105 protein-coding genes, 1 tRNA gene and 5 pseudogenes (2 of these 111 cut by a window edge) are annotated in these 114011 nt (G+C 70.5%); 42 read left to right on the top strand and 69 right to left on the bottom strand.

Features of this window, described 5'->3' with window-relative positions; translation table 11 throughout:
* A protein-coding gene (locus OG700_RS23715; RefSeq protein WP_405616742.1) for a M6 family metalloprotease domain-containing protein crosses the window boundary here: on the top strand, positions 1-864 show its 3' portion. The gene continues 438 nt to the left of window position 1, outside the view; the window shows 864 of its 1302 coding nt (coding positions 439-1302); its start codon lies off the left edge, out of view; it ends in the stop codon at positions 862-864.
* Here OG700_RS23715 and OG700_RS23710 read toward each other — a convergent pair.
* On the bottom strand, positions 851-1894 hold the full coding sequence (locus tag OG700_RS23710) for an AMP-binding protein (RefSeq protein WP_405616740.1): 1044 nt from the start codon (positions 1892-1894) through the stop codon (positions 851-853). The genes OG700_RS23715 and OG700_RS23710 overlap by 14 nt on opposite strands.
* Before the next feature lie 57 nt (positions 1895-1951).
* Here OG700_RS23710 and OG700_RS23705 point away from each other — a divergent pair, with 57 nt between their 5' ends.
* From OG700_RS23705 to OG700_RS23695, 3 genes are all read left to right on the top strand, one after another.
* Positions 1952-2563 carry a phosphoribosylanthranilate isomerase gene (locus OG700_RS23705; RefSeq protein ID WP_405616738.1) on the top strand — a complete coding sequence of 204 codons (612 nt, stop codon included), beginning with the start codon at positions 1952-1954 and terminating at the stop codon, positions 2561-2563.
* A 488-nt stretch (positions 2564-3051) separates the two neighbouring features.
* Positions 3052-3774, top strand: coding sequence for a matrixin family metalloprotease (locus OG700_RS23700; protein WP_405621904.1), 723 nt, complete (start codon positions 3052-3054; stop codon positions 3772-3774).
* 43 nt (positions 3775-3817) lie between these two features.
* Positions 3818-4237 carry a DUF6281 family protein gene (locus OG700_RS23695; protein ID WP_405616736.1) on the top strand — a complete coding sequence of 140 codons (420 nt, stop codon included), beginning with the start codon at positions 3818-3820 and terminating at the stop codon, positions 4235-4237.
* Between the two features lie 81 nt (positions 4238-4318).
* On the opposite strand, the gene ppk2 is transcribed toward OG700_RS23695, so the two are convergent.
* The 7 genes from ppk2 to OG700_RS23660 all read right to left on the bottom strand — a co-directional run bounded on the left by ppk2 (position 4319) and on the right by OG700_RS23660 (position 13089).
* The gene (ppk2, locus tag OG700_RS23690; RefSeq protein ID WP_405616734.1) at positions 4319-5290 is read right to left on the bottom strand and encodes a polyphosphate kinase 2; all 972 of its coding nucleotides are present in this window, start codon (positions 5288-5290) and stop codon (positions 4319-4321) included.
* Positions 5277-5477, bottom strand: a complete 201-nt coding sequence (locus tag OG700_RS23685; protein ID WP_405616732.1) for a hypothetical protein — start codon at positions 5475-5477, stop codon at positions 5277-5279. The genes ppk2 and OG700_RS23685 overlap by 14 nt, the downstream gene beginning before the upstream one ends.
* 114 nt (positions 5478-5591) lie before the next feature.
* Entirely contained in the window at positions 5592-7103 is a 1512-nt protein-coding gene (pcaB, locus tag OG700_RS23680; protein WP_405616730.1) for a 3-carboxy-cis,cis-muconate cycloisomerase, read from the bottom strand.
* Positions 7104-7142: 39 nt separating this feature from the next.
* Positions 7143-9194, bottom strand: coding sequence for an FAD/NAD(P)-binding protein (locus OG700_RS23675; protein WP_405616728.1), 2052 nt, complete (start codon positions 9192-9194; stop codon positions 7143-7145).
* A 108-nt stretch (positions 9195-9302) separates the two neighbouring features.
* Complete coding sequence (locus OG700_RS23670; protein WP_405616726.1) at positions 9303-10568, bottom strand: nucleotide sugar dehydrogenase; 1266 nt, start codon at positions 10566-10568, stop codon at positions 9303-9305.
* Between the two features lie 122 nt (positions 10569-10690).
* Positions 10691-11878: a DegT/DnrJ/EryC1/StrS family aminotransferase gene (locus OG700_RS23665; RefSeq protein ID WP_405616724.1), complete on the bottom strand. Its 1188-nt coding sequence runs from the start codon at positions 11876-11878 to the stop codon at positions 10691-10693.
* Positions 11875-13089, bottom strand: a complete 1215-nt coding sequence (locus tag OG700_RS23660; RefSeq protein ID WP_405616721.1) for a DegT/DnrJ/EryC1/StrS family aminotransferase — start codon at positions 13087-13089, stop codon at positions 11875-11877. The genes OG700_RS23665 and OG700_RS23660 overlap by 4 nt, the downstream gene beginning before the upstream one ends.
* Before the next feature lie 248 nt (positions 13090-13337).
* Between OG700_RS23660 and OG700_RS23655 the strand changes: the two genes are divergently transcribed.
* From OG700_RS23655 to OG700_RS23605, 11 genes are all read left to right on the top strand, one after another.
* Positions 13338-14297, top strand: a complete 960-nt coding sequence (locus OG700_RS23655; RefSeq protein WP_405616719.1) for a 4-hydroxy-3-methylbut-2-enyl diphosphate reductase — start codon at positions 13338-13340, stop codon at positions 14295-14297.
* 203 nt (positions 14298-14500) lie between these two features.
* Complete coding sequence (locus OG700_RS23650) at positions 14501-15574, top strand: polyprenyl synthetase family protein (protein WP_405616717.1); 1074 nt, start codon at positions 14501-14503, stop codon at positions 15572-15574.
* A gap of 134 nt (positions 15575-15708) precedes the next feature.
* On the top strand, positions 15709-16836 hold the full coding sequence (locus OG700_RS23645; protein WP_405616715.1) for a Gfo/Idh/MocA family oxidoreductase: 1128 nt from the start codon (positions 15709-15711) through the stop codon (positions 16834-16836).
* Entirely contained in the window at positions 16826-17686 is an 861-nt protein-coding gene (locus OG700_RS23640) for a sugar phosphate isomerase/epimerase family protein (RefSeq protein WP_405616713.1), read from the top strand. Before OG700_RS23645 ends, OG700_RS23640 begins: the two co-directional genes overlap by 11 nt.
* The gene (locus tag OG700_RS23635) at positions 17683-19056 is read left to right on the top strand and encodes a M20/M25/M40 family metallo-hydrolase (protein ID WP_405616711.1); all 1374 of its coding nucleotides are present in this window, start codon (positions 17683-17685) and stop codon (positions 19054-19056) included. Before OG700_RS23640 ends, OG700_RS23635 begins: the two co-directional genes overlap by 4 nt.
* Positions 19057-19059: 3 nt before the next feature.
* The gene (locus OG700_RS23630) at positions 19060-20232 is read left to right on the top strand and encodes an Ldh family oxidoreductase (protein WP_405616709.1); all 1173 of its coding nucleotides are present in this window, start codon (positions 19060-19062) and stop codon (positions 20230-20232) included.
* Positions 20233-20373: 141 nt separating this feature from the next.
* Positions 20374-21306 (top strand): Gfo/Idh/MocA family protein, encoded by a 933-nt coding sequence (locus OG700_RS23625; protein WP_405616707.1) that lies wholly within the window; start codon positions 20374-20376, stop codon positions 21304-21306.
* Entirely contained in the window at positions 21303-21812 is a 510-nt protein-coding gene (locus OG700_RS23620; protein WP_405616705.1) for a DUF6917 domain-containing protein, read from the top strand. Before OG700_RS23625 ends, OG700_RS23620 begins: the two co-directional genes overlap by 4 nt.
* Before the next feature lie 29 nt (positions 21813-21841).
* On the top strand, positions 21842-23683 hold the full coding sequence (locus tag OG700_RS23615) for a 1-deoxy-D-xylulose-5-phosphate synthase (RefSeq protein WP_405621902.1): 1842 nt from the start codon (positions 21842-21844) through the stop codon (positions 23681-23683).
* The gene (ispG, locus tag OG700_RS23610) at positions 23680-24837 is read left to right on the top strand and encodes a flavodoxin-dependent (E)-4-hydroxy-3-methylbut-2-enyl-diphosphate synthase (protein ID WP_405616703.1); all 1158 of its coding nucleotides are present in this window, start codon (positions 23680-23682) and stop codon (positions 24835-24837) included. The genes OG700_RS23615 and ispG overlap by 4 nt, the downstream gene beginning before the upstream one ends.
* 132 nt (positions 24838-24969) lie before the next feature.
* Complete coding sequence (locus OG700_RS23605; RefSeq protein WP_405616701.1) at positions 24970-25176, top strand: DUF4287 domain-containing protein; 207 nt, start codon at positions 24970-24972, stop codon at positions 25174-25176.
* Here the strand turns inward: OG700_RS23605 and OG700_RS23600 are convergent.
* The 5 genes and pseudogenes from OG700_RS23600 to OG700_RS23580 form a co-directional block, all read right to left on the bottom strand.
* A pseudogene (locus OG700_RS23600) lies at positions 25154-25624 on the bottom strand (GNAT family N-acetyltransferase); the annotation flags it as partial. The gene OG700_RS23605 and the pseudogene OG700_RS23600 overlap by 23 nt on opposite strands.
* Positions 25625-25630: 6 nt before the next feature.
* A complete protein-coding gene (locus OG700_RS23595; protein WP_405616699.1) occupies positions 25631-25837 on the bottom strand; it encodes a hypothetical protein in 207 nt (68 codons plus the stop codon).
* Positions 25838-25862: 25 nt separating this feature from the next.
* On the bottom strand, positions 25863-26021 hold the full coding sequence (locus OG700_RS23590) for a hypothetical protein (protein WP_405616697.1): 159 nt from the start codon (positions 26019-26021) through the stop codon (positions 25863-25865).
* Positions 26018-26179, bottom strand: a complete 162-nt coding sequence (locus tag OG700_RS23585) for a hypothetical protein (RefSeq protein WP_405616695.1) — start codon at positions 26177-26179, stop codon at positions 26018-26020. The genes OG700_RS23590 and OG700_RS23585 overlap by 4 nt, the downstream gene beginning before the upstream one ends.
* Positions 26179-26586, bottom strand: a complete 408-nt coding sequence (locus OG700_RS23580; RefSeq protein ID WP_405616693.1) for an ATP-binding protein — start codon at positions 26584-26586, stop codon at positions 26179-26181. Before OG700_RS23580 ends, OG700_RS23585 begins: the two co-directional genes overlap by 1 nt.
* 123 nt (positions 26587-26709) lie before the next feature.
* Between OG700_RS23580 and OG700_RS23575 the strand changes: the two genes are divergently transcribed.
* The 3 genes from OG700_RS23575 (at position 26710) to OG700_RS23565 (ending at position 30277) form a co-directional block, all read left to right on the top strand.
* Complete coding sequence (locus OG700_RS23575) at positions 26710-28062, top strand: hypothetical protein (protein WP_405616691.1); 1353 nt, start codon at positions 26710-26712, stop codon at positions 28060-28062.
* A gap of 268 nt (positions 28063-28330) precedes the next feature.
* A complete protein-coding gene (locus OG700_RS23570; protein WP_405616689.1) occupies positions 28331-29560 on the top strand; it encodes a glycosyltransferase family 2 protein in 1230 nt (409 codons plus the stop codon).
* Between the two features lie 300 nt (positions 29561-29860).
* The gene (locus OG700_RS23565; protein WP_405616687.1) at positions 29861-30277 is read left to right on the top strand and encodes a tyrosine-type recombinase/integrase; all 417 of its coding nucleotides are present in this window, start codon (positions 29861-29863) and stop codon (positions 30275-30277) included.
* A gap of 353 nt (positions 30278-30630) precedes the next feature.
* Here OG700_RS23565 and OG700_RS23560 read toward each other — a convergent pair whose 3' ends face one another.
* From OG700_RS23560 to OG700_RS23530, 7 genes and pseudogenes are all read right to left on the bottom strand, one after another.
* Positions 30631-31248 carry an NADPH-dependent FMN reductase gene (locus tag OG700_RS23560; RefSeq protein ID WP_405616685.1) on the bottom strand — a complete coding sequence of 206 codons (618 nt, stop codon included), beginning with the start codon at positions 31246-31248 and terminating at the stop codon, positions 30631-30633.
* A gap of 394 nt (positions 31249-31642) precedes the next feature.
* Positions 31643-31996 (bottom strand): hypothetical protein, encoded by a 354-nt coding sequence (locus tag OG700_RS23555; RefSeq protein WP_405616683.1) that lies wholly within the window; start codon positions 31994-31996, stop codon positions 31643-31645.
* Positions 31997-32439: 443 nt separating this feature from the next.
* Positions 32440-33063 carry a TetR/AcrR family transcriptional regulator gene (locus OG700_RS23550; RefSeq protein ID WP_405616681.1) on the bottom strand — a complete coding sequence of 208 codons (624 nt, stop codon included), beginning with the start codon at positions 33061-33063 and terminating at the stop codon, positions 32440-32442.
* 148 nt (positions 33064-33211) lie between these two features.
* Positions 33212-33562, bottom strand: a complete 351-nt coding sequence (locus OG700_RS23545) for a DoxX family protein (RefSeq protein ID WP_405616679.1) — start codon at positions 33560-33562, stop codon at positions 33212-33214.
* 87 nt (positions 33563-33649) lie between these two features.
* The gene (locus OG700_RS23540; RefSeq protein ID WP_405616677.1) at positions 33650-33787 is read right to left on the bottom strand and encodes a hypothetical protein; all 138 of its coding nucleotides are present in this window, start codon (positions 33785-33787) and stop codon (positions 33650-33652) included.
* Between the two features lie 18 nt (positions 33788-33805).
* Positions 33806-34495: pseudogene (locus OG700_RS23535) on the bottom strand (aldo/keto reductase).
* A 77-nt stretch (positions 34496-34572) separates the two neighbouring features.
* Entirely contained in the window at positions 34573-36123 is a 1551-nt protein-coding gene (locus OG700_RS23530) for an MFS transporter (RefSeq protein WP_405616675.1), read from the bottom strand.
* Positions 36124-36236: 113 nt separating this feature from the next.
* On the opposite strand from OG700_RS23530, the gene OG700_RS23525 reads away from it, so the two are divergent.
* The gene (locus OG700_RS23525; protein WP_405616673.1) at positions 36237-36680 is read left to right on the top strand and encodes a GNAT family N-acetyltransferase; all 444 of its coding nucleotides are present in this window, start codon (positions 36237-36239) and stop codon (positions 36678-36680) included.
* 53 nt (positions 36681-36733) lie between these two features.
* On the opposite strand, the gene OG700_RS23520 is transcribed toward OG700_RS23525, so the two are convergent.
* From OG700_RS23520 to OG700_RS23485, 8 genes are all read right to left on the bottom strand, one after another.
* The gene (locus OG700_RS23520; RefSeq protein WP_405616671.1) at positions 36734-37306 is read right to left on the bottom strand and encodes a transposase; all 573 of its coding nucleotides are present in this window, start codon (positions 37304-37306) and stop codon (positions 36734-36736) included.
* Positions 37189-37593 (bottom strand): transposase, encoded by a 405-nt coding sequence (locus OG700_RS23515; RefSeq protein ID WP_405616669.1) that lies wholly within the window; start codon positions 37591-37593, stop codon positions 37189-37191. The genes OG700_RS23520 and OG700_RS23515 overlap by 118 nt, the downstream gene beginning before the upstream one ends.
* Before the next feature lie 44 nt (positions 37594-37637).
* Complete coding sequence (locus OG700_RS23510) at positions 37638-40232, bottom strand: ATP-binding protein (protein ID WP_405616666.1); 2595 nt, start codon at positions 40230-40232, stop codon at positions 37638-37640.
* 95 nt (positions 40233-40327) lie between these two features.
* Positions 40328-41086: a DUF6193 family natural product biosynthesis protein gene (locus OG700_RS23505; RefSeq protein ID WP_405616663.1), complete on the bottom strand. Its 759-nt coding sequence runs from the start codon at positions 41084-41086 to the stop codon at positions 40328-40330.
* Positions 41087-41173: 87 nt separating this feature from the next.
* Positions 41174-42574 carry a protoporphyrinogen/coproporphyrinogen oxidase gene (locus tag OG700_RS23500; protein WP_405616661.1) on the bottom strand — a complete coding sequence of 467 codons (1401 nt, stop codon included), beginning with the start codon at positions 42572-42574 and terminating at the stop codon, positions 41174-41176.
* Between the two features lie 283 nt (positions 42575-42857).
* Positions 42858-44462 (bottom strand): class I adenylate-forming enzyme family protein, encoded by a 1605-nt coding sequence (locus OG700_RS23495; protein ID WP_405616659.1) that lies wholly within the window; start codon positions 44460-44462, stop codon positions 42858-42860.
* Positions 44463-44530: 68 nt separating this feature from the next.
* A complete protein-coding gene (locus tag OG700_RS23490; RefSeq protein ID WP_405616657.1) occupies positions 44531-45586 on the bottom strand; it encodes a UbiA family prenyltransferase in 1056 nt (351 codons plus the stop codon).
* Between the two features lie 174 nt (positions 45587-45760).
* Positions 45761-47122 carry an FAD-dependent oxidoreductase gene (locus tag OG700_RS23485; protein ID WP_405616656.1) on the bottom strand — a complete coding sequence of 454 codons (1362 nt, stop codon included), beginning with the start codon at positions 47120-47122 and terminating at the stop codon, positions 45761-45763.
* Positions 47123-47477: 355 nt separating this feature from the next.
* Here OG700_RS23485 and OG700_RS23480 point away from each other — a divergent pair, with 355 nt between their 5' ends.
* Positions 47478-49718 (top strand): MMPL family transporter, encoded by a 2241-nt coding sequence (locus OG700_RS23480; protein ID WP_405616654.1) that lies wholly within the window; start codon positions 47478-47480, stop codon positions 49716-49718.
* Between the two features lie 51 nt (positions 49719-49769).
* On the opposite strand, the gene OG700_RS23475 is transcribed toward OG700_RS23480, so the two are convergent.
* The 3 genes from OG700_RS23475 to OG700_RS23465 form a co-directional block, all read right to left on the bottom strand.
* Complete coding sequence (locus tag OG700_RS23475) at positions 49770-51923, bottom strand: BTAD domain-containing putative transcriptional regulator (protein WP_405616652.1); 2154 nt, start codon at positions 51921-51923, stop codon at positions 49770-49772.
* A gap of 359 nt (positions 51924-52282) precedes the next feature.
* On the bottom strand, positions 52283-52642 hold the full coding sequence (locus tag OG700_RS23470) for a DoxX family protein (RefSeq protein ID WP_405616650.1): 360 nt from the start codon (positions 52640-52642) through the stop codon (positions 52283-52285).
* Positions 52643-52666: 24 nt separating this feature from the next.
* On the bottom strand, positions 52667-53383 hold the full coding sequence (locus OG700_RS23465; protein ID WP_405616648.1) for an N-acyl homoserine lactonase family protein: 717 nt from the start codon (positions 53381-53383) through the stop codon (positions 52667-52669).
* 81 nt (positions 53384-53464) lie between these two features.
* On the opposite strand from OG700_RS23465, the gene OG700_RS23460 reads away from it, so the two are divergent.
* Positions 53465-53962: a GNAT family N-acetyltransferase gene (locus tag OG700_RS23460; protein ID WP_405616646.1), complete on the top strand. Its 498-nt coding sequence runs from the start codon at positions 53465-53467 to the stop codon at positions 53960-53962.
* A 94-nt stretch (positions 53963-54056) separates the two neighbouring features.
* On the opposite strand, the gene OG700_RS23455 is transcribed toward OG700_RS23460, so the two are convergent.
* From OG700_RS23455 to OG700_RS23365, 19 genes are read right to left on the bottom strand one after another with little or no spacing between them, the layout of a single operon-like run.
* Positions 54057-55256 (bottom strand): ATP-grasp domain-containing protein, encoded by a 1200-nt coding sequence (locus tag OG700_RS23455; RefSeq protein WP_405616644.1) that lies wholly within the window; start codon positions 55254-55256, stop codon positions 54057-54059.
* An 11-nt stretch (positions 55257-55267) separates the two neighbouring features.
* The gene (locus OG700_RS23450; protein ID WP_405616642.1) at positions 55268-56638 is read right to left on the bottom strand and encodes a methylaspartate mutase; all 1371 of its coding nucleotides are present in this window, start codon (positions 56636-56638) and stop codon (positions 55268-55270) included.
* Positions 56638-57102: a cobalamin-dependent protein gene (locus OG700_RS23445; RefSeq protein WP_405616640.1), complete on the bottom strand. Its 465-nt coding sequence runs from the start codon at positions 57100-57102 to the stop codon at positions 56638-56640. Before OG700_RS23445 ends, OG700_RS23450 begins: the two co-directional genes overlap by 1 nt.
* Before the next feature lie 49 nt (positions 57103-57151).
* On the bottom strand, positions 57152-58369 hold the full coding sequence (locus tag OG700_RS23440; RefSeq protein ID WP_405616638.1) for a fatty acid desaturase: 1218 nt from the start codon (positions 58367-58369) through the stop codon (positions 57152-57154).
* Positions 58370-58373: 4 nt separating this feature from the next.
* Positions 58374-59585: a peptidogalycan biosysnthesis protein gene (locus OG700_RS23435; protein ID WP_405616636.1), complete on the bottom strand. Its 1212-nt coding sequence runs from the start codon at positions 59583-59585 to the stop codon at positions 58374-58376.
* Positions 59582-60709, bottom strand: coding sequence for a pyridoxal phosphate-dependent aminotransferase (locus tag OG700_RS23430; protein ID WP_405616634.1), 1128 nt, complete (start codon positions 60707-60709; stop codon positions 59582-59584). Before OG700_RS23430 ends, OG700_RS23435 begins: the two co-directional genes overlap by 4 nt.
* Positions 60706-61740 carry a C-terminal binding protein gene (locus tag OG700_RS23425; RefSeq protein ID WP_405616632.1) on the bottom strand — a complete coding sequence of 345 codons (1035 nt, stop codon included), beginning with the start codon at positions 61738-61740 and terminating at the stop codon, positions 60706-60708. Before OG700_RS23425 ends, OG700_RS23430 begins: the two co-directional genes overlap by 4 nt.
* Before the next feature lie 21 nt (positions 61741-61761).
* The gene (locus tag OG700_RS23420; RefSeq protein ID WP_405616631.1) at positions 61762-62976 is read right to left on the bottom strand and encodes an iron-containing alcohol dehydrogenase; all 1215 of its coding nucleotides are present in this window, start codon (positions 62974-62976) and stop codon (positions 61762-61764) included.
* Position 62977: 1 nt separating this feature from the next.
* Positions 62978-64114 carry a phosphonopyruvate decarboxylase gene (gene aepY, locus OG700_RS23415; protein WP_405616629.1) on the bottom strand — a complete coding sequence of 379 codons (1137 nt, stop codon included), beginning with the start codon at positions 64112-64114 and terminating at the stop codon, positions 62978-62980.
* The gene (locus OG700_RS23410; protein WP_405616627.1) at positions 64111-65001 is read right to left on the bottom strand and encodes an isocitrate lyase/phosphoenolpyruvate mutase family protein; all 891 of its coding nucleotides are present in this window, start codon (positions 64999-65001) and stop codon (positions 64111-64113) included. Before OG700_RS23410 ends, aepY begins: the two co-directional genes overlap by 4 nt.
* Positions 64998-66410 (bottom strand): helix-turn-helix domain-containing protein, encoded by a 1413-nt coding sequence (locus tag OG700_RS23405; protein WP_405616625.1) that lies wholly within the window; start codon positions 66408-66410, stop codon positions 64998-65000. The genes OG700_RS23410 and OG700_RS23405 overlap by 4 nt, the downstream gene beginning before the upstream one ends.
* Before the next feature lie 50 nt (positions 66411-66460).
* Complete coding sequence (locus OG700_RS23400) at positions 66461-67579, bottom strand: GNAT family N-acetyltransferase (protein ID WP_405616623.1); 1119 nt, start codon at positions 67577-67579, stop codon at positions 66461-66463.
* A gap of 19 nt (positions 67580-67598) precedes the next feature.
* Entirely contained in the window at positions 67599-68621 is a 1023-nt protein-coding gene (locus OG700_RS23395) for a GNAT family N-acetyltransferase (RefSeq protein ID WP_405616620.1), read from the bottom strand.
* Positions 68618-69508, bottom strand: coding sequence for a nucleoside-diphosphate kinase (locus tag OG700_RS23390; RefSeq protein ID WP_405616618.1), 891 nt, complete (start codon positions 69506-69508; stop codon positions 68618-68620). Before OG700_RS23390 ends, OG700_RS23395 begins: the two co-directional genes overlap by 4 nt.
* Entirely contained in the window at positions 69501-70322 is an 822-nt protein-coding gene (locus OG700_RS23385) for a YqcI/YcgG family protein (RefSeq protein ID WP_405616616.1), read from the bottom strand. Before OG700_RS23385 ends, OG700_RS23390 begins: the two co-directional genes overlap by 8 nt.
* Positions 70319-71662 carry a hypothetical protein gene (locus OG700_RS23380; protein ID WP_405616613.1) on the bottom strand — a complete coding sequence of 448 codons (1344 nt, stop codon included), beginning with the start codon at positions 71660-71662 and terminating at the stop codon, positions 70319-70321. The genes OG700_RS23385 and OG700_RS23380 overlap by 4 nt, the downstream gene beginning before the upstream one ends.
* Positions 71659-73170 carry a nucleotidyltransferase family protein gene (locus tag OG700_RS23375; RefSeq protein WP_405616611.1) on the bottom strand — a complete coding sequence of 504 codons (1512 nt, stop codon included), beginning with the start codon at positions 73168-73170 and terminating at the stop codon, positions 71659-71661. Before OG700_RS23375 ends, OG700_RS23380 begins: the two co-directional genes overlap by 4 nt.
* 39 nt (positions 73171-73209) lie before the next feature.
* The gene (locus OG700_RS23370) at positions 73210-74082 is read right to left on the bottom strand and encodes a nucleotidyltransferase domain-containing protein (protein ID WP_405616608.1); all 873 of its coding nucleotides are present in this window, start codon (positions 74080-74082) and stop codon (positions 73210-73212) included.
* A gap of 6 nt (positions 74083-74088) precedes the next feature.
* Positions 74089-75498, bottom strand: a complete 1410-nt coding sequence (locus tag OG700_RS23365) for an MFS transporter (protein WP_405616606.1) — start codon at positions 75496-75498, stop codon at positions 74089-74091.
* A 414-nt stretch (positions 75499-75912) separates the two neighbouring features.
* Between OG700_RS23365 and OG700_RS23360 the strand changes: the two genes are divergently transcribed.
* The 4 genes from OG700_RS23360 (at position 75913) to OG700_RS23345 (ending at position 78348) form a co-directional block, all read left to right on the top strand.
* Positions 75913-76353, top strand: coding sequence for a helix-turn-helix domain-containing protein (locus tag OG700_RS23360; RefSeq protein WP_405616604.1), 441 nt, complete (start codon positions 75913-75915; stop codon positions 76351-76353).
* A gap of 233 nt (positions 76354-76586) precedes the next feature.
* Positions 76587-77087 (top strand): ImmA/IrrE family metallo-endopeptidase, encoded by a 501-nt coding sequence (locus tag OG700_RS23355; RefSeq protein ID WP_405616603.1) that lies wholly within the window; start codon positions 76587-76589, stop codon positions 77085-77087.
* A complete protein-coding gene (locus tag OG700_RS23350) occupies positions 77080-78285 on the top strand; it encodes an MAB_1171c family putative transporter (RefSeq protein WP_405616601.1) in 1206 nt (401 codons plus the stop codon). The genes OG700_RS23355 and OG700_RS23350 overlap by 8 nt, the downstream gene beginning before the upstream one ends.
* Positions 78276-78348: transfer RNA gene (locus OG700_RS23345), tRNA-Arg, on the top strand. The genes OG700_RS23350 and OG700_RS23345 overlap by 10 nt, the downstream gene beginning before the upstream one ends.
* A gap of 91 nt (positions 78349-78439) precedes the next feature.
* Here OG700_RS23345 and OG700_RS23340 read toward each other — a convergent pair.
* From OG700_RS23340 to OG700_RS23320, 5 genes are read right to left on the bottom strand one after another with little or no spacing between them, the layout of a single operon-like run.
* Positions 78440-79564, bottom strand: coding sequence for a tyrosine-type recombinase/integrase (locus OG700_RS23340; protein ID WP_405616599.1), 1125 nt, complete (start codon positions 79562-79564; stop codon positions 78440-78442).
* Complete coding sequence (locus OG700_RS23335; protein WP_405616597.1) at positions 79564-79776, bottom strand: excisionase family DNA-binding protein; 213 nt, start codon at positions 79774-79776, stop codon at positions 79564-79566. The genes OG700_RS23340 and OG700_RS23335 overlap by 1 nt, the downstream gene beginning before the upstream one ends.
* Positions 79773-81170: a replication initiator protein RepSA gene (repSA, locus tag OG700_RS23330; RefSeq protein WP_405621900.1), complete on the bottom strand. Its 1398-nt coding sequence runs from the start codon at positions 81168-81170 to the stop codon at positions 79773-79775. The genes OG700_RS23335 and repSA overlap by 4 nt, the downstream gene beginning before the upstream one ends.
* A 26-nt stretch (positions 81171-81196) precedes the next feature.
* Complete coding sequence (locus tag OG700_RS23325; RefSeq protein ID WP_405616595.1) at positions 81197-81409, bottom strand: hypothetical protein; 213 nt, start codon at positions 81407-81409, stop codon at positions 81197-81199.
* Complete coding sequence (locus OG700_RS23320) at positions 81406-81894, bottom strand: hypothetical protein (protein WP_405616593.1); 489 nt, start codon at positions 81892-81894, stop codon at positions 81406-81408. Before OG700_RS23320 ends, OG700_RS23325 begins: the two co-directional genes overlap by 4 nt.
* Before the next feature lie 231 nt (positions 81895-82125).
* On the opposite strand from OG700_RS23320, the gene OG700_RS23315 reads away from it, so the two are divergent.
* Positions 82126-82863, top strand: a complete 738-nt coding sequence (locus OG700_RS23315) for a GntR family transcriptional regulator (protein ID WP_405616591.1) — start codon at positions 82126-82128, stop codon at positions 82861-82863.
* Positions 82864-83501: 638 nt separating this feature from the next.
* Here OG700_RS23315 and xerC read toward each other — a convergent pair.
* Together xerC and OG700_RS23305 are read right to left on the bottom strand one after the other, a co-directional pair.
* Positions 83502-85160, bottom strand: a pseudogene (gene xerC, locus OG700_RS23310) (tyrosine recombinase XerC).
* Positions 85157-85735 carry a transcriptional regulator gene (locus OG700_RS23305; protein WP_405616589.1) on the bottom strand — a complete coding sequence of 193 codons (579 nt, stop codon included), beginning with the start codon at positions 85733-85735 and terminating at the stop codon, positions 85157-85159. The pseudogene xerC and the gene OG700_RS23305 overlap by 4 nt, the downstream one beginning before the upstream one ends.
* Before the next feature lie 197 nt (positions 85736-85932).
* On the opposite strand from OG700_RS23305, the gene OG700_RS23300 reads away from it, so the two are divergent.
* The 5 genes from OG700_RS23300 (at position 85933) to OG700_RS23280 (ending at position 91060) form a co-directional block, all read left to right on the top strand.
* Positions 85933-86163 carry a hypothetical protein gene (locus OG700_RS23300; protein ID WP_405616587.1) on the top strand — a complete coding sequence of 77 codons (231 nt, stop codon included), beginning with the start codon at positions 85933-85935 and terminating at the stop codon, positions 86161-86163.
* A gap of 263 nt (positions 86164-86426) precedes the next feature.
* On the top strand, positions 86427-87641 hold the full coding sequence (locus OG700_RS23295; RefSeq protein WP_405616585.1) for a DUF3631 domain-containing protein: 1215 nt from the start codon (positions 86427-86429) through the stop codon (positions 87639-87641).
* 885 nt (positions 87642-88526) lie between these two features.
* On the top strand, positions 88527-88868 hold the full coding sequence (locus OG700_RS23290) for a plasmid mobilization relaxosome protein MobC (protein WP_405616583.1): 342 nt from the start codon (positions 88527-88529) through the stop codon (positions 88866-88868).
* Complete coding sequence (locus OG700_RS23285) at positions 88865-90580, top strand: mobilization protein (RefSeq protein WP_405616581.1); 1716 nt, start codon at positions 88865-88867, stop codon at positions 90578-90580. Before OG700_RS23290 ends, OG700_RS23285 begins: the two co-directional genes overlap by 4 nt.
* A 114-nt stretch (positions 90581-90694) precedes the next feature.
* Positions 90695-91060, top strand: a complete 366-nt coding sequence (locus OG700_RS23280) for a hypothetical protein (RefSeq protein WP_405616579.1) — start codon at positions 90695-90697, stop codon at positions 91058-91060.
* Between the two features lie 103 nt (positions 91061-91163).
* On the opposite strand, the pseudogene OG700_RS23275 reads toward OG700_RS23280, so the two are convergent.
* From OG700_RS23275 to OG700_RS23255, 5 genes and pseudogenes are all read right to left on the bottom strand, one after another.
* A pseudogene (locus OG700_RS23275) lies at positions 91164-91307 on the bottom strand (FAD-binding oxidoreductase); the annotation flags it as partial.
* A gap of 18 nt (positions 91308-91325) precedes the next feature.
* The gene (locus tag OG700_RS23270; RefSeq protein WP_405616577.1) at positions 91326-91730 is read right to left on the bottom strand and encodes an NUDIX hydrolase; all 405 of its coding nucleotides are present in this window, start codon (positions 91728-91730) and stop codon (positions 91326-91328) included.
* A gap of 46 nt (positions 91731-91776) precedes the next feature.
* Positions 91777-92691, bottom strand: coding sequence for an FAD-dependent oxidoreductase (locus OG700_RS23265; protein WP_405616574.1), 915 nt, complete (start codon positions 92689-92691; stop codon positions 91777-91779).
* A 4-nt stretch (positions 92692-92695) separates the two neighbouring features.
* The gene (locus tag OG700_RS23260) at positions 92696-93265 is read right to left on the bottom strand and encodes an isochorismatase family cysteine hydrolase (protein ID WP_405621898.1); all 570 of its coding nucleotides are present in this window, start codon (positions 93263-93265) and stop codon (positions 92696-92698) included.
* Between the two features lie 25 nt (positions 93266-93290).
* Positions 93291-94076: a hypothetical protein gene (locus OG700_RS23255; protein WP_405616572.1), complete on the bottom strand. Its 786-nt coding sequence runs from the start codon at positions 94074-94076 to the stop codon at positions 93291-93293.
* Positions 94077-94635: 559 nt separating this feature from the next.
* On the opposite strand from OG700_RS23255, the gene OG700_RS23250 reads away from it, so the two are divergent.
* From OG700_RS23250 to OG700_RS23210, 9 genes are all read left to right on the top strand, one after another.
* Positions 94636-95103: an NUDIX domain-containing protein gene (locus tag OG700_RS23250; protein WP_405616570.1), complete on the top strand. Its 468-nt coding sequence runs from the start codon at positions 94636-94638 to the stop codon at positions 95101-95103.
* 3 nt (positions 95104-95106) lie between these two features.
* Entirely contained in the window at positions 95107-95754 is a 648-nt protein-coding gene (locus OG700_RS23245) for a hypothetical protein (protein ID WP_405616568.1), read from the top strand.
* Complete coding sequence (locus OG700_RS23240) at positions 95751-97550, top strand: DUF4254 domain-containing protein (protein ID WP_405616566.1); 1800 nt, start codon at positions 95751-95753, stop codon at positions 97548-97550. The genes OG700_RS23245 and OG700_RS23240 overlap by 4 nt, the downstream gene beginning before the upstream one ends.
* A gap of 44 nt (positions 97551-97594) precedes the next feature.
* Complete coding sequence (locus OG700_RS23235) at positions 97595-98170, top strand: phosphoribosyltransferase family protein (RefSeq protein ID WP_405616564.1); 576 nt, start codon at positions 97595-97597, stop codon at positions 98168-98170.
* A 41-nt stretch (positions 98171-98211) separates the two neighbouring features.
* A complete protein-coding gene (locus OG700_RS23230) occupies positions 98212-99324 on the top strand; it encodes a glycosyltransferase family 9 protein (protein WP_405616562.1) in 1113 nt (370 codons plus the stop codon).
* Positions 99321-100457, top strand: a complete 1137-nt coding sequence (locus tag OG700_RS23225; protein ID WP_405616560.1) for a hypothetical protein — start codon at positions 99321-99323, stop codon at positions 100455-100457. Before OG700_RS23230 ends, OG700_RS23225 begins: the two co-directional genes overlap by 4 nt.
* Positions 100442-101203, top strand: a complete 762-nt coding sequence (locus OG700_RS23220; RefSeq protein ID WP_405616558.1) for an SDR family NAD(P)-dependent oxidoreductase — start codon at positions 100442-100444, stop codon at positions 101201-101203. Before OG700_RS23225 ends, OG700_RS23220 begins: the two co-directional genes overlap by 16 nt.
* Complete coding sequence (locus OG700_RS23215; RefSeq protein WP_405616556.1) at positions 101196-101789, top strand: histidine phosphatase family protein; 594 nt, start codon at positions 101196-101198, stop codon at positions 101787-101789. The genes OG700_RS23220 and OG700_RS23215 overlap by 8 nt, the downstream gene beginning before the upstream one ends.
* A gap of 1102 nt (positions 101790-102891) precedes the next feature.
* Positions 102892-103350 carry a hypothetical protein gene (locus OG700_RS23210; RefSeq protein ID WP_405616554.1) on the top strand — a complete coding sequence of 153 codons (459 nt, stop codon included), beginning with the start codon at positions 102892-102894 and terminating at the stop codon, positions 103348-103350.
* 1 nt (position 103351) lies between these two features.
* Here OG700_RS23210 and OG700_RS23205 read toward each other — a convergent pair whose 3' ends face one another.
* Positions 103352-103795, bottom strand: coding sequence for an HIT family protein (locus tag OG700_RS23205; protein WP_405621896.1), 444 nt, complete (start codon positions 103793-103795; stop codon positions 103352-103354).
* 549 nt (positions 103796-104344) lie between these two features.
* Here OG700_RS23205 and OG700_RS23200 point away from each other — a divergent pair.
* Positions 104345-105484, top strand: a complete 1140-nt coding sequence (locus OG700_RS23200) for a hypothetical protein (protein ID WP_405616552.1) — start codon at positions 104345-104347, stop codon at positions 105482-105484.
* A gap of 141 nt (positions 105485-105625) precedes the next feature.
* Here the strand turns inward: OG700_RS23200 and OG700_RS23195 are convergent, their stop codons facing one another.
* From OG700_RS23195 to OG700_RS23175, 5 genes are all read right to left on the bottom strand, one after another.
* Positions 105626-106135 carry a toll/interleukin-1 receptor domain-containing protein gene (locus OG700_RS23195; RefSeq protein ID WP_405616550.1) on the bottom strand — a complete coding sequence of 170 codons (510 nt, stop codon included), beginning with the start codon at positions 106133-106135 and terminating at the stop codon, positions 105626-105628.
* A gap of 244 nt (positions 106136-106379) precedes the next feature.
* Positions 106380-106580, bottom strand: coding sequence for a hypothetical protein (locus OG700_RS23190; protein WP_405616548.1), 201 nt, complete (start codon positions 106578-106580; stop codon positions 106380-106382).
* A 25-nt stretch (positions 106581-106605) separates the two neighbouring features.
* The gene (locus OG700_RS23185) at positions 106606-108540 is read right to left on the bottom strand and encodes a phenylacetate--CoA ligase family protein (protein WP_405616546.1); all 1935 of its coding nucleotides are present in this window, start codon (positions 108538-108540) and stop codon (positions 106606-106608) included.
* Complete coding sequence (locus tag OG700_RS23180) at positions 108537-108797, bottom strand: hypothetical protein (protein ID WP_405616544.1); 261 nt, start codon at positions 108795-108797, stop codon at positions 108537-108539. The genes OG700_RS23185 and OG700_RS23180 overlap by 4 nt, the downstream gene beginning before the upstream one ends.
* Positions 108798-108994: 197 nt before the next feature.
* Positions 108995-111373, bottom strand: coding sequence for a TIR domain-containing protein (locus OG700_RS23175; RefSeq protein WP_405616542.1), 2379 nt, complete (start codon positions 111371-111373; stop codon positions 108995-108997).
* Between the two features lie 1407 nt (positions 111374-112780).
* Here OG700_RS23175 and OG700_RS23170 point away from each other — a divergent pair.
* A pseudogene (locus OG700_RS23170) lies at positions 112781-113526 on the top strand (ABC transporter permease); the annotation flags it as partial.
* A gap of 90 nt (positions 113527-113616) precedes the next feature.
* Here OG700_RS23170 and OG700_RS23165 read toward each other — a convergent pair.
* A protein-coding gene (locus OG700_RS23165) for a trypsin-like serine peptidase (protein WP_405616539.1) crosses the window boundary here: on the bottom strand, positions 113617-114011 show its end. Its footprint extends 526 nt past the window's final position; 395 of the gene's 921 nt are visible here — the last part of the coding sequence; its start codon lies beyond the right edge, outside the window; the stop codon is at positions 113617-113619.

The raw sequence follows: 114011 nt of genomic DNA, 5'->3' as shown, positions 1-114011 counted from the left end.
ATGCCGCTGCCGTTCGCCGACTACGGGATAGAGCGCGGCGCCCCCTACGAACCCGGCTACCGGCGGCTCGTCCAGGACATCGTGACGGTGGCCGACCCCGAGGTGGACTTCAGCGAGTACGACCTGGTCAACATCCTCGTCACCCCCAACGCCGGCCCCTCGGCGCTCGACACCGTCCTGTCCGTGACGTTCTCCGGCAACGGCGAGGCCCCGGAGGCGGACGGCGTCCCGCTCGCCAACACGTCCTTCGTCTACAGCAGGCAGGACGACGGCTCGGGGTCGTACGCGCGCACCGGCTACCGCGTCCTGCCGCACGAGAACGGCCATGTCTTCGGCCTCCCCGACCTCTACACGATGGACGGCGGCGGCGCGGTCGGGCACTGGGACATCATGTCCGAGGACTGGGGGGCCAACAACGATCTGCTGGGCTGGCACAAGTGGAAGCTCGGCTGGCTCGACAACAAGCAGATCAGCTGCGCGTCGGCCCCCGGCGACAGCGAGCACGACCTCACACCGCTGGCCACCCGGGGCGGTCACAAGCTGGCGTTCGTGCCGCTCTCCGAGGACTCCGGCTTCGCGGTCGAGGTCCGCACCCGCGCGGGCAACGACGAGGCCGTCTGCAAGCCGGGGGTGCTGATCTACCGGGTCGAGTCGGACGTCGACACGGGGCGCGGTCCGGTGACCGTCTCCGACAGCGCGGAGCGCAGCGGCGGCTGTACGCGGCGGCCCAACGTGCACGCGGAGCTGTCGGACGCGCCGTACGGTCCCGGCGAGACGTTCCGGGACCGGGACAGCGGCGTCAGCGTCACGGTGCTCGGCAAGGGCCGGGACGGCGCGTACCGGGTCCGGATCAGCCGGTCCTGAACCAGCCGTCCGGGGTGAACGCCTCGGCGGTGGCCCCCTCGTCACGCCAGTAGGCGTACGGGAGCGACTGGCCCCGCAGCCACCGCTCGCCGGTCTCCCGCGACACGCGTGACTCGACGGCGGGGGCGGGGGCGGGCGTGGGCGCGGGCGTCGCGCCCGGCCGCGGCGAAGGCCGTACCGGCTGCTCCGGCCGTTCCGGCTGTTCCGCCGCTCCGTCCAGGACGAGCGTGCCGCCCGCCGCCATCGCGCCGTACACCTCGAAGAGCGCGGCGGGAGCGGAGAAGGGGGCCGTCAGCCGCGTGACGGGGGCGGGGCCGAGACCCGGCAGCTCGCCGCGTCCCAGCGCGTCCGCCGCCGCGCGGAAACGGGCGTCCATCGTGGCGCCCGCCTGCGCCAGTTGGGTCGCGACGGCCCCCCGGAGGGGATGCGCCGGCGACGCGTAGACGATGGTGGCGTCGTCCTCGGGGCGGATCTCGATGTCGGGCGGGGCCGCGTACGGATCGGGGGCGGGCAGCTCCTCGTACCGCTCGGTGCGCGCGGCTCGCTCGTCGCCTTCCGCGGCGCCGAAGACCACCACGCGCTCCCCCGCCCACCCCGCGACGCCCGGCAGCCGCTCCCCGTCCACCAGCAGCACGCGGGGCGCGCAGTGGGCCAGTACGCGGCCCAGCTCGTCCCCGCTCCACGCGGCGCCGAGCGGTACGGCGACCAGCCCGGCGAGCTGGGTGGCCCAGAAGGCGGTCTGCCAGTCGGGGCGGTCACCCATGAGGACGGCGGCGCGGTCGCCCGGCCGCAGGCCGTAGGTGTCCACGAAGTGGTTGGCGAGGGTGGTCGCGGCGGCGAAGAAGTCGCCGTACGTACGGAGGCTGGCTCCGTCGCCGCCGACGAGGAAGGGCCGGTCCCCGTAGGCCCAGGTCGTCTCCACGAACTCCCGCAGGGTGCGCGGCCCGTCGGCGTACATCAGCGAGCCGTCCTCGGCGCGTACGACCTCGAAGGGCGCCCCCGGAGCGGTCAGGGCGTCGGTGTGCGGCACGTACGTCTCGCTTTCTTTCGTACTCTCGCAGGGAGTCCATCGAGCGAGGAGCTCCCCTTGCACAACTTGTACGTCAAGGTCTGCGGTCTGCGGAAGCCCGCCGAGATCGAGGCCGCCGTGGCCGGTGGGGCCTGTGCCGTCGGATTCATCCTGACGACGAGCCCCCGGCGGCTGTCCGCCGCCGAGGCCCGCCCGCTCGCCGCGCTCGTGCCGCCCGGTGTCGACAAGGTCGCGGTGTTCCGCGGTGAGCCGCTGGACGAGGTGCGCCGGGCGGCGGCCGAGGCGGGCGCGGACACCGTCCAACTGCACGGCGGCGAACCGCCCGAGGCGTTCGCCGCGCTGCGCGCCGACGGCTTCCGCCTGATCCGCGCTACCTCGCCGGGGTCGGGCGATCCGCTGACGGCGGGCGCGTACGGCGAGGACATGCTGATCATCGACTCACCGCGACCGGGCTCGGGCGAACGCTGGTCCCCGGACTCCCTGCCGGAGCCGCCGACCGGTGCGTGGGTGCTGTCGGGCGGCCTCTCGCCGGACAACGTCGTGGACGCCGTGACGGCGCTGCGGCCGTGGGGCGTCGACGTGTCGAGCGGGGTGGAGAGCAGCCGGGGCGTGAAGGACGTGGCGCTGATCGAGCGGTTCCTCCGGGCGGCCGGCGGAGCGCGCTCGTGAACCCGGCGTGCTCCTCGTCCCTGCCGGGCCGAGCCGTCGTGAGTGGAGGCGGGTCCGGAGGACGGGGGCGGGTGGCGGTGGCGCCCGTAATTGACGGCATCGTCAATAGCCGGCCGACTCCGGTCATCCTCCTCGAATGGAACTCTACCTTCCGCAGTTGAAATCCCTTACCGTATCGCTTGCGGTGATCAACACCGCTGTCAGCGAAATCGGGGAAACGGGGAATCACTGTGCGCACAGCTCGAAGAACAGCAGGCAGAACGCTTACGACTCTCGCCTTCGCCCTTGCGGCGTCCGCATCCGTAGTAGCTCCCGCAGCGTATGCCGCGCCGGTCGCGGAGAACTGTCCCGGCATACCCGCGGAAGGCGATCTGACGATTGACCAGCTTCCCTCCGATCTGGTGACGGAAGGATGTAATCTGGTCGGGCGAATCGTCACTCACGGGGATGCCGGGGTTGCGATACCCACTCCCGGTGAGGGCGTGAAGATGAGCCCCTTGACCGCGGGGGGTACCGGCTCCCCGGAATTCTCGTTCGAGGTCGCTCCGGACGGAACGTTTGACTTCGCCGTCGGAGAAGAAGAGCCCGCACCCGTCCAGCCGTTGGCGCCCAATGGGTGCAGTGACAGCACCTATAAGATCACGCCGTGGGAAATGATGAACGCGTACGAATGGTACGTCGGCGACGGCGGCATGCCGGGAGGCCTGTCGCTGACAGCGGCACAGACAGCCTTCGCCGACGCCATCAACAACATCACCGGCGGATACAACAACTGCGGAATCTCCGACACGATCGACGCCAACTCGTACTACAAGGGCAGAACGTCGTACGAGTCGGACATCAACTCCTCGAACCAGTGCACGGCCCGGGACAAGAAGAGCACGTGGGACGCCGGTAACCTGGCCGCCGGCACCCTGGCGGTGAACTGCACCTGGTACACGACCACGAGCTCGGGCTCGACCACCTACTCGCTCGAAGGTGACGTCCGCTACAACACGACAGACTTCAACTTCACCAACTCCCCCACCGCCTCCTGCTCGAACAAGTGGGACGTTCGCGCCGTCGGAACACATGAGGCGGGTCACGCATTCGGGCTCGATCACGCGCCGGGTGCTCCCACCCAGACCATGTACTACGCCATTGACGAGTGTGACACGTCCTACCGGACCCTTGGGAAGGGAGATATGAAGGGCCTTGAGTATCTGTACTGAGTAAGTCGGCGGGATACGGGCACCTTCGCAAAGGGGATACCGGGTGAGGCAGTTTCAGAGAGCCGTAGTAGGTACGCTCGCGATCGCGGCACTTACCTTCGGGACGGCGTGCGGCTCCGAAAGTGCCGAACAGTCCCAATCCAGCGGAGAGATTTCTGACAGCTCTGCGGAGGGCGCCTGTGCCAACGTCCTTTCGTTCGACGGAAATCGCTACGCACACCTTGCGAATATCGACTTCCAGGTGACCGAAAAGGCAGGAACCGCAACACGAGAAGAATGCGACGACTCAGGAGGAAGTGATTCGCCGGGGGAGCAGGAAGAACAGTCCGCGTTCCGCGTCGATGGCGTTTCTCCCTCTGTCGCGATAGCGGTGGGCGCCACCCCCGCTACAGCGAAGCTCTTCCTGTCCGATAAGGAATCGGGTATTCCGGAGGAGCTCCGCGACCTTCCTGGCGGAAAGTAACCCTCGCGATCCGAGGGCGACCTTCTCTGGGCGCGTTCGACCACGTGGCGAACGCGCCCAGTAGCCATGGAGGCACCGGGATCAGTGCTCCGGCCGCGCCGGGTGGTCGCCGGGGCCGTAGGGGCGACCGGCGAGCGGGGTCGGGGACAGATCCGTGCTCTCCTCGCCCGCTTCGAGCAGGGTGTCGGCCGGACCCACGATGAGCGGGTCGGGCTCGCCGACCGCCGCCGCGTCCTTCTGGTCGTACTCCATCCGCCACAGCAGGCTGCGCATGGCCTCCAGCCGGCCCCGCTTCTTGTCGTTGTTCTTGACCACGCTCCAGGGCGCGTACGAGGTGTCGGTGGCCCGGAACATGTCGACCTTGGCGGCGGTGTACGCGTCCCACAGGTCGAGCGACGCGAGGTCGGTCGGTGAGAGCTTCCACTGCCGTACGGGGTCGATCTGCCGGATCGCGAACCGCGTGCGCTGCTCGTCGTGCGAGACCGAGAACCAGAACTTGACCAGCAGGACGCCGTCGTCGGTGAGCATCCGCTCGAACTGCGGCGCCTGGTGGAGGAAGTGCGTGGACTCGTCCGGGGTGCAGAAGCCCATCACGCGCTCGACGCCGGCCCGGTTGTACCAGGAGCGGTCGAAGAAGACGATCTCCCCGGCGGACGGCAGATGCGCGACGTAGCGCTGGAAGTACCACTGCCCCGCCTCCCGCTCGGTCGGCTTCTCCAGGGCCACCACGCGGGCGCCACGCGGGTTGAGCCGCTCGGTGAACCGCTGGATGGTGCCGCCCTTGCCCGCCGCGTCCCGGCCCTCGCAGACCACCACCACGCGCTGCCCGGTGTCCTTCACCCAGCGCTGGAACTTGAGCAGTTCGATCTGGAGCGTGCGCTTCGTCCGCTCGTACTCGCGGCGGCGCATCTTCTTGTCGTACGGGTAGTTCTGCCGCCACGTCCGGATGGGGCGGCCGGACTTGTCGAGCAGGACGGGCTGCCGGGGGTCCCGGGCGTCGACCGTCAGCCCGTCGAGCAGGACACTCGCGTCGGTGTCCTCACCCGGCGGCATGCGGGCGCCCTCCCCGGTAGGGGATGGCGGCGAGGGGGATTTCGACGTCCTCCTCCTCTTCGAGGGGAGGCAGGTCGATGGTGTAGTGCGCCTCCAGGAAGAGGTCGCTGTGCTGCGGACGCGAAACGGGCTCATCTGCGGCGGGAAGAGGCGCGGTTCGGACGATACGACGCTGAGAGCTCTGCATCCAAGACCATCCAGGGAAAGGGAGTCGTACGGGCCGCGCGGCCCATTGCCGGGCGACAGCCTCATCCTTACATAGGGCTCGATCTTGACAGGCGAGCCGAAATGCCGGCCGGGGTCAGCCGGTGCGCCCGTCGGCGCGCCCGTCGAGGCGGAAGCGGCCGAGCACCCGGTCCACCAACTGGCCCGCCGCCCCGGTGTAATGGCCCGGATCCGACAGCTTCCGGAGGTCGTCGGCCGATCGCCGACCGGCCGGGGCGGGGGCTTGGGCGGGGGCTTCAAGCAGAGCTTCGGGCAGGGCTTGGGCGGGAGCTTCGGCGGGGGCTTGGGCCAGGGCGTCGGCAAGCACGTCGGCCAGGTGCCTGCCGGTGGTCGCCGCCTCCGCCGACGCCCGGCCGAGCAGGGCCTTCGCCTCGGCCCGGCCCAGTTCCACGGACAGCAGCGCCGCGAGCCGTTCGGAGACGACCAGGCCGCCGGTGAGGTCCAGGTTGGCCCGCATCCGCTCCGCGTGGACGGTCAGGCCCTCGGTCAGTTCGGCGGCGGTGTGCGCCGCGCCCCCCGCCAGCCGCAGGCAGTCGCGCAGCGGCGCCCATTCGGCGTGCCAGGCGCCGGCGGGCCGCTCGTCGTCGTGGACCGACGCCTGCATGAGGGTGCCGACGAGGGAGGGCACCTGGTACGCGGCGGAGCGGATCAGCGCCGACAGCGCGGGGTTGCGTTTGTGCGGCATGGCGGAGGACGTGCCCCGGCCCTCGGCGGCCGGTTCCGCCAGCTCGCCCGACTCGGTGCGGGACAGCAGTTGGACGTCGGCGGCGACGGAGCCGAGCGCGCCGGTCAGCAGCGCGAGCGCGGCCCCGAGGTCGGTGAGGGGGGTACGGACGGTGTGCCAGGGCACCAGCGGTTCGGCCAGGCCCAGTTCGGCGGCGAGCGCGGCGGGCAGCTCCTGGATGTACCGCTGGCCGCCGTCGGCGGCGGCGGCCGGTGCGTGCAGCAGCGCGTACTGAAGATATCCGGCCATCGTGCCCGCCGCGCCGCCGAGTTGGACGGGCAGCCCCTCGCCGCGCACCCGGCGCAGCCGGTCCCGTGCGTCGAGTACGCCCTGGAGCCAGCCGGCCGCCTTGAGGCCGAAGGTGGTCGGCACGGCGTGCTGGCCGAGGGTGCGGGCGGCCATGGGGGTGTCGCGGTGCCGGGCGGCGAGGCGGGCCAGCGCGGCGGCGGTGCGGTCCAGGTCGGCCAGCACGAGGTCCAGGGTGCGCGCGGCGACCAGCATGAGGCCGGTGTCGAGGATGTCCTGGCTGGTGGAGCCCTGGTGGACGCTGTGCGCGGCGTCGGCGTCCTCGGCGGCGACCAGTTCGGTCAGCCGCCGCACGAGGGGGACGACGGGGTTGGCGGCGCCGCGTGCCTGGACCGCCAGCTCGTACAGGTCGAAGTGTTCGGCCCGCGCGGCCTCGGCGATGGCGCGGGCCGCGGACTCGGGTACGGTGCCGAGCCGGGCCTGGACACGGGCCAGGGCCGCTTCGGTGTCGAGCATCGCCTGGAGGCAGGCGGCGTCGGTGGTGGCGGCCTCGGCGGGGGTGCCGGACCGGACCGGGGAGAAAAGCCCGGTGTCGGCCGGGGACTGACCGATCGTCATGTCTGATTCCTCGTCAACTCTGGCTCAGCACTGCTGAATTCACGTGGTCCGGGACTTCTGGTGGTCCGGCACCGGGGGCCGGGGCGGTCCCGCGGGCAGGGCCAGCACGGCCAGCGCGATCGCGTCGGAGTCTCCCAGGGTCACCGAGTCGACGCCGGGGCGGACCCCGGCGGCGGTCGCCCAGTGCACGGATTCGGTCGGCACGCCGTAGGCGAAGCGGCGGGGGTGGGCGCGGCCCTCGGCGTCCACGAGCCGGTAGGGCCGGGGGGTGACGGCGAGGCCGCCGGTCTCGTACGCGCCGAGTTCCGGGTCGGCGATCGCGTACGGGCGGCACTGCCCGGTGGCCAGCAGGTCCGTCAGCAGCGGGTCGGTCGTCCGGCGCAGGTCGGGCTCGGGCAGCCGGGCCTCGACGAGGGTGGTGACGCGGGTCAGGGAGCCGGGCACGGCGGGCGCCTCGACGGTGAAGACGCCGTGGCCGGGTGCGCCGTGACCGCGGCCGGGGTCGGGGTCGGGGCCGGCCTCGCCGGAGGTGCCCTCGCCGGGGTCGGGGTCGCCCACGCCGGGGTCGGTGCCGACGCGCATGCCGGGGCCGAGGACGGTCAGTGTCCCGGCCTCCACGAGCGCGATCATCTGCTCGATCCGGGCGGCCGGCGGGCCGATGGACAGGAAGGCGTTCAGCGGGGTGTACCAGCGCTCCAGGTCGTCGCGGTGCGAGCGGCCGGTGAGTCCGCCGTGGTCCACCACGAGCCGGATCTCGTTGCGCAGGTCGCGCAGCACGTCGAGGGCGGCCTTGAGGGGGCCTTCGACATTGCCCGCCTCCGACTCGGCGAGGTCGTGGCGCAGGATGTCCAGCAGCCAGTCGCGGTGGTCCCCGACGCTCCGGAAGCCCTGGTCGGCGTGGGGCAGCGAGAGGTGCTTCCAGTCCCAGTGGGCCTCGGGACCGATGCCGTACGCGTCGAGCAGGTCGGACTCCTCGGCGGACCCCCAGGCGGGCTTCAGATACCGGTCCGCGAACCGGCCGGCCTCGCGCTCGCCCACCCGCGGGGCGAGCAGCGCCGTGTAGTAGACGGTCTCGACCTCCTTGGCGATCAGCGGCCACAGGTCGCGGCCGAAGTCGAGGCCGCCGCCGGTCCGGCCGGCGGTACGCAGCCGCTCCAGTTGGGCCGGGGTGAGGACGCGTGGGAGGTGCCGGCCGTGCGCGCCCTTCTGGTTGCGGCCCCGTGAGTGGTACGGGATGCCGCGCCGGGAGGCGGCGTACAGGCGCGGTTCGCGTCCCGAGGGGCCGTAGACGAGCCGGCCGTCGCGGCGGGTGTAGGTGCCGCCGCGACCGAGCGTGAACAGCGTCAGATGGTCGAAGAAGTTCAGCCCCAGTCCGCGCAGGGCGACGGCCTCGCCGGGCCGGACGGCGGACAGGTCGGTGTCGGCGGGGTTGGCGGGCGGGACGTACGTCAGCGCGTGGAGCCTCGCGAAATCGGCCAGTTCGCGTTCGCCGGGGCCGCCGCGCACGGGGAGATGGCCCTGGGCCAGGACGACCGCGTCCAGGCCGTCGACGCGTGAGCCGTCGGCGAGGCGCACGCTCTGCGGGCCGTCCGGCGCCCCGCTGGGCTCCGCCTCCAGCCGGACGGCCCGCAGCGGGTGGACGACGACGCGGACGTGCGCGGGCGCGGTGCGCACGACGTGCCGGAAGACCCACTCCAGGTAGTGGCCGTAGAAGGCGCGGGTCGGGTAGGAGTCGGGAGTGAGGTCGCGGGCCTCGGCGAGCACCTGGTCGTCGTACGTCTCCCCCGGGGCCGATGTGGTCCGCACCGCCCAGTCGAACAGGCTTGGTCCTGGGGCGAGTTCGCCCTCGATCCGCACGCTGTCGTCGGTGAAGAGCGTGACCTGCGAGGCGACGGTGTTCATCAGCAGGTGGTGCGACTGGTCGGTGCGCCACACCGCGCCGGCGCCGGGGCGGTGCGGGTCCACCAGGTGCACCACGAGGGTGGCGCCGGGCGGGAGGTGCCGGCGCGCGTTGGCGCAGAGCCGTTCCAGGACCGAGAGGCCACGAGGTCCGGCGCCGACGACGCATACCTCCAGATGTCCGTCACTCACGCTTGTGTCTCCGTCTCCCGTTGGACGGCCTGGGCCGTGGCCGGTACGTCGTGGCCGGTAGGTCGTGGCCGGGTACGTCGTGGCCGGTAGGTCGTACGCGCCCGCCGGTCAGAGGACTTCGACGGTGGGGCCGGTCTCCAGCCGGTGCCGGCAGTCCAGGACGAAGTCCGAGGCCCGGGCGACGAGTTCGTAGTCGAAGGCGTCGTGGTCGGTCAGCAGCACCACCGCGTCGGCCGCCGCCAGCTCCTCCTCGGAGAAGTCGCAGCGGGTCAGCTTGCTGTTCACGGTCACCGCCTCCACCACGTACGGGTCGGCCGCGCGCACGTCGGCGCCGAGCCCGAGCAGCAGCTCAGCCACGCGCAGCGCGGGCGACTCGCGTGCGTCGCCGGTGTTCGGCTTGTACGCGAGACCCAGCAGCAGGACGCGGGAGCCGGCCAGCGGCCTGCGGCGGGCGTTGAAGGCGAGCAGCAGCCGCTGGACCACGTGGTCGGGCATGTGCCCGTTGATCTCGTTGGCGAGCTCGACGAACTGGAAGCTGCGGCCGAGGGTGCGCCTGACCCGCCAGGACAGGTACTCCGGGTCGACCGGCAGACAGTGCCCGCCGACCCCGGGGCCGGGGGTGAAGCGCATGAAGCCGAAGGGCTTGGAGGCGGCGGCGTCCAGCGCCTCCCAGACGTCGACGCCGAGTTCGTGCGCGTACATCGCCATCTCGTTGACCAGCGCGATGTTGACGTGCCTGAAGGTGTTCTCGATCAGTTTGGACAGCTCGGCGACCTCGGTCGTGCGGACCGGCACGGTGGTGCTGGTGATCGTGTCGTAGAAGGCCCGCACGGCGGTGAGCGACGCCGCGTCGATGCCGGACACCACCTTCGGCGTGTTCTCCAGGCGCCAGGTGGGGTTGCCGGGGTCGATGCGCTCGGGGCTGTAGCCGAGGTGGAAGTCGTCGCCCGCGACGAGGCCCGAGCCCTCCTCCAGCAGCGGGACGAGCAGTTCGACGGTGGTGCCGGGGTACGTGGTCGACTCCAGTACCACGGTCGCGCCGGGGCGCAGCCGCCCGGCGAGGGTGTGGGCGGCCGACTCGATGTACGAGAGGTCGGGGGCGCCGTCGCGCAGGGGGGTGGGCACGGTGACGACGGCGATGTCGAAGCCGTCGAGGTCGGCCGGGTCGGTGGTGGGCAGGTAGGTGCCCCGGTCGAGCAGGGCGGCGAGCTGGGAGTCGGGGATGTCCTCGACGTAGGACTCGCCGCTGACGAGCCGTTTGACGCGGTCGGTGTCCACGTCGTAGCCGACCACGTGGTGGCCGGCCAGCGCGGCCCGGACGGCCAGCGGCAGGCCCACGTAACCCTGCCCGACAACGACGACCTTGCTTTTCACGGTGGCTCCCGTCGGAGAAGTTGGTCAGTTGGTCAGGGGCGTGCGTCAAGGGCGTGCGTCAGGGTCGGGCGTGCGGGGTCGGGCGACAGCGGCCGGGCCGTGGTGGTGGGGGCGCCTCCGTGTCAGTCGAAGAAGGCACAGACCTCGTCGGCCGTCCGCTCGACCTGACTGTCCGTCAGGTTCAGGTTCAGCGGCAGCGCGAGATGGCGCGCGGTCGCCAGTTCAGCGCCGGGTCGCCGCCCGTGCGCGCCCTGGCCGGCGTACGCGGCGAAGGCGGCCAGCCTCGGCAGCGGCACCGGGTAGTAGACGCGGCTGCCGATGCCGTGCGCGGCGAGGTGCGCCGCCAGCGAGTCCCGGCAGATGGTCTGTACGGCGTAGACGTAGTGGCACTGGCCGTCGGCGCCCGTGGTGGGGGCGAGCAGGCCGCGCCCGCGCAGCGCCGCGAAGCGGGAGTTGTAGTGCGCGGCGACGGCCGCGCGCCGGGCGACCATGGCGTCGGCGCGCTCCAGCCGGGCGAGCTGGAATCCGGCAAGCACCTCGTCGAAGCGGCTGTTGAGCCCGACCTCGTGGTGCACGAAGCGCTGTACGCCGTCCTGACCGTGGTTGCGCAACCGCCTCACCAGCGTGGCGAGTTCGGCGCTGTCGGAGAGGACGACGGCGCCTTCGCCCGGCATCCCGAACGGTTTGACCGGGAAGAACGAGTAAAGCCCGATGTCCCCCCAGGTGCCGGCCGCCCGGCCGCCCAGGGTCGCGCCCTGCGCCACCGCCGCGTCCTCGACCACCGCGATCCCGCGCCGCCGCGCGAAGGCGACGATCGCGGGCATGTCGGCCATCGTCGTGAAGGTGTGGGCGGGGACGACCGCGCGGGTGCGGTCCGTCACCCGGCTCTCGGCGTCGACCGGGTCCATGACCATCGTCACCGGGTCGACGTCGGCGAAGACCGGCACCCCGCCGATGCCGAGCACCGTCGCGGCCAGCGGCTCCGCGCCGAAGGCGGGCACGATCACCTCGTCGCCGGGGAGGACCCCGACGGCCCGCAGGGCGAGGACGAGCGCGCTCGTCCCGCTGGCGCAGGCGACGACGTCGCGCACGTCGGCGCGGTCGGCCAGCCGCCGCTCCAGTTCGGCGGTGCGGCGGCCGAGGATGAACTTCTGCTCGGGGTCGGTGCCGACCTCGTACAGCACCTCGCGCAGCAGTTCCCGCTCCTCGTCCGGGAGTCGGGTGTGCGCGTAGGGGACGGGGTCGGGGGCCGTCGTGGCGGCGGCGGCGCGCGGCGGGGCGGCCTGTGCGGGCGATGTCTCGGTGGTCATGACGTACTCCCGGTGAAGAAGGAGCGGACGGCGTCGCACACCCGGCCGAGCTGCGTGAGGGTCAGTTCGGGGTGGAGCGGCAGGGCGACGGTGCGGTGGCTCGCCGCCTCGGCGCGCGGGAAGTCGCCTTCCTGGTGGCCGAGATGGGCGAAGCAGGGCTGGAGGTGCAGGGGCAGCGGGTAGTACGTCTCGGTGCCGATGCCCGCGGCGGCGAGGTGCGAGACGAGGGCGTCACGGCGGTCGGTCTCGATGAGATAGACGTAGAAGACCGGGTCCACCGGCTCGCCGCGCTCCACGACCGTCGGCAGCCGCCGGACGCCGGGGATACCGCGCAGCCGGCGGGTGTACGCGTCGGCCAGCACGGCGCGGCGGCGGATGTCGTCGTCCAGCGTGGTGAGCTTGGTGAGCAGGGCCGCGGCCTGGAGTTCGTCCATCTTGCTGTTGGTGCCCGCCAGTTCACCCTGCCGCGCGTACTCGGCGCGGCCCGCGGGTGGCTTGCGCGCGGACCCGGCGGACGGGGGTGGCAGCGCCGGCCGGCCGTGGTCGCGCAGCCGCTGGACGGTGCCGGCGAGCGCGTCGTCGTCGGTCAGCACCATGCCCGCGTCGCCGAGCGCGCCCAGCGTCTTGGTGGGGAAGAACGACAGCACGCCGCCCGCCCCGAGCAGACCGGTGTGGCGCCCGTCCAGCCGCATCCCGATGCCCTCGGCGCTGTCCTCCAGGACGAGCAGACCGTGGCGTTCGGCGACCGCGAGCACCGCGGTCATGTCGGCGGGCTGGCAGAACAGATGCACCGGCATGATCGCCTTGGTGCGCGGGGTGACCAGCGCTTCGAGCGCGGCGGGGTCGAGGTTGTAGGTGAGCTGATCGACGTCGGCGAAGACCGGGACGGCCCCGGCGAGCGCCACGGAGCTGGCCGACGCGAAGAAGCTGAAGGCCGGCACGATCACCTCGTCGCCGGGACCGATCCCCGCCGCGCGCAGCAGCAGGACCAGCGCGTCGGTGCCGTTGCCCACGGCGATCGCGTGCCGGGCACCGGTGTAGGCGCGCAGCGCGGCCTCCAGTTCGGCGGTCTTCGGCCCGTTGGAATACGTCCCCGATTCGCAGATCTCGTCGAGATACGCGCTCAGCCGGGGCCACGACCGCTCGAAGGATTCCGCCTGTGTGAAGAACGGGACGGTGCTCGCCGGGACCGGCATCGCCTTGCTGTCCATTTCACTCCACTCGTCTCAGCACTTCAGCGGAACTCAGCCGTTCGAACGTAGACCGGGCGCCGACACCCTTCGATAGCAATCACCCGGCAATCCATTGGCAGTTGCGGGGGACAGTGCAGTCAAGCACGTGCAGAACTCTGCCTATTACCGGGGTCGTCACTTATTGCCGGTCCGAAAAACCTTGACTTGCCTCTTCGGTGTGGTCGACGGTGAAGCCCAATTCCACGGACCGACAGGAGTTTCCAGTCGTGACCGACAACGTGACCGACAAGAAAGTGATCCTCGCCGAGCCACGCGGATTCTGTGCGGGGGTACGCCGGGCGATAGAAATCGTCGAGAAGGCATTGGAGGTCCACGGCGCTCCCGTGTATGTGCGAAAAGAAATCGTGCACAACCACTACGTGGTGGGGGTGCTGAAGCGGCGCGGCGCGATCTTCGTGGACTCCGAGGCGGACGTACCGCCCGGCGCGGTCTGTGTGTTCTCCGCGCACGGGGTGGCCCCGGAGGTCCGGGAGAACGCGAAGGCCCGCCGGCTCGACACCATCGACGCGACGTGCCCGCTGGTGGCCAAGGTCCACCAGGAGGCCCGGCGCTACGCCCGCGACGGCCGCACCCTGCTGCTCGTCGGCCACGCCGACCACGAGGAGGTCGAGGGCACGTACGGCGAGGCCCCGGACCGCACGGTGATCGTGGAGAGCGTCGAGAGCGCGCACGACCTCGACCTGCCGCGTGACACCCCGGTCGCGGTCCTCACCCAGACCACGCTCTCGATGGACGAGACGGCCGGCATCGTCGCCGTGCTCAACGAGCGCTTCGACGATCTGCGGAGCCCGGCCGACGGGGACATCTGCTACGCGAGCACCAACCGGCAGGTCGCGGTGAAGGAGATCGCCGCGCGCAGCGATCTCGTGCTGGTCGTCGGGTCGCGCAACTCCAGCAACTCGGTACGGATGGTGGAGGTGGCCCTCCTCGAAGGGACCGCCGCCTATCTGGTGCCGGACGTGACCGAGCTGGACACGAGCTGGCTGGACGGGGTGCGGACGATCGGGGTGAGCGCCGGTGCCAGCGCGCCCGAGCTGCTGGTCGACCAACTGCTTGAGCGGCTGGACCAGTTGGGCTACCACGACGTGGAGCTGTCCGTCACGACCAAGGAGGACATCGTCTTCCAGCTGCCGTCGGGCCTCACGCAGGCGCGGCCGTCCGCCTGAGCCGCCCGAGCCGCCCGTACGACCGGCGCTGTCCGTACGACCGGAGCCGGCGCCCGGACCGAATCCGCACGATTCGCGCCACGTACGCACCGGAGCCGGCGCCGCGAGCCCGGAGCGCCGGGCCTCGGAGCCGTACGCCCGAAAAAGCACGGGACGGCCCGCAGTGCCCAGGACCAGATCGCCGACACGACAGGAGAACGCCCATGACCGTCTCACCGCCCGCGCCCGCACCGGCCGTCGACCACCTCGGAGGGCTCGCCGCCCGGTCCCGCGCGGCCGTCCTGGACCGTACCGAGAAGCGGCTCGACGCGATGCTCGACGCGGAGCACACCCGCTGGGCGGCGGTCGACGCACGCGCCGCGGTCCCCGTCGACGCCATCGGCGAACTGATCCGCGCGGGCGGCAAACGGCTGCGGCCCGCGTTCTGCGCGGCCGGATTCCTGGCGGCGGGCGGCGAGTTGTCCGACTCCCGCGTGGTGGACGCGGCAGCGGCGATCGAGATGCTGCACGCGTTCGCGCTGATCCACGACGACGTCATCGACGACTCCGACCGGCGCCGCGGCAAACCCACCGTCCACGTCGAGCACATCGAGCGGCACCGCGCACACGGCTGGCAGGGCGAGGCCCGCCGCTACGGCGAGGGCATCGCCGTACTCGCCGGTGACCTGGCCTTCTCGTACGCCGGGCAGCTCATCCAGGAGCTGCCCGCCGAGGCCCGGCTGGTCTGGGGACGGCTCGTCAGCGAGATGATCATCGGCCAGCACCTGGACGTCACGGTCGCCGCGGAATCCCTCCCGGACCCGAAGCTGGCCCGGTACATCGCCAACGCCAAGTCCGGCCACTACAGCATCCACCGCCCGCTGGAACTCGGCGCGGCCATCGCAGGCGACACCACGTCGGCCGCCGCCTTCGAGGCGTACGGCACGGCGCTGGGCGAGGCGTTCCAGCTCCGTGACGACCTCATCGACACATACGGCGACGCGGACGCGGTCGGCAAGCCGGTCGGTCTCGACGCCCAACAGCACAAGATGACCCTCCTGGTGAGCCTCGCCGCGCTGCGCGACCCCCGCGTGGGCGAGCTGGTGCGGGCCGACCACTGGGACGGCGCCGCCCTGGCGGAGGCGCTGACCAGCAGCGGCGTACGCGCCGAAGTGGAGCGCCGCATCGACGAGTTGGTGGTCCAGGCGCACGAGGCGCTGTCGGCCGCGCCCATCAGCGAGGAGTGGAAGCGCGAACTCGCCGTGATGGCGACCTCCGTGGCCTACCGCGACCACTGATCCGGCACCACCCCGCTGTCCCCTCCCCCTCTCCCCCTCTCCCCCTCTCCCGGAGTCGCCGGATCTCCGCACGCCTCAACGCCTCACGCCTCCACGCCTCCACGCCTCCACGCCTCAAGAGCGAAGGTCACGTCATGCTGAACACGTTCATCGTCGGCGGCGGGCGAGCCGGCCTCGGGCTGCACTGGCCGGTGCTGCGCAAACTGCGCGCCCTCCCCGACGCGGCCGGCCTGTGGTCACCGGATCCGCCCATGGTCTGGGACGTCCAGGACATCCGCGAACAGGCCTTGGCCGAGGGCCTGTCGCCGGCCGGCTCGCTCGCCCACGCGGCCGAACTCGCGGACCCCGCCACCACGGTCGTCCATCTGTGCACCCCGCCGGTCGACCGGTTCGCCACGCTCCAGCAGCTGGCCGATCTCGGCTACACCCGCATCGTGGTCGAGAAGCCGCTGTCCGTCGGCGTCGCCGGTCTTGAGGCCATCGACATGCTGGCTCGGGTGCGCGGTCTGCGGCTGCGGGTCGTCTCGCCGTGGCTGGCCAGCTCGCTGACCCGGGAGCTGGCGGAGCTGACGCGCTACGGCGCGCTGGGCGCGCTGCGTTCGATGGCCTTCACCCAGTTCAAGCCGCGCTGGACACGCACCCTGCGCTCCAACAACCACACCACCGCCTTCGACGTGGAGCTGCCGCACTCCCTCGGTGTCGCCCTGCGGCTCGCGGGCGACGCCGGGATCACCGACGCGGCGCTGACGGACATGCGGATCGGCGACACCGTCATCCCGAACATGGGCGGCGCCCGGCTGACACTCCGTCACCACAACGGCGTCACCACGGAGATCGCCTCCGACCTCACCTCGCCGATCCGCGAACGCCGGATCGGACTGCGGTACGACACCGGCCGTGCCGTCGGCCACTACCCGATCAGCGACGTCGACCACCACGCCAGCCTGACCGTCCACGACGACACCGGCGGCGGTACGGCGGCCCCGCGGCTCCTCTTCGACGACGCGCTGACCAGCTACATCGACCACGTGTACCGGGACTACGCGGCGGACACCGACCGCTCCGGCGGCTCCGGCCGCTCCGGCCGCTCCGGCGACTGGGACGACTACGCGATCGCCCGCCGAGTGGTCCAACTGCTTCAGGAAGCACGCCTGTTGGCCGCCGCACAGGACCCCCACCACCAGGACTCGGCGGCGCCCGCCCACCAGCCGCTGACCGGCGTCTCCACCGCGCTCCAGGGCGGAGCCGACCATGAGGGATGACATCCGGCTGAGCGGTATCGGCGACGAGGCCGCCCCCGGCCTCGACCGCCAGATCGAGGCGGTGCGGCGACTCGGCTGGGACAGCGTGGAGCTGCGGTCGGTGGACGGTGTCCCCCTCGCCGACCTCGACGGCCCGGCCTTCGACCGGGTGGCCGGGTCGATCGCCGACGCCGGTCTCGGGGTCTCCTGCGTCGACTCCCGGATCGGCAACTGGGCCCGTACGGTCACCTCCCCGTTCGCCGACGACCTGACCGAGCTCGAACGGCTCGCCGACCGGTGCCACCTCCTCGGCACCCGCTACGTGCGCATCATGTCCTACCCCAACGCCGGTCTGACGGAAGGCGATTGGGAGCGGGAGGTGCTGCGCCGGACACGGCTGCTGACGGCCCGCGCCGAGCACGCGGGCCTGGTCCTAGTGCACGAGAACTGCGCGGGCTGGGCCGCCACCGACCCGGCGCGCATGCTCCGCCTCCTGGAGGCGGCCGACAGCCCCGCGCTGCGGCTGCTCTTCGACGTCGGCAACGGCATCGCGTACGGCTACGAGGCGTACGACCACCTCGCGCGGATCGCGCCGTACGTCGCCCACGTCCATGTGAAGGACGGCACCGGCGACACGAACGCCCAGTTCTACTCGCTGCCCGGCGACGGGGACTGCCGGGTCGCGGACTCGCTGCGGCTGCTCTTCGACCAGGGCTACGCCGGTGCCGTGTCGATCGAGCCGCACATCAACATCCGCCCGCACGAAGGATGGTCGGACCCGTCCGGGGACTACGTGGACGCGTTCGTGGCGTACGGGCAGCGGCTCGAAAAGCTGGTACGCGAGCTGGGTCCGGCGGTGGGCCGCGCATGACCCACACCGCCCGGCAACCGCGCCGGATCAGCCCGTGCACCGCCGTCCGGCTCACCGGGTCCGACCGGGAACTGCTCCTGCGCCTCCTCGCCCTGCGCACCGCCGGCCCCCTGGAGACCGGCGGCGCGGAGCCGGTCGAACTGTGGGAGGCGCAGAGCGCGTACGCCCGGGCGGCGGGTGAACTCGGCTTCCGGGTCGTCCACCACGCCCCCGCCGGACCCGACGCGCTCACCGGCTCCGATGTGCCGCGCTCCGTGCGCCAGGCAGCCGGGGCCACGCCCGGATTCCTCGACTGCCAGCCGAACATGGTCCTGCGGCTGGGACCCGAACTGCCGCGCGCCGCGACGGTGATGTTCAACGTCCACCTGGACACCGTCGCGGGCGGCGGCCCGGTCTCGTTCAACGGCTCCCGCTTCCACGGCCGCGGCTCCATCGACGCCAAGGGTCCCGCTGTCGGACTGCTCGCCGGACTGCGGGCCGCCCTCGCGGCCTCCCCCGCGCTCGGCACCGAGGTGGGCGTGCTGATCCAGCTCGTCTCGGGCGAAGAGGGCGGCGCCATGGGGGTGTTCGGCACCAAACCCCTGGTCGAGCAGGGGTACATGGGGCGGCTCAACGTCTTCTGCGAGCCGACCGGCCTTCGCGTACTGAGCAGGGCCACCGCCTCCATGACCGCCCGCCTGCGCGTCGACGGCCGCGACGGCATCGACGACGAGCCGGGCGCGGGCCACAACGCGACGGTACTGCTGGGCTACCTGGCCCAGCACCTGGCCACCGAACTGCCGCCGTACGCGGTCGACGGACAGGTCTGCGTGGCCGGCCTGAACACCGGCTCCATGCACAACAAGGTCTACGGCACAGGCCAGTTGCTGATCAACCTGTCGTACGGCTCCCAGGACACCGGGCGCAAACTGGAAGCGGCGCTGGACGACGTACTGCGCACCGGCGTGGAGCGGTTCCGCGAGCGCTTCGCCGACAGCCCGACCTTCGCCACCACCGCCCGCGACGCCGCCCACGTGACCCATCTGGACTGGCTCAAGCGCGGACTGCCCGCGCTGTACGCCGACGACGCGTGGGTGAGCGGGCTGCTGCTCGACCGGGCGGGGCTCGCCCCGTGGCCGGCCGAACTGCCCGCGTTCACCTGCGACGCGATCTGGCTGGCCGGCGTACCCGACACCTCGACGGTGGTCTTCGGCCCCGGCGACCTCGGCGCCAACCAGGCACACGCGGAAGGTGAGTTCGCCGATCTGGCCGACCTCGACCGGTACGCGCGGCACATCGGGCGCCTGCTCATCTCCTTCGCACGCGATCGGCTGGACCAAGACGCAGACCCAGACCCAGACCAGGACCAGGACCAGGACCAGGGGAACTGACCTATGACGACGAGCACATCCGCCACCACATCCGTACGGGTCGGCCTCACCGAGCTGGTGGAGTTCACCGCCGCCGTGTTCCGGCACCACGGCCTGCCCCCCGGGCGGGCCCTGACCGCCGCGCACGCCCTGGTCCACGGCGACCTGACCGGCATCACCTCGCACGGCCTGACCAACCTCACCCGGCTCTATCTGAAGCTCTTCGAGGACGGCCGCTGCGACCCGGCCGCCGAGCCGCGGGTGCTGGCCGACCGGGGCGCAGCGGTCCTGCTGGACGCCCGCCGCGCCCTCGGCCTCTGGTCGGCGAGCGAGGCCGTCGACCTGGCCGCCGAGCGTGCCCTCCAGTACGGCGTCGGACTCGTCTCCGTACGCGACGCCACGCACCTGGGCTGCGCGGGCGCGCACGCCAAACGCGCGGCGGACCGCGGCATGATCTGCCTGCTGGTCTCCAACTGCGGTCAGCAGCGCATCATCCGGCCGCCCGGCGGACAGGCCGCGCTGCTCGGCACCAACCCGCTCGCGTTCGCCGCGCCCGCCGGCCCGCGCCCGCCGCTCGTCCTCGACATGAGCACCACCGTCGTCCCGACCGGCCGCGTCCGGGGCGCGGCACGGGCCGGACAGCCCATCCCCGAGGGCTGGTTGGAGGACAGGGACGGCCGGCCGGTGACCGATCCGCAGGCGCTGGACCGGGGCGACGGCTATCTGAAGTGGCTGGGCGGCGATCCGGCCACCGGGGCGTTCAAGGGGTACGGCCTCGGGCTGCTGGTCGAAGTGCTCGGCGCGCTGCTGCCGGGGGCCGGTCTCGGCCCGGCCCCCGAAGCCTGGTCCGGCAGCGGCAGCCCCAGCGGCCAGGACGACAACATCGGCTTCACCGTGCTGGTCGTCGCCCCGGCGGAGCTGCGGTCGCGGGAGGACTTCGAGTCGCAGACGGCGGGGATGTTCGACGCGCTGGTCGGCTCCCCGGCGGTGGACGAGGCCCGTCCGGTCCGCTACCCCGGCTGGTTCGAGGCGGAGCGCGCGACGGAGCACGGCAAGAGCGGGGTCCCGCTGTCGGCGCCCCTGTTCGCCGAGTTGGTGACGGTCGCGAAGGACCGCTCCCTGCGAGCCCCGACCGCGCTCCCAGAAAGCCCGCCCGGCGCCGGTTCGCCCTCAACAGTCAGCCCGCCCGGCGCTTGAGGGCAGAACAGTCAGCCCGTCCGGCGCTTGAGGGCAGAACAGTCAGCCCGTCCGGCGCTTGAGGACAAGAACCCAGCCCGCCCGGCGATTGAGGACACCCCTCCCCCACACACGACAACCGCGTCCAAGGAGGACACAGACATGAAACCCCTACGCATAGGCGTGGTGGGGCTCGGGGTCATCTCCCGGTTCTATCTCGACGCCTTCCCCGGCCTGCCCACACTCGACCTCGTCGCGGTCTGCGACCTGCGCGGGGAGGCGCTGGCCCCGCACCGCGCGGCGGGGCTGCCCTGCTACCAGAACCACCGGCGCATGCTGGCGGAGTCCGAACTCGACGCCATCGTGGTGAACGTCCCCAACGACGCCCACGCGCGGGTCTGCCGGGACGCGCTCGAAGCGGGTGTCGCGGTCTGCGTCGAGAAGCCGCTCGCGCTGGACCTGGCCGACGGCCGCGCGCTGACCGAACTGGCCCTGCGCGGCGGCTCGGTGCTGTTCACCGCGTTCCACCGGCGCTACAACGACAACGTGCTGGGCCTGCTGCGTTCGCTCCCCGACACGTCGCCGGCGGCCGTGGAGTCGGTGACGGTGCGCTATCTGGAGAAGATCGAGGAGCACGTCGGCCAGGACCGCTGGTACCTCGACCCGGAGCGCTGCGGCGGCGGCTGCGTCGCCGACAACGGCCCCAACGCCTTCGACGTCGTGCGGCTGTTCCTCGGCGAGCTGACGGTCGAGTCCGCCGACGTCGTACGCGACGAGGCGGGCGTCGACCGGCAGGCGCGGGTGGAGCTGCGCTCGGCGGGCGGGGTGCCCGCCACCGTGGAGCTGGACTGGTCGTATCCGCACGGCGAGGCGAAGGACGTCACCGTCCGCCTGAAGGACGGCACCGAGCACCACGCGGACATGCTCGCCGGGCACCACGCGTTCAAGAGTTCCCTGAAGCACGAATACGTCGGTGTGCTCGGGGAATTCGAGCGGGCGGTACGCGCCGGAGCAGACGCGTCGCGCGCCGGGCTCGCGATGCTGGAGCTGGTCGACGCGACGTACCGCACCGAACGGACGAAGGTGGCCCCGTGACGAACAGGACGGCTTACGGGGCGGCGGACGGCACGACGTACGGCACGCAGGTCCCCGCGCTCCTCGCGCCCAGCCCGGAGAACGGCGACAAGCGCACGGTCAGGTCCGAGGTGGTCAAGGTGCTGCGGCACCGCCGTACGGACCGCGGCATGCGGCTGGAGGAGTTCGCCTCCCGCTGCGTACGCCGGGGCGAACTGCACGAACTGGTCACCACCGACCACCTGGAGACCGAGGAGGGCTCGCGTATCGACCGGGTCGGCTTCCTCGGATTCGTGGAGATCTCGGTGTCCGGGGTGCTGGACCGGGGCGACATCGTCCTTGTCGACGGGGAGCCCATCGGCACCCTCCTGGGCTTCGACGCCTGCCACTTCCCCAACCACTACAACGTACTGATCCACACCGCCTGGACGCTCACCGGTCCCGAGGCCGGACTGCGGCCCGGCTCCCAGGTCAGCTTCCGGCCGCCGCCGTCCACGGACGGCGACCCGGGAGCGTCCCGGCCATGAACACGTCGCGCATGATGGAGGGTTCAGGCATGGCACTACTCGACGAGATCGCGGCTCCCCGCGACCTCCGCGGTCTTTCGCCCGCACAGCTCGACCAACTGTCATCGGAGATACGCGAGTTGATGATCGACGCGGTGTGCCGCTCCGGCGGCCACCTCGGACCCAACCTGGGCGTGGTGGAGTTGACCATCGCGCTGCACCGGGTCTTCGACTCGCCGAGGGACACCCTGCTCTGGGACATCGGCCACCAGACGTACGTACAGAAGCTGTTGACCGGCCGGCGGGCCGGGTTCGAGGGCCTGCGGACGCGCGACGGGCTGTCCGGCTACGCCTCGCGCGCCGAGTCCGAGCACGACGTGATCGAGAACTCGCACGCGTCGACGGCGCTCAGTTACGCGGACGGGCTGGCGCGCGCCCGGGAGTTGAGCGGCGACACGGACCGCGCGGTGGTCGCCGTCATCGGCGACGGGGCGCTGACCGGCGGCCTGGCGTGGGAGGCGCTGAACAACCTGGGCGGTGCGCCGGGGCGGCCGGTGATCGTGGTCCTGAACGACAACGAGCGCTCGTACGCGCCGACAGTCGGCGGGCTGGCGGCGCACCTGACCACCCTGCGGGCGGCCGTGGGCGACGGCGACGGCGGCCCCGCTCCGGCGAACGTCTTCGAGGAGTTCGGCTTCGGCTATCTCGGGCCGGTCGACGGGCACGACATCGCGGCGGTCGAGGACGCGCTGGGGCGGGCGAGGGCGCTGGGCGGCCCGGTCGTCGTCCATGTGGTGACGGAGAAGGGACGCGGCTGGCAGCCGGCGGAGACCAACGACCTGGACCGTTGCCACGTCGTACGCGCAACCCCGTCCCCCACTCCCGCGCCCACTCCCGCGCCCTCTTCCTCGCCGCTCTCCTCGCCTGCTTCGTCCCCCGCGTGGACGGCCGTGTTCTCCGACGAGATGGTACGGATCGGGGCCGCGCGCCCCGATGTCGTCGCGATCACGGCGGCGATGGCGGAACCGGTCGGACTGCTGGAGTTCCAGCGGGAGTTCCCGGCGCGCACCATCGACGTCGGCATCGCCGAGCAGCACGCGGCAGCCGCTGCCGCCGGCCTGGCGCTCGGCGGTCTGCACCCGGTGCTGGCCATCTACGCGACATTCGGCAACCGCATGATCGACCAGATGGTCACCGACATCGCCCTGCACTCCGCGCCGGTCACGCTGGTCATGGACCGCGCGGGCGTCACCGGCGACGACGGCGCCAGCCACAACGGCATGTGGGACCTGACGCTCTTCCAGGCCGTACCGGACATCCGTATCGCCGCGCCGCGCGACGGCACGCGGCTGCGCGAACTGCTGCGCGAGGCGGTCGCCTGGGACCAGGGGCCGACGGTGCTGCGCTTCCCCAAGGGGAAGACCGGCCCGGACATCCCCAGCATCGACACGACCGACGGCTTCGACGTCCTCCACAACGCGCCCGGCCGCGACGTGCTGATCGTCTCGGTGGGCCCGATGGCCCGGCTCGCGCTGGACGTCGCCGGTCGGCTCGCGGACGCGGGCATCGGCGCGACGGTGGTCGACCCGCGCTGGGTCACGCCGGTCAATCCGACGCTGGTGGAGGCCGCCGCGTACTTCAAGCACGTGATCACCATCGAGGACAGCGGACGCGTCGGCGGCGTGGGCGCGGCGTTCGCACAGGCCCTGGGGGACGCCGGGATCGACACCCCCGTACGGAACTTCGGGCTGCCCCGCGCCTTCCTCGACCACGGCTCGCGGGCCCAGGTACTCGCCCACTGCGGCCTGACAGCCGACGCCGTCACCGGCGCGGTGCTCTCCCGGATGAACTCGGCATCGTCATCGGCATCGGAAAGGACAGTCACCTCATGACCGCCATCGCACTGGGAATGCCGGATGTTCCGACGAAGCTGGCCGATCGGAGGGTGAGTCGACGGATTCAGGTCGGTTCGGTGGCGGTTGGTGGGGATGCGCCGGTGTCGGTGCAGTCGATGACGACGACGCGGACGTCGGACATCGGGGCGACGTTGCAGCAGATCGCGGAGCTGACGGCGTCGGGGTGTCAGATTGTGCGGGTGGCGTGTCCGACGCAGGATGACGCGGACGCGCTGGCGACGATCGCGCGGAAGTCGCAGATCCCGGTGATCGCGGATATTCATTTCCAGCCGAAGTATGTGTTCGCGGCGATCGACGCGGGGTGTGCGGCGGTGCGGGTGAATCCGGGGAACATCAAGCAGTTCGACGACAAGGTGAGGGAGATCGCGAAGGCGGCGTCGGCGGCGGGGACGCCGATTCGTATCGGTGTGAACGCGGGGTCTCTGGACGCGCGGTTGTTGCGCAGGTACGGCAGGGCGACTCCGGAGGCGCTGGTGGAGTCGGCGTTGTGGGAGGCGTCGCTGTTCGAGGAGCACGGGTTTGGGGACATCAAGATCTCGGTGAAGCACAACGATCCGGTGGTGATGGTCAATGCCTACCGGCAGTTGGCCGCGCGGAGTGATTATCCGCTGCATCTGGGGGTGACGGAGGCGGGTCCGGCGTTCCAGGGGACGATCAAGTCGGCGGTGGCGTTCGGTGCGCTGCTGAGTGAGGGGATCGGGGACACGATCCGGGTGTCGCTGTCGGCGCCGCCGGCGGAGGAGGTCAAGGTCGGGATTCAGATTCTGGAGTCGCTGAATCTCAGGCAGCGGCGGCTGGAGATTGTGTCGTGTCCGTCGTGTGGGCGGGCGCAGGTGGATGTGTACAAGCTGGCGGATGAGGTGACCGCGGGGCTGGAGGGGATGGAGGTGCCGTTGCGGGTGGCGGTGATGGGGTGTGTCGTCAACGGTCCGGGTGAGGCGCGTGAGGCGGATCTGGGTGTGGCGTCGGGCAACGGCAAGGGTCAGATCTTCGTGAAGGGCGAGGTCATCAAGACCGTTCCCGAGTCCAAGATCGTCGAGACCCTCATCGAAGAGGCGATGAAGATCGCCGAACAGATGGAACGCGACGGGGTCCCGTCCGGCGAGCCGCTGGTTGTCGCGGGGGCGTGAGGAGCGGCCGGGGCGCGGAACGGGCCACTTTCGGCCGGCCGATTACTTTTCCTATTGCCGCCGGTCATACGGGAAAAGCACATCGACACCCCCCGAGATCGTTCCGCGCCAAGGGATAAGGACACCACCACCATGACCGAGAATGGCCCCGCCAGCTACTTCCCTTCGATCGAGAAGAAGTACGGCCGCCCGATCGCGGAGTGGAAGGAGATGATCCGTTCCTCCCCCCTGACCAAGCACGGGGAACTCGTCTCCTGGCTCAAAACCGACCACGGCCTGGGCCACGGCCACGCGAACGCGCTGGTCGTGCACACCCTCAACGAGGACAAGGCGAAGTAGCCCGCGCACCGGCTCCGTGTGCGTCACGGGAGAAGTCGTACACGGACCAGTCGGCGACCGGGACGTATCCGATGCGCTGGTAGAGGGCGGTGCTGGTGGGATTGGCCGGATCCGCGAAGAGCACGACATCCGTCGCACCCGCGGCGAGCGCGGCACGGCTCACCTCGACCGTCACGGCGCCCGCGTAACCACGACCCCTGAGACGGGCCAGGGTGTAGACGGGCTCCACCCGGACCATGCCCGCGACCATCGAGGTCACACCCGCCATGGAGACGGGGGTGCCGTCCGGTGCCTCCCAGAACGTGAAGTGTCTGTCGGCGAACCGCGAACCGGCCCAGGAGTCGGCGGTCACGGCCGGCACCTCTCCGACCGTGTCGACGAACTCGCCGCACCAGCGCACGAGTTGACCCTGCTCACACACGACGCGCCTGCGGCCCTCCGGGCGGGGTCGTGCTCACGCTCCGGGCCGGAGGGCGCCGAGGAGGCGTGCGAGCCGGTCGGCGGTGGTGAGGGTGACGTCGCCCAGGTCGACCTTGCCCTGCACCACCGAAAGGCCGGGTACGTCGAGACCCCGCTCACGCGACGCGGCACGTAGGGCGTCAGCGGTCTCGTGGACGGATGTTGTGTAGCCGGTGTTCGCATCATCGGTCGCGGTGCTCATGCAATCTCCGAGAAGTAGGTGGCGCTCAGCCCCGAACCACGATGGCGGCGGTCAGCGCGAGAACGAGGCCGGTGACGCTGAGGTAGGTGTAGAGGACGTGGGCCAGTACGGGGTGTTCCCGGCGGATGGCCCTGAGCGCGGCGAGGGTACTCCGCACGGTGCGCGGCTGACCGTCCTCGCTCAAGGCGGGTCGCCCGGCTCCGCCGGCTGCCAACGTCGCAGGGACTCCAGCAGAAGCCGCAGCAGTTCGGTGTCCGTCGCCGCGACGTGCCCCGCGACGGCGTCCCCCAAAGAACCGTCAGGGACAAGGACGGACACCGGCCGCCCGTCATGTCGGGCCATCAGCCCGCCACCGGCCCGACCGGAACCGTGCACCACGTGCAGGTCCCCTTCCGCCCCCACGCGCGGGCGAGGTACGTCACGAGCCGCATACCCCGCCCGCCCTCGTCCTCCGGCCCCGCCTCCCGCACCTCCGGGCTACCGGGCGAGTGATCGTCCACTTCGATCAGCACCTCACCTGACGCGTCGCAAGAAACCCGGAACGACACAGAGTCGGCGGTGCCATGGACAATCGCGTTGGTCACGATCTCGCTGACCAGCAACTGCACCGTGCCGATCGCGTCGCGGTCCCTGACACCTACCTCCCCCAGCACGGCCGCCGTCATCCGACGCGCGCTCTCCACATGCCTCGGATCGGCATCGAACCGCAGAGCGGCGTGTGCAGTCCTTCTTGTCACGGTGATCACCACACATCCCCTCTCGTGGCCGCTTTTGGTCGCGGTGTGTGCAGAGCTAACTCCGCAACGTGCCCGACCCGGTACCGTGAGAGGCAGGTGCAACCATGAAAGCCATGAATTAGCCGGGGAGTTGGCATGGCCGAGGCATCCCAGCACGCCGCCCGAAACGCCGGGCTCGAAAACTTGCTTGAGCAGGCGCGATGGTCCCGGACCCAGCTCGCCAACGCCGTGAATCGCATCGGCGGCCAAGTCGGCATCTCCCTCAAGTACGACCAGTCCGCCGTCTCGCACTGGGTAGCCGGCACTCAGCCGAGGGAGCAGGTCAGGCCGGTAATCATCGAGGTGTTCGAACGCAGGCTCGGCCGCCCGGTGACGTACTCGGAAGCGGGGCTTCGGCCTCCGAAGGGCAGGAGGGGGGCGGCCAGTGGGGACACTGTCGAGTCCCTGTTGGATCTCGGAAGGGCAGACATGGACCCGTCGCGCCGTGGTGTGCTCACCGTCGGCCTGTACTCGGCCGCCCTCGCCGTGCCTCTGTTTGCCGGCAAGGCGCACGCGGAGGAGCGCGAACGCGCCACCAAGCCCACGACCCACATCGGCGCGGGCGAGGTGGCGACCGTGCGGACGATGACCGATCGCATCGCGGACATCCTCGACGAGCTGGGGGGCGGCCACGCCAGGCCGATGGCGGCGGCATTTCTCGTCAACACCGTCGCCCCGTACTTGCGGGCTTCCGCCTCGGAGCAGGTCAGGAGAGACATGCTCTCCGCAGCCTCGGACCTGACATACCTCACGGGCTGGATGGCCATGTTCGAGCGCGAGCACGGACTCGGACAGCGGTACTACGTGAAGGCGTTGAACATCGCACGCGAGGCGCAAGACCACGTGACGTACTGCCGCACTCTGCGCGGCATGAGCCTTCAGGCGTCCAACCTGCGTTACGGGCGCAAGGCCCTGGAACTCGCAGACTCGGCCGCAGAGGCGGCGCCACAGGCCGGCCCCCGACTGGTCGCCTTCCTTCGGGGCCAGCAGGCACACGCGGCCGCCATGGTGGGCGCCGAGCGTCAGGCGTTCACGCGGTTGCGCGAAGCCGAGGTGGCGCTTTGGAAGGCCGACTCGCACCGGGAGTCCATCGGCGGGTACGACCAGGCCGCCTACCAGTTCCATGTCGCCCACGTGCTCTACGAGACCCGCGACCTACCCGGCTCGATCGCGGCCTTGAAGACGGCGCTTCGGGCGCAGCCGAAACAGGAGCGACAGGGGCGGGTGCACTTCAACGCGGTAATGGCTCAACGCCAGTTCGAGCTGGGGCACATCGAGGAAGCGTGCGCCACGTGGGGCGCGTTTCTGGACGGATACACGGGGCTGTCGACCGCGCGAGGCGATGAGCACTTCGTGACTATGCGCAAGCGCATCGCTCCGTACAAGAAGGTGCGCGCGGTCCGGGACCTCAGCGCGCGAGCTGAGCGGGTCGCAGCGCTGAAGGGCTGAAGGGCTGAAGGGCTTGGCAACGAGAACCCCTCAAACCCGGCCAGGCGACGTTGCAAGACTCGCGCTGGACCTCAGCGCGTCCCTCGATCAGGCCCGTCGGCAGCTCCCGGCCCCACATGGTGCTCCCGTCGCCGGCCGTCCGACTACTGAGCGTTACCGAGCCGCGAGGTTGCCCTCGTGGGCTGACGAGGTGCTGTGAGAACCCTCACAGCGTGGTGATCAAGGTGCCAGGACAACCCATGACCCCTGTCCCTTGTCTTGAATTCCGATGAACAATATGCCTGTTCCTGATGTGAGTGTGATCGTCGGGGCTTACGAAGCAATGCCCTACCTGATCCGTTGCCTGGAATCGGTGGAGGCTCAGACGCTGGGCGCCCACCGCATCGAGCTGATAGCCGTCGACGACGGGTCGACCGATGGCACCGGGGAGTATCTGGAGGAGTTCGCCACCAGAAGCGTCGTCCCGACCACGGTGGTGCGGCAGGCCAACTCGGGTGGGCCCAGTGGGCCGCGCAATGTGGGGCTGGGCATGGCCACGGGGCGGTACGTGTTCTTCCTCGACGCGGACGACTACTTCGCCGACGACGCGCTCGCGAACATGGTGGCCATGGCCGAGCGGGCCGGCACCGATGTCGTGCTCGGGAAGGTGGAGGGGGTCAACCGGCGCGCCCCCAAGTCGATGTGGAAGCGGACCACCGACCGGGTGAATGTCCACAACTCGCAGATCATGTACACCCTGAGCGCGCAGAAGCTGTTCCGGCGCGAACTGCTTGAGCGGTTGGGGCTGCGGTTCGACGAAGGGCTGCGGAGCGGTGAGGACGCGCTCTTCACCATGGAGGCGTACATCAGGGGCAACGGAGTCTCCGTGTTCGCCGACCGGACCTGCTACTACCTGGTCGGCCGCGACGACGGCAAGCACGCGACCAAGGCCGGCGACCACACCCACCGCTTCGCCGCCCTCGGCGCCATGATGGCCCTCATCCACGAGCTGGTCCCGGCCGGGCCGAAACGTGACCGGCTGCTGGTCAGGCCCTTCACGGTCGGGCTCACCCAGCAGTTCGGTCCGCGGATCGTGAAGGAGTCCCCGGAGGTCCGCCGGAGCAAGCTGGAGCTGGCGGCGCCACTGATGGAGAGGTACTGGTCGCCGGGGGTCGCGCGGCGGATCAAGGTCGCCGAGCGGCTGCGGCTGGAGTGCGTCGCGCTCGGCCGGCTCGATCTGCTCGCGGACGTCCTGGACTACATCAGGGCCGGTACGGAGCCGGAGGTGGTCCTGCGCGGCCGGGGACGCATCCCGCACCTCGCCTACCCGTACTTCGGCGACCGCCGGGCCGGCGTTCCCGACTCGGCGTACGAGGTGACCATCCGCGACTGGGTGGGCAAGCCGGGCGGCAGGGCCATCGAACCGCCCCGGCTTCCCCGTCAACGCCGGTCGCTGACCAGCCGGTTGGCGCGGAGGGTACGTGGGTTGCGTGCCTGGGTCACGCCGCAGCGGGGCTAGGGCGTGTTGCGAAAGTCCCGCCTGGCCGACGACGCCTGGCACGCACACTCGCCGCGTTGTCGGAATCATCCAAGTACGTCCAGTACGAGAATGATCCTCCGCCTTGCGATCGCACGCACCAGACGCCGTCGGCCCCGCCCTTCGGGCGGACGGCGCTACTTTCGCAACACGCCCTAGGGTCTTTCGTTTGGATCAGGCCGGATGAGGGAGCGGGGTCTGGTGCCGTGGATCGCAAGGCGGAGGATCGTGCTCGTACCGGACGTACTCGGATGCCTTCGAAAGCGCTGACAACGAAGCGAGGTGCCGTGCCAGGCGTCCCGGACTGATCCCCGAAGAGCAGTCACACTCCGTATCGACGGGCACCGGGAACCGCAGGCGTATCGGCTCCACGACCTCCGCCACTCGGCGGCGACCCTCCCTCTGGAGCAGGGAGGGGAACTCGTCGTCATCGAGAAACTCCTCGGCCACGCTCACATCGGCGTCACCGCCACCGTCTATGCCCACGTCCGAATCATCCTCCAACGCGACGCCATCGACCTCCCTGGCCATGCCCTCCGCGATCCCGCCGAGACCCCCGCAAGCCCGACGACAGCAACGAACCGCCCCTCGCCGGAGCCGCCGTCCGCTAAAGAGGCCCCATCGGCGACGAGAGCGACTTTCCGGACGCGGTGGTCCGGGGCTGATCGACATCCCCGGTTCTTTGCGCACTGGGTCTGAATGTCCAAGCCCGCCCGGGTCTGGTGACCAGGACGACAAGAGCCGTATGGCGGGAGACCGTCACGTACGGATCTGTGGGAGCCCGGGGGTGAAATTCCCCCGGGCTCCCCGTCTGCCACCGGTCGGTGCGGCGCCAGCACGTCCACTCCGAGCCGAATCCGGGCTCCAGCGGCAGGAGTTGCCGGGCCAACGGTCGAGTGGCCACACCATCACGAACGGCCAAATCGTCACAGGCGAGGTCTCTTGAGCTGGCCGATTCGGCGGGCCTCCTATCCTGCCCGAGGAGAGGCCCCGGAGGCCGGGCCCCGTAGGGGCATGGGTTCGCCGTCAGGGGCGAACCGGAGCGGCCGGTGTCAGACCTCGGTCGCGGCCCTCTGCGCGACCGTCGCTCGGACCTGCTTGAAGGACTCGGCCCAGAGGACGAGGTCGTCGAGCAGCTCGTGGAGGGTGGCCTCCTGGTGCTCGCCGGGGTTGATGTCGCCGGGGAGGGCGGGGTCGGTGATGGCGAAGTCGGTGAAGGCGGAGAGGGCGACCTGGCTTCTGACCGTGGCGACCTTCAGCTCGGCCAGGACACCTCGCAGGTGCTCGACGGCGCGGGTGCCGCCGTGGACGCCGTGGCCGACGAAGCCGGCCGGCTTGTGCGCCCACTCGCCGTGCAGGAAGTCGATGGCATTCTTCAGTGAACCGGGAACGGAGGCGTTGTACTCGGGGGTGACGAAGACGAAGCCGTCGAACCCGGCGATGGCATCCGCCCAGCGCTTGGTGTGCTCGTGGGTATACACACCGAAGGCCGCCGGCGCGGGCTCGTCCAGGTGAGGAAGGTTGAAGTCGACCAGGTCCACCAGTTCGACGCTGACGTCCTCGTTCTTGACGGCCGGGTGGCGTCCTGCGGCTTCGAGAACCCACTGCGCGGCGACGGCGGTGCGGCGCGTGGGACGAGTGCTTCCGACGATGACGGCGATCCGGGTCATGGGTCCTGCCTTCTTCGCATTGACTGACGCGATGTCATGTGCTCTGAAGGTACAACAGTCATGGCAAGCATTGCAACCATCGTTGCTCATGCCTAGGATGGACAACGGCGGCGAAAGAACAAGAGAGTTCGGCCTCACACCGCAGCGTCACCGCCGGTCGAGGTCCGCCGGGTCGACGTCGATGTGCCGGACGCCGCCGGCCCGCTCGGGAGGCGGGCTCATGCGGTAGGCGCCGAAGTCGGTGGTGTCCCGGAAGGCGGGCAGGCGGTACAGGTCGCGTGCGTACGCCCACAGGTGCGGGAAGGCCCGGAGGCCACCGCGGCAGATGCGCCGACCGGGTTGTAGACGAGGTCGAACCGGGCGAGTGTCGGCCAGAGCTGGACGTCCGGTTCGCTCACCGCGTCACCCGTCCGTCGTACGAGGCGTACAGTCCCCGCGCTTCGATCAGCTGCGTTCCATCGCCGGCCGCTGGGACGGTGGGCGCGGCCGTCACCGGACGCGCGGCGTGGTCCCGGGCACGCCGCAGCCCCGTGGGCACGGCATCGCGCAGTTGCCGGGTGTACGGGTGCCGCGGGGTCGCGAGGAGCTGGCGGGCGGGACCCTCCCCGACGACGAGGCCGTCCTTCATCACCATCACACGGTCGGCCAGTTGCGCCACCACGGACAAATCGTGGCTGATGAGCAGCAAGGCCGTGCCGGCCGCCTTTCGCTCGGCGAGCAGTCGGAGGATCTGGGCCTGGACCGTCACGTCGAGCGCCGATCGAGCGGGCCGGCATGGGGGTGGGGCGGCTCGGCAGGTTGGTGACGTTGACGGCACCGGTGAGGTGGGAGGTGCTGCCGAGGACGGCGTGCGCGTCGAACCTGCCGCCCACGTTGGGGTGCTCGGAGAGGGTGAAGAGGTCGAGTCCGGCACGGTCGGCCTGAACGGCGTACCGGAACACGTCGGCGGAGTCACCGGCTCCGGTGCTCCAGGGGCCGAATCCGAACCGGATGGTACGTGCGGATGCCGACATGGCTGCCTCTCTCTGTGCCCAACACCGGTGCGCACGCGAGGAGGTGGTCGACCTTCGCGGTGTTCGTAAGCCTTGTCGCTGCCGGGATGCAACTCAAAAGAGGGCGATGCACATGTTGACGCGGTTACGTCAGGTGAACGTCATGCGGCGTCGGGCACGCCCGGCCTCGACGATCCGGTCAGCGCGGCAGGTAGCCGCGCAGGAAGGCCCGGACGCCGGAGCGGATGAGGCTGCTCACCTCTTCGGGAGGCAACGGCAGCGCTCCGTAGTAGGAGCGGTCGATGATCTCTCCCGAGATCAGCTGGAGGAAGTGCACCGCAGTCTGGCGCGGGTCGTCGGTCTGCAGCATGCCGTGGTCCGCCAGGCCTCGGAAGCGCTCCCCGAGGGCGCGCTCGACCCGCAGCGGCCCGGCCTCCTCCCATGCCTTCAGGAGCTCGGGTGGCAGGTGCCCCACCTCCGCCCGCAACTGCCTCACCAGCGCGAAGTGATCGGGGAAGGTGCCGAGCGGCGCGACCCAGGCCCGTCCGAAGTCGACGAGGTCGTCCTCCAGGTCGGTGACCTTGCGCAGCCAGCGGTCGATCACGTCGAGCTGCGCATCGTGGATCTGGATCGCGCCCTCCACGACGATGATGCGGAACAGCTCGGCCTTGCCGCTCTCGAAGTGGTTGTAGATCGTCCGGGTGGAGACCCCCGCCTCTTTGGCGATCGCGTCGACGCTGGTACGCGTGTACCCGTCACGACCGAAGACCGTGCGGGCCCCGCGAATGATCGACTCCCGCTTCTCCACCATCCTGCCTGCCACGAAGCATCCTTTCCCAAGCCCTTGTGTCCACGTGTCCCCGGCGGCCGTGACAACGGGACACCACCCGCATCGTATGCAATGGCGGAGCCCGCTCAGGCCCGCACGGCGTCCCCGTGCGGGCCTGAGGAGCGCGGCACTCCGCGCACCGTCACACCGTGCCGAGTCCGAGGACCACCGGGGCCGTCGCCAGCAGGACGAGGACAACCGGCACCGGAGCGCCCTTGACGTCCTTGACCCGCAGGTGGGAGATGACCGCGCCGATGAAGAAGAGCACCACACCGATCGCGGCGGCGATGCCCAGCGGCCGGTAGAAGATGCCGATCAGCAGGCCCACGGCGCCCGTGAACTTCAGCAGGGCCAGCACGGGGATCCAGCTCTTCGGCACGGCCAGCCGGTCGAGTGTCTCCATGATGTCCTTGTCCTTGACCAGCATGCTGCGGCCGGAGAAGAGCAGCAGGATCGACAGCAGGACGGCGACGACGACGTAGGCGATGAACACGGTTCCTCCAGGAAGCGGATGAGCGGGCGGGTACGGGTACGGGTACGGGTACGGGTCGAGGGGATCTCGCGGTGGAGATGTCGCAGATCAGGCAGGGGGCAGTGACGCCGCGTCGAGCCGGTTCAGCTCGTCGGCGCCGAGCAGGATCGAGGCGGCGGCCACGTTCTCCTCCAGATGCGGCACCCGGCGGGTGCCGGGGATCGGGACGACCGGAGTGCCCCACACCTGCGCGCGGTGGTGCACTCAGGCCGGGGCGATCTGGCCGGGCCTGACGCCGTGTTCCGCAGCGATCTCCCGCAGGGCGGCGGGGAGGTCCTCACGGCCGGGAAAGGTGTGGGCGAACTGCGCCGTCGTGTCCGGCCGGCCGCTGAGCAGCCTGCGGCCGTTGGGCGAGAACGGCACCACTCCGAGGCCGAGTTCGGCGCAGACGGACACCATCGACTCGATGCGCCGGGCGCCCAGCGACCATTCGGACTGCACCGCGGAGATGGGAGCCACGGCGTGGGCGCGGCGCAGCTGGTCGCCGCTGACCTCCGAGAACCCCAGGTGGCGCACCTTGCCCTGGGTGACCAGCTCGGCCATCGCACCGACGGTTTACTCCAGGGGAACGTCCACGTGCGGCCGGGCCAGGTAGTAGAGGTCGATGACGTCGGCGCCGAGACGGCGCAGACTGGCCTCGCAGGAGGAGCGGACGAAAGCGGCGTCGCCCCGCATCCGCCACCCTCCGTCGGGGGTGAAGACCACGCCGAACCGGGTGCACAGCACCGCTTCGCCGCGTCGACTGCCCAGAGCCTGGCCGACCATCTCCTCGTTGCTGCCGCGGCCGTACATGTCGGAGGTGTCGATCATGGTGGCACCGAGGTCCAGCGCGTGGTTGACGATGGTGCTCGCCTCGGCCCGGCCGGCCGCGGCGGCCGATTCGGTCATCCGCATGCAGCCCAGGCCCTGAAGGGGAACCACGAGGCCGGTGCCGCCCATGGATGTCGTCGGCAGTTTCGTGAGCACAGCTGTCACTCCTTCTCGTTCGCGGCGGTGCCGGCCAGCTGCGGGGCGGGCGCCGGGTCATCGCGGTGCGCGGGTCGGAGGCCGATCAGACGGTGGACCACCAGGGCCGACACCGCGCACAGGGCGGCGACCGCCCACAGCACGACATGCCAGGCTTCGGTGTACTTCGTGGTCAGGAACTCGGTGCGGCCCTCGCCCAGGTCGCCCGCGGCGATCCGGCCGGCCACCTCGCGTCCGCCCACGGACGACTCCATCAGGGTGATCAGGAGGGCACCGAAGATCGCGAGAACCAGGGCGTTGGCGCCGCCACGCATGGTGTTCAACAGCCCCGACGCCATGCCGACCCGGTCGGGGGCGACGTGCTCCATCGCCTGCGCGTCGATGAGGGCGGCGGCCAGACCGTTGCCGACGCCGATCAGCACCAGCGGTCCGACCAGGTTGGCGACGCCCGAACCGGGGGCGAGAACGGTGAGCCAGGCGTTGCCGCCGGCGATCAGCCCGATCGCCAGGATGATCAGCAGCCGGGGCGGCGCGCCCTGGTTGACCAGCCTTCCGGCCAGGGGTGGCACCAACAGGACCGGCAGGGTCATCGCCAGCATCATGGTGCCGGCGTCTCCGGCGGAGTAGCCGCCCGCACCCTGCAGGTACGTCGGCAGGTAGACCAGGACGCCGACCGTGCCAACGGCCGTGGTGAGCGCGGCCAGCAGCCAGCCCGCGAACGGACCGCCACGGAGCAGGTCCAGGTCGAGGACCGGCGTATGGACGCGCCGCTCGACGACGACGAACAGCACGAACAGCAGCAGACCGGCGCCGACGCAGCCCAGCACCTTCGGGCTGGCCCAGCCGGACGAGGCCACCAGGTTGGTGCCGTACATCAGGCCGATGATGCCGAGCATGAAGGTCAGGCTGCCGGCCAGGTCGAACCGGTAGCGCTGCTCGGCCGCGGACTCGGACATGAACAGCGTGCCCGCCACGAGCAGTACGCCCGCGGCAGCGAACGCGGCGAACATCTCACGCCAGCCGACGGTGCTGACCAGCCAGCCCGCGAAGGTCGGTCCGAAGGCGAGGCCGACCCCCACGGTGGTTCCGACCATCGCGAAGGCCCTGTTCCGGGCGGCGCCCTGGAAGGTGCTCGCCAGGATGGCGCCCCCGCCCGCCATCACCCCCGCGGCCCCCACCCCTGACAGGGTGCGGGCCGCGTCGAGGACCAGCACGTGCGGGGCCAGAGCGGCGCCGAAGGTGCCGAGCGCGTAGAGCGCGGCCCCGACCCGGAAGATCCGGCGCCGGCCGAACAGGTCACCGAGTGATCCCGCGACGAGCATCAGGCACGAGGCCGCGAGGAAGTAACCCGTGACCACCCATTGCAGGGCACCACCGCTGCCGCCGAGGTCGGCGGCGATGCGGGGCAGCGCGACGCTGGTGCCGGACATGGCCATCGGGACGATCAGATAGCCGAGGAGGACGGACCCGAGGGTCAGCCCGGCCTTGACCCTCCCGATGGGAGGAGGGGGCGCCACTGAGGACAGCTCGGTGCCGTCGAGCTTTGATTGGACCATGCAGGTAAAGTACAACCTGTATGAGAGTAAGTAAAGTACTCGTTGTAAGAACAGGGAGCTGACGCAGAGGCTCACAACCGGACCTCGCAGCGGGGACGTCATGCGATGCTCGGATGGTCACACTTGAGACTCCTCGTCTGATCCTGCGTCGCTGGCGTGAGGAGGACGTCGCGCTTATGGCCGCTGTCAATGCAGACCCCGAGGTCATGAGGTGGATCGGCGATGGCAGCGTCCGTGACGAGCGCCAGACCCGCGACGGGATCGAGGCGATGGAGCGGGAGTGGGACGCGCACGGCTTCGGCCTGTTCGCCGTGGAGATCCGCTCCACCGGGCAGATGGCCGGGTTCACCGGCCTGTCAGTCCCCGACTTCATGCCGGAACTGCTGCCCGCGGTTGAGGTCGGCTGGCGACTCGGTCGATCCCACTGGGGGCAGGGCCTGGCGACCGAGGCCGCCGCGGCCGCTGTGCGGTTCGGGTTCGAAGACCGAAGGCTGGAGCGGCGCATCCGAGCGGATCATGGCCAAACTCGGGATGCACCTGCTGTGCGAGACCGTTGATACCAGCTGTGACCGCCGAGTGAGGGTGTTCAGCCTGTCGTCGGACACGCACGTCACAACCACTCGTTGATGGCCGCGACCAGGACGGTCGCTTCGTAGCGGACCGCGAGTTTGTCGTATCTCGTGGCCACGGCACGGTGCCTTTTGAGGCGATTAATACCGCATTCGACCGTGTGCCGGGCTTTGTAGTCCTGGGCGTCGCACCTGGGGGGCCGGCCGCCACGAGAGCCGCGCTTCTTGCGGTGGGCCGCCTGGTCGGCCTTGTCCGGGATAGCGCAGCGGATACCGCGTCGCCGCAGGTAGGCACGGTTCTTGCGGGAGGCGTATGCCTTGTCGGCACGGCACGGATCCGGTTGGGTCGGGTCCGCGGACGTCCGGGCCCTGGGCGGGCGACGCGGACCTTCCTCAGGACCGGCTCGAACTGCGGGGACTCGCCGCGCTGCCCGGGCCGTGATCACGATGGACATCGGTTTCTGTCCCTGCTCGACGGCCAGGTGCGGCTTGGTGGTCAGGCCGCCGCGCGAGCGGCCGAGGCCGTGGTCGTCCGGCTCGACGCCGATTCCGCCGGGCGGCTCGACCTGAAGGTCCCCCTTTCCGCGCTCCGGCGGCGTGCTGGGGCCCGGCACACGGTCGAGTCGATGCTGAGGTCCCAGGCGATGAGCTCCTTGGCGTCGGCCCGGGCCTGCAGTGCGGCGAAGATCCGCTGCCAGGTGCGGAACAGGTCGTACGACCTGGCCCAGGGCCCGTACCGCTCCGGTACGTCCCGCCACGGGACGCCGGTGCGGGTACGGAACCGTATGCCGTCGATCAGCTGCCGCCTGGTCCAGACCGGCGGGCGCCCCGGCTTCTTGCCTTGGGGCAACAGCGGCTCCAGGCGGGCCCACTGCGCATCCGTCAGATCTCCATGTGCCACAAAGCAAGATCGTGCCATCTCAAGATCCACTTTCGATACACGCCCTAGCCCCGGCTCGCCGCCGCCGGGGCGACGGCGCGCTGGTCCAGGGGGCGGAGCATGCGGCCCGCCACCTGGACGCGGGACGTGCAGCCGAGCTTCTGCATCACCTTGCGCATGTGGTTCACCGCCGTCCACTCCGCGATGCCCAGTCTGCGCGCCACCTCGCGGTTGGTCAGGCCCTCCGTGACCAGCATCGCCACCTCGTGTTCGCGCCTGGTCAGGGAGCCGACGAGGTCCGTGGGGCGGGGCTGGTGGTCGGGAGGTTCGATCAGGGTGAGGGCGAGGGTGACCGCCTCGTCCGGGGTGCATCGGCCGCCCTGTTGCCAGGCCGTGTCGAAGGCGCTGCGCCCCATCCGTTCGCTGACCTGGCCGAGCAGGCTGCGGCTGACGGCCTCCGGCTGGCCGGCCAGGGTGTCGCCGACGCGGCGGCGGAGGGCGTCGGCCGCGCCGAGCAGCCGGGCCGCGCGCTCCCAGACCGCCGCCGTACGACCGTACTTGTGGGTGAGCAGTTCGGCCAGCACCGCCAAGCCGCGTGCCACTTCCGGGAGATCGCCCCGGTCATGGAGCAACAGCAGCGCCCGGCATGCCAGTTGCTCGGCCCGGTCGAAGTCTCCCTGACTGCCCGTCAGGCCGGCCAGGGTCAGCTTGGCGCGGGCCGCCGAACGGGTGTCCTCCGCGCGCTCGAAGAGCCGTACGGCCTCCGTGGCGTGCCGTGCCGCCGACACCGTGTCTCCCCGGTCCCGGCGGACCTCGGCGAGCCGGGCCAGTACTGCCCCCCGGCACCACTGACCACCGCCCCGAGGGTCGAGATCCGTCAGGATCAGTGTCAGGAGGGTTTCGGCGGCGGGGAGGTTCCGCTCGATCTGGGCGAGTCTGGCCTGGTGTTGGCGTACGGTCGCGGTTCCCGGGCCGTCACCCCGTTCGGTGTACGCCGCCAGCGCCTCGTCCAGCCAGGGCCTGGCCGCCGCCGGGTCGTCCGTCAGGAGCAGCGCCTCGCCGAGTGCTTCCAGCGCGGCGAGGCGTACCCGGTGCCGGTCGATGCCGAGCCCCAGCGCGGCGGACAGCCAGTGCGCGGCGCTCCGCACCTCGCCGCGGAGCAGCCAGTACGGCTGGGCGGCGGCGGCCAGTGTCGCCACCGCCTCGCCGTTGCCCACCTCGGCCAGGAACTCCAGCGCGGCGAGCACGTCCTGGTGCCAGTGGCCGAACTGTTCCAGCGCCGTCGTCTGCCCCGGCCCCTCCAACTGCCGTCGGATGGAGTGCATTTGGCGCAGGAAGTAGACGGCGTGGTCGGCCCGGACCGGCCCCAGCGCGTCCTGCCGCCCGAGGTGTTCCAGCGCCCGCGCCCGGGAGCCGCGCAGCATCCAGAACCGGATGCTGCCGTCCCGCTGCTCCTCGGTCAGCAGCGCGCTGTGGTCGACCATCTCCGCCAGCGCCTGCCGGGTGATGTCCAGCGGGAGTTCGAAGACCCCGGCGGCCTCGGCGACACCGAAGGTCTCGGTGAACACGCCTAGCCGCATGAGGAGTTCGACGGCCTGCGGCGCGAGGCCCAGCGTGTCGGGACAGGCCGGCGGCGCCGTGGCGCCCGGCTCCGAGGCGGCGCCCGTGGCCGTGCCCGGGTCCGCGTCCGTCAGCGTGCCGGGCGACCGGCTCAGCTCGTCCAGCAGGGCCCGCGGCGAACTGACCTTCAGCCGTGACGCGGCCAGTTCGATGGAGAGCGGCAACCCGTCGAGCATCTGGCAGAGCTTGGCGACCGTCTCGCGGTTCTCCTGCGTGAGCCGGAATCCGGGCCGTACGGCCTTGGTGCGGTCCACCAGCAGCCGTACGGAGTCGACCTGGCCCAGCCTGCCGAGGTCGGCCGTGTCGCCGGGGGTGGGCACCGCGAGCGGGAGGAGCGGGACGCGGTGCTCGCCGTACATGCCGAGCACCTGGGTGCTGACGGTCAGCAGACACAGCCGGCGGGCGGCGGAGGCGACCGCCTCCCACAGTTCGGCGATGCCGTGCGGAGGGCGGTTTCCGCAGTCGAGTACGAGGAGGAAGTCCCGTCCGGCGAGACGGTCGCGCAGCAGATCTAGCGGGGCGCGGGCGGCGTCCGCGTCACCCATGGCGGCAGAGGCGGAACTTGGCCTCTGGTCCAGTGCGTCCACCACCGCGCGGGCGAGCCCGGCGGCGGAGTCGGTGGCCTGCGGCCGGAGCGCGTCCAGCTCCAAGTAGCGTCCCCCGTGCGCGAATTCACCGGAGATCTCCTCGAAGAGCGCGTTCGCCAGGCGGCTCTTGCCCACACCCACCGGGCCGGTGACCGTGAGGATCTGACCGTTCGGCGCGGTGGCGCGGGTCTTGAGGTCGGCCAGTTCCGCGTCCCTGCCGACCCGGGAGGTGAGCGCGTAGCGCGCCCGCTGATGCGTGCTGGACCGGGTGACGGACTGGGTGACGGGCTGCGTGCTGGACTGGGTGGCGGACTGGGTGACCGGCTCGGTGACCGGCTGGGCTACGGGCCGCGCCGTGGAATCCGCGGTGGATCGCGCGGCGTCTCCGCCCGCCCGCACCGTCTCGACGATCCGTATCGTTCGCTTCGTTCCCTCATGGCTCTGCGTACGCATTCCAGCCCCCGTGGCTCATCTTGTCCGCACGACCGACTCTTCGTTTCGCTCCCCGGAACCTCACAGGCTCCGTCCAACGATCGGTCAAGGCTTGGTCAAAGACCGGTCACTGCCGGTCCGCCGAGCGTGGTCGGTCCGAGACCGGACGGCAGTCGGCGAACGGCCTGTGCCACGGCCTCACGCGCCGTGGGGAACCGGCCGAAGTCCGCGTCGGCGGCGCCCCCGCCCACCCCGTACGAGCCGTCGGCGCCCGCGGACAGGGACGGTCCCACAACGGTCAGCCGCGGGCGGCTGCTGGTCGAGAAGCGCAGTACCCAGTGGCTCGTGAACGGATAGAGGGCGCGCAGCGCCGGCTCGGCGTGCGCCGCCTCGATCAGGGCCTGGTACGTCTGTTGCCAGGCGTACTCCAGCTCGCCCGCCTCCTGACGCATGCTCCGCCACTCGGATTCCGTCAGGCGGGCGGGATCGTGGTCGGGCACCTCGAACCGGCCGGTCAGGTGTACGAAGGGGGCCGCCCGGCGGATGTCGTCCAGCACCGCCCCGTCGTGCCATGCCTGAGCGGCTCTGGCGACCTCCGCCAGGTCGTCCGTCACGCCGTCGATGAGGGACAGGCCCTGGAACGGCTCAGTGCCGCTGATCGACCACCGCCGTTCGTGCCACCACGCGCTGATGCTCAGCGGCTCGCGGTGCGGCAGCGTACTGGCGACGGTCGCGTGGAGAAGCGGGGCGGAGTCCGGGGATGTGACGGGGACGGCGCCGAGACAGCCCTCCGCCGCGGCGCGGAGCGCCGTGGCGAGGCTGCCGCCGGCCGCGACGTCGGGGTACAGGAGGGAGGGATCGGGAGGAGCAGGCACAGTTCCTGATTGTGCCGGAGCCGTTGAGCCTGTGCCCGAGCCGTCGCGCCCGGCCGGCTCCGTTCAGGGCGGTGGTTCCCTCGCGGGTCAGGAACGGACGGTCGGCACCGGGCGATCCGCCGCGGCGGGCGTCCCCCGCCTGGCCAGGATCCGCTCCGAGGCCAACTCCCCCGCCTGGACGGCCGCTTCGCTCGTGGGCCGCTGGAAGACCCAGTCCCCGGCGAACTCCACCGCCCGCGCCGGCCGGTCCAGGAAGGCGCCCTGGAGCCGCAGCGCGTCAGGGGTGGCCTCGGGGGCCGCGTACGGGAAGCGGTGCACGTGCGACGCGAGCAGCGCCGAACGCAGCTCGGGCACGTACCTCGTCGCGCGCTTCAGCAACTCCTCGACCACCTCGTCGTCGGGCCGGTCCATCAGCTCGTCGGTCGCGCGTGCGGCGGTCAGCATGCTGACCAGGCCCTGCCCGCGCGGCGCCCGGTTGGCGGCCTTGAAGTGCTCGAAGGTCAGGCCGGCCAGATAGCCGTCCTCCCTCTCCGGGATGAGCAGCGCGTAGACCTTCTTCGTGCCGCGCGACTGACGGACCGCCAGGGGGCGGTCCACCCGGCAGGTCACACGGATCATCCGGGAGTACGACGTGGCTTCCAGGAAAGGCAGTTCGCCGGCGGGCGCAGACGGGTACAGCTGCCTGGCGACCGGCGCCGGGACCGCGAGTACGGCCTCACGGGCGGTCACCACACGGCCGTCGGCGAAGACCAGCCGTACGCCCCCCTCGGGGCTCTCGGTGACCTCCTGGACGGCTCTGCCGGTGTGCACGGTCAGCCGGTCGGCCACCTTCCGCGCCAGCGAGTCCATCCCGTCCCGGTAGGTGCGCCAGCCGTGCAGTCCGCGCGTGGCGACCATCGTGGCGACCAGCGGCGCGACGCACGACCGCCGGGTGTCCCAGGCCCAGCCGGTGCTCGCCGCCGGCTGGAGCAGGTAGTCGTGCAGGTCCGGGTGTCTGCCGTCGACGAACTCCGCGACCGTACGCAGCCCCAGCGGGCTCTCCCCCGGCCGCCGCGTGCTGACCTTGCCCAGCGACGGCACCAGTGCGCCCACCATCCCGGTCATGGCCAGCCGGCCGCCGAGCGACAGCCCGGCACCGGTGAGGGTGCCCACCCAGTGCCCGCTGCCCGCGTGCGCCTTGCCGTTGCGCCAGACACCGGCCAGGCTGCCGACCTTGAGCACCCCGCCGTCCCGGTCGAGGCCGACGTCCTTGATCAGCCGCCAGGTGGCCGGGTAGCCGTGCGAGGCCAGGGTCTCGGTGCCCTGCTCCACGATCCAGCCGTCCTCGTGCCGGGCGCGCATCCGGCCGCCGACGTCGCTGTCGGCCTCGAAGACCACCGGCGCGCGGCCGGCCTCCTTCAGCCGGTAGGCGGCGGTGAGGCCGGCGATGCCGGCGCCGATGACGGCGACGTCGACGTGCGTGTCCGCGGATGTCTCTGGCTCTGCCATGGCTGGTGCTCCTCTCGACGGACGCGCTTGCCGGGTCCGCGCGGTGGGCGGTTCGTCCTCAATCGCCGGACGGGCTGTGTGTGGTGTCCTCAAACGCCGGACGGGCTTGAGGTGCCCGCCGGGCAGGCCGCGTTCGAGCGAGCCGCCGGGCGGCGCGCTGTGTGTGCGAGCCGCGCGACCGGCCGTGTCCTCAAACGCCGGACGGGCTTGAGGTACCCGCCGGACGGGCGCGAGGTGCCCGCCCGGCGGGCTCGACTTGGCCGTCCGGGGGGGCGTCGAACGGCTACGTCCAGCGGCCCGTTCCGTATGTCTCCTCGCCCAGCAGCCGCTCGCGCAGCTCTACGCGGCGTACCTTGCCCGTGCTCGTACGCGGGATCTCCTCCAGCGGCAGCACCCGCGGCGCCCCGAGCGCCGGCAGGTCCGCCGTCGCGCGGCGCCACTGCGCCTCGTCCAGCGAGCCGTCCCGGGTGCACACGACGGGCAGCGGCAGTTGGCCAGGGATGCCGATCACCGCGGCCTCCAGCAGTTGGGGCAGCCGGTCGGCCAGGACGTCCTCCAGCTCGATGCAGCTCATGCCGGGGATCACGTCCACCTCGCGGTCGAGCAGTTGGAAGGCGCCCGCGGCGGTGCGCAGCCCGTAGTCGCCGGTGTTCCACCACTTGCCGCGTGCTTTGTCGTGCCAGCGCCGCCGCTCGCCGAGGTAGCCGATGCAGCGGCCGTCGGTACGGGTGAGGAGCACACCGGGTTGGCCGTTGGGGACCGGCTTCATCGTCGCCGGGTCCACCACCTTCATCCCGGTGAAGCCGGGGATGGGGCGGCCGACGTCGCGTGTCGTGGGGTGCCGGTCGCCCTTGGCCGCCAGCGCCCGGCGGGTCAGCAGCCGGAAGGTCATGGGGCCGGTCTCCGACTGGCCCCAGCCCTGGAGCCAGGCCGGGAAGCGCCGCTTGCTGGTGTGCAGGAATCGGCGGACCGTGGGCGGGTGGATCGCGTCGAACGTGCTCACGTAGAGCCGTACGTCCGCGTACAACTCCGGGCGCCTCTCGGCCAGTTCCTGCCAGCCGATGTACGTGGCGGGCAGCGCCTCCAGATACGTCGGCCGGTTCCGCTCGAACATCCGCTCTGCGGTGGCCGGTTGGGCGTCGGCGAGCAGCAGCGCGTTCTTCGGCTCCAGCTTCAGGGTGCCGGTGCTCCAGGTGATCATCCGCATGTGGTTGAAGGGGGTGGCGGTGGCCACCGTGTCGGCCCGCTTCATCGCCACGATCGGGAAGCGCAGCGACTCCGTACGGCCGAGGTGTCCGAGCACGGTGTCGACGGAGTGCACGACGAGCTTCGGCACCCCGGTGGTGCCGGAGGTGTGGGTGGCGACCATCGGCTCGTAACTGGCCGTTCGGAACACCTTCGGCGTACGCGCTCCGCGCAGGTCGTCCAGCGACACGGCGCCCGGCAGCGCGGTGCCGACGGTCACCGTGCGCGGTACGAAGGACTTCAGGTCCACGCCCTGCTCGTCCGCCGAGCGCAGGATGTCCGCGGTCGTGACGAGCAACTGCGCCTCGGCGCGCTTCAGTACGGTGCCGAGCGTCTGCGCCGGCAGGCTGCCCGCGATCAGCACCGGGAGGCCGCCGAAGCGCGCGGTCGCGCAGGCGAGCAGCAGATAGTCCCAGTGGTTGTCCTTGGCGATCGCGACCCGGTCGCCGGGCCGGGCCCCCGCCTCGTACAGCAGTCCGGCGGCCTCCCGCACCAGCTCGGCGAGACCGGCCACGCTGAACTCGGTGCCCGCGCCGGGGGCGATGTCGAAGGGCCGGCTCAGCTGGAAGCGGGTGCTTCGGCCGGCCTGCGCGTGTTCGTCGAAGAGCAGGCCGAGTCCGGTCGGTTTGTTCTTGGTTCCCATGTCCGTGTGTCCTGTCCGGAGTTCGGGCCGCCGGCTCCGCCTGGTGACGGGGCCTCGGCCGTCGCCCCTCAGCTCGCGAAGTGGATGAGGTTGGCCAGGACGATGCCGGCGACGCCGGTCCGGAACGCCACCACTCCTCGCCTGCGTGCCAGCAGTGCGTCTCCGTTACGGCTGAAGGAGGTGAACTGGCGCAGCCGCAGCGCCATTTCGGGCAGCAGGGCGGCGGCGAACCACCACGGCGCCCAGCCCACGGCCGACGCCCCGAGGGTCAGCAGCAGGTCGGCGGCGGACAGCGCGCCGATGAAGATCAGGTTGCCGCGCGCCGTGGCGTGCACCGCGACGGTGCTGCGTCCGACGGCCGCGTCCCCGCTGATGTCCTTGGTGTTGGAGTAGCAGGACACCAGGATCTGCCAGAGCCCGAACAGCACCGCCTGCACGAGCACGAGGGCGGGCAGGTGACCGGTCACAAAGCCGTAGGGTGCGACGACGATGACCAACGGGCAGCCCATGATGAGGACTTCACCGAGGCCCCGGTAGCTGAGCTTGAGCCCCCAGGAGTACTGGAAGCCGGCGAACAGGACCAGACCGGTGACGATCAGCGCCCACATCGGCCGCTCGGGGGCGGTGACCGCGGACGCCGTCCAGAAGACCGTGCCCCAGAGCAGGCTCAGATACCCGAACCGGGTGGCCTGGGTGACCGTCAGCGCGCCGGTGAGCAGCGGCTTGCGCTCCAGCGGGCGCAGCGGAGTGCCGCCGGTGCCGAGGTAGTTGGCGCGGTCGCTGCCGTCCCGGATGCCGTTGACGTCGTCGAGGGCCATCACGGCGGAGACGACGCCGATCTCGCCGAGGAGGAAGAGCAGCAAGGTCGTCAACGTGTCGGGCGCGAACCGCACGCCGCTCGCGAGCGCGGTCCACAGCACGAGCATGCTGAGGTAGTAGTCGAGGACGAACTCGAACTTGGCGAGCCGCGCGTACGCCACGAAGCGGCCTCGGGCCGCCCCGGAGGCTCCCGTCGACCGGCCGCCACCGCCGGGCGTCGGCCGCACACCCGCCTCGGCGCCGGCCACCGCTCCGGTGGCGGCGTCGGAACCGGCGCCGCGACCGCCGGCGGCACCCGTGCGCACGCCACCGGTGTCCGTACGGGACGCACCGGATGTACGAGACGTATGAGATGTACGAGACGCACGGGGCGCCCCCGCCGTACCACCAGGACCCCGGCCACCGACCCCCGTACCACCCGAGGTGGGAGTGAACGCATCCATGTCTGCTCCCCTGCTCCCCGCTCTCCGCCGCCCCGCTCAGCCGGCCGTCGTCAGCTTCCCGGCCGTCGTCAGCTTCTCCGCGGCCCGGATGCCGGAGAGCATCGCCGCCTCCGAGATGGGCGCGGTGAAGTAGTCGCCCGCGAAGACCACCGGCGCGTGCTGGAGTCCGATGACCCGCGCGGACATCCGGTAGCGGCCGGGCGCGGGCAGCGGCATCGCGTGCGGGCGTACGGCGATCTCGAACGGCTCCGCGTCGGTGGGGAAGTCCGGCCACAACTTGGTGACCAGCCGGGTCGTCTCGGCGTACTGCTCCTCAGGCGACAGCGCGAGCAGCCGGCGCGTCTCGGCGCGGCCCGGGTAGACGAACGCGAGGTGCTTGTCGATCGAACGCCCCTGCGCGTCCTTGACCTTGCGCGGGAAGGTGATGATGGTCTTCACCGGCGGATCGTCCGCGCCGGCGGCCACGATGTGCGCCTCGGACGGCATGCTGCTGAAGTCGACCAGGTACGAGACCGACAGCGCGGGCTCGTACACCTGGGTCTCCAGGAACTCGCGGGTGTCGCGGCCCACGATGTCGTTCGGCAGCGCGGCCGTCAGCTTGGCGGCGACCGGTGCCGTCGTGGCGACCACGACGTCGTCGAAGACCTCGGCGTGGCTCTCGCCGTCCGCCGACCGGGCGGTGATGTGCACCCGGCCGTCGGTCACCTGGAGGTCGGTGACCTCGTGTTCGAGCCGGATGTCGGCGCCTTCGGCGTTGCGCTCGGCGATGACCTCCATGCCGTTGCGGAACACGAAGAACTTCGCGCCGGCCACCTGCGCCTGCATCGCCCGTACGTGCGCGGCGGAGACGTCCTCGCAGCGCCAGAGCCAGAACGACTCGATCTCCGGGCGCAGCAGGTTGTCGAAGCCGCGCTGCGACAGGCTCTTGCGGGCGTACTCGGCCGCGGTCGTGCCGTCGTCGAACGGCGCGAGCTTGACCGGGTCGAAGATGTCGAGCTGCTTGCGCAGACGCGTCTCCTTCAGCGTGCCCGTGAGGAAGCCGATCCGGTCCCGCAGACCGACGTGCTTGTACGTGAGCAGGCTGCGCAGCGAGTCGGAGAGCAGTTCGGCGGGCTCGCCCTTGTCCACGACGATGACGTTGTTGGACATCTCCACGAGCTGGTCCTCAAGCCCGTACTCGCGAATTCGCTCGAACATCAGCTTGTAAAAGCTGGTGAACCAGAGGTTGATGCCGACGGAGGGCTCGATCTCCGAGCGGTGCCACGAACGGGCCCGGCCGCCGAGTCCGGCGGCGGCCTCGAAGATGACCACCTCGCGGCCCGCCTTGATCAGCTCCTTGGCGGCGGCGCAGCCGGCCATCCCTCCGCCGATGACAGCGGTCCTCTCACGCTGGCTCATTCGCTTTCCCCTCCAGGGAATGTCTCGGATTGCCCTCGACTGTTGTCGCCTGTTCTCGCCGCAATTTAGAAGGGGGAAGCGGCCGTTAGATATAGCAGTCATCCAGGAAATGACCCGCATACACCTGTCATTGTGCGTATTCACGCACTGGTGGACGGTAGTCGGGGAGCATGCTGCCCGACCGGCACCCAACCACCGCGCCGTGGGGCGCCCGTGCCCGGCGTGGACGTCCAACTGTGTTGGTTGGGTAGCGGGTTGTCATTGCCAGTGGGCTCGTGCGCTCCCTACCTTGATCGTGTGAACGGGATCGACACGCCGCCCCCAGAAACGGCGTTCCCCCTCGAAAGGTTGCTGAATGTTCGCCTCACTGGCCAGATTCACCACACACCGCAGCAGGCTGGTCCTCTATCTCTCCGGTGTGCTCCTGGTGCTCGCGGGAGCGCTGGGCGGTGGCGTGATATCGACTCTCTCCGCCGGTGGATTCACCGACAGTTCCACCGAATCGGCGCGGACGGCCGAGGTGCTGGACGGACGGTTCGGTTCGGGCGCGCCCAATCTGACCCTGCTGGTCTCGGACAAGCGCGGTGTCGACGATCCGGCGGTCGGCGCGGCCGGTGAGCGGCTCACCGAGCGCATCGGCGCCGAGTCCGGGGTCGAGCAGGCCCTGTCCTACTGGACGTTGGGCAAGGCCCCGGCCCTGCGCGGCGAGGGCGGGAACAGCGCCCTGATCCTCGTACGGATCACCGGCGACGAGGACGAGGTGCAGAAGACGCTGGAGCGGATCCAGCCGGAGTACGACACCACGGTCGAGGGCCTGAAGACGCGGGTGGGCGGTGTCGCGGTCGCCAACAAGGAGATCACGGACACCACGCAGGACGACCTCCTGCTGATCGAGATGGTCACCTTCCCGGTCCTGCTGGTCGTGATGCTGTTCGTCTTCCGGGGTGTGGTGGCGGCGCTGGTGCCGCTGCTGGTCGCCGGACTGACCATCGTCTCCGTGCTGCTGACGCTCCGTATCCTCACGCTGTTCACCGATGTGTCGGTGCTGGCCACCAACGTCGCGACGGGACTCGGGCTCGGTCTGGCGATCGACTACAGCCTCATCCTCCTCAAACGCTACCGGGAGGAGTTGCACGGCGGCGCCGACACGGACACGGCGATCACGACCGCGCTGCGCACCGCCGGCCGCACCGTGCTGTTCTCGGCGGTGACGGTGGCGCTCGCGCTCGCGGGCCTGCTGGTCTTCCCGTTCTACTTCCTGCGGTCCTTCGCGTACGCGGGCATCCCGACCGCCCTGCTGGCGGCGCTCGTCTCCATCATCTTCCTGCCCGCGCTGCTGAAGGCGCTGGGCCCGCGCATCGACAAGGGCCGCATCATGGGCCGGGGCAAGGAGGAGAAGCCGCCGAAGCCGGAGGCGGAGCGTTTCTGGTACCGCCTGGCGACGAACGTGATGCGCTTCCCGGTGCCGGTCGCGGTCGCGGTGATCGGACTGTTGCTCTTCCTCGGCTCCCCGTTCCTGAACCTGCACATGAGCCTCGCCGACGACCGCGTCCTGCCGGCCGACACCCAGTCGCGGCAGATCAGCGACATCGTGCGGGCGGACTTCAGCGCGCAGGAGTCGCAGGCGCTGAACGTGGTGCTGAACAACACCCCGCCCACCGGGGAGCGTTCGGTCGAGGCGTACGTGGCGAAGCTGTCCACGCTCGGCAATGTGGCGCGGGTCGACAGCGAGGCCGGTTCCTTCGCGGCCGGTGAGCTTCTCGCGCCGCCCGGACCGGGCTCCGACCGGTTCAGCGCCGACACCAGCACGTATCTCTCGGTGATCCCCAAGAGCGAGTCGCTGAGCGAGGAGGGCGAGGAGCTGGTCAAGGACATCCGGGCGACCGAGGCACCGTACGACGTGCAAGTCGGCGGCCCGGCGGCGGAGTTGGTGGACTCGCTGGACTCCATGTACGACCAGCTGCCGACGGCTCTCGCGATCATCGGCGTCACGACGTTCGTCCTGCTGTTCCTGTTCACCGGGTCCCTGCTGCTGCCGTTGAAGGCGCTGGTCCTCAACTGCCTCAGTCTGAGCGCCACGTTCGGTGTGCTGGTGTGGGGCTTCCAGGACGGTCATCTGGCCGGGTTCGTGGGCGACTTCACGGTCACCGACACGATCACCTGGACCGTGCCGGTCCTGCTGTTCTGCATCGCGTTCGGGATGTCGATGGACTACGAAGTCTTTCTGCTCTCCCGGATCAAGGAGGAGTGGGACCGCTCGGGCGACAACCAACTGGCCGTGGCGCGGGGGCTGGAGCGCACCGGCGCGATGGTGACCGCCGCCGCCGGGCTGATCGCCATCGTGTGGCTGGGCTTCGTCCTGTCGGGGATCTCGTACCTCAAGGCCATCGGCCTGGGGCTGGCCGTCGCGGTCCTGATGGACGCGACGCTGGTACGCGGCGCGCTGGTGCCCGCGTTCATGCGGCTGGCCGGGCGCGCCAACTGGTGGGCACCGGCGCCGCTGGCCCGCTTCCACCGCCGCTTCGGACTGCGCGAGGCGCCGGACGCGCCCGCGGCGAGCACGGACGAGACGGCGACGCGGGAGAGCGTGCACTGAGGGAGATTCGCCGGGTCGCGCGGCTCATGGGCCGCGCGACCCGGAACAGGTTCAACCGGCAGAGCTCAGCACGGACGTGAAACACGGTACGGGCGACTGCCCGGCCCGTAACGGCGTCCCCGACATCAGCCGCAGCTCCGCGACCGCCATGTCCGGCCCCTGGGTGCGCGTCCGGGCGACGAGCCTGATCAGCTCGGGGACGCGGTACTCCGTCGCCGCACCCGGCGCCGATGCGGCGATCTCCACCACGTGGTGATCCAGGAGCCGCCCCACCAGGAGTTCGGCGGCCCAGGTGTCCACCGCCAGGGTCCGCGCCGCGCGGGGGATGTCGAACGGCACCTCCCCGGCGCGGGCCAGACAGGCCAGCGCCTGGCCGTCCGGCTCGGTGAGCCGGGCGCACGCGCCCGCCATCCGCCCCCGCACATCGAGGGAGCCGCTGCCCAGCCCGGCCAGCCGGTGGTGCTCGGGGGCGAGCCGGGCGGCCAGCTCGGTGATGGACCACATCGTGCGCGCGGCCAGCTTCTCCCCCACCGCCCGCACGCCGAGCGCGCGGTTTCCGGTCAGGCGTACGAGCTGCCGGGCGGCGGCGACGTCCGCGCCGATCCGGTCGGCCCCGGCGAGCGAGGCGAGCAGTTCGACGGCGTCGTCCGTCTCCATCGGCCCCAGCTCGACGTTGGCCGCACCGGGCAGGCCCGGCAGCCGTACCCGCGAGGTGACCAGGACGGCGCCGCGCGAACCGCCGGGGAGCAGCGGCACGACCTGTTCGGGGCAGTGGGCGTCGTCCAGGACCAGCAGCAGGCTCCTGTCGGCGCTCCAGCTGCGGAATATCCGAGCCAACTCATCGACTGAGTCGGGCAGTTCGTACATCGGCATGCCGATGTCCCGCAGCAGGGAGCGCAGCGCGGCGGCGGGGTCGGTCGGCCGGTCGTTCTCGTCGTGGAGCCGTACGTGGAACTGCCCGTCCGCGAAGTGTTCACGCAGCAGATGCGCGGCGCGGACGGTGACGGCGCTCTTGCCCGAGCCCGCCCCGCCGAGGACGGTGACGACCTGAGGCGCCGTCAGCGAGGAGCCGCTGCCGGATTTGGCGTGGGTGACGATACGGGCCAGCTCCGCCCGCCGCCCCACGAAGTCTGGTGTGTCAGAGGGGAGTTGGGCGATCACCTCGCCCCGGGTCCAACCCGTCGCGGCGGCGGGCGCGGCGGCGGCGGCCCGTACGGCGGCCGGCCGGTCCTGCGCAAGGTCCAGCGACGGCGCCTCGTTGAGTACGTCTTGCTGGAGCCGCTGGAGCCGGTGCGAGGGCTCGATCCCCAGCTCCTCGACCAGATCGCGCCGCACCTGCCCGAAGGTCTCCAGCGCGGTGCCGCGCTGGCCCGACCGGTAGGCGGCGAGCATGAGCTGGGCGGCGAACTTCTCGTTCAGCGGGTGGTCGGCGGTCAGTTGCCGCAGCTCACCCACCAGCCGGTGGTGCCGGCCGAGCCGCAGATCGGCCTCGACCCGCAGTTCCAGGGCGCCCAGCCGGGCATCCGCCAACTGCGCGACACGGGCGGCCAGTGCCGGGCCGGTCTCGATGTCGGCGAACGCGTCACCGCGCCACAGGGCGAGCCCGGCGCGCAGCGTGCGGGCGGCGCTCTCGGGGTCACCGTCGCCCAGATCGGCGCGCGCCCGCGCGAGATGCCGCTCGAACTGCCACAGGTCCAACTCGTCGGGCGCCAGCCGGATCCGGTACCCGTTGGAGCAGGTCTCCACCCGCGCACCGGGGCCGTCCGCGCCCGCCGAGTGCGGGGTCCTGCGGAGCTGGTACACGTACGTCTGGATGGTCTTGCGGGCCAGCCGGGGCGGTTCGCCGTCCCAGAGTTCGTCGATGAGGGTGGAGGTCCGCACCTGCTCGTTGGCGTGAAGCAGCAGCGCGGCGAGCAGCCGCCGGGCCATCGGGGCGGACGGGGTGCGGTCCGCCCCCCGCCCGCTGATCTCCATCGGCCCGAGGATCCGCACGCGCAGTGCGTGGGAGGCGTCGGGGGCGTCGGGGTGAGGTGCGTCGGGGTGGGGAACTGCGGGGCGGGAGCCGTCCGGGTGGGAGCCGTCCAGGTGGGGGCCGTCCGGGTGGGGAACTTCGGGGCTGGGGCCGTCCGGGTGGGGAACTTCGGGGCTGGGGCCGTCCGGGTGGGGGCCGGAACGGTGAGTGCTTTCGGTCGCCGAGTGCGTCAAGACCTGTCGTGTCCTTTCGGATCGTCTCTCCGGGACCGTGAAGCGCTCAGCCGGAAGCGACCGCCCGCCCGATGGCGGCGGCCGCCGCCACGCGCGTACCGCTTCCCCGTGCCCCGTTGATCTCTGCCTCCGCCGAAACCTCCGCGGGACACCACCGAGCGGGAGCCCCGCGCCGGGTTCGCGCGAAGCTCGGGTGTGGCGCCGTAAAGGTCAAGTGCCTTCTGGTGTAAGGTTTTTGATGATCTCTGCTGTCAAACGGAGTGTCAACAGCCGTACTGCGTGGTCCCGTTTCCACCGGCCCGCCCCGTTTCCGCAGTGGCCCCCCTCCGGACAGTCGCCGGACAGCCGCCGGACACGTCCTAAAGGACGAAGCTGTACAGGGCGACCAGCACACAGACGACGAGCATGCCCGCCGCGTTGAGAAACAGATTGCGGCCGAAGTCCCGCGCCCGGACGTGTATGAAGACCGCCACGAGGAAGTACAGAACGAGCGCCCACACGGTGACCCCGCCCAGCACGGGCACCCAGACCCCGGCGACCAGCCCAACGGCGGCGGCGAACTTGACGGGGGGCGTGACCCACCACCACTGCCGCGGATAGCCCACCCCCTCGAAGCACTCCCGCACGAACCGGACCGGCCCGACACAGAGAATCCCGTCGCCGAACTGGATCAGCGCCAGTACGAGCACGGGCCACACGGGCTCCGGCAGGGCCCTCATCCTCGTGCCTCCCGCTCGCGCGTTTCAGCCGTACAGCACGTCACGCGACGGCTCCCAGACCGAGCAGTCGTGCGCGAAGAGCACGCGCCGCGGATCGAAGTCGGCGAGCCTGTCCAGCCACGGCCGGTACGCGGGAAGCGGCTGCTCCACGCCCTCCAGCGCGGCACGGCGGGCCAGTTGCTCCGATCCGTAGTGGGACGCGAAGTCGTGTGCCTGGCCGGCCAGGACCACCGTGCCGTCGCTCTGCCGGACCACCAGCGACTGGTGCCCGTCGGTGTGGCCGGGGGTCGGAATGATCCACACTCCCGGCCGGATCTCGGCCTCGCCCGTGATCTCCTCGTAGGTCGCGCCGGGGAAGTCGACGAGCGCGTCGATCGTGTAGCCGCCCCGGCGGGCCGTGGCCAGCTCCGCCTTCTGCACCAGGATCGGAGTACCGCCCAACAGGGGGTTGCCTCCGCAGTGGTCGAAGTGCAGGTGGCAGTTGACCACGAGGGAGATGTCGGCGAGTGCGGCCCCTACGGACCCGAGGGCACTCTCCAGACCTCTGCGCCGGGGCCGGTAGTGGGCCTCGGTCCCGGGATCGGCGGCCCCGATGCCGGTGTCGAAGAGGATCAGCCCGGCGTCGTGCCGCACCAGATACGCGAGGACGGGCTCCACTCTCGGTTCGGGGCCGCCGGCCTCCGACGCGGGACGGACGAAGTAACCCAGATCCAGCCGCTGTACCACCGTGCCGATGCCCATCCGGTCATCCTGCCAGCTGGATTTCCGCATAGATTCGATGTCCCGCACCATCCGGCATCAGGTCACCCACAAGGAGCAATGGTGAGCCAACTGTCCATCACCGCGCTGGAACACGTGGACGACGGCGTGGTCGACGACATCAACCGCCTTGTCTCGCAGCTCGGCAAGGACGCGGCGCCCCGCTCGGCCGCGTATCTGGAACGGCTGATCGGCAGCGACTCGAACACGGTGTTCGCGGCCCGGCTCGACGGGCGGCCCGTCGTCGGCATGCTGACGCTCGTCGTCACGGTGCTGCCCACGGGGATCGTCGCGCGGCTGGAGGACGTGGTGGTGGACGACGCCTTCCGGGGGCGGGGCATCGCCCCCGCCCTGGTGCGGGAGGCGCTGGACGAGGCGGCCCGGCGCGGGGCGCACCAGGTGGACCTCACCTCCCGGCCCAGCCGGGTCAGCGCCCATCGGCTCTACGAGAAGGTGGGGTTCGCGCGCCGCGAGACGCAGGTCTTCCGGTACTCCATCGACCCGCACGAGCCGCACCCCAACGACCCGCACGAGCCGCACCCCAACGAAGCGCGGAGCTGACCGCGCGGAGCTGACCGCGCCCCACCGAAGGGCGCCGCCGGAATCCGTGCAGGGGGCGGCCCCGTGGGCCGCCCGCCCGCCCGCCACGGCCGCCTCAGGAGATCTCGAACGTCAGCAGGTCGACCGCTGCCCGGCTGCGGGACACCGCCGCCTCGGCGGTGTCCCCCCGGGCGAGGACCCCGGCGCCCCGGGAGTCGGAGTCGTAGACGTCCGAGATCTCCGTTCCGGGCTCGAAGATCAGCTTCACCAGGGCCACCCCCGGCAGCCCGGCGGCCTCGGCCGCACCGTGGATACGCCGGAGCGTGCCGGGTCCCTTGGGCACCGCGAACGCGGAGGCGGCATGGCCCCGCGGCTTGCCCGGAACCTCCATCCGCACGCTGTCTCCCGCCAGTTGCCGGATCCACAGCTCGTCGAGGTCGACGCCGGTCAGCATGTCGATGAGGTTCACCACCGCGCCTCCGGGGAGCCGGGCGTGCGTCTCCACCACGCGCGGCCCGTCGGGGCCGAGCATGATCTCCGTGTGCGAGGGGCCGTTCTCGACCTCGATGGCGTCGAGCACCTGGAGGGCGAAGTCCGTCATCGCCCGCTCGGCGTCCGGTCCGACGGGGGCCGGAACGCAGTGGCCGATCTCCACGAAGGTCTGCGGGTCCTTGAACTTCTTGGTGACACAGATGACCTGGTGCTCGCCGCCCTCCGAGAAGGCCTCGACGCTGTACTCCTCTCCTTCGAGGAACTGCTCCACGAGCATCTCGCTGTGCGGGGTCTGCGTCTCGAAGCGCTCCAGCGCGCCCGCGACGGCCCCGGCGTCACGCAGCAGGGAGAAGCCCATCTTGCCCTGTCCGTCACGGGGCTTGAGCACGATCGGGTATCCGTACTCGGCCGCGAACGTCTCGATCCCCCGCGCGTCGGACACGACACGTGACTCGGTGCCGTCCAGTCCCCTCGCCCGCAGCACCCGCCGCATCTCGTACTTGTCGCGGGACAGCTCGATGGTCCGGCGGGAGGCGTACGGCAGCCCCAGCTCCTGTGCGACGGCCGCCGCGAGGTACTGGGTCGTCTCGCTCAGCCCGCCGACCGCCAGCACGGGATCCACCGCGTGGACGGCGCGCGCCATGGCGACCCACTCCTCGACCGGGGCGGCCCCGTCGGGGAGGCCGATGACCCGGTCGTAGATACCGGTGTCCAAGGTGGCGATCTTGGGTTTCGCGGCGATGACCGTCATCCGGAATCCCAGCTTCGCCACCTTGGCGTGGATTTCCCGGGACCTGCCGATCACCAGCATGTGTCGCGGCATGGGTGTTCCTCTCACTGTGGGTGTCCGAGTCCGGCGGAGAAGTACTCGATGTCGGACTGAATGGCCTTGACCAGTCCGAGGGCGTCGGCCCCCTGGTGCGCGGGGCGGCCGACGAGTCTGTTGTTGCGGCTGAGCGTTCCGGGTCTCAGGGGCAGTCGCCCGGGGTCCGCGAAACGGATCGCGCCCGAGGGGTCCCGGCAGGGCATCACCACGTTGTGCGCGTGGACGCTGGCGCTGAACGGCACGTCGAGCCTGCCGGTGCGGAACGCCTCGTCGATGCCCCGCAGCAGGTCGGCCTCGCGCAGCACGGGATCGACCAGCTCCTCGACCTCGCGGCAGATCCAGCGGGCCTCCTCGGCGACCGCCTCGTCGGCCACCCCGAACCCCTCGCCCAGATAGCCGGAGACCGCGACCCTCGTGGTGTGCAGGCCGCGGACGTTGGCGGCGAGATCGGGGATGCCGTACGCCTCCTGGTTGGTCTTGACGACGACCTTCGCCGCCCCGCCCCACACGGCGACCAGACCACCGAGGAGGATGAGCGCGTCGGCCTGGGCGGGGTCGCGGGGGAAGGCCCCCATGAACTGGTGGAGCGCGGGGTACACGGCCGCCCGGCCGCCGATGTACCGCTCGGCCAGGATCGTGATCGCGCGCAGGGCGGCGACGTCCTGGACGGCGTTCCCGCCCTGCGGATAGGGCACCGTGACGAAGACGACGCCCGCGTCGACCGCCGCCAGCGCCTCCAGGAGCGAGATGGCGATACTGACGCTCGGCGGCATGAGGACCGCCGTGAGGGTCCCGAACAGCTCCCGTTCCACCACCACTCCGCGCTCGGCCAGCGCCCCGCAGGCGCGGTCCACCTGCTGCCACGCCGTCAGGGAATGGGCGAGCGGGACGTCCTTGGCGTACGGCAGGTTGTAGGAGACCCCGCCGCCCTCGAAGGACGTGATCCCCGAGGCGACGGCCGTGACGAACAGCTCCCGGGGGTCGGGCGAGCCGTGCCGGATCTCCAGCGGCGCGCGTACCGCCTCGTTCAGCTCGCGGCCCCGCCGCCAGCCGTGGCTGACGAGGGGATACCCGTTGAGCCGGGTGGGGTCGCCCGCCAGGATGCGGCTCGCCTCGTCGAACCGCAGCAGGCGGGTGTGCGAGTCGATGGTGAGCGTCAGCACCTCCGGGGCCGCCCGCTCCTCCAGGCCGCGCAGCAGTCGCAGCATCCCCTCGTGGGACCCCACGCCGCAGCGCGGCTGGAGCACGGGGCGCCCGGTCCGGTACGCCTCCTCGATCAGCTCCGGCGCGCCCGGCTTGCCCAGCGCCCTGATGTACGCGACGCACGCGTCCGGGTCGGGGACGTCCGGCAGATGCGGGGTCTCGATGCCCAGGAACATCAGAGCGCCGTGGTGACGGAGCCGGCTCCCCTGGCCGCGGCGAGTTCCAGCAGGACTTCGTGCAGCTCCGTGACGTCCGCGACGATACGGTCCACGCCCAGCCCCAGCAGCCTGGTGTGGTCGGACTCCTCCTTGTGCCGGCCCACGGAGAGGTTCCCGCCGACCAGCACCGGGCGGCCCAGCCGCCCCGCCTTCCGCAGCGCGGGAAGGTCCCGCAGGTCGTCGAAGGCGTGCCCGTTGGTACTGCCGATCGCGACGGCCAGTGTGTCGGGGTGGTCGTCCACAGCACGGGCGAAGTCCGCCAGGGGGGTGCACACCCCCAGGTTGACGACGGTGAATCCGGCGAGTCTGAGTGACGCGGCGATGAGCTGGTTGGCCACGGCGTGTGCGTCGCTCGCGGCGACACCCAGGATCACCGTCCCCCATGTGCCGGGGGAAGGAGCGGAAGTGGGCAGTACCGGCATGGTGGCACCTCGTATTCGTCATCGGTCGTCAGTCGTCGGACGGCGGCCGTCAGTCGTCGAAGGCCAGGAACGCGGCTCGGCGCCCGGCGTGCGCCTGCTCGATCAGCGTCGCGTCGTAGACGTCCGGGTCGGCGGTGCCCAGGGAGTCGAAGACACGGTTGACGGCCGGCACCAGACCCCACGCCGCTTCGTACGGCGGCCATCCCGGATGCCCGCCTTCGATGTCGCGCTGCCGGGCGAAGAGGTAGTCCGCCCACTCCCTGCTCATGGGGTGGCGGTGGTGGTAGTCGTGGCACACGGTGTCGCCGGTGAGTACGAGATAGCGGCTGGGGAAGTGGACGAACAGCAGACTGGCCCACCAGCCGAGCCACGCCGACCACTTCCGTACGCCCGACAGCCGCCGGTCCGGCGGCGCCGCGCACAGGAAGATCGCGTTGGTCAGGCCGGCGAAGTGCTCCTTGCCCCTGGTCCGCGCCGCGCCCGGCTGCGGAAAGGTGTGCTTGACGCACAGCCGCAGCGTGTTGCTGATCTGGAACAGCACCGTCAGGGGCAGCGCCCAGCACACCAGGAAGCCGAGCCAGCCGCCCCACCAGGTCAGTGCGGCGGCCAGGGCCGCGTAACACAGCCCGCTCACGGCCCGGTCCCAGCGGTCGGACGTGGACCAGTAGCCACGCACCCGCGCGGCCAGGAATCGCGCGTGGTAGGCGGGCGACAGCAGCTTGCGCAGGACGGCACGCCACATCTGACGCCTCGTCATGCCCGGCCGGATCTCCAGGGTGAGCAGGAACGCCTGCACCGTGGGGTCGCGCAGGGTCATGTGGTGGACCGCGTGATGGTCCGTCACATGTTCCCGGCTGTACTGCTCGAAGCCCTGCACCAGCAGCAGCCCGGCCAGCGCCCGCCCGAGCGTCCGGTCCAGGCGCCTGCGCCGCCACATGTTCCGGTGGGCGCACTGGTGGAAGACCATCATGCGCAGGTTCCGCATGCCGTGCAGCGTGACCGCCCACCCGGCCAGGAGGACCGGCACGGACCACCAGGCCGGGGCGGTGTACGCCACCGCGCTCAGGGCCACTCCGGCCAGCAGGGACACCGTCGCCGCGAGGAGATGGAACGTCGCCGTGGCACGGGGGCCGCGCTGGCCCCGGTACGCCTTGCCGGTGAGATACGTGAGGGGGAGCTGGAGCGGACCGGGCAGACGACGCAGCGCCTCCCTGGGGTCGGCGCGCTCGATGTCGGACGGCTCGGCTCCGCGGGCACCGCTCGGCATGGGATCAACTCCTTCCGTGACCGGTCTCGGTCCGCGCCGGCCAGGCCGCGGCGACGTGAACGGCGGCGGCCCGCGCCTCGGGGGTGAGACCGCGCAGCAGGCACGCGATCGGGACCGACGTACAGCCGCGGTGGCGCTTGGCCTCCTCGGCGGCCAGCCCGTACGAGATGCGGGAGACCCCCGCCCGCCCCGCCAGCTCCAGCGGCGCGTAGTACGCCGCCTCGAAGTAGGCGTGCCTGCTGCGGGGGTTGTCGTAGTCGTTGCCGGTGTAGACCGCGTGCCAGGTGTCGTGGTCGCGGACGAAGAGCCCGAACGAGACGGCGTCCGACCCGTCGGCGGCCGTACCGCCGACGGTGATGACGTCGACGCTCGCGGGCAGCAGTTCGGTCAGCCGCCCGAGCCGGGCGCGCTCGGCGGCCGGATCGGCCGTCAGGCCGTACTTCCTCCGGTGGTGGCAGCGCAGTTCGGCGAGCCGGTCCAGGAGCCCGTCCGTGATCCGGTCGGCGCGCCGGCCGCGCAGCCCTCGCGCGTGCAGCGCCCGGCGCTCGGCCCTGAGCGTTCTTCGCCGTCTGGAGGGGAAACCGTCGAGGTAGGCGGGGAACCCGCCGCCGGGCACTGCGAGTTGTGAGTCGGTGCTGATGACGGGGGCCACGGCGCCCAGCCCGGCGGCGGCGTGCGCGAGCGGGCTGTCGGCCTCCGTGTAGGGCAGGGCCACACCGCGCAGCCCCTGGCCGCGGGCCCAGTCGATGACGGCGCTCAGCAGGTCTCGCAGCGCGCCGGGGTCGGCCGCCGCGTCGCCGACCGGGAACGTCGCGTATCCGGGGCAGGTGAGCAGCAGGTACGGGTACCAGGCGGCGCGCAGCGCGAGGGTCTGTGTGGGGGTCTGCCCGGGGCTCTGTACGGGGCTCTGCGCGAGGCGTCGCCGTACGGCTTCGTCCGCGAACGGCGAGTCCGGGTCGGCGACCACGCGCAGGGCGTCGACGAGTGGATAGTCCGCGGGCTTCTCGACGACGTGGCCCGCCAGCCCGGCCAGCAGGCGTTCGGGTCCCTCTGCCTGGTGGCCCTCGCCGCCGCCGGGCCGTGTCGTCCACAGCCAGACGGGGTCGCCATCGAACCGGCCGCCCATCGCCCGCTGCCAGCGCTCCGACGCCAGCAGCGGCATCCCGGGCCGGGCCAGCCAGGCCGCCGGATAGACCGGACTCACCCGGAGCGTCATCGCCGGCTCCCCTCGACGGCCTTCCGCAACCGCCGTACCCCTTCCAGCAGTTGGGCCTCGGGCAGGGCGAAGGAGAGCCGGACGTGACCGGGCGCGCCGAAGCCCGCCCCGTCCACGACGGCGACCCGGTGGTGCTCGCGCAGCCATCCCGCCAGATCGCGCCGCGCCTCGTCGGGCGCGTCGCTCCGCAGCCAGCCCCGGAGGTCGGGGAAGAGGAAGATCCCGTCGGTCGGCCGGGCGCACTCCAACCCCGGCGTGCCCGCCAGCTCCGCCGTCGCCCGGTCGAGGTTGGCGGTCAGCGCCCGCACCACGCGAGCGGGTGTCCCGCCGTCCAGCGCCACCAGGGCGGCGTCCTGGGCGGGCCCGGCGGCGCCGCCGATCAGGTGGGACGCCGCCGCGACGACGGGGGCGCGCAGACCCGGCGGCAGGACCGCCCAGCCCAGGCGCAGTCCGGCCAGCGCGTGGCTCTTGGTCAGGCCGTCCACCAAGGCGGTGTGGCCGGGGAGCCGGGGGTGGAGGGAGGTGATGCTCGGCGCGGGCTCCGCGCCGAGCGAGACCCCCCGGTACACCTGGTCGAAGAGCACGCCGATGCCGTGTTCCGCCGCCCAGTCGACGGCCCGGCGCAGCGAGCCGGCCGGGACGACCGCCCCGTCCGGGTTGCGGGGCGAGTTGATGACGAGTGCGCCGGTGCGTTCGGTGCGCAGCGCTTCGAGGGCGGCCACGTCGAGCGTGCCGTCGCCGACGGGACCCGGCACCCGGACCGTACGGCCGCCCGCCATCGCGATCAGCTCCGGGTAGCTCGTCCAGTGCGGCACGGGGAGCAGCACCTCGGGCCGTTCGCGTGTCATCGCGCGCAGCACGAGGAAGATCGCCTGTCGCGCGCCGGGGGTGACGACGATCGCGTCCGGGGGGACGGCCTCGCCGCCGGGCTCGGTGGCGTACGCGGCGATCCGCTCCCGCAGCGCGGTGTCGCCCGCCGGGGCGCGGTAGGGCTGGTCGGCGCGGCGCGGCGCGGCGGGCGACTCGGGGTGCTCGGGGTGGAGGGGGACGCGGACGTCTCCCGTGGACAGGACGACCACATCGGCCGCGGTCTCGACCGCCGCCGTGGGCGAGAGCGCGGTCACCGGCCGACACCCGCCTCGACCCGGCCGACGAGCCCTTCCGTACGGCCGTCCAGGACGGCCCGCACCAGCTCGGCGACGCGGCGGCGGCTGCTGGCCTCGGCCTCCTGGGAGAGGAAGGCCCGGTGACTGGTGACGACCACACCGGGGTGGCCGAGCACGGGCGCCCACACCTCGTCGTGGTGCGGGTTCTCCGGGGAGAAGACGTCGAGGCCCGCGCCGGCGATCCACCCCTCGTCCAGCGCCTTGTGCAGGGCTCCCGGGTCGACGAGCCGGCCGCGGGCGGCGTTGACGAGGTGGGCGCCGCGCCGCATCGTCCGCAACTCGTCCTCCCCGATGAGGTGTTCGGTCTCAGGGGTCAGCGGGCAGTGCAGGGTGACCAGGTCGGACTCGGCGAGGAGTTCCTGAAGGGTGTCGACCGCCCGCGCCCCGTACCCCTCGGCGAGATCGCGCCCCACGTAGGGGTCGTACACCTTGACGGTGTCGTAGAAGGTGCCGAGCCGGCGGGCGACGGCGCGGCCGATGCGGCCGAGGCCGACGATGCCCAGGGTGCGCCGGTTCAGGCGGTGCGGTACGCCGCCCGCGTAGATGTCGAAGGTGCCGCCGGTGAGGGTCCGGTGCTGGGGTATCACCTGGCGTTCCAGTGCGAGGGCGAGGGCGCTGGTGTGGGTCGCGACCTCGTCGACGCAGTAGTCGGGGATGTTGAAGCCGGGCAGTCCGCGCTCGGCGAGCAGGGCGGGGGCGAGGTTGTCGACGCCGACGCCCTGGCGTACGACGGCACGCAGCGCCGGGCCGGCCGCGTCGAGCAGATCGGGGGTGACCCGGGCGCGGTACACCACGAGGACGTCACTGCCCGCGGCGCGTTCGTGGAGGCTCGGGCCGGTGACGTCGTACCGCCCGTCCCCGTACGCCCCGAACCGCAGGTCGACGTCCGCGCCGAGCACCTGTCGCTCGGTCACGGCGCGGGCCGGGTCGAACACTCCCCCTTCGGCGAGGTAGGGAGGGTCGGTGTAAAGCACCTGGTGGGTAGCCATGCGGTCGCAACACCTTTCTGGTCAGGAGAGCAGACGGAGCACATCGGCGTCGGTGACGGCGCGGGGGGTGTTCGCCGCGCGGCTGGAGGCCAGGGCCTCGGTGACCGGGGCGCGCCAGTCACCGGCGTTCAGTGCCAGCGAGGCGAGCGTGGTCGGGTAGCCGCCGTCGTGGAGGAGTCGGGTCACAAGCGCCTCGACGGGCCGGGCCGTCGTCTCGTGGGACAGCTTCTGGATGTCGTCGATGATCCCGAGCAGGGCGTCGGGCCCGCCCGGGTGCCGGCAGTCGTCGGCCGTCACCCGCGTGTGGTGGCCGATGAGCCAGCTCAGGTGGAGGGCGACCGCGGCCCCGTGGGGCAGGCCCAGACGGGCCGTCAGACCGTAGGACAGGGCGTGGGCGGCTGTGGTCCGGGTGATGTCGATGGCCGCTCCCGCGAGGGCCGCCCCGTACGCGAGCGCCGCGCGCCGCTCCGGGACGGCGAGGATCCGACCGCCGAAGGAGTCCCCCGCCGCCCGGCCGACCACCGGCAGGAGACGGGCGAGGGCGTCGTGCGCGAGCCGCCGGGACTCCTCGGTGGCCCGCACCGCCCAGGCGGACTCGACGGCCTGGCACAGCGCGTCGAGCGCGGCGGCCACCGCCGTGCGAGGTGGCACTGAGGCGGCGAGCCCGGGGTCGACCAGGACCAGGTCCGACCGCAGCTGTGGATGGTCGAGTGAATGCTTGCGGCCCTGGGCGTAGATGGCGGCGAAGCGGGTCATCTCGCTGCCCGACCCGCTGGTGGTGGGCAGCAGGACGAGTGCGCAGCGCCGTGGGGCGGCGACGTACTCGGGGCGGGCCAGGCAGTCGGCCGGGGCGGCGTCCTGCGCGGCGAGGACGGCGACGCTCTTGGCGGCGTCGAGGGCGCTGCCGCCACCGATGCCGACCACCACGTCCGGCCGGAACTCCCGGGCCGCCCGTACCCCCGCCGTGATGTCCTCGATGCGGGGGTTGACGCCGAAGGCGTCGAAATGGCGTACGGTACGGCGCCCGGCCCAGCCGGCCACCACGCGTGCGGCGCCGCACAGCGCGAAGGACCCGCGGCCGTGCACGACGAGCACCCGGGCGGCGTCCAGCGCCCCGAGTACGCCGTCCGTCCGCGCGACGCAGCCGTCCCCCAGATAGGCGGCGGGGTGGCCCGGCAGCGTGGACAGGTCGCGGGCCAGCTCCTCGGTCAGGGTGTGCGGGATCAGTGGACTCACCTCATTTCGCGCCCAGTTGGGACATGAACCGGCGGGCGACCTCCTCGGTCCCCAGCACGCTGGAGGCCCGTTCGCCGACGGCGCCGCCGGTGGAGCCCGAGACGACGAGCAGGCTGGGGCCGCCCCCGGTGTCGAGCGCCTCGCGCAGCGCGGGTCTCAGGGCCGTGCGCGTGGAGACGTGGCGGACGTGGGCGTAGCCGCAGCCGCGGGCGACGGCGGCGAAGTCGGCGGGGGTGGCCGCCTGTCCGCCGGTGGAGGCGTAGGAGCCGTTGTCGAAGACGACATGGACGAGGTGGCGCGGGGCCTGGTGTCCGATCGTGGCCAGGGTGCCCAGGTGCATCAGGATCGCGCCGTCGCCGTCCAGGATGACGAAGCGTTCGCCGGGACGGGCCAGCGCGGCGCCCAGCGCGATCCCCGACGCGTGGCCCATGGACCCCTGCATGTAGAAGTTGCGCGGCCGGTCCCCCAGGTTGAACAGGGTGCGGGAGAGGTAGCCCGTCGTGGACAGCAGGTACTCGTCCCGCGTCTCCGCGAGGACGGCGTTCACCAGGTCGTCCCGGTCGGGCAGCGGGGCGGGGCGGCCGGCCGCCGGGGCGTGACCCTCCCCCGCCGGGTCCGCGAGGGCCGCCGGATCCGCGCCCTCGATCGCCCCCTTCGTCACGAGGACGAAGGCGGCGCCCCCGCTGTCGAGGGTGGGCCGGGCCTTGTCCAGCAGTTCCTGGAGCGGTTCGCCGCCGGGTGACAGGAACCAGTACGGGATGTCCAGCGAATCGAGCCACTGCGGCACGACCCGCCCCATCGCCCGGTGCTGGGGCTCCCCGTTACCCGCGCGGGGCCAGCCGCGCATGCTCAACATCACCAGCACCGGAACGCGGTAGGGCATCACCAGTGAGGTCAGCGGGTTGATGAGATTGCCGAATCCGGAGTTCTGCGCCAGGACGACGGCGGGCCGCCCCGCCAGCCGCGCCCCGGTGGCGACGGCCAGCGCGCTGCCCTCGTTCACGGCCGGCACGTAGGCCGGGCCGACGCCCCGTTCGAGGAGCTGGATCGGGCCCGCGAAGTAGGAACAGGGCACGCCCGCCACGAGTGCGACGCCCCGCTCGCCGAGCGCGTCGACGAACTCCCTGGCACCTGTCATCGGCTCTCCCGGTACTGGGCGGGCATGCCCTGGAGCGCGAAGACCTCATGCATGGGGGCGATGCGCTCCTGTACGGCCGCGGCGCGCCCGGCCTTCAGCAACGCGCTGAGCGTTTCCTGAACGCCTCGCACGGCGGCGCGCAGGCCGTGGTTCGCGTAGATCACCACGCGGAAGCCGGCCTCGTGGAGGGTGGACTCGGTCACGGCGTTGTAGGTGGTCGGCACCGCCACGAGGGGGACGTCGGAGTCCCAGCGAGCGGCGAACTCCAGTACCTCGTCGGGGCGTTTGCTCTTGCTGTGCACCAGCAGCGCGTCCGCGCCCGCCTCAACGTAGGCGTGCCCCCGGTCCAGCGCCTCGGACAGGTCCAGGCCGGCGATGAACGATTCGGTGCGGGCGATGAGGAGGAAGTCGGGATCCCGCTGGGCCTCCTTGGCCGCCTTGATCTTCAGGGCGAACTCCTCCGTGGGCAGCAGGTCCTGGGAGGCGTCGGCGAAGCTGTTGATCTTGGGGAAGAGCTTGTCCTCGATACAGACCGCGGCGATGCCCGCCCGTTCGTAACGCTGCACCGTGTAGGCGGCGTTCAGCGGCCCGCCGAAGCCGGTGTCGCAGTCGGCGATCACCGGGATGTCCACACACAGGTCCATCACCTCGGAGGCCGCGAGGTACTGCGACATGGTGATCAGGCTGGCGTCGGGCAGTCCATGGCTCGCGGATATCTCGAAGCTCGACGACCAGACGGCGTCGAACCCGGCCTGCTGCACCAGTTTGGCGGTCAGCCCGTCGTGCGCGCCGACGGCGCGGACCGGCCGCGGACCGGTGAGCTGTGCGCGCAGCGCCGCCGCCTTGGACAGCCGGGCGCCCGGGAGCTGTTGGTTCTCCGAGTTCACTGTTTCCCCTTCTCTTTCACGTACCAGAGCCTGTCTTCGGCGATGTAGCGGTTGATCCCGCCCTCGGCCATCGCGCCCAGCGCGAACCGGACTTCGGGTCCGACCGCGCCGCCGATGCGCAGCAGCAGCACCCGGGGGTCCTCCCCGTCGGCCGCCGTGAACGCCAGGGGCACCTGCGGCTGTACGTACACGGAGTCGCCGGGGCCCAGTTCCTCCCGGTACTCGGTGCCGTCGCGCCGCCAGACCAGTTCGGCCGGGGCGTCGCCCAGTACGTACGCGTACTGGTGCTGGTGGGTGGTGAGCGGCGCGGCCCGGTCGCCCCGGCCGGCCAGCACGTCCAGCTCCAGAGCGCTGGTGTGCGGGTGCAGCGGGTCGGTGGCCAGTTCGCGCACGCGGTACGAGGGTGCGGCCGGGTCCGGGTGGAGCCAGCGGCGGCTGTCGGCGGCGCGCCGGAGAACGACGCCGCCGTCGGTCGTGCTGCGCACCGGCAGCAGATCGCGCGGCGAGACGCCCAACGCCGTTGCCAGTAAGTCGAGTTCCTCGGCGGTGGGCCGGCCGGCGCCGTCCAGGAGCGCCGAGATCCGGGCCTCCTTGAGCCCGCTGCGGTCCGCGGCCTCGGCCACGGTCAGCGCCCGCGAGGCGAGGGCGGAGGCCAGCAGCCGGGCGCCGGCGGTGTCGGGGTCGTGGGCGGGCAGCGCCAGCTGCCGGGCGGTCCGCGCGCCGAGGACGGCCAGCTCCCGCTGGGCGTCGCCGACCAGATCGCCTCCGTAGGTCAGGGCCAGGATGTACGCGGGGCGGTCGGTCTCGCGGGCGGTGAAGGTGTGCGGGGCGAACGGCAGGCCCCAGACGGAGTCCCCGGTGTCCATGGGGACGCAGCGCCGTTCGCCGCCCCACTCGTAGTAGTAGTTGACGGGACCGACGAAGTAGGTGAACTGGTAGAGCAGATGCCCCTGGTTCCAGCGGACCAGCGGATTGTCCGGGTCGTCGTCGGTGACGGCCTGGAGCATGCGGATCCACTCGGGACGGTAGGACGCGCCGCGCGACATGGCGGTGTCCCGGTACTCGTAGTAGTCGACGCCGCCCCGCGCGAGGATGCGCGCGCTCGCCACCGAGTCCTTCAGCCGGTGGATACGCACCCCGTCCGGACAGTCGTCGCGCACCGGCAGCAGGTCGCGCTCGTTCAGCGGCCACACCTGGGCCGCGCGGCGGATCAACTCCCAGTCCACCGGCGGACGTTCGCCTACGTAGCGGGCGAAGGTGCCCGGTTCGAGACCCAAGTCGCGGTCGGCGCTCTCCTCGTCGCGCTTGAGGTCGTTGGCGGCGGCCCGCAGCAGGCTCGCGGCCCGGTGCGCGAAGCCGGGGTCCTGGTGCGCGTCGGCACGGCGGGCGTCGGATTCTTCCTGTTCCATTGCCTCTCCGATGTTCGTGCGGGGGCGTTCGGTCAGGCGGGGGCGGTCGATCAGGCGGGGTGCGTGGGTGCGCACCGGACCAGCAGGTCGGCGGCGGAGGCGAGCCGGGGCATCCGGGCGGGGTCGGTGGCCAGGGCGTGGCCGTGGACGGGCCGGGGGCGGCAGCCGCGGTGCGACTTGCCCGCGCCGTGCCCGATGCCGTAGTCGATCGTGTCGATCCGGTCCCGGCGGTTGTGCTGGACGACGGCGTAGTAGGTGGCGATGAAGTGGGCGAAGGGCTGGTGGTGGGCGGCCTTGGCGGTCCCGCTGTAGACGACGTGCAGCTGCCGGCCGTCGGTGACGCACACCGATGCCGCGAGCACCCGGTCGCCCTCGCAGGCCGCGTAGGCGGTGAGGGCGTCGCCGAAGGTGTCGATCAGACCGCGCAGCCGCTTCTCCTCCGCCGCCCGGTCCGCGCGCTGCCCGTAGTGCTCCAGCAGATCGCACCGGGCGTCCAGGATCGCCCCGGACTCCCGCAGCGGATCGATCCGGCGCGGTGTCACGCCCGCGGCGGCGGCGACGCGCAACTCCCGCCGGATCTTCCGGCGGCGGGCTCCGGGCAGCGTGGCCAGATATCCCTCCCAGTCGTCCCACCGCACGTCGAGACTCCAGCGGGTGGTGAGCGGGAAGCGGGCACCACCCAGCTCGGCCACCGCCCGCCCGGTGCCCGTGGCGAGGTCGTCGGTATAGAGCACGTACAGGCCGGCGATGCCCTTGCCGCGGCACCACTCAAGGACGTCCCCGAGGCAGGCGCGTACCGCCTCGGGGTGGTCGGCGGCCGACCCGGCGGGGTTGCCGTAGTAGCCGGGGACGACCAGCACGAAGGCGGGCAGCAGCTCGCCGGGGTCCGGCGCGAGCCGGGCCAGGGCCTGGGCGCGCTCGTCGGGTTCCGCCAGCTCGAAGACGGGCGGGTCGCGCCAGAGGATCGCGTACGGGTTGTACGCCTCGTACGCCTCCGGTCTGTCCACCACGGTTCCCAGGAAGCCGAGTTGGTCCCCCCGGGTCACGGTGTGGACGGTGCCGGGGAGCCGGGTGTGCATCATCCCCAGCCAGGCCCCGGACTGGAGCGGCGACGAGGTGCGCAGCGGCGCCCATGCCGTGGGGTCGAAGCCTTCGACGATCCGTGTCATGCCGGCGCTCCGCGTCATGTCAGGTGTCCCGTCTGCGGACGGCCCGGCCCAGGCGGTGCGCCCGGAGCCCGTACCGGGTCTTGAACGCGTCGTTGCGCCTGCCGCATTCGAGGACGGCCAGGCCCGATTCGATCCCGGCCCGCAGCTCGGCGGCGAAGAGCACGTACTGGGGGCTCCAGTTCAGCTCGGCGGGGTAGGCGCAGCCCCCGGCCCAGGCGTGCATACGGGTGCGGTCCAGCATGCAGACGGAGGCCGCGAGCAGTTCGCCGTCCAGCTCGACGCGGATGATCCGGCAGTCGGCGCCGAGCCGTTCGACGAGGGCGGAGAGCCGGTCCGGCGGGTAGTAGCCGGGAGCGTGCTTGTCGGCGGTCGCCAGACAGAGGCCGAGCACCGCCTCGTCGAGAACCTCGCGGCCCTCCCGTACGGTGACGACGGCGCCCGCCCGCTCCGCGCGCCGCCAGTACTGGCGCAGGGTCCGGCGCGACGCGCGGCCGACCCCGGCCAGGTGTTCGTCCAGCGAGCGCGGTCCGTCCGCGAGCGGCAGCCGGTAGCGCGGCACGGTCTCCTCCACACGCACGCCGTTCGCCGCCAGGTGCCGGGCCAGCGGCTCCTCCATGGGCACGTTGACCAGGCCCCACAGCTCCGCGTCGTACTTGCCCGCGAGTTCTTCCAGCGCCTCCCAGAACTGCGCCACCAGCCCCGGACCGAGCGGGCCACGGCTGAGCAGCGCGGTGTCGTAGCAGTGCCAGACGTGCCCGAGCAGCGCGTTGACGGGGCCTGCCGACGCGTCGGCGGCGAAAGGGTCGACGGTCTGCTGGAGGTAGAGCGGGAGTGCGGCGACGAGCCGGCCCGCGGGATCGTGTCCGAGCAGGTACATCGCCTCGGACGGGCTGGACAGCGGTGCCCGCTCCACGCTGGACAGGAACCGGCTGCCGTAGAAGACCGAGGCCCCGGCCGCCTCGGCCAGCTCGTCCCACTGTCCGGCGCCGGGCTCGTCGATGGAGCCCGCGACGGAGAGGGTGACCGGGGAGCGCGCCGTCACGAGGCGTGCTTCCCGCCGCCGCGCAGCGGCTGGAAGTGCAGCGACGTCTCCAGCACCAGCCGCTCCCAGGTGTCGAGCGTGACGCCGATACGGCGCAGTTGCTCGACGGCGTCGCTCATCGTGAGGCGGTCGAGCCATTCGGGCGTGTAGTCGCAGCGCACCGCTTCGAGGAGGGCGGGCGGTACGTCGTCGGCCAGCAGGCCGGCCAGCCGCTCGCCCGCGTCCTTCTTCGCGTACGCCGCGGTCGCCGGGAACACCGCGCGGACGCGGTCGCGGGCCGGCGCCGGAAGACCGTGCCACCTCGCCGCGACGGCCTTGGCCCGTACGGAGGCCAACGTCGCGTCGAAGTCCCGGTGTTCGGGGACGGCGGGGGCGATCAGGCCGGCCAGGTGGCCGACCTCCCGGGCCGCCTGCTCGGGGTCGGCGACGGCGTCGCGCGCCGAGAGTCCGAAGACCGCGGCCTCGCGCTCCGACTCGGCGGGGTCGTCCGAGGAGTGCATCAGGTTCAGGACGCTGTTGATCGCGCCGAAGTCCATCCGGATCGTGCCCGGTTCGGCCTCCGTGGGGACCTGGTATCCCTTGCGGCGGCCCAGCAGCCGGTACGGCTCGGGGTCGTCGCCCGTGTAGCGGCAGATGACGCCCATCGCGGGGCCGATCGCCAGCACCGCGTCGACGAGCCGGTAGCGCCAGGTGCGCCACTGCCCGGCGATCAGGTCCGAGTACAGGTCGTCGATCATCTCCGGCGTCGCGCGCACGGCACGCGCCGCGACGGGCTGGAAGCCCTCCTTGCGCAGCCGCTCGGCGAGTTCCCCGTGCCTGCCCCGGTACACCGTGTCGGAGCTGATCAGCACGAAGAGGTGATGCGACCAGAACCCCTGGTCAGCCATGAGTTGACTCCTTCCGGAAGGGGCAGACCGGGCCGGCCGGCACGGTCTGGTCGTCGGGGAGCGCGTACTGGCGCCACTTGTACTGGGAGGAGAAGTCCGGGTCGCCGAGCGCCGGGTGCGGGCCGATCCCGTCGTACTCCTCCAGCCGGCCCCGGACGCGGCGCTTCGCCGCCTGTCCGGCGACGGTCGATCCGCCGATGCCCTGGAAGACCCGGCCGGTCTGGAAGACCAGCGTCAGACAGGGGCCGAGATCTCTGCTGCGGCGGGCGCGGTAGCCGGGGCTGCTCGCGAAGACGAACCAGGGTTCGCCGGCGAAACACCACTGCCAGTCGGGGTCGTCGGCCCGGTGCGGTACGGAGTCGGGCCACGGAGCCGGGTCGAGTGCGGAAAGGTCGCGCAGCAGCTGCCAGAACTGGGCGTGGTGGTACGCCAGTTCGGCGTCCGGGTCGGGCGGCCCCACGAACACGACGAGGGACTGCCGTTTCGGTCCCGACCAGGCCTGCTCGCGGAAGGCGAGCAGGGTGTGGGCGAGGGCGGGCACGCCATGGGACTCCGGCAGCCGGGAGTCCACCGCGGCGAACCAGTTGTGGCCGCGCTGCTGGCCCTGGACACCGAAGTGGCAGGGGTACGCCGACGGGGAGAGCAGCGTCTGGGCGAAGGTGGTGTAGACGTCGGGCAGCCAGTCCAACGGCGTTTGGGGCGAGTGGTGTTGGGACTGAGACGGGTTCGGCGGCCGGGGACGGGAACCGCGCCGTTCCATCTTCGCCATGTCCGCCATGGACAGCAACGGAAGCGGCAGCGCGTCGGCCGTCACGGCGCCTCCCGGGTGCCCGACCGGGTGTCCGGTCGGATGTCCGGTCGGATGTCCGGCCGGGTGTCCGGTCGGATGTCCGGTCGGTGAACGGCCCCGCGCAGCGGCTCCGGCCAGCTCTCCGGGTCGTCACCGAACCAGCCGTACAGCCACTGCGCCCACCGGTCGAGACCGAATCCGACGCAGACGGAGTGGGCCGGCGAACCGTCCGGCAGACGGATGCCGAACGCCGCACCGAAGTGCTGGTCATGGCAGTTGAGCGAGCTCACCGCCACGGCGGAGCCGTCGTCGGCCAGCCGCCCGCGCAGCTCGTACTTGACCTCGAACTTCTCCTGGAAGCCGGTCATGTCCGACCGGTCGGAGGTGAAGAACGGGTCGGTGGCCGACTCGATCCGGCAGGGCAGTGCGAGCGACCGTGCCAGCTCCGACAGCCCCACGAGCATGGTGTCGCGGAACCGTTCGGCCCCCTCCCGGTCACCGACATACACCAACTCCCGCATGGAGAACGACCACAGCCGGGTGGAGGCGCCCGCCGCTCCCGCCTCGTAACGGCCGCACGCTCCGCGCGCCGTCGCGACGAAGGGCTCCGGGAGCGTCGAGTCAGCCAGCCCCGCGAACAGGTGCAGGCAGACCGCCGGTGAGACACACACGTCGGCGGTGCGCAGCTCCGCGGCGCGCGTCTCGCGGTCCGTGGCCGCGGCGAAGCGGTCGAGCGCGTCCAGGTCGGGTCCCACCACCTGACACGCCGTCACATGCTGCGGGAAGTTGTGGGCGTACCCGGCTCGTTCCAGGGTCGGCCAGGAGACGAGATGGGGCACGAGGAAGTCGGCGGCGGCCACCTCGGACGCCATGCCGAGCACCGCGCCCTCCAGGGCGGCGGCCAGCCGGGCGAGACCCGGACCCGCCACGAACAGCCCCTCGCCGACCGCGCGCAAATCCGGCCGGTACGGCTCGCGCGACGGGCCGGACAACTCCCATTGGTCGAGAAGGACGTTCGTCCCGGCGCCGTCCGGGTCCGGGCTCCGGTCCGTTGTGCTTCGCGGCCCCGCGGTGCGCCGCAGCGCCTCTTCGAGGAGCAGGTCGACGCGGTCCCCGTGCTCGGCGTCGGTGGCGGTGTAGAGCACCGCGGGTTTGGCTCCCGCGGTGACGACGTGCTGGGCCACGCCCGGCAGGCAGTAGGGGATCATGTCGCCGAAGGCCCGGCGGGCGGCGGGGTCCAGACCGCGCGGACTGAGCCAGGTCCGCCGCGTCCCGGTCGCCCGCGTCCCGATGCCACTCGCGGGTGTCCCGACGTCGCTCGCGGTCGCCCCGACGCCACTTGTGGATGTCCCGACGTCGCTCATGCCGGAGTTCCGAGGGAGATGCCGCGGCCGTGGGTGGAGTCGAAGACCCGGTCGATGAAGGGTGTCTTCCAGGGGGTGGGCCTGCGGTCCAGGAGGCCGTACTCGTCGAGGTAGGTGAGGTCGTCGGGGCGCAGCCGGTCGAGCAGCGCGGGGTCGATGACACCGGGGTAGAGGATGTCGGTGTGGTGCAGCCCGTAGAAGAGCTCGGGGACCAGGTCGTACTTCCGGGCCAGTTCGACCAGCCGTTCCTGGTCGATGCGGTCGCGCATGGCGCCGTACCACTCCACGATGTCGACGAAGCGGATCAGGCAGATGTCCTTGCCCGCCTCGATCGAGCAGATCCAGGTCGCTTCCCGGTAGAGGTGTACGGCGAGGTCGAGGAGCATGTCCTCGGGGCTGGGGATCCAGGCGCTCTCGCCGCCGACCGTGCCGCGCCGGGCGCGCTCAAGGATGTCCCCGGCGGGCAGACTCTTCCCGCTTGTAGGGGGCATGACATCATGACTCGCGTCGATGCCGAAGATGTCGACGTACGGGTCACTGGTCAGCCGCCAGAAGGGCGGGAGCGCGGACTCGTGGAGCCGGGAGAAGATCTCCTCGTCCCGTGACATCCGCTCGATGATCCGGCCGTTGGCCGACTTGCTGCCCTGCCGGTAGCCGAGGTCGGTCATCAGCACGCCGTACCGGTCGATCTCCGGGGCGGGGACGTAGATGTCGAGGTCGACCATGTAGCGCAGCGCGGGGTCGGCGTAGAAGCTGTTCGACAGATAAGTGCCCTTACGGACAACCGCGTTGATGCCGTACGACTCGAACTCCTGGAGCAGCAGCTTCAGTTCCGCCTGGAGGGCACGGTTCCGCTGGGTGTTGTAGAGATACGACCCGCGCAACTGGGCGTGCATCACGGGGTCCTTCGGCGTCAGCCGCTCCCGGTCGAGACTGCGGGCGACCAGGTTGATGACCCGGTGCCGGGCCGCGAGTTCGATGAATCCGCCCCGGTCCAGGCCGTGGGCGGGGTCGTTGATGAGTTCCGCGGCCAGGGCCACCTGGCCCGGGGTCATCCGGGTCCGCGCGGTCAGCATGAGGAGCCGGCCCTCCACCGGGAACCCGGCGTGCGCCGGTTCCACGCCGTCCTCCGCTCCCGCCGGGCGGCCTTCGGCTCCGCCGCTCCGTCCGGGGACGCGCTCCTGGCCCCCGGACGGAGCGGCGCCGCGCCCTGCGGGGGTCGTGGGGCTGGCGGGGTTGGCGGGGCTGGCGCTCGGCGAGCGTTCGACGAGGTCGCTCACGGACCTCAGCGTCGCGAAGTTGCGCAGAACGAGTTCGCGCGGGCCGACGGACACGCCGAAGACCTTCTCCAGCTCCGAGACCAGTTGTACGACCCGGACGGAGTCCATGCCCAGATCGAGCAGCGGGGCATCGAGCGATCCTCCGTCGCCGGCGTCCAGCGGACTGCCGGTCAGCCGGGAGACGACGGCGGCCACGGCGGACGGTATGGGACCTGCGGTCATGGTCATGAAAGGCTCCTCCTCGGAACGGTGAGGCACGCCGGCGCGTCAGGCCGCCGTGGTCAGAGTCGCGTCGAGATCGGTCATGATCGGCGCCAGCAGGGCCTTGATCAGCGACCGGCCCTCCTCGCTGTCGGCGCGCGCCAGGAACTCCCGCGCCACAAGGCGGATATGACGCTCCATCACTTCGGATTCCCGCTCCGCCGCGCCCAGGTGGTCGAGCAGCAGGCGCGCGCTGCCCGCGGCCAAGCGCTGGGTGCGGCCGACGAGGTGCTTGCTGTCGAAGGTGAGTACGCCGCACGCGTTGACCTCGGCGATGAGCAGATCCTGAGCCGACTCGCGCAGCCGCAGGGAGCGGGCCCCGGCAGCCGATCCGCCGGCTGTGGCCGCCCTCAGATGTCCCATCGCGAGCAGGAAGGCCAGGGCCGCCTTGTTCGCACGGGCCTTGCCGAGATCCAGGCTCTTCATCAACGCGACGTCGGCGGGGGCTTGTTGGAGGACGATGCCGGTGGACACCCGCTCGATGGTGCGCAGTTCCAGGGTGCCCAGATTCCCGAGGCTGGGGCTGTCGGGTGATCCCGGCAGCGCGTCGAGCACTTCGGAGATGGTGAGCAGTACGTCCCGGCGGATGAACTCGACGGTCAGGTCGAGGCCGTTGATCTTCTTCAGGACGACGGAGTCGCCGACGACGGAGGGATAGCCGCGGGTTCCCGGCTCACGGGCGGGCGGCCGGCCGCACAGGACCGCCAGATCGAGGTCCGACGCGGCCGTCGCCTCGTTCCGCGCGTAGGAACCGACCAGGAGCACGGTCTCCTGCGGGCCGTACTTCTCCAGGCAGTCCAGATCGCCGGGGCGGATCCCGTACTGGGTGATCGCGTGTGGGATGTGCGCGTTCAGGGCGTCGAAAACTCTGACAGACAAGGTGGCCTACTCCTTTCCCAGCTGAGCCGAATCCTTCTTCGCGTCGGGGTGCCCGGAATCCTGGGGGGCCTCGGAGTCCTCGGCGGGCCGCTCCCGCTCCTCGTCGCGGCGCAGCGCGCGTATCCCGGGGGCGAGCGTCGCGGCGAAGCAGACGAGGGCGGCGAGCGCTCCGGCGCCGAGGGTCGCCTTCTCCGCGCTGAAGGCCACGGCCATCGGCCCGATGGCCAGTTGCCCGAGCGGCATGGCCCCGTTGAAGGCGAGGTCGGAGACGCTGCTGACCCGGCCGGTCATCGAGTCCGGCACCTTCTCGTGGAGCAACGTGCGGTAGAGGGTGTTGAAGATGTGCAGCCCGAGGCCGTAACCGAAGGCCATGACGAAGGTGACCGGCGTCCTGCCGAGCGCGCCGACCAGCGCGAGGGAGACCCCCATCAGCCCGAGGATCGTGAACATCGGCGGTCCCAGCCGCACGATGGTCAGCCGGCTGAGGACGACGGCGCCGGTGAGCGCGCCGACCGCCTGCATCGCGTAGTACCAGCCGAGGAACCCGGCGTCGGGGGCGCCGCCGGGCGCCATGATGAGGGGGACGGTCACGGCGAGCACACCGGCGAACAGGGCGTTGGCACCGGGCCCCACGGTCATGGAGACCAGCAGCCAGCTCTGCCCGCGGATGTACGTGAGTCCGGCGCCGATGTCCCTCAGCACCCCACGGGCCCGGCCGGCTCCCGCGGACTCGGTGGCCGCCGGGTCGCCGGGGGCCGCGCCGGCCGCGCCCTTGTGGCGGATGAGCAGGACCAGCAGCCCGGAGATCAGGAAGGTCACGGCGTCGAAGGCGAACGCGAGGCCCGGACCCGCCAGTCCGACCAGGGCGCCGCCCAGCAGCGGACCGCCGATGATGCCGATCTGCTGGCTCACCGACATGGCGGAGTTGGCGCTCACCAGACGGTGCCGGGGGACGATCTCCTTCATGAAGACGAAGGAGGCCGGGCGGAAGAACCCCTCACCCACGCTGACGATCAGGGCGAGCCCCACCAGCAGCGGAATGGATCCGGTGGTGACCACGGCCAGGGCCAGCAGCGCGGTGACGACGAAGCGCGCCACGTCGGAGATGATCATCACCGATCTGCGGGACGCCACCCGGTCACTGACCGCGCCGCCGAACAGGTAGAAGACGAGCGTCGGTACCACCAGGACCGCCGTCGCGACGGCGAGCGCGTTGGCGGATCTGGTCTCGCTGATGATGTAGGTGGCGAAGGCGATCCGGAAGGCGTAATCGCCCAAGTGCGAGACCGTACGGGCGCCCCAGAGGAGACCGAAGTCCCGCTCCGCGACGAGGCCGAGTCTCGCGGTCACCGGCGAGACACCCGGCTTGCCGCCATCGCGCTCATTGGGTTCATTGGGCTCATCGCGCTCCGTCATGGACCTTTTGCCCCTTTCGGCTTCGTTTCACCTCGCGCGGAACTCACACCGCGGCGCACTCGACGACAGTCCTGAGCGCGCGATCGGCGTACCGGTACGCGAGGGGACCCAGGAGAAGGGCCGTTGCCGCACAGAAGGGCGGGCGGGGAAGGGAACGGCCGTGGCACTCACACGTCAGATGGACAACGGAATCGGGACTCGGCAGCCGCGGCGCGGGTGCGCGCCCGACGGGCGGAGCCACCTGCAACCTCGACTGACATTGCGCCACTTGCGCCTCTAGCGCCACACCAGTTGACAACGACTCGGCGAGATTAGCCTCGGGACACCGGAACGTCAACTGGTGTTGGACGAGACGTCACTTCGCTTGCACGTTGGTCCACGGGTAAGGTGTGGCCCGATTAGGGAGGTGGGGTCATGCCCAACCCTGAGGGCGGGTCCACCAGCCGCCTGGCCCAGAAGATCAACCACCTGTTCACCGAGGTGGTCCCCGCCGGCCGAGGCCCCTACACCACCGAGGAAGTCGCCCGCGCGATCACCGCCGCAGGCGCCCCGATCTCCGGCAGCTACATCTGGCTGCTGCGCAAAGGACAGCGCGACAACCCCACCCTCCGGCACGTGGAGGGTCTGGCCAGATTCTTCGGAGTCCCGCCCGCGTACTTCTTCGACGACCAGGTGACCGAGACCGTCAACGCCGAACTGACCCTCCTCATGGCGCTGCGGGACGTACAGGTGCAGCGGGTCGCCCTGCGCAGCGCCGGCCTGTCGTCGAAGAGCCTGAAGTCCATCAACGAAGTGATCGAGCGCGTCCGCGAACTCGAAGGACTCTCCGAGGACCCCCCGGCCGCCGACAGCTGATCACCGATCGCCACCGCCCCCTCGGCATAACGCGGAGCGGACGTGGCTCAAACCAATCTGTTCGGCCACGGACAGTCGTGTTGGGGTTGAGCCCACGCACCGATCGCCAACGGGGGGGGGACGATGGGCATCAACAGCACGCCACGCGCCCATGACTCCCACTTACCGTGCGTTGGCGACTGAGCCCCGGCGCCCGCCCGCCGGGCGGCTTCGCAGAACGCTGCGCGGAGCGCGTGCGGGCCCTTGGCCTGCCCCTCAGCGAGCGACTGCCCGTCGAGGAACTCTGCGCGCACATCGGCGAACTTCGCGGGCGCCCGGTGCGGGTGATCTCCCTCCGGCTCCCGCGCGTCAGCCCGCACGGCCTGCTGGTGTCGACCGGGACCAGCGACTACATCTTCGTCGAGGAGCGCCTCGCCCCCGTCCATCACCAACAGGTGCTCCTACACGAAATCGGCCATGTCGTCTGCGATCACGAGGCATCCACGGTCCTGTCCGCGGACGCCTCCGAGCTCCTGCTGCCCTCCCTCGACCCGAGCCTGATACGCCGGGTGATGGGACGCGAACACGCGGACTCCGAAGCGGAGATCGAAGCCGAGATGGTCGGCTCACTGATCGGACAGCGCATCAGCACGTGGACCGCGCCACGTACCTGGGAAGTGCCCCCCGAGGCACGGGAGATAGCGGAGCGGCTGACCGTGCTGGAATCGCCCGCGCTCGGGAGGGGGGATGAATAGCCTGCTGTATCCGCTCTGTTCAGCCGTCACACTCCTGGCACTGCTCTGCAAGATCCGCGCCCTCAGAGCGGAACGCTCCGTCACACAGGCCGTCCTGGCCGCCAACTTCTCCTTCCTCTGCGCCCTGTTCACGCTCTCCACCCCCGCGGTCCGGACGGCGACGAGCGAGTTCGCGGGAATCGTCAACCTCTCCGAGCTGCTGACCCAGGGCTGCGTCCTCGCCGTGACCGCCTGCCAGCAACTGCTGCTGCTCCACCTCACGTACGGCCCCGCCGTCGCGCGCATCAAGGCGATCCCCCGGATGCTGGCCCTGGGGCTGGTCCTGATCACACTGTCGGCACTCTTCGCGGAGTCGGCCACCCCCGGCGAGGCACCGGACGAACTCACCCACGCCCCGTACCCGCCCGCCTACCTCCTCGTCCTCCTCGCCGCCCTCACGGTGAACCAGATATCGATCGGCGTCATGGGCTGGCGCTACTCCAAGATCGCGCCATCCCTCTGGCTGCGCCGCGGGCTGCGCGTGGTCGCCTGCGCGCTCCCATTCGTGCTCGTCCACACCGGAGCCCGTACGGCGGACATCCTCACGCCCCGCTCCGGCGGCACCGACCACCCGTGGGAGCCGGCCGCGCAGCTCGCTGTGGCGATGGCCGTCCTCGTCCAGACGATCGGCTGGATCCTGCCCGACCTGGGCCCCCACCTCACCTCCACCGCGAACCGGCTGAGATACCGCCGCATCCACCGCGCACTGACCCCGCTCCACCGCCGCATCACCGAACAGATACCGTGCCCCGTCATCCAGATCACCCCACCCCAGAACCCACGGGCCCGCCTGTACCGCATGGTGATAGAGGTACGCGACGCCCAATGGGCCCTACGCCCTTGGATGGACCCCGAAGTCGCCCGGGCCGCCCGCGAGGAGGCGGAGAGAGCCCACCTGAAGGGCGACGAACTGGCCGCCCTCGTGGAGGCGGCCCAAATCAGCGGCGCGATCGAGGCCAAGCGCCACAACCACGTCCCGGAAGACCCCCCGGAAACCCCCCTGGCCGCGGCACCGGGCGACCTCGCCGCGGAACTGGCGTTCCAGCAGAAACTGGCACAGGCGATGCGCTCCCCCATACTCCCGCGCACCACCCGCTACACTGTCGGCGGTGGCGCGGAGTTCCCGTCCCACACCACCACACAAGCCCCGCCTCCGTAGCTCAGGGGATAGAGCACCGCTCTCCTAAAGCGGGTGTCGCAGGTTCGAATCCTGCCGGGGGCACGCGACTAAGGGCCAGTTCAGAGGCTTGATCCTCTCGAACTGGCCCTTTGCCATGGTCGCGGCCGTGCCACTCCCGTGCCAGAACGCCCGGCTAGGAGTCCCTCTCGCCCCGCGCCTTGCGGATCATCGAGCCGAGCCGATCGGCGATCTCACGGTCCCGGCCGTTGACCATGTGCTGATAGATCAAGGCCGCACGCGGTGTGCTGTGCCCCATCCTGGTCATCAGCTCACGCAGGCTCGCTCCCGACGCGGCGAGGGTGTTCCCCGTGTGCCTCAGATCGTGGAAGTGCACATCCGCCGTGATGCCCGCCTTGGTCCGTGCGTTGATCCAGTCGTCCCGGAAGTTGCTCCGGCGGAGCTGACCACGGCGAGGGCCGACAAAGACATGGCCGTCACGGCCAGGCCCGGCGAAGCCAGCGAGATGACGTTCCACGTCCGGCAGAAGCTCGGTCGGGAAGGCCACCGGCCGGACCCCGGCATCGGACTTGGGCGCCTTGTCGAAGAGGGCTCCCGTCTGCATCTCCGCCTGTGAGCGCCTGACCATGAGCATGGCGTTGGCGGTGTCGATGTCCCGCCGCCGCAGCGAGGCCAGCTCGCCGAACCGCAGCCCCGTGAAGGCGGCCAGGAGGACCAGCAGCCGGTAGCGCGGGGTGATGGCATCCGCCACGGCGTAGACCTCAGCCACGGTGAGTACCGGGCGCTCAGGCACGTCGTAGCTGTCTGCTCCCTTGATCCGGCAGGGGTTGCGGCGGATCAGCTCATCGTCAACGGCCGTGTTCAGGATCGCGCGCATGATCTGGTACGCCTTGACCACGGTCGGCTCACCGGTCCGTGTGAGGCACGCCGTACGCCAGGCCCGGACCTGTCCGGTCGTGATCGAGGACAGCGGACGCTCACCGAAAGTGGGCAGCAGATGAAGCCGGATCACCGACTCGTGACGTTCGCGAGAACGGGCGGCCAGCTTCCTGTCCTTGAGCCACGCGATGGCGTATTCACCGAACTTGACCTTGCCCGCGTCGGGGTCGGCCCACTGGCCACGGGTGATGTCTGCCTCGATAAGGGTCAGCGTCACCTCAGCGTCTGTCTTGGTCGCGTACGTCTTCTCAGCGCTGCGGAGCTGACCCGTGTTGGGATCGGGGTAACGGGCCTGCCAGCGACCGGACTTGAGCAGTCGGACCGATCCGAACCGGCGCCGCCTTCCCTGGCCGTTCGCCATCAGGCAGCCCCCCTCTGCCCGCCTGAACGAACGTCCAGCGGGGGCACCGTGCGTTCGGCGATGTAGGCCGAGAGGGCACTCTCCGGGATGCGGACATGGCGCCCGACCTTCACGAAGGTGATCCGTCGCTGTTCGATCAGCCGTCGCGAGAAGCGGACGCCGGTACCCAGGCGTTCGGCGACCTGTCCCACGGTCAACAGTCGGTCGGTCATACTCCCCACTCCCCCTCGTCGTCTTCCAGGTCGGCCAGCACTTCGCGGGCCATGTCGCGGTTGGTTCGGATGTCGCGGTGGATGTTGGCGGCGAGCCAGGACTCTCCGGGGGTGTGGCCGTGTCCGGCGTAGGTCCAGTGGGCCAGGACCAACATGGAGCCCTCCGGAGCGTCGTCAGGGTCGGGCAGGCCCCGTGTCTGGCGTTCCTGGCGGGCGCGGTAGTCGGCCCGCACCTGGCGCAGGGCGCCCAACGTGGTGGAGTAGCGGCGGGACTTGGTGGAGAAGTGGCCCCGGAAGCCGAGCATGTGCGCCCACTGCCAGAGCTTGCGATCCGGGTACGCCTCGTCCAGCCGGTAGCACGCTTCGATCAACTTTCTTGCGTGCGAGGGGAGTTGGGTCAGCTTGTCGAGTTCGGAGAGTTCCCCGATCCGGCGGTCCACCGTGCCCGTCGTCTCCGCCGCCTTGGTGGCGTACTTCGCCACGTACGCGGCTACCGCTTCCTCGGTCAGCTCCTGTCCGTCGTCAGTGCCGATCGGGCGCACGTCGACCTGGGCACCCCAGCGCAGATCGCGGGCAGGCTCCGAATCGGCCGGCGGGACCGGCACCGAGACACGAGCAGCAGCAGCCTGGATCGCACCCGTCAGCAGCTCGACACCGGCCCACGGCGGCGGGACGTCGTCCGGGCCTTCGGGACCGTCGAGGCGCACGATGGCGTGGAAGTGGACCGCACCGCGCTTCTGGAACTCAGCGACCTTCCCGAAGGAGACCCGCGCCTGTTCCTTCAACGCGGCCTGTGTGAGACCCGCGCGGTGGGCGATCTCGCGTCGGAGATAGATCGTGAAGCGGCGCCACAGGTCCCCGGCGTGGTTGTTCCACAGCACCGCACCCGCGTAGTCATACGTCGACGGGTTCAGCGCCGTCCCCAGCTCCGGAGCATCGTCCGCGTGGGACCTCCCGCAGCGGCACCGGCCGTTGGCGGGCTGGTTGTGGACCGGGCCGAACGACGGGGCCGTGAGCGTCGCGAACACCTTCGGATGCGCCCGCACCGCGTGCGGGGTGCCCTTGCGGGGGTCGCCGGTGAGTCCGGCGCGGATGAGGTGGAAGGTGTCCCCGGCGTACATCCAGGCGCAGGAGGGGCAGCGCGAGGCACGGCGATTGCCGCACGCCACCCGCAACGATCCGCCGGGCTCACCCTCGGTCGAGTACGAGTAGAGGACCTGGCCGGTGCGGGCATCCCGCGTGGTGGTCATGCCCTGCAACCGGATCGGATCGGAGCAGCCGCCCGTGCGGCGTACCTGCTCCTGCCACCGGTCGAATCCGGGCTCGTTCGCCACACGGAGAAGGTCGGCGAGGGTCAGGGGGTCAAGCCCGACCGAGGCAGCCACGGGGGCCACCTCAGCCGGGGCGACAGGGAGGAGGCTCACGCGTAGTCCTCCCTCGGGTAGCCGTGTCCGAGGGGCGGGTACAGGCCCCGGAGTTTGGCGTCGTCCTCGGCGTACAGCGCGTCATCCACCACGGTGTAGAAGGCCGTGTACGGGCGGATGTCGTGGCGGTCCAGCCAGACCGTGATCCGCTCCGAGCGCTCCTCGTCGGCCGCTTCGTGCGCGTGCAGGGGGTCGGGGAAGTACGTCACGAGATCACCGCCGAAGGCGTCGGCATGGTGCCGTCCGGGTTGTGGCCGGGGCACGCCGTCAGCGCGTAGGTGCCGTCGCCCATGTCGTAGGGGAGCCAACCGGCGCCCTCGCAGTAGCAGGCCCCTTCGACCATCGACCGACGGCTGCGGGCAACAGCAGACGGGGCGATGTCGATACGGTCCGGCCCGCACAGCAGAGTCGCGGCGGCGGACTCCGCACGGTCCAGGCGCCGGGCGTTGGCGAAACGGTCGGCGTGCGCGCGGGTCTGCTCTTCCGTGGCCATCTTCGTCAGCCACAGCAGCCGGTAGCTGTGTGCGTACGCGGCCGACCGGTACAGCTCGTCCAGGCCCAGACGGGCAGCACCCTGGACGACCCAGGCGACGAGCTTGGCCGTGTCCCCGCGCCGGTAGCGGAAGCGGTCGGGCATGTCCGAGGCGTAGAGCGCGACCTTCCGCTCACCGGTCGACAGATCCTCTACCGACACCAGCGAAGCGGCCGAAACCTCAGGCGCAGCGTGCGGAGCAACGAGCGTTGCAGGCATGATGGAAGCTCCCTTCGAGGGAGCCGAGGGCGGCGATTCTGCTTGGCGGTAGGCCGTCGCCCTCGGCAGCGTGTACTAGCTCACGTCCGAATGTACGTGTACTAGTACGCGATGGCAAGGCGATTCGCGGGTAAGCTTGTCCGTGAGCTAGCAGACGGGCTCAGAGGAGGAGAAATGACACCGCGAGTCGAGCGGGCCGCGCCGCCGTTTATGCAGATCGCGGACCATTTTCGACAGCAGATCATCGATGGCGCCCTGACTCAGGACACCAAGCTGCCGTCCATCGCCGAGATTGCTTCGGAGTGGGGCGTCGCTACCGCTACAGCCGCGAAGGGTGTGAAGCAGCTCCAGGCGGAGGGGTACGTGCGCTCCTCGACGCAGGGCACATTCGTTGACCTCGGGCGCAAGCTGACGAGCGGTTCGGACCGCCTTCAGCTTCAGCGTGCGACGGGTAGCGGGTTCCGCCCTGGTGAGCGGGTTGAGATCGTGAGCGCTGGTCTGGTTTCTGCGCCGAGTGATGTTGCTGAGGCTCTTGGGCTGGAAGAGGGGGCGGAGGTGATTCGCCGCCAGCGTCGGTATCTGGATGACGAGGGTGTGATCACTCTGTCCACGTCGTGGCTACCGGGTGAACTCGCTGAGAAGGCACCGGAGTTGGCTGTTCCCGAAGCGTTGCCAAAGATGACGTTCGGGCTGATCGAAGATCGCACCGGCCGACGCGCCGTTCGAAGGCGTGACGTGGTGTGCGTCCAGGCCGTTCCCGATGAGGCAGCCATACTGCTTGGGGTCGAAACGGGCACCCTTGCCCTAACCATGGCCAATTACTACTGGGATCAGCACGGTTCTGTGACGGAGTACGCCACCGACTTCATGGGAGCGGGGCGCCAGCTCACCGCTGAGTACGACCTGAACTAGCAGGTCAGCGGAGCCTGTTACGGGTTTCTCTACCTCATCAAGGCGCCTCGCTCCGCTCGCCGCGCGCTTCCCCGGCTTCCCGCCGGGGCGACGCTCCTGCCTTCGGCCCGCTCCGCCCCGGCTACGCCGGTCGCGCGGCTAGAGCGAGCACCGGTGAAGGAAAACGGCCGGCACGGATCCGGGGCGGTCGGTTCCACGGCTTTAGGCAGCCACCATGGGGCGAGCCTCGAAGATCGGGACCCCCATCGGGCTATTGCGGGCAGGTCCAGGGACTGCCCGATTCGCGGCAAGCGTACGGGCCCCGATCTCTCGCCCCATGGCAGCTCCCGCCCAAAGCCGCTCCACCGACCTCAAGCCGTCCAGGAGCTCCCGGAAGATGGGGGTGGGGGTAGGTGTTGGGGGATGGGGAAGATGGTTGGCAGTCCGCGTGCCATAGCCGTGCCAGAACGGGCGGGGAGCCACGGGGAATCACGGTACCAAGGGGGCAAGCGACCCGACTTCCCGCAGGAGCGGAAACAGGCAGGTCAGGGGCACAGTCACCCAACCTCGCTCCTAAAGCGGGTGTCGCAGGTTCGAATCCTGCCGGGGGCACAACGCATGACCGCTCTGACCTGGGATTCCTCCCCCAGGGAGGGCTCCTATTCGGCCTCGGACTCCTCGTCCGGGGCCGTTTGCGTGAGCGGTGCGTGAGCGGACGGAGAGTCGATCTCCTGAATTTCTCCCAAACGATCAACACCATTCGGCACGATCTCCGGGTCGGGCTCTTCCGCCTCGTCGGGCTCGGGCTCGGGCTCGGCGGTGGGTCGTGCACGCGGCACGAGCCGGGCCGCAGCCTCGGCGATGGCGAGGTCCGCTTCGGGGAACAGGCTCGTGTACGTGTCGGCCGTGATGGTGATCGACGAGTGGCCGAGCATCTCCTGGATGTCCTTGAGATCGGCTCCGGCCGCGCGGGCCAGGGTCGCGGCACCGTGGCGCAGGTCGTGGAACCGGATCGGCGGAAGGTCGATCTCCTGGTACAGCTCGATGAACCGGCGGGTGACGTTGGCAGGATGGAGCAGTTCACCGTTCTCCCGGGTGAATACGCGACCAGTCTCCACCCAGGCGCTCCCCCATCTTTCGCGGTCCTCGTCCTGCTGAACGCGGTGGCGCTTCAGCGCGTCGACCGTGTCGGAGTCCAGGGCGATGGTGCGCGCGCCGGAGTCGGTCTTGGGGTCGTCCTCGTACACCTCCCAGCCATCGACGACGAGTTGCTTGGCGACGGTGATGGACCCGGTCGCCAGATGCGTGTCCATCCACTTCTGGCCGCACGCCTCGCCGCGTCGCAGTCCGCGGAACGCCGTCAGGTGGAACAGCGCGTAGAGGCGGTCCTCGGCAACATGATCGAGGAAGAGGCCGGTGTGCTCAGGCGTCCAGACCATCACCGGGGAGGGCTTCTCGCCGGTGCGCTTCCAGTACAGGATCCGCTCGTCCGTCCAGACGAGGGCCTTGGGGCGCTTGCCCGCTTCCAGTTCGACATGGGCGGCCGGGTTGAAGGTGATCAACTGCTGGGCGATGGCGGCGTTCAGCGCGGCCCTGAGGGTGGAGCGGACCCGCTGACGTGTGGCGGCACCGACGATCCGGCGGTATGGCTCCATCTCGTCGATGGCGGCCTTCATCACCTTGCGATGAGCGCGGTGCTCGCGGCCCTTCCAGGGGATCTGCGCGAGGTCCTCGAACGCCTTGCGCCTGGCCGCGTTGCCTTCGGCTATCTCGACGTTGGCCTCGGCGATGGCCTCGAACAGCTCCGACAGGTGGGCCACGCGAAGACGGTCGAGCCGGAGGTGGCCGATGCGCGGTTAGAGGTGGACGCGGATGTTGCTCTCGTCGCGGCTGATCGCGCTCTGGCGTCCCTTCTTGCCAGCCAGCCACATGTCCAGCCAGTCCCCGACGGTAAGGCGGCTGGTCAGGTCGAGGCCGTGGGCAAGGCGCCGCCGGGTGGCCTCGATGTCCGGCAGCGGCGACTTCTCGTCGGCGACCAGCTCCAGAAGCTCGGCGATCTGTGCGAGGCCCTCGGGGTCATCGCTTTCGGCGAGGCCGACAAGAGCGCGTACGTGATCGAGGTCGGCCTGGGCAGCCTTCAGGGCGTCGTAGCCGGCGCGGCTGAAGGAACGGCGGGTGCCGTCTTCGCGGGGCGGGAGTTCCTGGCGTATGGAGTAGGAGCCGTGCTTTCGGCTGGTGAGCTTGGGGCAGTTCTTGCCGAGCGGCTTACCGGTACGGGGGTCGCGGCAGTAGCAGCGGCGGTGGGTGGAGCCCTTCAAAGACGTTCCTCCAGATGGGGATTGGGGTCGGCTTCGGGTGGATCGACATCGCGGAGTGCGGACGGGAGGTCGGGTGGGGTGGCGCCGTCGTCACGGATCTTGCGACGGAGGCTGCGAAGCTGGTATTTGGCGGTGATGGCCCGGTCCGCGTACTCGGCCTGCTTACGTTCGGCTTCTTCCCGCTGGGCCCGGCCGGTGGCGGTCTTGGTGGTGAACCGGGCCCGGTCTTCTTCTTCGAGGCAGGCGAGGGCGGTGCGGACGAGGCGGACGTGGTGCTCGAAGCCGGGCACCAGGCCCGGGTCATGGGTGGAGACTTCTTCCTCGCCCGTGAACCGGCGCAGGGCGTCCCAGGTGGGGACGAGGTCCTGGAAGGGCAGTTCCTGAGTCTGGTCGACGTAGCCGACCGGGAAGATCAGGTAGGCCGGGTAGGTCTCCAGGGCGGCGGCCAGGACCATCACGTCCACCAAGGGGAGGTTGGTCCGGCGGCCGGACTCCATATTGGCGATCACGTTGCGCGGGATCGGGTGCCCGAGTCGCTCGCACCGGTCCGCCAGGTCCTGTGCGCTCCATCCCATCCCCTTCCTTCTTCGCCGGACTTCGCCGGCCACGTTGGCCTTGATCCGGTCTGCCCATTCCGGGAAGTCGTCTTCTTCATCATCGTAATCGCGTTGTGTCACGTAGACACATTAGCTTGTGGATCCTCTAGGTAGCGGCCTGGAGCCGGACGTCATGGGCACGTTCGCCGAGGGCTGTACTGAAAGGAGCGCACCGAATGCGCGAAGACGCCATGACCGGGCGGCCGAAGGGGATGAGCAGGGGAGAGCTGCTCGCCCTCCCCGTGGCCGTTGACCTGGATACCAGCAACCGGGCTCTCGGACTGGGGCGGAGCAAGGGGTACGAGCTGGCGAAGCGCGGCGCCTATCCGTGCAAGGTGCTGCGGCTCGGCAACGCCTACCGGGTCGTGACCGCGGACCTGTTGAACCTGCTCGGGCTGGCGGCGTGAAGGGCGGGCAGCCTAGCAGGCGGTTCTGCGCTCAGCTGACACAGAAACGCTGGACTGTTCAGGGGTGTGGACGTACTGTCCGTGTTCCCTCGGGGAACGCCCGGCCTGTTCCGATTCGGAACACCGGACACGTCCTCCGAAGGGACGGAGCGGGCCTCCGGCGACGCAACGCCGGAGGCCCCGGTAGCCCCGAACGGCCCGTCAAGAACCAACCCGGCGGCAAGGGCGCGCAAGCCCGCCACCGCCAGACGAGGAACCGCCCAGTGGAACACACACCCACCGAGCCCTATTCCGCCCCCGCCGAACCCACCTGGCCCCCGGTCGCCGTCCCCGGGCAGGCGCGGAAGGCCGCCGAAGCCGCCAACACCCCGCTGTCCGAAGGCGCACAGGTCCTCGCTGAACTGCGGGCGCAGGTCAAGCGGTTCGTCGTGCTTCCGAGCGAGGAGGCGGTGACCGCGGTGACCTTGTGGGTCGCGGCCACCCACCTGCAGACCGCATGGCAGCATGCACCCCGCCTCGCGGTGGTCGGTCCGGCGAAGCGGTGCGGCAAGTCGCGGCTCCTGGACGTGGTGACCGAGACCGTGCACGCGCCGCTGATCAGAGTCAACGCCAGCCCGGCGGCCATCTTCCGGTCGATCACCGAGAACCCGCCGACCCTGCTGGTCGACGAGGCCGACACCCTCTTCGGCACCCTCAAGGCCGCCGAGCGCAACGAGGACCTGCGCGGGCTCCTCAACGCCGGTCACCAGCGCAACCGGCCCACCCTGCGAGTGACCGGCCCCGAGCACAAGCCGGTCAAGTTCCCCACCTTCGCCATGGCCGCCCTCGCCGGCATCGGTGACCTCCCCGACACGATCATGGACCGCTCGGTCGTCGTCCGGATGCGCCGCCGGGCGGCCGGTGAGACCGTGGCCGCCTTCCGCACCGGCCGCGACACACCCGCCCTGAACGCGATACGCGACCGCCTCACCGCATGGCTCCACCCCCTCCACGCGCAGGCGATGGACATGGAACCGGTCATGCCGGTCGAGGACCGCGCCGCCGACACCTGGGAACCTCTGGTCATCGTCGCCGACCTCGCCGGAGGCGAATGGCCCGTCCTCGCCCGTACGGCTTGCCGGACTATGACCGCCCACGAGGCAGGACAGGACGAGGACGGAGCCCTGCGGACCCGGATCCTGACCGACATCCGCCGCGTCTTCGCCGCCGAAGGCGACCCGGCCACCCTGCGCACCGGCCGCCTCATCGAACAGCTCAACGCCGACCCCGAAGCCCCCTGGGCCGAATACGGACCCCACGGGCTGACCCCGCGCGGCTTGCAACTGCTGCTCAGGGACTACGGCATCAGCTCGGCCAACCACCGATTCCCCGGTGGTACCCAGGCCAAGGGCTTCGCCCGCCACCAGTTCACCGACGCCTGGGACCGCTACTGCCCCACCCCAGCACCACAGCCAGAACCCGCCCAGTCCGGCCCATAACCCGTATCGACCCGTCCCACCCGTCCCCGTGCAGGTCAGCACGGGGACGGGTCCCAGACCCGCAACGAGTCAACCCGACATCACGACCCCACCCGTACCTGCCCTGACCAGCAACGGGACGACTGGGACGACTCCCCCGGCCCCAGCCCAAACCCCGGGTGGTCCACGGTCCCGGACCAGCGGACCAACCCGGACGGGGACCGTCCCGAGCCGGTCCGGGACCGTGCGGGGACGGTCCCGGACCGACCGGGGACCGGTCCGGGACCGGTCCGGGACCGAGCAGCGGACTATCCCCAGGACCGGTACGTACGGCAGTACACAAGTGGTCCGCGCGGACCGGACCGGTCTGCGGACCAGACTTTCCGCAGGTCAGCGCGATGCCCCCTCTCGGTCCTCGGAGACCAACACCTTGGTCCCCAAGGCCGGCAGACCGCGCCCGCTATCGCGGACCACTCCCTCGGGGACCGGAATCGCCCGGACCACCCACGGTCCCCACTGCATCCGGTCCCAGCGGACCGGTCTCCACCCGCACCGGCGGACGTCCTGCGGCATCCAGCAGGACCACGCCCCGGCCCAACCCCTCGACGACCACCGCTCGGAGAACACCCACATGCACGACCAGCACAGCGAACACACCATCGTTCAGCAGGAAATGGCCTCGACCCCAGCCATAAGCGCAGCAAGTTGTCCCGGAAGCAATGCTCCCGGAGTTCCCGCCCCGGGGGTGGCGGGAGAGCCCCGGCGCCAAGGGCACCGGGTCGGCAGGCAGCGGCCGGGGGCGGACCGCGGCCTAGAGGGGAACGGTCCGCCGAGTCCCTCTCGCGCAAGCGTCAGCGCGCTCGTCAGCCGAAGCCCCACGAGCGCCTGCACCAGCCCAGCTGCCGTATGAACGACGCCGAGTTCGCGCGCTTCACCAACGCGGCCGACCAATGCGCCATGAGCAACGCCGCCTTCCTCGCCTACGCGGTGGACAAGGCGGCCCGCGACCTGACCCGCACCGCCGCCGAGATCGCCACCGAACGCGAGGTCATCGACGAGATCTTCGCCGCCCGCCGGCATCTGGGCCGCATCCACGGTCTGTTCAACCAGGTTGCCAAGGCCCTCAACTCCGGAGTCGACGCACCCCACCTGAACGCCGCTGCCCAGGCCGTCATGGGCGCGGCCCGTCGCATGGAGGATGCCGCCGATGCCCTGCTCGCCCACCGGGACGGAGGTGCCCCGGCGTGATGCCCCGCGTCCACAAGCGGGGCAGCGAGACGATCGGTCTGATCCGCTACCTCTACGGCCCCGGCACCCACGAGGAGCACGTCGACCCGCGTCTGGTCGCCGCTTTCGACCCGCTCATCCCCGCCCCCTGCCGCGACCCCAGCGCCACCTACAAGCAGTTGCAGCGCCTGCTCGACCAGCCCGTAAACGCCCTGCCCGTCGACCGACGCCCCAAGAAGCACGTGTGGCACCTGTCCGTACGTGCCAGCCCCGAAGACCCGATCCTGTCCGACGACCACTGGGCAGCCATCGCCCGTCGCATGGTCGCCGCCACCGGCATAGCCCCCGACGGCGACCATGCCGCATGCCGGTGGGCAGCGGTCCGGCACGCCGACGACCACATCCACATCATCGCCACACTGGTCCGCGACGACGGACGACGGCCCCGCCTGAACAACGAGGCCCGCCGCGCCCAGGCCGAAGCCCGCGCCATCGAGGTCGACTACGGCCTGCGCAGGGTCAGTCCGGGTGATGGCACCGCCGCCAAGCGCCCCACCAGCGCCGAACGCCACAAAGCCGAACGCCGTGGTCAGCAGCGCACTCCGCGCGAGGAACTGCGCGAGACGGTCCGCCGCTCGGTGGCCGGCGCGGCAAGCGAGGAAGAGTTCTTCAACCGCCTTGCCGCAGTCGGCTTGCTCATCCGGCGCCGCATTGCACCGTCGGGCGACACCCTCGGCTACACCGTCGCTCTCCCCGGTGACCTCAATGCCATGGGCGAACCCATCTTCTACTCCGGCTCCAAGCTCGCCCCGGACCTCTCCCTGCCTCGCATCCGTGAACGCTGGACCCAGACCTTGGACGACAACACACCGTCGGTCTTGCCGTCGGCAACCGGGGCCGCGTCCGCCCGCCGACGCGCAACCACTGCCGCGTGGCAGGCGCTGCTCGTCATCGACCACGGCGACGACGGCATGATCGCCGCGCAGATCGCCGCCACCGGGGAAGTCCTCGACGCCCTCGCCAAGACCTCCGCCGCCCACACCCGCCACGAGCTGCAAGCCGCCGCCACCGCGTTCGAGCGCGCCTCCCGCTCCCACATACGCGCCGCACGAGGCCACGACCACGCCCTTCGCCGAGCCGCTCGCGACCTCGTCCACAGTGGCTCGGCCTTCGGCCAAGGCGAGGACGGCGCCACCACAGCCATGGCCATCGACATGGTGATCTTCCTCGCCATCGCCGCCGCGAACTGGCACGCCAAGAAGCAGCACGCCCAACAGGCCGAAGCCGCGCACCAGGCCGCCGCACACCTCCGCGCCGCCTACCAGGCCGCCGCCCGTCACCCCATGGCGCTGCTCCACCAGCGAGGAAGCCACCTGGCCCCGGCCTGGCAGCGCCATCACGCCACCGCCGTACACCAAGCTCTGCCCGAACTGGCCGACCAGATCCTCGCCGAACCCGGCTGGCCGGCCCTCGCAGCCACCCTCGACGACGCCCGGACCGTCGGCCACAACCCCACCACCCTGCTCACCCAGGCAGCGGCCCGCAGGGAACTGAACTCGGCGGAACGCATGAGCGACGTGCTCGTGTGGCGGCTCCGACGGATGGCCGGCCTACCCGCTGATCCCCAGAATTCTCAGGGCCGACGGGTCGGCTGCACCCACGCCAGGCCCTCTCCCGAACGGGCAGCGCACATCGGGACCGGACCCGCGAACAATCCCCCACGACGACGCTGAACCCATTAATCGAGCGCGGAAACTAGCACACGACCCCCGGTTGGGCTAACCAGGGATTCTCCACACCATGAGTACATCAGCACCCCGCCCCCGCCCCGCTACGGAGAACCCCCTGTGCCCGCATCCACCCCTCGCCCCCACGTCATGGCCCTGCTCTTCGACACGGACTTCAACCGATCCTCGGGCACCCGCACCTTCCGCCACCTCGACGGACGCCCCTTCACCGACGAGGAACAGGCCCTCGCCGATGACGCCACCTTCGAAGAACTCCAGGCCGCCGACGTCCATGTGCACGCCCCCGAGGCTGGAGCCGAGGCCCAGGCCGCCGCGCACCAAATGGCCGAGCTCCTGTTCAAGTACGTCCTCCCGCACCGCGAAGCCCTCATCCCATTCATGACCCACGAGGACATGCTCGAGTACAGCCGGTTGGAGACCGTCATTGCCGCGGGCGCTGGCAGCCTCCACCCGCACAAGGACTGAGCGCACAGACACGGCCTCGTACAGGAACCGGTGGCCGGTGGTCGGGGAGAGCCCTCCCCGACCACCGGCCAAGGTCATGGTCAGGGACCAGGTAGGTCCCCTACATCGCCCCGGCCGCCAGCGATGTGACGCCCGGCACCTGCTCGGCGATCACGTGCACCGAGGCTCCGGCCTCGGCGAGAACGACGGCGGTGGTGAGCCCTGCCCGCCGAGCTCCGACGACGACAACGCCTTCCCTAGCACTCATGACCTTGCCCCGAAGAGCTCAGGGAAGCAGGGCCGTGTCCAGGTACTCCTGCACCGGCTCGAACAGTCCGTACGGCACGTACTGCGGGATCTCGCCGTGCGCGACCCAGGCCAGGCCGGCCACCTCACCAGCACTCGCGATGACCGCCTCGCCGCCGACCGGGCGGCATGCGATGTAGTGGATCTCCCGGCCCGTCATGGGGTGAGTCCGCTGTCCGAGCGCGCTCTGCGGCGACACCAGAAGCCCGGTCTCCTCCCGGGTCTCCCGCGCTGCGGCTTCTTCGGGGGCTTCCGCAGGTTCGATCTTTCCTGCCGGAAACTGCCACGAGAGTGCGCCTTCCGCCACGCGTCGTCGCACGAGCAGGACGCGCCCGTCCTGAACGACGACGGCAGCGGCGACCGTCGTCCCGGCCTCACTGGTCACGGAGATTCCCTTCCGAGCGCCGTCGCCGTATCCCGCCGAGGTGGCCTCAGCTCTTGGTGAGCACTTCCCTGGCCGCGTAGTAAGCATGCAGTGCGGCCTCGCTCCCCGAACCCAAGGCGGTCATGATCCGCTGGAAGCGGGCGGAGCGGAGATCGCCAGCCACGATGACGCGGGGATGCTGGTCAGTCGGCGGACAGTACCCGTCCACGCCGCAGGTCAGGTCGCCGGACGGGACGTTCGGGGCGTTGCCGATGCTGAGGTAGGCGGCATCCGCCACGATCGTCCGTAGGGTGCCGCCCTGGCCCATCGCTTCCGCTGACACCACTGTGCCCTCTGCGGGCCTCAGCGTCAGGTGCCCGACGGGGAGGAGCGTGACGCGGGGGTCCTCGCGGACCTCTTCGATCTTGTATTCGTCGACCGCCGGGTACGCCACGAGCAGACGGGTGCCGGTGGTCGGGTGGGCTCGCAGGAAGGTGCCGATCGGGCGGTCGCCGCCGAGGACGAGGAGTGTCCGGCCCTCGGCGTCGTCCGCCTCGGCCTGCCAGAGCGGGGGCAGGGTCAGGCCGTCGGGTGCGGTGATCCAGGTGGCGTCGCGGGGTTGGAGGGGCCCGACGCCGGTGGCGGCGATGACGTACGGAGCGGTGAGACGGACGCCGGTGTCGACCGTGACGGTCACGTGGACGTCGTCGGCACGAAGCTCGGTAACGTGCCGGCCGAGTTCGAGACGGCACAGCTCCGTGCTCTTCAGCTCCGCGACGATGGAGTCGGCCAGCTCGGGGCCGCTGGTGTAGCCGCCGAGGACGTTGTTCAGTACCGGAATCCGGTAGAGGTTGCGGCACAGCCGGTCCGGCTCGACCAGAATCGAGCGCATGCCGACGCTGGCGGCCATGCGGGCGGCGGCGCAGCCGGCCGGGCCGCCGCCGATGATGATCAGGTGGGTGTCGTACAGCGTGTCGGCCATGGGTCTATTCGAGCACCGGAGTCCCGGCGTACGCAGTGAGTTGTCCGATCACCTGGTCGCTGGTGACGAGTTGGCCGGTTCCAATCAGGCGACGGGCGACGAGGAGGCCGGCGTCGTGGACGTCGGGGCCTGCGTCGGTGGCGCAGGCGTCGGTGACGATCCAGGGTGCGTAGCCGTGCTCGAAGGCGTCGGCAGCAGACTTCAGGACACAGCTCTCAGTGGCGATCCCGCAGAAGACGAGGTCGGTCCAGCCGGCCTGGCCGATCAGTTCCGTGGCCTCGGGGGTGAAGAGCGTGTACCCGGTCTTGTCGACGACCGCATGAGCGTGGATGGCTGCTTCCGCGAGTTCGGGAACGATGTCGGTCTCGGGTGGTTCCTGGAGTCGTCGCCACTGGAAGAAGCGCTCGTATGGACTGTCCGGATAGTTGAAGTACCGGGTGAAGACCACAGGACGGCCAGCGGCGGACCACTGGGCGAGCAGGTCGGAAACCGCCGGCACGGCGTGACGGCTGTGGTGGTTGACGAAGCCGTTCTGCACGTCGATCACGACCAGTGCGGCGCTGCCGATGTCCATCCGGTGTCTCTCCTGCCCTGTGTTCTCAGCCATCGCTCTCACGTAGAGCGTCCTGTGCGGCACGCAGCCGTTCGACCAGTCCGCTGGTCTTCATGATGGCCTCCCGCATCAGGAAGTGCTGCGCGCTCTCCTGGGCACGGGCGGTGGTGAGCCGGGAGTAGGCGGCGCGCAGGAAACGCCAGCCGTACTGCTCTGGCATGGAGGGGTCTTGGCCATCCTCGATCATCTGCTGGATCTGGTGGGTGAAACACCACAGAACTTGGACGGTCAGTTCGAAGGTGACCAGCTCGTCGGTGGTGAGGCTGCGTTCGCAGGAGTGGGAGGCGTAGGCGACGCCGGACCATCCAGCGTAGGCGGTGGAGACGCCCCGTACACCGAAGGACACGATGTCCGGATGATCGAAGCCGGTGGCCAGGAGCGACTCCTCGACTGTGCCGTCCAGGGGCGCGGGCCCGCCTGGGGCGCCCCGGTCGACCAAGACCGAGGGTGTGGACAGCAGGCGTAGTGCGGTGTCGTAGGTGTCTCCGGTCCACGGGCCGGAGGTGAGCCAGTACAGGGAAAGGACGTACTCGGGGTTGGGGACCGGCGTGTGGTCCTCGTCCAGGAGGTCGCGGAGCTTGTCTCGTGCCCAGGGCAGGTCGGAGGCGTATGAGCGGTAGCGCCAGACGGCGAGGTCGGTGAGCGCGGTGGGCTCTTGCCGCTGGAGAAGATGAAAAACGGCGACCCCGCATGCGAAGACGTGCAGGACGCAGTCCTGCGCTTTGGGGTGATCCACTCGGGCCGAGGAGGACGCCAGCCACTGGTCATCCACGCTCGGTGTCATGTGCGCGCGGAGCCGGAGTGCGCGCTCGACGCCAATGAAAACCGGCAGGAACTTGTGGGAGTCGGCTTCGATCCTGCCTGTGCCAGGTATAGCTGCGTCATTGTTTCCCAGCGCCGCCGCGAAACGGGCCTTCGCGTCATCCGATGCACGGCCGAGTGCCGTGTCTAGGACGGCCTGAGACTCGGCGCGGGGCCGGTAACTCGCCCCGCCGCCATCCCAGTTCGACACAGTCCGCTCACTGACACCCAGGTAGGCGGCGAAGTCCCGAAGGCTCATGCGGAGGGCGTCGCGTAACAGCCGGGCTTCCCGGCCGGACCATCGCTGCACCATGACCACCGTCGTGCCCCCTGCCCGTCACTCGGTGAAACGCCGAAACGTCCAGCGTAGCCAGCCCTGTTCAGCAGCGCTGCGGCATTGTTGCAGCACTTCTACGTCACGCTCCGCGACCGGTCTGCACCATGCTGGGTCCACCGAGCCGACAGAGCACGCCGAGATCAGGCGCCCCCGCCCATTCCCCCGTGCACCACCACCAGAAGGAGCAAACGGCATGACCGACATCGTCAAGCGCAACGCCCGCGTCATCCTCCTCGACGGCGACAAGCTGGTCCTCATCAAGCGCACCAAGCCGGGCAGGGAACCGTACTGGGTGTCCGTCGGCGGCGGGGTCGAGGAGGATGACGCGACCATCGAGGCCGCACTGCACCGTGAGGTGTTCGAGGAGCTGGGCGGCAAGCTGGAGCGCGCCGAGCTCGTTCACCTGATCACTGACAAGCTGGAGGGCGGTGTCGGTGTCCAGCACATCTTCGCCGCACGCCTGGAGTCGATGGACCTGGCCGCGCGGACGGGGACGGAGTTCGCCAAGCCGGAGCGGGGCGGGTATGAGGTGGTCCGGGTGCCCTTCACTGCCGAGGCCGCCCGTGAGCTGAACCTGATGCCGCCGGAGCTGGCCGAGTTCATCGCCGCGAACACGGACGCGATCGTCTCCGTCCTCAACACCCCGATCCGCGAGGCGTGAGCGATGGCGCGGGTCCCGGACTTCGTCAGCCTCAACGGCCCTGACAACGTGGGCAAGACGACTCACCTCGTCCGGCTGGCCGGGCGGTGGGAAGCCTTCCAGCCGCTGGGATCGGTCCACGAGCACGACCCCGAGGCGTGGGCGCGGGTGGCGGCCGGCGACTACGCCCGGTGGTGGTTCGAGACGTCCACGACCGTCGAGCTGACCGAGATGCTGCTCGCCGGCCACGGCAAGCGGGCCGCCGCCCGCGAGGAGGGGCGTACGGGCCTACTCGACCGGGGCCTGCCCATGCTCCTCGCCGTGGCCACCGCGACCTGCGTGGTCAAGGACGGTCTTACGGTCGGCGAGGCGTTCAAGACCGTGACGGGCATCGCCGGTTCGCGAGCCGCCGCACCGGAGACCGCGATCCTCCTGCTGTCATCACTCGACGCCGAACGCGGCTACGCCATCACCAGCGCCCGCGAGGGCCGTCCATGGACCGGGATCTACCCGGCCTACCAGAAGACGCTGCACGCGGTCCTACTCCACCAGGTCGACCACGGTGCCTACACCGCGGTCGTCGACTGCGAGGACCGCTCCCTGGACGACGTCCACGCCGACGTACTCAGCCACGTAGTCATTCCCCAACTCACTGACGGGAATCACCGATGACTCAGAACTCCCCGCCCCTGGTCCTGCCGCCCGGCCTCGCCCGCGTCATAGCAACGCTCCAGGACAAGGACCGGCACCGCCTGGACGACGCCGTCACCCGGCTACACACGGTCAACGGACGTCTGTGGGACATCGAGGACCGGGTACGCGGCGCCTTACTCTCCGCCGCCCAGGTCGCCGACTGCAAACGGGAGATCGACCAGCTCAACGCCGAACGCAACGTACTCGCCGAGCGGGCCGACGAGGTCCTCGGTTCGCTGGCAGACGCAGGCCGCGCCGATGCGCCGCTGCACACCGAGACGCTCGCCACCGTCGTCGACCGCCTGTCGGTGCTGACGCTGCGGATCTGGCACAGCAAGCAGGCTGCGGCCCGAGACGAGCTGACCCGCCGCCGTGTCCCCGCCCTCCACCGCCAGCGGGAGGAGCTGTGCGCAGCCCTCGACACGCTGGTCTCCGACGTCGTCGCCGGACGCCGTCGACTCCCTGTACCGGCCCGCTTCAAGTTGTACGGCCGGAACGCCGCGGCCCCCGCGGAGGTCAAGCCGAGTCGGCACCTGCGCCGGGTCCTCGCTCTCGGTGGGCTGAGCGAGTGCGGCAAGAGCACCAGCGCCGAGTTCGTCCAGCGCACGTGCGGCGCCCAGCGCCTGAAGATCGGCTTCCTGCTGCGGCAGGCGGCCCACCGGGAGGGCCTTGCGGACCCGTACGCGCTGTCGGCCCGGCGGCAGGCCGAGCTGCTGCTCGGCGAGCTGAACCGCTTCGCAGACGCCCACGTCGACACACGGCTGTTCACCATCGAATCCGTCCACGACGACACCTCGATCGCCGAGCTCAAGCAACTCATGGGCGACACGCTCCAGATCGTCTACCTGGACGCCTCCTTCGCCATACGCGTCGAGCGGTCCGGGACTCAGGCCCAGGCCGTCGCGGCGAAGGACGAGATCAAGATGAGCCGTGGCGCCCACCAAGTCGCCGCGCTCGCCGACCACGTCATCGACAACACCAGAAGCATCGCCGCCCTCCGCGCACGGCTCCGCCGCATCGCCGCCCCGCCGACGGTCACGGCGCTGCGTGTGGCCACCCCATACGGGTTGGGCCTGCCGGCCGCGGTCGCCTCGGCGACGGCCGACTTCACCGACGCAGTACGGGCATACGGCCCCGGCGTACGGCTCGCCGCCCTGACCGGCAGCCCCGGCGAGGGCAGCTGGATCGCCGGCTGGTCCGACCTGGACCTGCTCGTAATCGCCGAACACGAGGCCCTCGGCCGGGTCCACGAGGCCCTGGAGCAGTACCGGACCGCCCTGGCCGGCGCGGCCTCCCTCGGCCCCACCCTCGTCACCCCCGGCGAACTGACCGCCCGACGCCTCACCCCGCGCCTGGCATTCGTCCTCCACCAACTCCAGCAGGGCAGCCCCGTCCTGCACGCCGCACCCGACCTCGAACTGCCGACGATCAGCCGAGACGAGCTCGCGCTCGCCGCCGTCCGGGAAATCCCCCAGGTCATCCTCACCATGCGCCGCCTGCGTGCCGACGCGGGGCCAGCCACCCTGCGGCAGCTCTACAAGCACGTCGTGCTCGCCTGCCGCCTCCTCCTCCGTGAACACAACCAGTGGGAGTCCGGACCCGACCGGATCCTCACCGCGGCCTCCCGCATGCCGGGCCTGGCCAACCTCTCGGTGCCTTCCCTGGCCGAGATCTCCAGCGCCTGGCGCGACGGCGACACCGACCGCGCCTTCAAGCCCGTCGTCGCGGCCGTCGACCAGTTCCTCACCTGGTACGCCATCCAGCTCGCCGCCTGAACAGCCTCCCCCTTCATCCTTCTCCATCCAACAGGAGCTTCGCCATGCCCGAAACCATCACCATGCCGTCCTTCTCCGCCCGAATCGTCGAGCGCCTCAGCGTCGGGGCCACGAGCCGCCGCGAGCGTGTCATCCACTCCCTGGACGGCCTGGAGGACCCGGTCCACCCCGACACCCTCGCCAACACCGGAGCCGACCTGTGGCGTCTGCTCCAGGAGCAGGTGCCGGACGGACTCGGCTCCGTGGACTTCCTCCTCGGCCTGGACGCGGGCGGCATCCTGCCGACCGTCTCCCTCGCCGGCGCCGCCCATCTCCCGTACAAGATCGCCTGGAAGCTGCACCTTCCCCTCGACGGCGCGGTCCGCTTCAGCGAGCCCCACGCGATGCGCACCGACGTCTTCGCGTACGGCATCGCCCCCGGGCAGCGCATCGTCATCGTGGACGACGAGATCACCACCGGCCGGACCCTGGCCGACCTCACCCACCGCCTTCGCGAGGCGGGCGCCGTCCCGCTGGCGGCGGCCTGCCTGGTGGAGGACCCCGCCCGCGGCGCCCGCGACCTGCTCACCGACCTCGGTCTGCCCCTGGTCTCGCTCACCACGATCGAAGGCCCGGCGTGACCGCGGTCGCCCCGGCAGGGATCCGGTTCCACCACGGTTCCTTGGTCATCCCCGCCGGGGCCGTCCACACCACCCCGCTCGGGTACGACCGTGACAGCGTTCCCGCCGGCGCACCGCTCTCGCTTGCCGCTTCCGCTGAGCTCGTCCACCGCCTGAGCGGGTGCGGCGAGGTCGTGGCGGTTTTCGAGGGGAAGCTCGGCGACACCCTTCTCGCTCTATCGGGAGTCCGCGCGGTCCTCGACTGGCTGCGGCTGCGCTCGGTTCGCGTGGCCGTCCGGGCAGTCGGTCCGTACGCGGGGTTGATCGCCCGCACCGGGCTGATCACGCGGCCCCAGGCCACCGCGCCGAACGGGCATCGGGCCGTGATCGGCGACCACGCGGGAATCGAGGCACACGGCTCGACAGCGGCGGTGAGCCTGGTGCTCGACCCGGCCGCCCCGCCCTGCTGGTCGACCGACGGCCGCGCCCACCCGGACCTGCCCGCCCGCCACTACCTGGCGCTGGAGCGCCGCCTCGGCATCCGCCTGCCCGCCACGGCCCCCTTCGTTCCCACCCTCGCGACCCGGCCGAACGACCTCGTGGAGGAACTGCGCTCGGCGGGCTGGCTCAGCAGGCTGAACATCGCCGCCATCACCGCCACCAGTTGGCCGGAGTGCAAGGACTACACCGCCCGGCGCTACATCACCCTCGCCGAGCACATTGCCGAGGCCCACCAGACCCAGGCCCGGCTGCTGCTCATCGGCGGCAACCCGGGCGACGGCCCCTGCGTCACCGCGGAGGCACCCCGGCGCCATGTGCAGGTCCTCCGCCTCGACGGGATACCGGCCGACCACCTCGCCGACCTCTTCCCGCACTGCCACCTCATCGTCGGCAACGACACCGGCCTCACCCACCTCGCCGCGATGGCCCGCGGCCGGGACGGCGGCAGCCCGCCGGTCATCGGCCTGTACGCGCGCCACAGCCACAGCAAGTGGCGCACCGGCATGCCGCACCACCACGCCATCGCCACCGACCTGTCCGAGCGCATGCACCAAGGCGACCTCTGCCCCGTCCGCGACGCCATCACCCCGGACACGGACGTTCACATGGACGCCTTCCCGCCCGACGCGCTGGCCCAAGTCAGCCTCGAACTGCTCAACGGGATGGAGCGATGACCTTCCCGCCTCCCCTTCGTATCGGTCCGGTACGGCGCTTCACCCGCAACCTGCTCTGCCCCGTCGACCTCCTCGGCCACCCGCTGCTCCTGAAGTACACCCGCAACCCGGCCGAGGCCCGCGAGGAGATCCGCGGCCACGCCCACCTGGCCCGGCATTACCGCGTCCCCGCCCTCCATGCACACCTGCGCGTGCCGGGCGGGCACCTCCTGGCGTACGAACGTCTCCCCGGCGGCACCGACCAGGGCCTCCTGCTCGACCTCCTCAACGCGGACGAGCTGAGCGGCGACCTCCACACTTACATGGACCAACTCACGGCCGCGTATCGCGAGTTCATCCTCGGGACGGCATGGTCGGCCGATCCGGCGCACGTCGTCCGCAAGCTGTACTGGGACCGCGCGGCGCCGGGCGGCCGACTCGACACGTACTACGCAGGCAAGGACTTCCTGATCGCCGATGGCCTCATCGATATCCCGGTCACCCGCCTCGACACCTACGCCCTGAACATCAACGGCCGTCGACACCGCCTCGGCTGGGCCGCCTCCCTCCGCTGGCTGCGCGCCCACTTCGCCACGGCCGAGCCAGTCTGGGCGGCCCTCACCCAGGGCGACCCCACCGACGTCAACCTTGCCCATCCGCTCGCCTGGTTCGACTACGACACCGCGGGCATGAACAGCGTCCCCGGCGAGTTCGCCAACTTCCTCTGGTACGCCTCCGCACTCGGCGGCTGGCTCGTCCCCACGTACAACCCGACCGCCTTCGCCGACCACCCGGCCACCTTCGACCACGTCCTGGCCAACACGCCTAAGGTCCGGCGAGCAGACGTCGACCACACCACCAGCACCATCCACATCGACTACGCCCCGCGTCTCTCGACGCCCCGGCGAGCCGCCGTGACCGCGTACTGGAACCAGCTCGTACGGCCGGTCGCTGACCGCCTCTGGCCCGGCGAGGACCTGGCGAACCTCCTCCGCCCCTACCTGGCCATGCGCATCCTCGGCGTCTACAACCTGGCCGACCTGGCCCCCGAGGACCGGCTCGTCCTCCTCGCCCGGCTCGCCGAGGCCATGAGCCCTGCCTTCAACCCCACCACCTACTTCTGCCCGCTGGAGTCGCCATGCCCGGCCCCCTGAACGGCCACACCGCCCTGGTCACCGGAGCCACCGGCGGCCTCGGCACGGCCATCGCCCGCCGCCTCGCCGCAGACGGCGCCACCGTCGCCCTCGCGCACCTCGACGACGACCCGGCCGCAGCCGAGCTCGCCACCCACATCACCGACAGCGGCGGCACCGCAATCCCCCTGGCAGCCGACGTCCGCAACACCGAGGCCGTACACGCCCTCTGCCAACAGGCCCACGACCGGCTCGGCCCGATCGACATCCTGATCAGCAACGCCGGTGCCTATCCCCGCCGACCGTGGACGGAGACGACACCGGCCCACTGGGACGATGCCCTCGCCACCAACCTGACCAGCCACTACCTCCTCGCCCACGAACTCACCCCCGCCATGAAGGCCGTCGGCTGGGGCCGGATCATCACCATCGGCTCCGTCCTCGCCACCGCGGGCCGCCAGGACCTCACCGGCTACATCAGTGCCAAGGCCGGCCTCGAAGGACTCACCCGCGCCCTCGCCCGCGAACTCGGCTCCGCCGGCATCACAGCGAACTGTGTCGCTCCGGGCTCGATTCGCGTCCCCGCCGAGGACACCGTCGTCGACGACTCGGAGGCCATGACCGCCCGCCAGCTCGCCCGCCAGTGCGTCCAGCGCCGGGGCCGCCCGGAAGACGTCGCCGCGGCCGTTGCCTTCCTTGCCACCAACGACACCAGCTTCATCACCGGTCAGACCCTGCGCGTGGACGGGGGCTGGATCCTTGGCTGACATCTGGCTCATGCGCCACGGCGCCTATCAAGGCCACCGCCCCGGCTACCACGCCCCGCATGAAGCCGCCCTCACACAGGAGGGCCGCGACCAGGTACGCCTGTCCCTCCCCCTCCCCAACGGCATCCTCGCGATCGTCACCAGCCCGGTTCCCCGTGCCCGCCAGACCGCCACCCTCGTCTCGCACCTCACGGGCCTGCCGATCGTGGCCACCTCCGGCCTCTTGGCCGAATGGCGCGCCCCGAGCATCGTCCTCGGCCGTACCTCCGAGACCTACCCACCGGCCTACCGCGCCTGGCGAGCCCGCCGCCTCGCCAACCCCTGCCTACGCTGCGAAGACGGCGAAAGCCTCACCGACCTCCACACCCGCGCCCGCCACGGCGCCGCCTTCCTCCACCACACCGCCGGGCACCACGGCCCCCTGCTGGTCGTCTCCCACACCCTCCTCTTGGGCGTCCTCACCCACCTTCAAGAAGGTCCCGCCGCCTTCGTGACCGCCGCGAGAACCCCCTGGCAGTTCGCCGAGCGCAGCCTTCTGTCTGCCCATCAGCGAGCGGCGCCTGGCCTTGAACGACCCGCCCAATAGATGGCCGCCAGCCACTACTCCTACTCGTACGTCTCCTTCCAGCATTCCCGATGCCACCGGTCTGCCTGCCCCAGGCCATTCACCGCGCCGAGCGAAGGCAGCGAGGTCCCGTTGTTCTATTGCCCGGGTAATCGCGCTGGACGGCGAGGATGTCTTTCCCCATGGCGAACTCCGCAGCCGGCCAGCTGAAGTACATCGTGGCCACGGAGATCGCATCGTCAACCTTGAAGTGCGCCTTCGCTCTGAGCAGGTCACGCGCCTCCCAGCTGGGGTCTTGCTTTTGGGCGTGTGCCGCTTGCACTGAATCACCATGCTCCGCCCATCAGGAAGGCACTTCAGCTCTGTTGTTGTAAGAGCCCCCGGCCCTTTGCACGTCAGTGCAGCAGTCGCGCTGGCACAGCTCGGCAACAAAGCCCTCGGACTTCGCCCCCGTCATCGTGTCGACTTGGGCGAGCGTCCGGTGCCCTGCCTTCACGGCCTCGTCGTGCCGCCACTGTCGATCGTCGCCCTTGATGAACCGATCGGTGCGCCACAGCCATCACCCTCCGGCGGCGGCGCCACCGAGAACAAGCGAACCGACGAGATAGGGCCAGATCTCGCCAGAAGGCCACCAGCGCGACACGCTCACGCCCTCCAGGATGGCGCCTATCCTGAGTCGCCGCTGGAGACGCTTACGCGCGGCCGATACCCGCCGCTTCCACCGCGATCCTGGTCCTGCTTCCCGCAGGGATCTTCCTCTTGCTCGCTCCTCTAGGCGTCGCGGGCACGATCTTTAACGCGATCAACACCCACCCTCCCACCCCTTGCAGCGCCGTTTGTGGCGGTGGGCACGGTCGTCGTGAACCGGCTCTCCCGGAGGAATCGCTGCCACACCCGAAAACCTCAGAGACCCGTTCGCGATCACTGGGCTCCTGGTCACCGTGACCCTAAGCACCGCGAGTTCGTTCGGCGGGAAGGACGCGGCCAGGACCTCACACGGGACGCAGAGCCGGGCGGGGAGCCGGACCCCACTCCCATCGGCGGGAGGCAGGCAGGCAGGCAGGCAGGAGCACCGGCCCCGCGATAGTCTCTCGGGCATGCCCGACGGAGGGGGACCGTGTCAGTGAGCATCAGCAGCGACGAAGCGGACGTCTGTACCACCGCCACCACCAGCGGCACGGCACTGAGCGCCGACCGGATCAAGCACCTGGAGTTCATCCAGGCCGTCGTCACCAGGCTGGGCAACAACTCTTTCCTGCTGAAGGGTTGGGCCATAGCACTCACAGCCGCCATCCTGGCACTCTCAGCCGGGCGGCTCAGCTGGCAGATCGCACTGAGCGGAATCATCCCTCTGCTGGGCTTCTGGTTTCTCGACTCGTACTTCCTGCGCCAAGAACGACTCTTCCGGACCCTGTACGAGGACGCCCGGACGCCCAACAGCGGCGTGGAAATGCTATCGATGAACATCGAGCCGTACCTGGCAAGGGTGACTCTGGCAAAGGTCGTCTTCTCCCAGACACTGGTGCTGTTCTACGGTGCCCTGCTGATCGCCCATTTCGTGGTCCTCCTCCTGACCCGCTGAATCACGCCCTCGGGGACGCGGGCGGGTACAGCAGGGCGGCCATCTCATCGGCCAATAGATCGAGCACGGCCGCATCCCGAACGCCCGCCCCGTCTCCCGGCCACAGCGGGCCCATGGCATCACCTCGCCACCGCGGAACGAGATGGACATGGGCGTGGAACACCGTCTGGGAAGCCGCGGAGCCGGCGGAATGGATGACATTCATACCCTCAGGGGCGAGGTGGTCACGCAAGACGTCTCCAATGCGGAGCGTGGTCGCAAGCAGATGCACTGCCTCCGTCGGCGACATGGCCCAGAGGTCCGGCGCATGGATCCGGGGCACCACAAGCGTGTGGCCGAGGGTCGCCGGGACCAGCGGGAAGAACACCACAGTGTGGTCGTCCTCGAAGATCATCCGAGCCGGGCCGCAGCCGACAGCGATGGAACAGAACGGGCACGGGTGCATGGATGTCCTCGCCTTCGCGATCCGGAGTTCTTCGAAGCAATCCCCGGCCACCACCCTGGCAGAAGGGACGGACGAGGAGGGGCGAAACCGCCATGGGAGGCGTCTTCATCAACTACCGCAGGAGTCCGCGTGCCACGGATGCGGTGCACCGTCTGCGTGAGCGACTCAGTCGTCACTTCGGCGACGCGCAAGTCTTCCTCGACACATCGTCGATGCTGCCGGGTAACCGCTACCCAGATGACCTCAGAGGCCGAGTACGTGACTGCGAGGTTCTGCTGGTCACCATTCCGGAGGGCTGGCTGGAAGCGCGGAACCACTCGGGCGAGAGATGCCTCGACCGAGCGGGCGACTGGGTGCGGCACGAGATCGAGCTGACGCTCGCCGCTGGGAAGACCGTAATCCCCCCTACTCCTTGACGCCGCGGAGCCGTCGGCGCCCGAGCTGCTTCCCGCGTCAATCGGTGACCTCTCCCTGCGGCAGGCGCATCGCGTTACCGCAGATGGCTGGGGCGCGGCTACCGAGGAGCTGATCGCTACCCTGGAGACCCTGGTGGCACCGGAGTGGGCGCCGATCCCCTCCGAAGATCGGCCACCACGACGGCCCGGCCAGCTGCTCGGCTGGGCCACCGGCCTCCTCGCCACCACGCTCTGCGTCCTCGTGCCGTGGGCTGCGACGGCAGGGCCGCCCCCAGAACCGGGCGGCGCCCCGGTCGCCCTGCTGCTGGCCCTGGCGTCCCTTGGGCTGATGGGCATCGTCCTGGTCGCCGTACTGCTGTCTGGCGGCCTGATGCGCCGCCCCATCCAGGCGTGGGAACGCAACCTGCAGGACGCGACGCAGCAGAACTACCTGCGGGCGACCTTCCCCGTGCCAGTCTTCCTCCTGCTGTTCGCGACGGTCCTGGTGATCCAGGCGTGGGGGCGGAGCCCTGGCTTCGCCGTCGTGCTGATGCTGGGCATGTGTCTCGCCGTCGGCCCGATGGCAGCCCGCTTCGTGCGCTCCCTTAAGAAAGATCGCGAACGGTGGGTTCAGTGGCCGGAGGCGGTACCCACGACAGCTCCGATGGCGGTGGTACGGCGAGAGATCGCTCGCCTCGACATGCGTACGCAAGAGTGGAGCGGGCCGATCCGGCGAGAGCAGCGGGACCGGGCACGCTTCGCGCTCGGAGAGCTGGCGAGGGCGGTGGCGGCACACGGGCGGGCGGCGGAACGCGGGCGGTTGCTACGGCTGCGTGGGGCGCAGCCCTGGGCTTTCAGCGCGTACGTCCTGTGGTTGGCACTCACCGTCGCCCTCACGCTCGCCTGGACTTTGCCCCTCGGCGTCCAAGGCGGTGGTGGGACGACGCTGCACGCGGCGCCCGTGGTCGCTGGAGTTGTGGGGTTCTGGCTGGCCTGGGCGACCATGGAGTGCGCTTACCACTACCAGCGGTGGCAGCGTCAGATGATTCATACAGAGGCGGTGCGACGGCTCACTCTGAATAGGGGTGCGGGTCGACACGACGAGTTTGCCGTCCCGTACGCGGCTGGCGACCACGTGAACGTCCAGGCAAGGGCACTCGCCGTGCAGTCGGCTTGTCCAGTGCGTCGGTCAGCGAACCGACCCCAGCCCCGGGGGCCAGGACGCGCACGGTATAACTCAGTGCGTCTAGGCGAGGCATCTAGACGATCACGTCAGCGACTGGTTCAGGAGTAAAGAACTACCCCCGGGCGGCGTGGGTACCCGAGGAGCGAGCACACGGAGCGCCTCCACCCATCGCGCCTCGGTGTTCTCGATCTTCCTCAGCCGCTAACATCGTCCTGACCAAGGCAGATGACCTCGGCGACCTTCCTGCCCTTAGCTCCCCAGGCGCTGGTCGTCCTCAACAGCCACCAGCTCTGCGATCTTGATGGCAACTACTGCCATTGAATCCTCAGCCGTGTCCAACCCGTTTCGGGATGCAAGTAGGGGGCTGACGTTCCGGAGTTCGCCGTAGGTCGTCTCGTGTATGACAGGGAGCAGCAGGTCACGCGCAAGGAGCTCCGAGAGCTCCTTGTCAGAGACGCCACCGCGCTCGAGGCGTGTCAGTAGCGCAGGGGTGACCAGAACGAGACCTGTACGGGACCTCGCCAACCCCTTGTCGATTTCCCGCATGAACGGCAGGCCGAGCGCGATGTTCCTCTCGCTGAACCAGACCGACACGCCCTCTGCTTCCAGCAGGTCATACAACTCAGTGGCAGCACTGCGCCGGTCATCCCACGCGTGGCAGAGAAAGACATCGCAAAGGTCGGGTTGTTGGCTCGCGCGCAACACGGCGGCGTCGCGAACAGGAGCCAGCCCCTTCACCTCACCGGGCGTGTAGATCACGGAGGAGGTGCTCGGCGACCAAGGCGCCCGCATTTTGCCGCTACTGGTCGCACCGCCCCCACCACTACTCCGCGGCGTATGGACCGGCGGCGGGTAGTAGGACCGGGGTGATGAGTACCCGTAGCCTCCACTGCTGCACGCGGGGCACGCCGCACGTCCACTGGCAGTCCGATGACCCTGAGCTGGAGCAGTACAACGACTCATAACTGCATGATATTCGTGTGACCACTGTTAAGTAGCGCTATCACAAGAAAAAGACGGCCGAGTACAGTTCAGTCCTTGGGGTCGCCAACGTAACTGATCCTGTGGTGAGGCGACTGGTCAGGTCAAGGCCGTGGGCGAGACGCCGCCGGGTGGCCTTGATGTCCGGCAGCGGTGACTTCTCGTCGGCAACCAGCTCCAGAAGGGCGGCGATCCGTGCGAGCCCCTCAGGGTCGTCGCTCACGGGCAGCCACTCGAAAACCCATGAGCTACCAGAAGTTCCCGAGCCATCGCACGCAGGACAGGGCGTCCAACAGGAATTGGTCCGCCTCCGGTGTTCCGGCCATCGGGGGCGGTCGGTGCTCGCGGCCGACGGCAAAAGCGTTTGTGATCCCTGTGGCGTTGGGCACCCCGGACTCAACTACCAGCCGCAGGATACTCCGGGCTGCAGTCACGCGAATGCCCTCGCACAGGAACTTGTAGCGGAGCGCGTCAAGGCAGAAGCGCGAGGCGAGCCAGGCGTCCCGGAGGGGATCTGTCCGCGTCCGGTCGGCCGAGGTCAGCCTCGTCCAGAGGATGTTCTCCGCGGTCTGCGCCCAGAACATCCCCTCAGCCACCAGAGCTCCCGCAGCCGGCCATGCCACTCCTGCCTGCTCCAGAGAGCCCAAAACAGCGTGACGTTCAGACAGAAGCCGACAGGCGACGAGCGGTGTTCGGGCCACCGCGGCGGCCTGGGTGACGTTCACTCTCAGGGTGGCTACATGCCGGTTCATGGCCGTCGCACGGGAGCGCCAGTACGCGCCATACGGGTCACCGTCGACGACGATGGTCATGTCGATGTCGCTGAAGCGGCTGACAGAAGCAGGGTCGAGTGCCGATCCCGTGAGGGCAACCGCTAGGACATCTCCCTCTCCAGCGAGCAGCTTTCGAGCCCAAGCTGCGATTTCCCCGGGCGCCGGAAGCGCGGGCACCCCGGGCCGTTCTACGTCAGTCACTCCTGCCCTGCGTGGTGCTTCTGCCTGCGGCCCATCGACAGTCAGAACCCTTGGCACCTGCAGAGTGCGGACCGTCAGTTCGACCCCGAGCAGGCTTCTGAGCGCGGCAGCGACCACCGTACGCTGTACGTTCGAGGCTGGCCGCTCGTCCCGGTGCTCTAATACCACCTCGTCACCCTCGCGGACGACGCGAGTCACACCCAGGTCAAGTTGTCTGCAGAGCTTGGCAAGATCGATCATCCGCAGGCCCCGGCCACTCGGGCCGGTAACCAACACATGCTCGGACCGGGCCATCAGCAACCGCAGCCGAGGGCCGGAACGTGCACAGTCGCAGGGACCGTCGACCCAGACTCCCGTGTCTCCGGTCAGGTAGCGGATGAGCGGCATCGCGTGGTTCGCGAGAGGGGTCACGGCAATGTCGCCGGGCACGCCGCTCGATAGCGGGAGCCCCCCGTCTCCGATCACTTCCAGGAAGGCGCCAGTCTCATCTACGTGATAGTTGCCGGTCTCCCCGCATTCGTGTCCGACGATACCGGCCTCGGCGAGTGTGTAGAGCGCGGTGACATGACAGCCAAAGGTCTGTGCCACCCGTGCGCGAACGCCCGGTGTGACGTGTTCGCCGGAGAGGACAACCAGTCGCGGTGGTGCGAGCCGGCCTGGCCATCGGCCTAAACGGTCGCACAATGCGGCCATCACACTGGGCATGGCGGTGATCACCTGCCCCGCCAACTCTTCAACGGCATGGCTGAACTCCTCGTCGGGCAGCTGCCACGCACGACTGAGATTCCACTTCGACAATCTCGTGTTGGGCGGTTCAGGCGCCACTGAGGTCCGGGACACTGACGCCAAATGGAGCGTCAGGTGAAGGATCGCGAAACCGGTGCGGGCTCCGACATGGCTTTCCACATGCCGTATCAAGGAGGCGAGTTCCGCTCGCTGTGCCGCTTCGTCAACGACGATCTCCAGTGGTGAACCCGTTGTACCCGTGGTGTGGACGGTGCGCCAGCGCAGCGGGTCTCCCTCCGTTGACCACAGACGGGGCCGCTCCCGTCTCACCTTGTCCCGCTGCAGCAGGGGGAGCCGACGCAGGACGGCGACCGCGTTGTCAAGCGTGACGGGGGTCTGGGGAATCAGCCTTTGGTAGTACGGGACATAGCGGCGAGCGTGGTCGAGTAGTTCAGCGAGAGCCGTGGTCGTGCTGTTGGTCATTGCGGGAGCCAATCGATGGCTTCGTGGTCGACGTCCGACAGAAAAACGGACATTTCCTCGATGTCATGACCGCTGGAGACCCAGAAGTGTGAGAAGGCGGCCGGGTTGCCGTCCTCTTCCCTATTTTTCGCAGGTGACGGACGCAGGGCTCCACTTCGGTATTCCATCATCCTGATCAGCTTGTGAAGCTCCGCAGATGATCCTCCCTCAGCAGACCACCGGCGCAGCAAATCCGCCTGGAATCTCTCAGTGTCCAAGGACACCTCCGACCCCCCTGCCCCGTGGGCCGGCAGCAGCAGATACGTGACGAGGAGGGCACCCGTGGCCTTGCTCAAGCGGGTGGGAGCGGCTTCCAGAAACGCCTTCCGGAGGTATCGAGGCACTCGCGCTCTGCGCAAGACGGACTTCATCACCCGTGCCGGTGCATTGCGGCCTGCACCTCTTGCCCACCTCACTAATCCGCCCGACCTGTCCGGGGACGGGATCCTGCCCTCAGATTCTCCAGACGCCACACCAGACGGTCTACTGCTGCCCGCACCACCGGGTCGTTCGCCTGCGCCAACGCCGCCTGCCTGGCCACTTCTAGGGCCCGGGCGGTGAATCCCTGACTTTCGTACACCAGGGCGAGCGCATGCAATGCTCGCGGCAGATCGCTGTGCACCGAGAGTGCGCGCATCTCCCGCACCACCCGTTCCAGGCGAAGCGCGGACGCCTCACTGCTCCCCTGCTGGAACTCGCATATCGCCAGGCTCGTCTCCGCGTCCATTCGGTGCCGAGGGTCGGCTTCGTCTCCGCCCGCGGTTAAGGCTGCACGATAGGCAGCCACAGCATTCTTGTACTTTCCCCGGCGCAGATGGACGTTTCCTTCCAGTTTGTGTGCAATCAACAGACCGCCCGCGTCATCGTCGCGCATCCGCAGCTCTACGCAACTTTTCAGTTCCCGCAACGTGGACTTGCCATCTCCCTGCAGATAGGCGAGAAATGCCCGCAACCCTGCCAGATCACCCTTCATGGAGCGCGAGTCCAGTGTGCTCGTGACGGTTTCGGCTTCACGTACGAGATCCCAGGCAGTGCGGTTGTCGCCGAGCTGCCCTACTTTGCGCGACATGCGGACACGCAGGTGCACTCGTGCCGCGTCGTCCCGCAGGTGGTCGGCGGCGCTAATGAGGGCCCTGGCGAGCAGTACGTACTCCTTCCAGAAACCGCCGACGTTAAGCCGGTCGAGGAAGCCCAGAGGAACGGTCTCCCGCAGTTCACGCCACAGTCCGGCGGAGACCAGCATGAGCACGGTTGGCGGCAATGCCCGGGCCATGGACGCAAGGGTCGTGTCGTCCGCCTCTCTGACAGCCTCGCCGAGTTGGACCGTGACATCGAACAGCGCCGCTCGCCGAGCGGACGGGTCAACGATGTCGAGCGCTTCCGTGACGAGCCGCGGTACCTCGATAGCGTCGGCGATATGACTGACAAGGCAGCGACTGGCCAAGTCCTGCAGGGCGGGGGTGAAGCCGGGCGGCAGCACCACCCCGGCCTTCAGGAGATCTGCAAGCGGCACCTGATCAAGCACCACAGCATGGGCTAGGGCTCCCCGGTGTGCGAGAGGCAGTTGGGAGACGACTGTGGCCACCAGGGTCCGCACGGAGAGGACATCGGCTGGCAGCTCGGGATCGACAAGCAAGGGCGTCGGTACGAACCTGGTGTGCGCGAGGAAGGTTCGCAGTGCGAGCGGATGAGAGAGCACGTCGCCCGGAAGTCTGTTGGCAATGTCTTCAGGATCAACCGACAGGCGCATGCTCTTCACGACATGGGTGATGAACTCGATGCTCTCCTGTCGTGACATTGGGGGTACGACCACATGACCGACCTCATGACTGGCGCCAAGATGACCTCGCGCGGTGGCCAGAACCAGGGCTTCCGGTAGCGACGCGAAGGCCCGCAGCACCGTGTCCGCGAACGGGCCGGAGTCAAGGTCGTCCAACAGCACCAGGAGCCGTTCGTCGGCCACTTGGCGCAACAGTAAAGCGAGCGCCTCCGGCCATTCATGCCGGTACAGGTCCTCCATGGCAAGCCCCTTGCCGAAGGTTGTGGCTAGCCAGGTGTTGACCTCGTCCACGAGGTAGCGCGGCTCTATAGCCGCCGTCCCGCCCACTGGTAGTGCGAGAACGGTCCGGCCCGAGCAATTCTCGTCGGCTACGTCGCACAGAGCGCTGGTCTTGCCAACGCCCGGCAATCCGTACAGCACGAGGGGTGGGCTGCCTGCTGCGATTGCTCTACGAGCCGCTTCCACGACGGAAACGCGCCGCCAGTTGCCCGCGATGACGTTGAAGCGTGATCGGAAGTATGTCTGGGCTGGCTCTTTCGACGCGACCGCCGGGGGTGGAGGGCCCGGGGCCTCCCCGCGTATGCCCGCGATGATGCCTTCAAATTCGAGGATGCGGTCCTGTTCAAGGCTCTGACGGTAGTCGCAGGCGGCGAACCGCCCCAGGAAGGGGACGGATCTCCAGGCCGAATCGGCGGAGCCGGGCAGCAGGATGGGAACGATGCGCATGGTCTCGCCCCTGACCCGCTTTTCGATCGCGGCGTGCACTTCCTCACTCTGCCAAGGACCGAAACCGTTCGGGCCACACATGACAAGACAGCACGGGGTGCTGTCCAACGCCTCGCTCAGGGCTTCCTGCCATGGCTCGCCTCGCACGAGACACCAGTGGTCGAGGAACACATGAAAGCCCCGCTCACGGAGTTCCTCGGCAAGCGTCTGTACAACGTCCAGGTCGGCGGAGTTGTAGCTGATGAACGCGTCATATGTCGGCGTGGGCCGTAAGTCTTCATTCCGCACCGATGCAGGGTCCCCTCGATGGACATGACCGACGATCCATACGAACTGCTGAACAGCGGGCCGAGCCGATCCTCACATCCACGACAGCTACGGATCGAGGCATCGGCGCCCTTCAGGGTATCTGGTGGCCAAGAATCCCATGCTCGGACGCCAAGGCTTGGTCGGCCATGAACGGGCTCATGGATTCGGCTTGGCGTTGCCTGCCGCCACGGTCGGCGAGGCGACCAGCCGACACCCGCAGACCGGGCTCCGTTGGCAGATAGGGTTCCCGCGAGACGAGTGCATCGACCAGCGCGGAGCCAGAGGACGTCATTGGGAGAGATGCGGCTGTTGCAGGAGCCGCCCCAGGACAAGACCGAGCTGGACGAACTGACTCAGCGGATCAGATCCAGAAGACAATCAGCACAAGATCGACCACCACCATAGCCCCGCAGAACAGGACGAGCGTCTGAGACAGGACCGCGCCGCGAAGCGGGGTGTCAGCGAACCGCCGGTAGCAAGCCGCACCCGGCCATGCGTGAGCGATGCGTGAGCGGACTGCCAGGCATGGGGCGTCATGAGCAATACCGGGCGGGCAGCCGTATGGCGCTGATCAGGGGAAACAACACCGCTTGGCAGCGCCAAGCACCCCTCGGCAAAGATTCAATCCCGCTCCTAAAGCGGGTGTCGCAGGTTCGAATCCTGCCGGGGGCACGCTTGTCCCCCGTGTGACCTGCACGTTCTCACGAACGTTCAGGCGCGTCGGGGGACGTTCGAGCACCTTCGGGAACCAAAATCGGCTCCCGTCCGCTCCCACTTCGCAGGTGAGCGCCGTCGTGCCGACGAGCGGACTCCCGCGCCTACAGGCACAGCAGGCGGCCGACGGCGACGCCGATCAACGGCACATCGAGGTCCAGCAGGCAGCGCTCCTCGTCCGGCCGCTCAGGATCCACGCTCGGCCTGGGAGTCGCGGGCCCGGAGGGTGACGGCACCTCCGGCGCTTCGGGACTGATCTCCCCGGCGGAGACGGCAGCTTCCGAAGGCGACGGCAATGCGGACGGCAGCAGCTCGGATGCCGACGGACCCGACGTGGGTGGGCGGCTGCTCCACGCCGGCCCCGGCGGCTCCGCCCGCGGCGGCGTAGTGACGGTCTGCGGCACGGTCATCGTGGGCGCGGTCACCGGCGGACGTTCACCGCCCCCGCCCGGCCACACGGCGAGCGCCAGGGAGGCTGCCCCAACGGCCGCCGCGATCAAGCCCGTTGCCACTGCCCGCTGTTCCCCGTGTGCCTCACGCCACCACGCCACGGGGTGCGGCGGCGGTCGGGTGGCAGGGCTGCGGTCGCAGGGTTGGCTAGTGGTGGGTCGGGGTCCGGGGGTTGTGGCGCGGCGGCAGACGAGCGCGTCGGGATCGCTGGCCGGCGGATGGAGGGGTGGCACCTGGCTCAACGACGGCATGACCGCGTATCCGGCCACGGTGCTGGGCGCGACCGCGGCTGAACGCCTCGGCGTCGGACACGCCAAACCAGGCACCCAAGTACTCATCGGCGAGCGCTGGTTCACGGTGGTGGGCATCCTCGACGAGGCGCCCCTCGCCCCCGAACTGGACACCGCCGCCCTTGTCGGCTGGCCGGCGGCCCAGACCGAACTCGGCTTCGACGGCTTCCCCACAACCATCTACACCCGCACCCAGGACGCGCACGTCGAGCAGGTCGGCGCCGCGCTGGGCGCCACCGCCAGCCCCCAGGCCCCTCCGACGCCCTGGCCGCCAAGCAGGCCGCCGGCCAGGCATTCACCGGCCTGCTGCTGGGTGTCGGCGCGGTGGCCCTGCTGGTGGGCGGTGTCGGCGTGGCCAACACCATGGTCGTCTCCGTCCTCGAACGCCGTGCCGAGATCGGCCTGCGCCGCTCGCTGGGCGCCACCCGCGGCCATATCCGCACCCAGTTCCTCGCCGAATCGCTGCTGCTGTCCGCCCTCGGCGGCCTCGGCGGCGTCCTTCTCGGCAGCGGAGCGACCGCCGTGTTCGCCCTCTCCCAGCGCTGGCCCACGGTCGTACCACCTTGGGCACTGGTCGGCGGGATCACCGCCACTCTTGCCATCGGCGCGCCGGCCGGCCTCTGCCCCGCCGTCCGCGCCTCCCGCCTGTCCCCCACCGAAACCCTGGCCACACCATGAACCACAACTGCCGCCCCTCCACCCGCGCGTGCGTGCGTGCGGTGACGACAATGGCTCGTCCCGACCTGCCCATGCCGCGCGGACCACGGCTCAGGCGCGCTGGGCCCGGTCGTAGACCTTCTTGGCCGTGGCTCCCAGAATCTCGCCGTACATCTTGGTCGGGGCCGTGGAGTCGAGTGAGGCGTTCATCGAGACCAGGGTGCCCTTGCCGGTGGTGGTGTTGAAGTCGGCGAACCAGGGGCCGCCGCTGGCGCCGCCGTGCAGATTGCAGGGGATGACCTGCGTGCCGTGTTCCTTCTTCGCCTTGCCGACGCAGCGCAGTAGTTCCTCACCGAGCTGCGGGCTGGTGGCGGAGTAGCCGAGGGCGGAGATGGTGCCGCCGACGGGGCGGTTGAAGGCGATGGCCTGGCTGCCCACGACGTCGGTGAGCTTGCGGCCCTTCTTGTCGGCGTCGACTGTCAGGGCGGCCATGTCGTTGACGGAGT

Source organism: Streptomyces sp. NBC_01508 (assembly GCF_045040315.1).
Lineage (GTDB): Bacteria > Actinomycetota > Actinomycetes > Streptomycetales > Streptomycetaceae > Streptomyces.
The sequence above is the reverse complement of the archived record's forward strand: the minus strand, read 5'-3'. Positions and strand labels throughout refer to the sequence as shown.

Bases quoted from the DNA above. Each gene is read 5' to 3' on its own strand.
- OG700_RS23700 (WP_405621904.1), top strand. From the start codon at position 3,052: ATGAGCCCCTTGACCGCGGGGGGTACCGGCTCCCCGGAATTCTCGTTC.
- ppk2 (WP_405616734.1), bottom strand. From the start codon at position 5,290: ATGCCGCCGGGTGAGGACACCGACGCGAGTGTCCTGCTCGACGGGCTG.
- OG700_RS23685 (WP_405616732.1), bottom strand. From the start codon at position 5,477: ATGCAGAGCTCTCAGCGTCGTATCGTCCGAACCGCGCCTCTTCCCGCC.
- pcaB (WP_405616730.1), bottom strand. From the start codon at position 7,103: ATGACGATCGGTCAGTCCCCGGCCGACACCGGGCTTTTCTCCCCGGTC.
- OG700_RS23665 (WP_405616724.1), bottom strand. From the start codon at position 11,878: ATGACCACCGAGACATCGCCCGCACAGGCCGCCCCGCCGCGCGCCGCC.
- OG700_RS23660 (WP_405616721.1), bottom strand. From the start codon at position 13,089: ATGGACAGCAAGGCGATGCCGGTCCCGGCGAGCACCGTCCCGTTCTTC.
- OG700_RS23650 (WP_405616717.1), top strand. From the start codon at position 14,501: ATGACCGTCTCACCGCCCGCGCCCGCACCGGCCGTCGACCACCTCGGA.
- OG700_RS23645 (WP_405616715.1), top strand. From the start codon at position 15,709: ATGCTGAACACGTTCATCGTCGGCGGCGGGCGAGCCGGCCTCGGGCTG.
- OG700_RS23640 (WP_405616713.1), top strand. From the start codon at position 16,826: ATGAGGGATGACATCCGGCTGAGCGGTATCGGCGACGAGGCCGCCCCC.
- OG700_RS23635 (WP_405616711.1), top strand. From the start codon at position 17,683: ATGACCCACACCGCCCGGCAACCGCGCCGGATCAGCCCGTGCACCGCC.
- OG700_RS23630 (WP_405616709.1), top strand. From the start codon at position 19,060: ATGACGACGAGCACATCCGCCACCACATCCGTACGGGTCGGCCTCACC.
- OG700_RS23625 (WP_405616707.1), top strand. From the start codon at position 20,374: ATGAAACCCCTACGCATAGGCGTGGTGGGGCTCGGGGTCATCTCCCGG.
- OG700_RS23615 (WP_405621902.1), top strand. From the start codon at position 21,842: ATGGCACTACTCGACGAGATCGCGGCTCCCCGCGACCTCCGCGGTCTT.
- ispG (WP_405616703.1), top strand. From the start codon at position 23,680: ATGACCGCCATCGCACTGGGAATGCCGGATGTTCCGACGAAGCTGGCC.
- OG700_RS23605 (WP_405616701.1), top strand. From the start codon at position 24,970: ATGACCGAGAATGGCCCCGCCAGCTACTTCCCTTCGATCGAGAAGAAG.
- OG700_RS23595 (WP_405616699.1), bottom strand. From the start codon at position 25,837: ATGAGCACCGCGACCGATGATGCGAACACCGGCTACACAACATCCGTC.
- OG700_RS23585 (WP_405616695.1), bottom strand. From the start codon at position 26,179: ATGGCCCGACATGACGGGCGGCCGGTGTCCGTCCTTGTCCCTGACGGT.
- OG700_RS23575 (WP_405616691.1), top strand. From the start codon at position 26,710: ATGGCCGAGGCATCCCAGCACGCCGCCCGAAACGCCGGGCTCGAAAAC.
- OG700_RS23570 (WP_405616689.1), top strand. From the start codon at position 28,331: ATGAACAATATGCCTGTTCCTGATGTGAGTGTGATCGTCGGGGCTTAC.
- OG700_RS23560 (WP_405616685.1), bottom strand. From the start codon at position 31,248: ATGACCCGGATCGCCGTCATCGTCGGAAGCACTCGTCCCACGCGCCGC.
- OG700_RS23530 (WP_405616675.1), bottom strand. From the start codon at position 36,123: ATGGTCCAATCAAAGCTCGACGGCACCGAGCTGTCCTCAGTGGCGCCC.
- OG700_RS23525 (WP_405616673.1), top strand. From the start codon at position 36,237: ATGGTCACACTTGAGACTCCTCGTCTGATCCTGCGTCGCTGGCGTGAG.
- OG700_RS23510 (WP_405616666.1), bottom strand. From the start codon at position 40,232: ATGCGTACGCAGAGCCATGAGGGAACGAAGCGAACGATACGGATCGTC.
- OG700_RS23500 (WP_405616661.1), bottom strand. From the start codon at position 42,574: ATGGCAGAGCCAGAGACATCCGCGGACACGCACGTCGACGTCGCCGTC.
- OG700_RS23495 (WP_405616659.1), bottom strand. From the start codon at position 44,462: ATGGGAACCAAGAACAAACCGACCGGACTCGGCCTGCTCTTCGACGAA.
- OG700_RS23485 (WP_405616656.1), bottom strand. From the start codon at position 47,122: ATGAGCCAGCGTGAGAGGACCGCTGTCATCGGCGGAGGGATGGCCGGC.
- OG700_RS23480 (WP_405616654.1), top strand. From the start codon at position 47,478: ATGTTCGCCTCACTGGCCAGATTCACCACACACCGCAGCAGGCTGGTC.
- OG700_RS23470 (WP_405616650.1), bottom strand. From the start codon at position 52,642: ATGAGGGCCCTGCCGGAGCCCGTGTGGCCCGTGCTCGTACTGGCGCTG.
- OG700_RS23465 (WP_405616648.1), bottom strand. From the start codon at position 53,383: ATGGGCATCGGCACGGTGGTACAGCGGCTGGATCTGGGTTACTTCGTC.
- OG700_RS23455 (WP_405616644.1), bottom strand. From the start codon at position 55,256: ATGCCGCGACACATGCTGGTGATCGGCAGGTCCCGGGAAATCCACGCC.
- OG700_RS23450 (WP_405616642.1), bottom strand. From the start codon at position 56,638: ATGTTCCTGGGCATCGAGACCCCGCATCTGCCGGACGTCCCCGACCCG.
- OG700_RS23445 (WP_405616640.1), bottom strand. From the start codon at position 57,102: ATGCCGGTACTGCCCACTTCCGCTCCTTCCCCCGGCACATGGGGGACG.
- OG700_RS23440 (WP_405616638.1), bottom strand. From the start codon at position 58,369: ATGCCGAGCGGTGCCCGCGGAGCCGAGCCGTCCGACATCGAGCGCGCC.
- OG700_RS23435 (WP_405616636.1), bottom strand. From the start codon at position 59,585: ATGACGCTCCGGGTGAGTCCGGTCTATCCGGCGGCCTGGCTGGCCCGG.
- OG700_RS23425 (WP_405616632.1), bottom strand. From the start codon at position 61,740: ATGGCTACCCACCAGGTGCTTTACACCGACCCTCCCTACCTCGCCGAA.
- aepY (WP_405616629.1), bottom strand. From the start codon at position 64,114: ATGACAGGTGCCAGGGAGTTCGTCGACGCGCTCGGCGAGCGGGGCGTC.
- OG700_RS23405 (WP_405616625.1), bottom strand. From the start codon at position 66,410: ATGGAACAGGAAGAATCCGACGCCCGCCGTGCCGACGCGCACCAGGAC.
- OG700_RS23400 (WP_405616623.1), bottom strand. From the start codon at position 67,579: ATGACACGGATCGTCGAAGGCTTCGACCCCACGGCATGGGCGCCGCTG.
- OG700_RS23390 (WP_405616618.1), bottom strand. From the start codon at position 69,508: ATGGCTGACCAGGGGTTCTGGTCGCATCACCTCTTCGTGCTGATCAGC.
- OG700_RS23380 (WP_405616613.1), bottom strand. From the start codon at position 71,662: ATGAGCGACGTCGGGACATCCACAAGTGGCGTCGGGGCGACCGCGAGC.
- OG700_RS23375 (WP_405616611.1), bottom strand. From the start codon at position 73,170: ATGACCATGACCGCAGGTCCCATACCGTCCGCCGTGGCCGCCGTCGTC.
- OG700_RS23365 (WP_405616606.1), bottom strand. From the start codon at position 75,498: ATGACGGAGCGCGATGAGCCCAATGAACCCAATGAGCGCGATGGCGGC.
- OG700_RS23360 (WP_405616604.1), top strand. From the start codon at position 75,913: ATGCCCAACCCTGAGGGCGGGTCCACCAGCCGCCTGGCCCAGAAGATC.
- OG700_RS23350 (WP_405616601.1), top strand. From the start codon at position 77,080: ATGAATAGCCTGCTGTATCCGCTCTGTTCAGCCGTCACACTCCTGGCA.
- OG700_RS23340 (WP_405616599.1), bottom strand. From the start codon at position 79,564: ATGGCGAACGGCCAGGGAAGGCGGCGCCGGTTCGGATCGGTCCGACTG.
- OG700_RS23335 (WP_405616597.1), bottom strand. From the start codon at position 79,776: ATGACCGACCGACTGTTGACCGTGGGACAGGTCGCCGAACGCCTGGGT.
- OG700_RS23315 (WP_405616591.1), top strand. From the start codon at position 82,126: ATGACACCGCGAGTCGAGCGGGCCGCGCCGCCGTTTATGCAGATCGCG.
- OG700_RS23305 (WP_405616589.1), bottom strand. From the start codon at position 85,735: ATGGGATGGAGCGCACAGGACCTGGCGGACCGGTGCGAGCGACTCGGG.
- OG700_RS23300 (WP_405616587.1), top strand. From the start codon at position 85,933: ATGCGCGAAGACGCCATGACCGGGCGGCCGAAGGGGATGAGCAGGGGA.
- OG700_RS23290 (WP_405616583.1), top strand. From the start codon at position 88,527: ATGAACGACGCCGAGTTCGCGCGCTTCACCAACGCGGCCGACCAATGC.
- OG700_RS23265 (WP_405616574.1), bottom strand. From the start codon at position 92,691: ATGGCCGACACGCTGTACGACACCCACCTGATCATCATCGGCGGCGGC.
- OG700_RS23260 (WP_405621898.1), bottom strand. From the start codon at position 93,265: ATGGACATCGGCAGCGCCGCACTGGTCGTGATCGACGTGCAGAACGGC.
- OG700_RS23250 (WP_405616570.1), top strand. From the start codon at position 94,636: ATGACCGACATCGTCAAGCGCAACGCCCGCGTCATCCTCCTCGACGGC.
- OG700_RS23245 (WP_405616568.1), top strand. From the start codon at position 95,107: ATGGCGCGGGTCCCGGACTTCGTCAGCCTCAACGGCCCTGACAACGTG.
- OG700_RS23240 (WP_405616566.1), top strand. From the start codon at position 95,751: ATGACTCAGAACTCCCCGCCCCTGGTCCTGCCGCCCGGCCTCGCCCGC.
- OG700_RS23235 (WP_405616564.1), top strand. From the start codon at position 97,595: ATGCCCGAAACCATCACCATGCCGTCCTTCTCCGCCCGAATCGTCGAG.
- OG700_RS23225 (WP_405616560.1), top strand. From the start codon at position 99,321: ATGACCTTCCCGCCTCCCCTTCGTATCGGTCCGGTACGGCGCTTCACC.
- OG700_RS23220 (WP_405616558.1), top strand. From the start codon at position 100,442: ATGCCCGGCCCCCTGAACGGCCACACCGCCCTGGTCACCGGAGCCACC.
- OG700_RS23205 (WP_405621896.1), bottom strand. From the start codon at position 103,795: ATGCACCCGTGCCCGTTCTGTTCCATCGCTGTCGGCTGCGGCCCGGCT.
- OG700_RS23185 (WP_405616546.1), bottom strand. From the start codon at position 108,540: ATGACCAACAGCACGACCACGGCTCTCGCTGAACTACTCGACCACGCT.